This is a genomic window from Paenibacillus sp. MZ04-78.2 (genome assembly GCF_024213375.1).
Taxonomy (GTDB): Bacteria; Bacillota; Bacilli; order Paenibacillales; family NBRC-103111; genus Paenibacillus_G.
The window spans coordinates 114140-229482 of record NZ_JANAVJ010000001.1; the positions used below are offsets into that span (position 1 = coordinate 114140).

Consider the following 115343-nt stretch of genomic DNA (forward strand, 5'->3'; position numbering starts at 1 on the left):
TTGTTCTGATAAATGACGGTACGAAGACGAATGCTCATAGCCTTTCCGCACTTGCACGGCTTATGCAACAACTACCACTCCTTTTGGCAGCAACGCCAAACCTTTCTCAAACGATCAGAATCCATGATATCTGAAGGTTCCCGTCAAACGCGCAGCCGTCGTCCGGGACGGCGCATTCGTTTATCCTGCTTAAGTACAAATATTCTACCTTGGCGAACAAACTCCTTCCGCTGCGGGGTTAGTAATATTTAGCACACAGACGCTCGTAAGCGCGTCGGACAAAAGGCAGCGACAGTGTAAGCATCGCCAAGGCAGCTCCAATCGCATCGTTGCGCAAGTCCATAACATCCGGCGTGCGCCCGGGTACGAACGATTGGTGAAACTCGTCTGTCACCCCGTAAAGCACGCACAGCAGCACGACCGTAAGCTTCGGCAGGAAGGTCAGCCGCTTGGGACGGAGTGCCCATAAATAAGTCCAAGCCAATATAAAGTAAGAAACGAAATGTCCCCAATCGAACCCTTCCATCGCAGGAATAATCCGGCGGATTTCAGACAGCCATCCCCCAAGATCATCGCCGGTTCGCGAGGACGAATAAAAAATGACCGCCATCCACAGGACGGAAGGCAGCCACCTGACGATCATGTTCATCCCATATGCTCCTTGTTTGCATAAACTTTAGTTAGCCGCATATTGCGCCAAACGGTCTACGAACGCTTTGGTAAACGCCGGAAGATCCGGAGGTCTGCGTCCGGACACTATGTGCCGGTCGACGACCACTTCCTGGTCGACCCAAATCGCGCCCGCATTTTCAAGATCGTCCTTGATGCCAGGTGTGGAAGTCATGGTGTAGCCCTGGCATATTTTCGCCGATACGAGGACCCAGCCGGCATGACAAATGTGCGCAATCGGTTTTTCCGCATCGTGAAATTCACGGGTCAGCCGCAGCACCGAAGCATAGCGGCGCAGTTTGTCCGGCGCCCAGCCGCCCGGCACGTAAAGACCGATATAGTCTTCGGACTTCACTTCATCCAAGGCATATTCGGTCGTCAGAGGAACGCCGTATTTTCCGTGATAGACGGCACCCGCCTTAGGGCCGGCCAGATGTACGTCAAGCCCGGATTCCCGCAGCCGCAGCACCGGGTACCACATCTCCAAATCTTCAAACTCTTCGTCAACAAACGCAAGTACTCGATGTCCCGCAAGATTCATCCTGTTCTCTCCCCACTATGGTTCATATCCTAAAATCAACAGCGCTTAAGAGAAGCCGCAAGCGGGTCGCGTGCGGCCCGACTGATCGGCGATATCCGTCTCCAAATATTTGGCAAGGACGGTCACCACTTCGGCGCTGCTGGCACAGCCGGCCAGCTCCTCCCAAATCTTTTCGCCGTCGCTGTGTCTGCTTTGGAGCAGGCTGTTTTTTACCTTCAATATCGATTGCACCGACATGCTCAGGTCGGTAATGCCGAGCGCGATCCAAATCGGCAAGGCCCGGATGTCCCCTGCCAGCTCGCCGCACACGCTGATATGCGTCCCATGCTTGTGGGCATGATCCGCCGTAATCTTCAGCATGCGGAGCACCGACGGATGAAACGGGTCGTACAAATGCGCCACCGTCTCGTTCATCCGGTCGACAGCCAGCACGTATTGGACCAGATCGTTCGTTCCGATGCTGAAAAAGTCGACCTTTTGCGCCAGCAGATCGGAGATCATGACCGCCGCCGGAAGCTCGATCATAATGCCGACCTCAATGTCGGAGCGGAACGGGGTACCTTCCGCGGCAAGCTCCTGTTTGGCGTCCTCCAGCACCTCATTGGCTCGGCGCAGCTCGTCTAGCGAGGAAATCATCGGGTACATGATTTTCACGCTGCCGTAATGACTGGACCGCAATATAGCGCGAAGCTGCGTTTTGAACAAGTCCGTCCGGTCCAGCATGATCCGGATCGCGCGATAGCCGAGCGACGGATTCTCTTCCTCCGGCAAGGCCAGGTAATCGAGATGCTTATCCCCTCCGACATCCAGTGTCCGAATGACAACCGGCTTGCCGTCCATCCGCTCGGCCACCTCGCGATAGACGGCAAACTGCTCCTCTTCTTCAGGGAAGCTGCTGCGGTCCATGTATAAAAACTCCGTCCGGAACAAGCCGACGCCGGAAGCGCCGTTCTTCATGACCAGCTCCAGCTCCTTCACCGAGCTGATGTTGGCCGCCAAATGCATCTGCCTTCCGTCCTCCGTCCGGGTAGGCAAATGGGCCAGCTTTTGCAGCTGCTCCTGAACGGCTTTCCACGTTTCCTTGCGCGCCTTGTACTTCTCGATCACATCGTCGGCCGGATTTACATAGACGACGCCCTCGTCGCCGTCGATGATCAGATAGTCGCCGTTTTGAATCGGCGTTTGCAGCTTGCCCTCGAGCCCGAGAACGTACGGAACGCCCATCGCGCGGGCCATGATCGCCACATGCGACGTTTTGCCGCCCAGCATCGTGACCAGCCCTAACGCCAGATTCACGTCCAGATGCACCATTTGGGACGGAATCAGCTCTTTGGCTACGAGAATGTAGGGCTGATCCTTGGGCGGTAGCGTCTCTTCAAGCGCTCCCAGCAGATGCTTGAGCAGCCGATTGCCGACGTCTTTAATATCGAGCGCGCGCTCCTTCATATAGCCATCGTCAAGCAGATCGAACATTTCTACGAACTTGTCGATCGCTTCTTTGACGGCGACCTCGGCCGCTTTGTACTGCCGCTGCATGATCCCCTGCACTTCGTTCATGAATATCGGGTCTTCCAAGATGGCCAGATGCGCATCGAAAATTTGCGTTTGCTCCTCGCCCAGCACGCTGACGAATTCCTGTTTGATCAGTTCGATCTCGTCCTTGGAATGGCGGATTCCGTCATATAACCTTTCGAATTCGTACGCCAAGTCCGTGACATCGATCAGCTTCTCGGGAAAGTCCCATTCCCAGGTTGGAATAACGAAAGCTTTGCCCATTGCAATCCCCGACGAAGCTCCGATCCCCTCAACCATAAGCGTTCCCTCCCCCTGTAACTCCTGTTGTAGCGGTATTTTTCAGCATGACGGACATGACCGACGCCTGTCCTTTCTTTACGGCTTTATAAGGCGCGAAGCTCCATGATCTCACCATATCGACGTTCGTGATGAGCATAGGCGTCGCGAGCGACTTGCAGTTTTTCTTCACCTTCTGCAGATTGAACTTGACGAGCAGCTGGCCGGGTTCAACCAGGTCTCCTTCTTTCACGTAGGCGGTAAAATATTTGCCCTGCAGGCCAGCCGTATCGATTCCGATATGGAGGAGCACTTGAAGTCCCTGCTCCGTTTCGATCCCGAGGGCGTGAAGCGTCGGATATACGTGAATGATTTTACCCGCTACCGGCGACACCAGCTCCCCTTTATCGGGGAAAAAGGCGACGCCGTTGCCCACCAGCTTGCCGGCAAAAATTTTGTCCGGCACTTCCTCCAGCGGAATCATCCGTCCCTGCATAGGCGAGCTGAACAGCACCTGCTGAATATCTTTGCGCATCGACTTGATCATCTCTTCGCGGATCAATTCGGAATACGTCCCGAACACGACCTGAACGTTGCCACCGCCCAAACGGATGACGCCGGCCGCGCCGAGCAGCCTCAGCGCCGACACATCCATCTGCCGGTCGTTGACTAGCGTAAGCCGCAGGCGGGTAATACACGCTTCGATGTTCTTGATGTTTTCCTTGCCGCCAAGCGCTTGCAAAATGAGCGGCGAACGGTACGGAATGTCCCCGGCCCATTCTTCGAGCTGCGAACCCTCCTCGCGCCCCGGCGTCGGGATGCGAAAGCGGCGGATCGCCCAGCGGAACAGCACATAGTAGACGAAGCCGTAAGCAAGCCCGATCGGAATCAGCAGCAGGCCGCGGGTCGACAGGTGCAGATTGATCAAATAATCGATCGCTCCCGCTGAATAGGAGAAGCCGTGGTGAATGTCAAGCATGTAAGCGACCCACATCGCCAATCCCGAAAGAATGGCATGAACGAAAAACAGATACGGCGCCACGAACAAAAACGCAAACTCAATCGGCTCGGTCACCCCGGTTAAGAAGCAGGCAAAAGCCGCCGTCAGAAACGTCGTGCGAATTTTCGGCTTTAAATCCTCGCGCGCTTCCTGAATAATCGCCAAGGCAATGGCGGGCAGCGCGAACATCATGATCGGATACAAGCCGGCCATATACAGTCCGGCCGTCGGGTCTCCGGCGAAGTAACGGGGCAAGTCGCCGAATACCGGCTGTCCTTGCGCATCGTTGTACGCGCCGAGCTGAAACCAAAAAAAGTTGTTAAACACGTGATGCAGTCCAGATGGGACCAAAAGTCGGTGAATGATGCCGTATAAAAATGCGCCGAAGCCGCCGAGCCCCAATATAAAATTCGTGAGCTTCTCCATCCCGGTTTCGAGCGCAGGACCGAATTGGATCATCAGTAAAATCAATAAAAAGATGGCAAGCCCCATTAGCAGCGGCACCATGCGGGGACCGCCGAAAAATTGAATCGATTCGGGAAGCTGAATATGCTTTACCCTATGATAAATGACGGCGGCCAGCAACCCGATCAGGATGCCGCCGGGAACGCCGAGCTGAAACGAATCGCCGAGGTAACGCTGCGTCGCTTCGCTGAACATGTAATGCCCGATAAGCGCCGACATGCCTGCGATTCCTGCGCTTTCCGTCAACCCGAGAGCGACGCCAACCGCAAAAATAAGCGGCAAATACGTAAAGATCGTTGTGCCGCATAGCAATAGGATTTCCCCGACGCGGGGCATATGAATCCGATCCCAAGGCAGGGTACCGAGGCGCAGCAAGATAGCGGCAACGGGAAGGGTAATGGTCGGCATCATAAGCGACCGGCCAAGCTGCTGCAAGTTTCCCATCCAATTCAAATCGGTCCGTTCCCCCTTTCATACTAACGATGGTACGCTCAGAACCGTTTTTTGTCAAACCGTAAGTTCAGGAAAAACACAAAGAAGACGGGCCGCTCGGGCCCGCCTGTTCGAAGCTGCTTGCCGATTAAAATTAGAATCTGTTAAAGCCGATGCCGCTTGCGCCGAAACCGGCTGTGCCGAAACCCGTTGCGCCGATTCCGAATTGGCTTTGCGCCGGTTGATTGGAATCGGAACGGAGATAAGCATCATGATCTTGTTGGTTGCCGTGGTAGTGGGCCAGATGGTACGATTGCGGGCTTTGGAATTGGGAATACGATTGCCCGGAAATTCCAAATTGCTGCTGCCCAAATTGATTTTGGCCTGCAAAGTTTGCCGCGCCGAATTGGGGTGCGCCGATCCCGAATTGGCTTTGTGCCGGCTGCGTGGAATCGGAACGCAGATAAGCGTCATGGCCTTGCTGGTTTCCACGGTAGTTCGCCGTGTGATACGCTTGCGGCGATTGCGGGCTTTGATATTGCGAGAACTGTTGTCCGGCTCCGAAAGAAGAAGCGCCGAATTGGGGTGCGCCGATCCCGAATTGGCTTTGCGCCGGCTGCGTGGAATCGGAGCGAAGATAGGCATCATGCCCCTGTTGGTTGCCACGGTAGTTCGCCGTGTGATATGCTTGCGGGCTTTGGAATTGCGAGAATTGCTGCCCGGCTCCGTATTGCTGGCTGATTCCGGATGGATTCAAGGACTGGTTGTATTGGGATTGTACATATCCGACCGGCTGGTATTTGGAGTATTGGGAGCTTGCAGGACCGGCCGTGCCTGATGGGTTGTGAAAGCTGCTTTGGTAGCCTTGTTGGTACATGCGACAAAATCCTCCTCGAAGTTTATTATAGGAAGTCTTCCGGTGCTGGGTCGTTGTTCCGTTCCATTCCAGAAGCCTTTCTTATTGTCTTCAAGGAGGATTTATTTTATTACAAGGATTATTCGGGACAAACTTCCTGCTTTAACTTCCGGGCGGCCAAGCAAGGATCGCTTTGCCGAACGATGGCCGATACGACGGCTACTCCGTCTGCGCCAGCCTGAATGACGGGCGCCGCATTGGAAACGTCAATGCCTCCGATCCCGACCATGCTGACATGCGGCCAGCGCCGCTTGATCTCCGAAATCAATCCGGTGCCTATCGGCGCTCCGGCATCCCCTTTCGTAAGAGTGGAATAGACGGCGCCCACACCCAAATAATCTGCGCCTTGAGCCATCGCCCACTCCGCCTCAGCCATCGTGCCGGCGGAGATGCCGATAATCTTATCCTTGCCAAGCAGCTTGCGGGCTTCCGATCCGGGCAGATCGTCCTGGCCGACATGCACGCCGTCGGCGTCCAGCACAAGCGCTACATCGACCCGGTCGTTCACCAGAAACGGGACGCCATATTCCCGGCAAAGCTCTCGCAGCGCTCTGCCCTCCTCGATGACGCGGGACAAAGGCGCTTTTTTTTCGCGAAGCTGGATCATCGTTACGCCGCCGTCCAGTGCCGCCCGGGCAATATCAAGCGCCGACCGCCCTTCGTGCCCCGAAAGATCCATAACCAAATAAACCGATAAATAACGACGAACGTCTGAATGAAACAACTTATTTCCCTCCGGGCAGCAATATCGAATTCTACTTTGATGCAGCGGTCCATGATCGCTTCAAGACCGCCGGTGCGGGCAATATCCGCTGCTTCTTCGTTAAAGATGCCCTGCTGCAGCCAGAACACTTTGGCCCCGATCCGCACCGCTTCCTCGGCTACGGGAACGACCGTTTCGCTGCGGCGGAAGACGTTCACAATATCGACCGGTCCGGGAATATCGCCGAGCGAAGCGTAGCAAGTTTCCCCCAAAATCGAGCCGCTTACGGTTGGATTGACCGGAATGATACGGTAACCTTTTTTCTGCATGGCCTCCGCAACCATGTAAGATATGCGGTCGGGATTGTCGGACAGACCGACGACCGCTACGTTGCCGGCTCCTGCCAATAGTTCTTTGATTCGTTCACGGGGCGGATTTTCAAAAGCCACGACGCTTCGCTCCTCGCTTCATAAAATTTATTTCGCCTTCGTGTAGCTTAACGCTTGGCGTCCCATGGCATCCCATGTTGCGATAAACGCTTCTTTGTCGATTTTTTTGTTGCTTTGACCAGCAAGCGGGTCGTTCACATAAACGTACTGTTCATCAAAGCCGACCAGCAGCACCGCATGCTCCATAAAGGTCGTCTCGATCGGCCCGATCGGCGTATCCCACACGACCCATTTGTCCGGAACCTTATAATTGATCGTCGTCCAAACGACGGACGGAATCCCTTGAATCAATTGGTCTTCAAGCTTCGAAAACGGCTCCTTGGTCATATCTTGCGCCGTCGGAACATAGTCCTTAAGCAACTCGAACAATGCGGTATGATAGATCGCGAACCCTTTGGCAGCGCCTGTCACTTCCCCGACGAATCCGGTGTTCGGATTGCCCCAATAAGCGATCGAGCCGTTTTTATTATAACGGATCGGCGTCGGATCTTTTTTCATCTCGGGGACCAAATCCATCTTGGATTTGTTGACGCCGTAAAATTGCAGCAGCATCGCAAGACTCGTCACCTCGCATCCGGATGGAAGCTCGGGCCGCTGCCGAATATGGGGCGCTTCCAGCAATACGCTCTTCGGCCGCTCGACAGGCTTCGACGCAGGCGGTGCGGCGGCAGTTGCGGCTGCCTTGACCGCCGCGGCGGCTTCTTGCTCCGCGTAGGCGACGGCCGGGTCCCGGAACCACGTTTGTCCCGTTAGTTTAGCGTAAAGCAGTACGGCAAATACGCCGCTGGCAAAAAGTAGCCCTGTGATGAGAAATAAAGCAAGCGTGACCTGAATTCCTTTCCATAATACGGTCACGGCCTTCACCGCCTTGTTACGATCAGCATGCCGATCATGATGATGGGTTAAGCAACGCCGACGCGCGGCGTCTTACTCTTGAACCAGATCGATCTGCGCCCCGAGCGACAGCAAATGCTCGAAGTAATGCGGGTAAGATTTCGCCACATGGTGCGCATCGTTGATGATCAAGCCTTGCTCGGAGCGGAGGCCAACGATGGTGAGCGCCATGATGACGCGGTGGTCGTAGTGCGCGTTAATCTCGACGCCGCCCGTTACGCCCTGCGGACGCCCGTGGACGATAATTTCGCTTTGTCGCTCTTCCACATCCGCCCCGGCTTTTCGCAGCTCGTTGACAAAATCCGTAATTCTGTCGCATTCCTTGTACCGCAGGTTTTCTACATTGTAGAAGCGGGACGTGCCCTCCGCGAACACCGCCGCAGCAACCATCGCCAGCACGGCGTCGGTGAAATGATCCCCGTCGAATTCGCCTGCGGTCAGCTTCTGATTGCCGCGAATCCGAACGGTATCGTTCTCGTGGGTAAGATCGACGCCCATCGCGCGGAGCACATCGACGACGGCCCGCTCGCCCTGCTTGCTTTGCTCCGCCAGATGAAGCACCGTCACATCCGAATGCGTCACGGCCGCAGCGGCCAGAATGGCGGCAGAACCCGGATAATCGCCCTGAACCGTATAGTTTTGGGGCTTGTACTGCTGTTTGCCCGGAATTTTATAATGCATCAAATCGTCGGATGCTTCGATTTTCACGCCTGCTTGGGCAATGACTTCCAGCGTCTGGCCGACGATAATTTTCGATTTCAGATCGTGCAGCACCGTAATTTCGCTATCCTCGTCCAGCAGAGGAGCAACGAACAACAAGGAGCTTAAAAATTGCGAGCTAACGTTCCCGGAAACGGTAATTTTACCGCCCCGCGGATGACCGCCCCGAATCGTAATCGGCAGCTTTCCTTCACGATGCTCGACCTCGACTCCCATTTGCTTCAAAGCATCGATTAGATCATTATGGGGCCGTTTGCCTAGGGAGTCCGGGTAAGCGTTAATGAACGTCACCTCCGGGCAGAAAGCGGCGACCGACATCAAGAAGCGGAGCACCGCTCCCGCATTGCCGACATTCAGTTCGCTCACATGCTTCGGATGACAACCGAAGCCGCGGATCGTCATTTTCTCGTCGTCCTCTTCCAGGACGGCGCCCAAGTCCCGGATACAGCGGCGCATTGCGTCGCTATCCTCGCTATGGGCCGGATAGTACACCGTGCTCGTCCCGTCCGCAAGCGCGGCGATGAGCAAGTAGCGGGTCGTGTAGTTTTTGGAAGACAGGGCGTTAATCGTCCCGCCCAGACGCGGGGTCGGTTTGACAATGGCTTTCATCGTAAAGTATCTCTCCTTGTCCGTCAGAGCTTTATATATGTAAGTGAAAGGATATAGCCTGCATAAGCAAGCAGCAAACCGAGTGTATACGACAGCCCCATATACAGCCAGGCCGTCCGGCCTTCGCCTTGGCGAAGCAGCGCTTCGCTTTCCAGCTTTAGCGTCGAAAAGGTCGTGAATGCTCCCATAAATCCGCTGCCAAGGAGCGCCATCAACCGGCCGTCTGCCCCTCCTCCCCACAGGACGCCCAACAAGAACGAACCGGCCAGATTGACCGTCAGCGTTCCGTATGGCAGAGAAGTTCTAAGCCGTTCCGCAATCCGGCTGCCGATCCAATACCTTGCCACGGCGCCGGCAAAGCCTCCTGCGCTTACGAGCAGCAGCGTTCCTAACGTATTCGACATCATTCCTGAGAACCCCTTTTTACCGCCGTCAAATTTAAGCTGAACCGGCGTCCGAGACGAATACAGCCGATTCCGCCCCACAGGCTGACGATAAAATAAAGCGCGGCGATCGTCCAAAGCTGCTGCTGGAGCATGGATACGAGCTCCCAGCTTAATGTGGAGAAGGTCGTAAACGCTCCGATGAATCCGGTCGTCAGCGCGGCGCGAAGGTTCGGATACCGCTTCAAACCGGGCAAATAAGCCAGAAAACCAAGCGTCAGGCAGCCCGCAAGGTTACATAACAGCGTTCCCCACGGCAGCGAGGTAACCTGCTGCGGATTCATCGCGACGGACAATCCGTACCGTGCCAGCGCTCCGGCGATTCCCGCCAGACCTATATAAAGTACGGTCAACCGATATCGTCCCCATTCGAAATTAGCGTCATCAAAGACTGCGTTCCGCTTTGTTTGACACGCTGCCGTTTTCTTTTTATGATGAAGGCAAGTCGGCCGCAAGCCGAACGAGAAGGAGGCTGTATTGATGCATACGATTACCCCGCAAGAAGTCAAGCAACGGCTTGAAAACGGCGAAAAGCTTACCATCATCGACGTGCGCGAACCGGAAGAAGTCGCGCTCGGCATGATTCCGGGCGCAAAGCATATTCCTTTGATGGAAATCCCTCAGCGCCATGGCGAAATCCCGCAGCACAGCGAAACGATTCTCGTCTGCCGCAGCGGAAACCGCAGCGGACGGGCGCTTGAATATTTGGAAGCCCAAGGCTTCACCGGGCTTGTCAACATGACCGGCGGTATGCTGGAGTGGGAGCAGCTTTAAGCCCGCTCCCGCTCCAAGCGGCTGCAAATCTCGTCGACGATCTGCCCGACGGTTTTGCCGTCCGTATCCACATGGAGATCCGCAAAATCGTACGCGTGCTTGCGGCTCTCCATGATGTGGCGTACGCGGTCTTCAACTCCGCCTTGCAGCAAAGGACGGCTTTGATCGGACCGGACCCGCTCGATGATCGTTTCGGCGGACGCCTTCAGCGCGACAACCAGGCCGCTGCGCTGCATGAGAATCCGGTTTTGCTCTGCAAGAACCGCCCCGCCTCCGGTCACTACCACTTGATGCCGACCTTGCAGCGTCCGTTCGATTGTCTCGCTTTCCGCTTTGCGGAAGAAGGGCTCTCCGAGCTCCGCAAACATTTGGGTAATGCTCATTCCCCCCGCCCGCTCGATGGCAGCGTCCGTATCCTCGTACACCCAGTTCAGCCTCGAAGCGAGCGCTTGTCCTACGGAGGATTTGCCGGTTCCCATCATACCGACCAACACGATGTTACGGTATTCCACTTCCCTGCACCTCTGACTTTCGCATCATTCAACTGACCCTATCATATCATAGCCGACACCGTGTGAATAGAAAGTTTGACAAAATCATAAGATGGTTGTGAATAAATTCCAGCCAGATCAGTCATGATGATTAATGCATATTTCCCGAAGGGAGAACACGGTCATATGACGCAAAGCGCTCTATCCCAAACCCGTGCGGCCGGTCCGGACTGGACCGAGCTCAAGCTGGAACAAATCATGGACCCCACAAGGCCCTTATGCCGAGAGGAAATCGTCTGGATGCTGGAGTATATTAAAAAAAAGGTGGCCGAGGAAGACCCGAACTTGACGGATCTTTCCCAGCCACGGCTGCTTAAAAACTTTAGATATTTCGCCGAAATCGCTTTGATGCTCATTCAGCGTCGGGGCGGCCACGATATGGAGGCCGACCGGCTCAAGAGCTGGCTGTACGAGGCGTCCTTCGGTCTGCATCAGGTCAAGCCTGACCGCATCAAAAGGCACCTGTAGCCGCTTAGTTTTCCATCCAGTGGAAGTGGAAGGTGCCTTCTTTGTCGACCCGCTTGAAGGTATGCGCGCCGAAATAATCGCGCTGCGCTTGCAGCAGGTTGGCCGGCAAACGTTCCGTCCGGTAGCTGTCGTAGTAAGCCAGCGCGGAAGCGAAGGCCGGCACCGGCACGCCGCGGGTGATGGCCGTTGCGACGACGTTTCTCCAAACGTCCTGGTACTGCTCCACGATGCCTTTGAAGTATTCGTCAAGCAGCAGGTTTTTCAGTTCTGGGCTGCGGTCGTACGCATCCTTGATATTTTGCAGGAAACGGGCGCGGATAATGCAGCCGCCGCGGAAAATCATCGCAATGCTGCCGTAGTCCAGGCTCCAGTTGTATTCCTCGCTTGCCGCTCTCATTTGGGCGAAGCCCTGAGCGTAAGAGCAAATTTTGCTCGCAAACAGTGCTTTCCGCACCGCTTCGATAAACGCTGCGCGGTCGCCGTCGAACGCCGCTTGCTTCGGTCCGTTCAGCACTTTGCTGGCGGCAACGCGCTCTTCTTTCATGGCCGAGATGAAGCGGGAGAAGACGGATTCGGTAATGATGGACAGCGGAACGCCGAGATCGAGCGCGCTTTGGCTTGTCCATTTGCCCGTACCCTTCTGACCGGCGGAGTCGAGGATGACATCAACCATCGGCTTGCCCGTTTCCGGATCATATTTGGTGAAAATGTCGGTTGTGATTTCGATCAGGTAGCTGTCCAGCTCGCCCTTATTCCAATCGGCGAAAATCTCATGAAGCTCCTGCGTGCTAACGCCAAGCACGTCTTTGAGCAGGTGGTACGCCTCGCAGATAAGCTGCATGTCGCCGTACTCGATGCCGTTATGCACCATCTTGACGTAATGGCCGGCGCCGTCCGGTCCGATGTAGGTGCAGCAAGGGTCGCCGTTTACTTTGGCGGAAATGGCCGTCAGGATCGGAGCGACCAGCTCGTAGGCGTCCTTTTGCCCGCCCGGCATAATCGCGGGGCCCTTCAGCGCGCCTTCCTCGCCGCCGGATACGCCCGTACCGATAAAGCGGAGGCCGTGCGCTTCCAGCTCTTTGTTGCGGCGCTGGGTGTCCGGGAAAAATGCGTTGCCGCCATCGATAATAATATCGCCTTTATCCAGATGCGGAATCAACTGATTGATCGTATCGTCTGTCGCATAGCCCGCTTGCACCATGATTAAAATTTTACGAGGCGTTTCGAGCGAAGCTACGAATTCCTCGATGCTATATGTACCGACCAGCTTCTTGCCTTGCGCTTCAGCGAGCAGCGCATCCGTTTTCTCCCGCGAACGGTTGAAGACAGATACGGTGAAGCCTCTGCTTTCGATGTTCAGAGCCAGGTTTTTCCCCATGACCGCAAGGCCGATCACGCCGACTTGTTGTTTGGACATTGTGGTTTCTCTTCCTTCCTTTTGTCTATTTAATTTTTGACGGTTTAGGGGTTACAGCTAGCGGTTTTCGAAAAGGTTAGGCCGAAGGTCAGAATATCAATCGGAAAGTTTACGGGGCGCCTTTGAGAGCGCCTGGAGATTGATATTGCTGCACCGCAGGCCCTGCTTCCTTTTCGAAAACCGCCTTTTCCCACCCTTAAATCGTCATCGCTCCGAAGCCCCCATCCACCCGCAGTACCGTGCCGGTGACGAAACTCGAAGCTTTCTCCGAAGCCAGATACACGGCTGCGCCCTGAAGCTCTTCCGCTTCGCCGAAACGGTTCATCGGCGTATGACGCATAATCGATTCGACACGCTCGGGAGACAAAATTTTGCGGTTTTGCTCGGCCGGGAAGAAGCCCGGAATGATGGCATTGACACGCACACGCGCCGGAGCGAATTCGCGCGCCAGAAATTGGGTGACGTTGTTCACCGCCGCTTTGGAAGCGGAGTACGTGAACACTTTGGACAGCGGCGGGTCCGAAGATACGGAGGAAATATTAATGATGCTGCCTCCTTCGCCCTTGTCCACCATATGCTTCCCAAAAATTTGACAAGCCAACACGACGCTCTTGAGATTCACTTCCATAATCGAATCCCATTCGTCCATGGTGATGTCAAAAAACGGCGTCGCGCTGTTTTTGCCCGGACAGTTCATCAAAATATCGCAGCGTCCCGTCCACGCAAGCACCTCGGTCAGCACCCGCTTCAAGTCTTCAGCTTTCGTCGCATCCGCCGAGAAGCACTTGGCCCGTCCGCCGGCCGCTTCGATCCGCTTTGCAACTTCTTCGGATTTGTCCATATTACGCCCGACCACCGCGACATCCGCCCCGTGTCCGCCAAGCGCGACCCCCATCGTTCCGCCTAAGGTGCTGTTGCCTCCGATAATCACTGCCGTCTTTCCCGATAAATCGAATAAGTTCATGGCCCGACGCCCCCTAAGATTTCGTGTGAATCTGTTGAAAGGCGGCGATGGCATCAAACTCATCCTTCAACTGATGGTACACACGATTATAAATTTTTGTCAACTGTTGATATACTTCATGGATCGTACTTGGCACGGCGACGTTCGCATTCAGCACGTCGGCCATCATCTGGAGCCAGAACGAAGAGCGGGCAAAGCCGCCGGAGGCGCGTACCTCCCGGGTCGGGCCGCTGAGCTCCTCCAGCGCGGAAAGCTGTGCATCGCCGAGCTGAACGAGACGCACAGCACTTGTCCGGGCAGAATGGCCGCTTTACCGACGACTTCGCGAATGGCGGCAAGCACCGCTTGAAAAATTTCGTCCGGGTCCTGCTCGGCCATATCCGGTTTGGGTGTATAAAGCGGATATTCCACCGCATGAGAAGCAAGCACGCGGCCGCTCCGGTCGATCACCAGCGTCTTGGTGCTCGTCGTGCCGATATCCGCGGGGATAATGTAAGGCTTAGGTAAAGACAAACCGCTCATTTATACCAGATTCCCTTCGCTGTTGAATGGCAGATCGTACGGTTCGGTCAAAATCTCGATGTCCGGATGAAGCTTGGCTTCCTCAAGCAAATTGACCGAAATTTCGATCTCGCCCAAATGCAGCGTATCCCGTATACGCACCAGCCGGCATTGGGTATAATCCAAAATATTGCAGGTTTTGACCGCGGCTTTGATGGCGTACAGGTCGTTTTCGAGCGTCGTTGCGATTTTGGTCGGCGCGCATACCGTGGAAGTCAGTCCGTTGGCGTAGGTCGCGGCCAGATCCATCTTGTCGACCAGCCGCTGCGTCGTGAAATCGGCCGTGCCGACGCCGTTGGCGTTGCCTTTCGTTTCCGGCGTCGTGTCGAGCACGACCATCTTGGACACGTCGGGGCCGCCATGCGCGTACGGCGTCGGATAACGGCCGGTAATGTTCGGGTCCATGCCGTCGCCGCTGATGTTTTTGCCGATGTAATCGATGACCAGCACGTCGATTTGATCGAACAAAATTTTCGGCAGCCGGGCTTTGGCGATCTCAAGCAGCGCTATCTCACGTTCCTCCACCTGAGCTGCGGGCAGCACTTCGACGATGCACGTTTCGTCGTATGCATTTTCCACCAACGCCACGCCGAACAGGATCGGCAGCTTTTCAAGCATAATCCGCGCCATGGCCGGCACGTTTTCAGCCATATATTTGAAGCCGAGCTGGTGGCACGCTTCCGCCCCTTTTTGCTTGCCGAGCCCGATGGAAATCATTTTCATGACGCCGCTTTCGACTTTGCCGCGGAAGGCGGTGTGCGGCTTCACCCGGTTGATGACGACGATGGCGTCGGCCTCGTATGCGTATTTGTCTACGTATACCGGAAGTCCGTTCGGCAGCTGGTCGATCTGCACGACCTCCATCGTCGAGCGGATCGGCACTCCCATCGCTTCCTCCGTAATGCCAAGATGATGAAGCACTTCCTTCTGACCTTCGGCGGTCGCGCCACCGTGGCTGCCCATGCAGGGGACGATGAACGGATGGGCGCCCGCCCGTTTGATCGCATCGATCGTCGTCCGGGTGAAGGCAGCGATGTTCGCCACGCCGCGGCTGCCTACCGCCACAGCCACCTGCTGGCCCGGCTTGATCCGGTCGATGGCGCCGGGCTTCGCCAGCTCGCGCTCCAAATCCTCGCTCGGACGCTCCAGCCGGGTTCCGTCGAACTTCTGACGGATGCGGACCATTTGCGGAATCGGGATGTCTTGCAGAAGCGTTCTGAGTACGCTCATGTTAGTTGCCTCCCCAAACGAATTAGATGGATTTGACGGAATCGCGAATGACCAGCTCCGTATGGAAAAGTACGAGCGATTGTTCCGAATGCTTCGTCTCAATGAACTTCAGCAGCTTCTCCGCCCCGGCCCGGCTCAGCTCTTCGATCGGTCTGCGAACCGTGGTCAGAGCAGGCGACATGAAAGCCGAGAACAGGTTGTCGTCGAAGCCCGCCACCGAGATGTCTTCCGGCACCGACAAGCCCCGCTCCGTCACGGCTTTCACCGCGCCGAGCGCCATGTCGTCGTTGCAGCAAAAGACGGCTGTCGGCCGGTCGGGCAGCTCCAGCAGCTTGCTCATGGCCGCGTGACCGCTTTCCAGATCGTAATTGCCGCTGACGTAATACGCTTCCGGCACGAAGATCCCGTGCTTGTGGAGCGCCTCGCAATACCCCTCGCGTCGGGCTTGCGTCGATTTGAAGCCCTGTTTCCCCTCGATGATGGCAATATGGCGGTGTCCCTGCTGCACCAAGTATTCCGTTAGCCGATAAGCGCCGCTCTGGTCGTCCGGGACGAAGTTCATCACTTGGACGCCTTCGACGGGCCGGTTCAGCACCACAAGCGGAATCTCTTTGTCCGAAGCATATTCGATGAACGACTGATCGCTATCGCTTTGGCTCATGATGAGGATGCCGTCGAAATTTTTGCGGTTCACCTTATGAAAGCTCTTGTAATCGTCAATCCCCCGGACAATCAAGTTATAGCCGTCTTTAATGACGTCGTTCACGCCTTTGATGGCTTCGTACAAAAATCCGGCGGAGGTACCGGTATGCAAGGTTGTAAAAAACAGCCCTAAATTGTATGATCGATCCAGCACCAAGCTTCGCGCGCTGTAATTCGGAGTATAGTTCATACTTGCTGCAATCGCTTTGATGCGCTCTTTCGTTTCCGGATTGATCAGCGGGCTATCGTTTAATGCCCGGGAAACGGTCGTATGCGACACGCCGGCCAGTTTGGCGATGTCTTTAATCGTAACACTGCTCATGGGACCACCTCCCGTTCATGATAACATAGAAATGCACACGTTAACAATGCTATTTTCATGCGTAGATTCAGCACAAAACGGACTTTTTATGAACACGTCAAAACAGCCTGTGCTCCCACTCCCGCACAGGCTGTCAGCGGCTGTTCGCTGCGCTGCGGTATGTTCCGCCAACGCCTTTCCGCAGCCGTAGTATTTTACATTTCGAGCAGTATCATCTCATACCGGAGTTCCATTAACCTCTCTTTACATCGTTCGACCGCTTCCCGGTCTTCCTCCTGAATCGCCTCATGCAGCGTAGCCAATTCGTAGTCAAGCTCCATCCGCAGCACCGGAATCCGTTCGTCCGGACGTCTGGACCGGAACGCCTGCATCATTTCCTCCACCGTGACCACTGGTTCCTTTTGGAATAACACCTTATGTTCCACCCCCGAAATTTCAACCATACGGATGATTTCGCCGAACATGATGTTTTCAATCAGAATCTGCCGGTCTTTAAAGCGCTTTACTACCGCGTGTCCGCGGGTATCGCCGATCATCTTCTCCATCAGCTCCGCCAGCTTTTCGTCTTTGAAGGAGTAATTGCCCACAATTTTATATCGCTCGCCGATGCGCTGAAACCGCAGCTTTACCAGCTTGCGGCCGGTCCGGATCGAGACGATAAACTGTTGGTCGCTCTCGTTCCAATAGAGCGAATAGCCTTCTTGAATGAGCGTTTTGATGAAGTTACGGATTAGCCGACGGTCAAACCGTAACTCAAGGTTGCAATATTCCACCTCATGACTCTTGCTCACGGCAATCCCCTCCTTGATGATAGCTTGCTTAATGAACAGCGATGTCTTCTGGTTCGGTCCATGCTGCTGCCGGCGTGTGTATTGGCGTGAACGCTAGTCGAACATGTTTATTTCTTTAATAGAATTTTCTGACTATTCTGTTTCTTAGATCTATCTTATTATGAATCATATGATTTAGCAACTTGGATTATTGATTTTTTTAACGTTTTTTAAACCTATTTTTTGTGTCCGCGCTGCCTCCGAAACGAAACAACGCCTTCGCTCCAAGGCAAAGACGTTATACCGTAAATTTCGATTCCCCCCGCCGCTAGCCGGCTTCCGTTTCGCCCGGCTTCATCACGACGGAGCCGATGCCGAGCAGCACCACAGCGAAGAGTCCCAGCACGCCCAGATGCATGGCGACATCTCCCAGCCCTTGACCCGAGCCGAGCCGGTGAATGGCCTCGATCGCCCAGGTTTGCGGCACGAAATTGGCCAGCTTCTGCATGAACTCGGGCATGATCCATACCGGCCAGAAGCAGCCGCCCAGCATGCAGGTCGGCGTAGTTACTATCGCGTTGACGGCGCCGATATTTTTACTGTTGCGAACCAATCCGGCCACTGCGCTGCCGATACCCATCACGGCGAGCAGAAAGCACTCCATCACTAGCAGATGGGGCATGAACGGCAGCCCATACGAAAAGTTCATCCCATACCGTGTAAACCCCAGTACAAGCACGATTTGCAGTGTGCCGACCGCGAAGCTGCCGAGGAAGTTGCCGAGCATGATTTCGTAGGCGGGGACGGGAGCCGTAAAGATTCGGGTCATCGTTTTTTGTTTCCGGTCTTCGACCATAATAGAAACGGAATTGTTTACCAATCCCATGAGAAAAATGAGCAGGATGCCTGTGGCCAATCCAAGCGCCGGGCTGGCATACGAGCCGAAATCGGTACGGATGGCACGCACCTGATGCTTCTCCGCCTGCTCCAGCATTTGACCCAATCGATCGCCGGGCTGATCGGAAGCTTTCAGCATTCGGATCGCGTTATTCACCCGCTGAATCGTGTGGTCCAAGCTCATCCGCAGCGTGAAGGACGCTTCGCTCATCGCCAGCTCCAGCTGCTCCGCGCGAACAGCCCGGCCTTCCATTAAGCTCTGGGAGAAACCGGCCGGAATGATAAAGGCAGCGACCGCTTTACGTTCGGTGACCGCCTCCCTCAGCGACTCGGGAGAGGCCGCTGCCGATAACCGGTACCTGCCTGTAAGCTCGAGCTCCCGCACCACATGCCCTCCGACGGGACCTTCGTCCAAGTTTAGATAACAGATAGCCGCCTGCTTGTCTTGGTGCTCCACGGTCCAGATAATGAGCGAAACAAGCAGAGCCGGGGCAACGATAAACAACAGAAAACCTCTCCAGTTTCCGATCGTCCTTTTGATTAAATTCACGGCAATGAACAAACTATTCATGGTATCCCACCTTCCGGTACGCCATGAAAGCAACGGCTGCCAATGCGGAAGCGATCGCAGCCAAAACCTTTACGTAGTGCAGGACAAGCTGCGTATCTCCATCCAGCATCAATTCCAGCAGACTTCGGTTTGCCCAATGGTTCACGGTGAATTCCGCGATCTGTACCAGTTCTCCGTTCACTTCCAAGTCTAATCCTCCGCTTAAAATGGTCATGAGAAAAATGACGATTTGCAAAGCCATCGACACCGACTTTACATTGCGGCAGAACAATGAGGCTAACATCGCCAGCGCCATCGAAACCAGCGTGACGGCCAGGCATACCGCCAGAATGATCACCGGGCGGTCTCCCCAGTAGACGCCGTAGACGTGGTGCGTCACCCCGATAATGACAAGCGCCTGCATTAAGATCAGCAGGCCGTTCCCCAGCATTTTGCCGAATACGATCTGGTTCATCGTCACAGGCATGGAGCGGAGTCTGAGCATCGTATGGTCCTCGCGCTCGCTCACGAGACTGATGGCTGCCACCGTCCCGGCAAACATCATGAACATGACCAGCATCGATACGGCATAATACTGAAGCGCCGTGTACTCCTTGCCCTTGTTTCCCAGCTTGCCCATCGCGACGAACGAATCCGAAGCGCCGGCATAGCCGGACGCATCCGCCGGCATAGCCGGACGCATCCGCCGGCATAGCCTTTGCGGCCTGCGGCCCCAAAGTCAGGACGGCGGCCTGCACGCTGTTCGCATAGGCGAGATAGCTTTCCAGCGCCGTTTCGGCGATCAGATTCTTCCCCAGGTCTTTCCCCGCAATAAGCTCCCATGAAGCAGGTTGTCCGTGCAGCAAAGCTTCCCCGAACCCTGCGGGCACGATCAGCCCGTATTCGGCTCTTCCCTCTTGAAGCGCACGCACCGCTTCTTCGCGGCCGGGAAATTCCCGCACTTGGAGAATTTCCCTGGTTTTCGGGTAGTCCAGATAGGCTTTGATCCGCTCGGTCCACAGGCTCTGATCCTGATTCGCCATGGCGACCTTCACAGGGCTCAGCTTAACATCCCCCGTTTTAATCTCCTCCGATAGCGCTGTGCCCAGAATGAAGATAAGCACCAGCGGCAGCAGAAACAAATCGAGTATTACCCCTTTGGTGCGGCTAAACTGCAGGAGCTGGTAACCGGCTACGATCCATAAAATGCGCATATCCTCTCCCCCTAGTCCCGAAGCGTCCGTCCGGTCAAGCACAGGAACAGCGCCTCCAGGTCCGGTTCCAAGCGGGTTAGCGATTGAATAACGACTTGGTGCTTCGATAAAATAAACAAAATGTCCTGCAGCGAATTGGGTGAGGAAGGCAGATAAATTTCGATCGTCCGGTCGTCCCTCGCCACTTGCCGGATGCGCGGATGCGCCTGTAGCTCGGCCACGGCCTCATCCTTGACCTCCGCGACTTTGACGATCAGCTTCTCATCCGAGGAGACGAGCGCCCGCAAATCCTCCTGTGTGCCGCAGGCGATCAAGTGGCCGTGATCGATAATCCCGACCCGCGTGCTGATCGCGGCAACCTCCTCCATATGATGGCTCGTATAAATGACGGTCGAGCCCATCTGATTCAGCTTGCGGACCGAATCGAGAATATGATTGCGGGATTGCGGGTCGATCGCGACCGTCGGCTCGTCCATGATGATGAGCTTCGGCCGGTGCATGATCGCGCACGCGATGTTTAGCCGCCGTTTCATCCCTCCCGAATAAGTGCCGGACTTCTCGCCCTGACGGTCCGACAGCCCTACGAAGTCCAGCGCTTCCTGCACCCGCTTGCGCAGCAGCTCCCCCCGCAGACCGTACAGCTTGCCGAAAAACGTGACGTTTTCCTGCGCCGTCAAGTTTTCGTAGATCGCGAGCTCCTGCGGCACGAGTCCGATCCTTCGCTTGATCTCCAGCGGACTGGCAGCAACGGAAATACCATCAATTCGCATGACCCCTTGATCGATTTTGAGCAGCCCGCAGAGCATTTTAATTGTGGTGCTTTTCCCGGCGCCGTTCGGTCCGAGCAGACCGAATACTTCCCCTTGCCGGATGCTTAAATTCAAATGATCTACGGAAATATTGCCGCCAAACCGTTTGACGACATCTTTGATCTCGATAAATGACACGGTCGTACGCTCCTTGTAAGGTGATATGCTTTGATTGTATTGTACCGCCCTTCAAGGTGCGAAAACAGGTCGCTTTCGTCATTTGTTGGAAATGACGAAAGTCATGAAGGTCTACCTTATGTTATAATCGCATATGGAGGCGTATAAGGGATGCTGTTACTGCTCCGATACATACTGATTCTTTTTCCCGCCGTCAGCACGGCATATATGCTGCCGCTCGAACAAAGCGGACAGCTCGCTTTCTATACGCTGGTCCTGCTTGCCGTTGCGGAAATAAGCCGCTCATGGCTGCCGGGGCGGGCACAGAACTTGGCGGCTGCGGCCGAAATGCTGTTCGTCACCTGGCTCAGTCTGCAAATGGAAGGAATGATGTTCGCCTGCCACTACTCCACATTGACGGCTTATATGCTGAAGGAGCGGTCGGGACTGCGTTGGTTTCTGCTTGCGCTGCAGGCTCTGCTTTTGAATGTTTCGCTTACTGAACATCCCGATATGGAGCTGAAGCTCACGGCCAATCTGCTGCTTGCCACCGGAGCGCTGCTGCTGTACGGTTGGGCGGAAACCGGCGACCGGAAGCGGGAGCTGGAGCAGGTGTACGACGAATTGCGAAGCAAAGCCTATGAGCTCGATGCCACCCGCAGAAGACTTGTCGAATACGCCGGCAAGGTGGAACAGTTGGCCCAGACGGAGGAGCGGACCCGCATCTCGCACGAAATTCACGACGATCTCGGGCATAAGCTGATCCGGCTGAAAATGATGCTGGAAGCGATCATCCGGATTTCGCCTGGGCAGCCGGAGAAAGGCATGGAGATGACCCGGATCGTCCGGGATCAACTGACGGAAGCGATGGATACGCTGCGGCGGACGGTCCGGCGGATGAAGCCGCCGGAGGAGGAGGGGCAGAGCTTCTCGCTAACTCGGCTGATCGAGGACTTCGCAGCCGATCCGCAGCTTCAAATTCGCTGCGAAATCGCCGGCATGCCGCGCCCGCTCTATCCGAGTCTTGAAATCGTGCTTTACCGGAATGCTCAAGAAGCCGTGACCAACGCACTTCGTCACGGACAGGCTACCGAGGTGCTTATCGAGCTGAGCTTCGATGCGTCCAACGTCTCCATGACCGTTTCCAATAACGGGACGCTGCCGGATTTGACCGGTATGAGCAAAGGAATCGGGCTCAGCGGCATGGAGGAACGGACGCGACTGGTAGGCGGAGAGCTGCGCATCGAAACCGACGGCCGGTTCGCCGTCACGACCTGCGTGCCGACACCTGGCTCGTAAGGGACATCGACCAAAGATTTAACCACGAGGAGGCGGGTAAACCTATCATGATTCGAGTATTGATTGTTGACGACGACCCGTTTATCCGCGAAAGCATGAAAATGATTTTGGAGCTAGACCCGGAATTACGCGTTGTGGGAGCATGCGGAGACGGAAACGAAGCCCACCGCTTTTTTACCGACGGACAAACCGCCGATGTCGTGCTGATGGATATCCGCATGCCTAACGGCTCCGGGGTTGAAGGCACGCTGAACATCAAACGGGCGTCGCCCGATACCCGCGTGCTCATTTTGACGACCTTCGACGACGACGATTATATTATCGAGGCGCTGCGCAATGGCGCAAACGGCTACCTGCTCAAAAATATTTCGCCGGATGGGATCGTGCATGGTATTAAAACGGTCCACCAAGGCAACTGGCTCATCCACCCGGATATTGCCCGCAAGCTGACGAGCTGGATTCATCCCCAGTCTTCCGCGCAAGCGAGGGCGGCTTCAGAACAAGTGACGCAGAGCCGTAAGGACCCTTTCGCGAGGTTCGAATCGTACGGCCTGACCCCTACGGAGAAGCAGGTAGTCGAGAAAATCGCAGAAGGACTATCCAATAAAGAAATCGCCCAGGAATTGTTCCTGAGCGAAGGGACGATCAAAAATTACATATCGGAGATTTTGAGCAAGCTCGGCCTGAGGGACCGGACGCAAATTGCCATTCTCTATTGGAAACAACAAGATTAACGAATGCCCCGTTTATTGGCTTCCTCCTGCAAATCGATGCGGTCGACCATGTTGAGCGTATACCTGATCTCGGAGGAAGCGATGTCTCTCGTCAGCTTCAGACGACCCAGCATAAACCGTTTGACCATGCCTCCATTCGGGGGCGGAGTGCTGTTCGGAGCGATAGGGATCTGCACGGTTTCGTGGTACAAATAGTCGTATTCGTCCGTTTCCCCGCGCTTGTCGAGGATCACCGCTTTTTGATAGAACACCATTTCCCCATACTTGATCATCTGCGAATTTTTGATGTACGTCCGCAGCGTTTCGATCTTTTTCGGACTGACTTCCCCGTTGATGATGTAATTGTCGCCATTGGTGGCGTACACTTGCTCCGGGTTTTGCCGCCAGCGCTTCTTCAGCTCCTGCTCACTGATGTATACCACACCGGTCAGGCGCTCACGCGCTTTCTTCAAGCCGCTCATATCGATGCCCATCCGTTTGACGTCGATTTCCCGGTAATACGGGACATAGGCGGACAAGTTCTTCTTATTGTACGTGAGCAGCATCGGGTACTCGGCCCCAAGGTATTTGAGTCGGATCGAGTACGGGTCGGACAGTTCGATCGATTCGTATTCCTGATTTGAATCCTCCGTCTTCTGCTCGGAATTGATCCGGCTGTTGATGTAGATCGTCTTCGTATCTTCCCGCCAGAGCAGGTTGGCGCCAAGCAGCCGGGTCAAATCGGCCAGCGGCAGGTAGCTCTTGTCCTTGTACACCAGCGGCGATTCCGACAGCTTGACGGGCTCCCCGTCCAGCACGAGGTTGAAATCGGGACGCAGGTAAGCGTCCACCCGCTGCAAAACGTCCTCGGCGTAAACGCCGGCGGCGAACGCTCCGCTAATGATCGCGGCAAGCACCGTGACTCGCTTCATTCGCTTCATCTCACACCCATACCTTTCTATAAAATAGGAAAAATGTGGTCTGCTTCTACCATTCGACAAAAGACCGCAAATTCCTGCAAAATTTATAGTTGACAATACACCTAATTCCTATAAAATAAGTTGGTATAGTTGATTATGCGTTTTCTCATGTCTCTTCGAGGAGAGTGAACCCATTGATTGAAATCAAAGACGTCAGCAAGACGTTCCATCAGCGTACCGGCGGCAGCTTTACCGCTATTGACAACGTTTCCCTGACGATCCGCAAGGGCGAATTCGTCTCGCTGCTCGGCCCGTCGGGATGCGGTAAATCCACGCTGCTCAATCTGGTCGCCGGCCTGGAGCAAGCGGAGCAGGGAACCATTACGGTGAACGGCAAGCCCTGCAATGCGCCGGGGCCCGACCGCGTCGTCGTCTTTCAGGAACATGCCTTGTTCCCGTGGCTGACGGTGCTGGATAACGTCGCGTTCGGACTGAAGCAAAAGGGCATCGGCAAAAAGGAACGCGAAGCGCTGGCGATGGAGCAGATCAAAGCGGTGCATTTGAGCAAATTCGTGGACCGCTATCCGCACGAGCTGTCGGGCGGCATGAAACAGCGGGCAGCCATTGCCCGGGCGCTGGCGATGGACCCGGAAATTTTGTTGATGGATGAGCCTTTTGCGGCACTGGACGAACAGACGCGGCTCATATTGCATAAGGAGCTTGAAGAAATTTGGATGAGGACACGCAAAACGATCCTGTTCATTACGCATAACATCCGCGAAGCCGTCATCTTGTCGGACCGCGTGCTGGTCATGTCGACCCGCCCTGGAAAGATCAAGAAGGAATTCGCCGTTCAGGCGGCGCGTCCGCGCGATTACGCCGACTCCGTCCTGCACCACGTGGAAGCCAGCATTATGGATGCGCTGGCTGACGAGCTGGAAAAAGTGGTAAAGGAGGAGATGGGCGATGAGTACAGCATTAAGAAGGGGCCTCTTCCTGGTTCTGCTCTTGATAGCGTGGGAAGCGGGATTTAGAATATTCGACTGGGGCTGGAAGTTCCCTTCCGTCACCCAGACGGCTCAAGCGTTCTACGACGGCTTCGTTCACGGCCAACTGCTTGAAGCGACGTTTCAAAGCCTGAAACGGCTGCTGCTCGCGTTCGCCGTCTCGATTCTGGTCGGCACGGTGCTCGGCTTCCTGTTCGCCCGGTACCGTCTGATCGACGACACGATCGGCTTTCTAGTTGTGGCGCTGCAGACGATTCCGAGTATCGCCTGGCTGCCTTTTGCCATCATCTGGTTCGGCATGAACGATTTTTCGGTAATATTCATCACCACGCTAGGCGCCACATGGACGATGGCGATGGCCAGCCGGACCGGGATCAAAAATATCCCTTCGATTTATATCAAGGCCGCGCAAACGATGGGAACCGGCGACGGCATGCGCATGTTTTACCAGATCATGGTCCCCGCCGCGTTCCCTTATCTGATTACCGGCGTTCGCGTCGCCTGGGCTTTTGCCTGGCGGGCGCTTGTCGCAGGCGAGCTGATCGCCAAAGGCGTCGGCCTCGGACAGCTGCTGCAGGACGGCCGCAATCTCGCGGATACGGCGCTTATGCTCTGCATCGTGATCATCATCGCCGTGCTCGGCACGGTGTCCGACCATTTTTGCTTCAAGCGGCTTGAGGATAAGCTATTGCTGCGCTACGGATTAATCAGCGGCAAAAAATAATCAATCGGGGGCAGTACGGCCGAACGGTCGGTGCTAAACAAAGGAGAGAAACGGCACGATGAAAAAGTGGTCTGCACTATTGGCGGTCGTTCTGACCGCATCGCTTGCGCTTTCCGCCTGCGGAAGCAAAACGGAAGCGCCGAAAGACGGAGCCGCCGGAGCGAACAAACCGGCCGCGGTGAAAACGGTACGGCTCGGCATCTTCAAGAACGTTACCCACGCGCCGGGCTATGTCGCTCTGGAGCAGGGCTTGTTCAAGAAGTATTGGGGCGAGAACGTCAAAATCGAGGTGACGCCGTTCGACAACGGGTCCGACTTCTCCACCGCGCTGGCTACCGATCAGATCGATCTGGGCTTCGTCGGTCCCGGACCTTCGACGAACCAGTTCCTGAAAAGCAAAAACTTCCGCGTCATTTCCGGTTCGAATAACGGAGGCGCGGTGCTTGTAGCCGGCAAAGATTCCGGCATCGGCAGCGTCAAGGATTTGGTCGGCAAAACCGTCGCCATCCCGACGAAAGGCAGCACGAACGAAATTTCGCTCCGCCTGCTGCTGAAGCAGAACAATCTGAACGTGACGACCGACAAGAGCGGCGTACAGATCATCGCCCGCGCCCCGGCCGATACGCTCGTGGCGATGCGCCAGAAAGAAATCGACGCGACGCTCATTCCGGAGCCGTGGGGCACGCAGATGGAGCAGGAAGGCATCGGCAAAGTAATCGCGACGTGGGATCAAATTCCGCCGAACAACGGCAATTATCCGCTCACGATTCTTGTTGCCGGCGACAAGTTTCTGAAAGACAACCGTGAGCTGGCGAAGGGAGCCATTCAAGCCAATGCGGATGCGATCGACTTCATCAAGAAAAATCCGGACAAAGCGTATGAACTGATCAACAACCAGTTGAAAACGCTCAGCGGAAAAGGAATGGATGTCGCTTTGATTAAAGCGGCGATTTCCCACCTGAATCTGACGACGGACGTCAGCAAGGAAGCGATCGAAGAAATGGCCCGCGTCTCCATCGAGGCCGGCTATATCAAGGACGTGAAGAAAGAAGCGCTGGACCTGAGCAAATTCCTCGACCTCTCGCTCTTGAACGAAGTGAAGCAGGGCAAATAAAACGTAAGCCGCGCATTAGCGCAAAAAAACAGGCAGGAGCCGTTAGCGGCTTTCTGCCTGTTTTTGCATTTCGGCGGGTTGCCGGGAATTGGCCCGGTGCCTATCCCCGCCAGCTATCCGTATAACCTCGCGTAGTGGCCTTCGCGTTCAAGCAAATTCTGATGCGTGCCCTGCTCCACGATCGTCCCTTGATTCATGACCGTAATGAAATCCGCTTTCTCCACGGTGCTCAAGCGATGGGCAATCAGAATCGTCGTACGTCCTTTCATCAACTCGTTCAGGGCTTGCTGCACCCAATATTCCGACTCGTTATCGAGCGCCGACGTGGCCTCGTCCAGCAGCAGGATCGGCGCATTTTTCAGGATCGCCCTGGCAATCGCAACCCGCTGTCTTTGCCCGCCTGATAACGACGCTCCCCGCTCCCCCACTTGGGTGTTGTACTGCTCGGGCAGCTCCTGAATAAAATGATGGGCATAAGCGGCTTTGGCCGCCTCCATGACTTCTTCCGTCGTCGCCTGCGGATTCCCGTAACGAATGTTGTCTTCGATCGTTCCGCTGAACAGAAATGCGTCTTGCGGCACATAGGCGATCTGGCTGCGGATCTCTTCCAACGTATAGTGCCCGAACGGTTTGCCTTGCAGCAAAATCTCTCCGCGGTCGACGGGGTAAAAGCCCAGCAGCAATTTGATCAAGGTGCTCTTGCCGCTGCCGCTCGCCCCGACGATCGCCGCGACTTGGCCCGGACATACCTGCATGGACATTCCGCACAGCACCTTTTTATCCGCTTGATAGGAAAATTCGACGTCGCGGAATTCCACCATGGCGGTCGATACTGCGCCCTTTCCGCTGAGACCGATTCGCTCGGGCTCTTCCTGCTCCTCCAGAACCTCTTTAATGCGAAGAGCGCCGGCGAACGAATTTTGCGCTTGTGACAAGAAGGTGCCGAAATTCAAAATCGCGTGCGTCAAACTGATCTGAAGAACCGCCAACGCCACCACTGTCCCCATGGCGATAAGGCCATGGGCATACAGTAATCCGCCTACGACAATCATTCCGCAGAACGTAACGTAGCTGACAAAATGATTGACCGCAGCGAGCATCCCGTTTTTGGCGGCGGTTTGCTCGGCTACCCTCGTTGCCTGCTCGTTCAGGTCGCGATACTGGGCAAAAATCGGACGAATATGGAACAGTTTAACAAGTTGAATCCCCCCGATAAAATCGGAAAACTTCCCCGTCATCTTGCCCAACAGGGTAAGCGACTGCTCGTACTGCGTTCGGATTTGCCGGACGAACCGAATGCTGATGGCAAAGGAAATGAGCAGCACCACAAACGAAGCGCTCGCCAATTGCCAATGCATGACGAACATCGTCACGACGGCTCCTATACTAAGCGTGAGCTGCAGCAGAATCGCGAAAAAAACGCTCGTGTACGTCATTTCCAGGGTCAATACATCGGTGGTCATTCTCGAAACCAGATCCCCGTTATGGGTCTGCTCCAGATATCCGATGCGCAGCCGGCACAGCTTGCGGTATATACGCTCCCGGATATCGACCATCGTATGCTCCACGCTGCGCTGATACATATAGGTGAACCCGGGAGAGATCAGGTTGACGATCAGCAGCGAGCCTCCCAAGATGTAAAAGGCTTGATACATCAAAGAGGAATCATGGGTCTGTGCAAAATTGACCAAACGCTGGATCACCAGGCTGAACGCGACGAAGAACAAGGTATGAACGATCGTACTGACGGTGAGCCCCACGAAATATTGGACCCTGCGCCGCGGATTCATAAAGCTCAACATGTAGCCGAGCTCTTTCATATAAGTGATCATGACGCCGCCATTCACGTATAAGTCACCTCCTGGTTCTTGCCGGCATTTGTTGTAAACTCCTGATGGTACGATTGGGCGTACAGCCCTTTCTTGGCCAACAGCTGAGCGTGATTCCCCGCTTCGGCAATCGTCCCGTGGTCCATGACCCAGATTTCGTCCGCATTCTCAATGGTCGTCAGCCGATGGGCAATCACGATGGTCGTCTTTTCTTTCATCAAAACGCTCAGTGCTTCCTGGACGAACATTTCCGACTCCGTGTCCAACGCGGAGGTCGGCTCGTCCAGCAACAGGATGGGCGCATCCTTCAGAAAGGCGCGCGCAATGGCAATACGCTGGCGCTGTCCGCCGGACAGAAATCCGCCCCGCTCCCCCACCTCGGTTTGGTAGCCTTCCGGAAGCTCCATAATGAAAGAGTGTGCGTTCGCCAGCTTGGCCGCTTCGATTACCTCATCCATCGAAGCGTTCGCCTTGCCGTAGGCGATATTCTCGGCGACGGTGCCGCCGAACAAATACGAATCCTGCGTCACTACCGAAAAATGGGAGCGCAAATCGTTCAAATTGCTGTTCATGATCGGCTGACCGAATACTTTAATCGTCCCTTGGCCCTCCCGCAAGGCGTAAAAGCCATACAAGAGCTTAAATACGGTGCTTTTTCCGCCGCCGCTCGCCCCCACCAAAGCGATCGTCTTCCCTTTCGGCACCGTGAAGCTCAGCTTCTGAAGGATCGGGGAAGTCGGCTCATAAGCGAAGCTGACGTTATCGAACTCAATCGGCGGCAGTTCCGTTCTTGCAATGGTATGCCCCTCCTGGTTTTCGACAGGCTGATTCCCAATGTCAACCACTCTTTTTAACGCTCCGCTCATTTCAAACGTATTCGTAATGAGCGCCGGGATGTGGTCAAGCGGGTCCAGGCACAAATTCAGCAGGTATAGAAAAGCAACCAGTTCCCCCGTGCTGAACAAGCCTTGGGAAATTAAATAGCTTCCGTAGATCACCGAGAAGACGATCGGACTGATCATCAGCGTAAACAGAACGGGAGTAATCCAAGCCTCCCTTTTTTTCAGGGCCAATTTTTTTTGCAGCGTCAGCTGGAGCAGAGATTGATACGAACGGAACATAATTCCGGATAGCAAATAGCTTTTAACGATCGGCATACCGCCCAGCGTATCCTGCAAATTGGAGTTCATCCGCCCCATATTTTCCTGGGCTTCTTCCGTGAGCTGGCGCAATTGATTTCCTATCCACTGGGAAGCCAGCAAGGAAAAGGGAAGCAGCAGCAAGCTGAACACCACGAGCTGCCACTGTATCCAAATCAGGCTGACAAAGCAGCCGATGAACAGCAGCGGGTGATAAAACCATTGGGCCAAGTCCCGGGTCAAAAATTGCTGGATGAGCCGCAAATCGCTGCTAAGCCTCGAAAGAACATCGCCAGAGTGCTGTTTCTCCAGATAGTGAACAGGTAATTTTCCTATATGGTTCATCAGATGGTTGCGGATATCCCTCACGATCAGGGCGCTGCTTTTTTCCACGCCGTAGACCATAAAATATTTGGCAGGGACACCGATCAGGATAATCGTAAACACCGCATAAACGATTGGGATTACCGATTGCCCCGCCCCTTTCTCCGCACTGGTCGTCAGCTGCTGGGTCAAACTGCCAGTCCACACCTCGATGATGGCCGCCGCCATGGCCGCGATGATGCCGACGAGCATCCATCCTCTGTAAGGCTTCGTGAATTTCCACAGCCAAGAGATGGCCTTCCGTAAGGTCAACCCGGATTTACGTTCTTGTGCCACCCACTTGTCCCCTTTCAAGGCAGGCAAAAGGCTGCTCCGGTTCAGAGCAACACCTTTTGGACTCCCGTCGGTCCGGCATTTGGCGGACGATCTGTTGAATTGTTTGTGCGTTCACGGCGATGGACTCGGGATGAAGCACTTTGGCATGAACCCCGGCAAGCCGGTACTCTGAATAGCTTTGGCGGGTAGCGGCGCTCCATGTCGGCACATGGTGGTCCTGGATAAGGGCTTCGGTTTCTTCCGAATACAGCCCGTAAATATTCGCTTCCACCATGCCGGTATTAATCAACTGATCGCCATAAGTCAAATAGGCTCTCACTTTTTGTTGAACCCGGTCGCGGATAAGCGGGTTTCTCGTCGCCCCCTCTTTCATGCCTTCCACCAGATCCAGGATTTCGCGAATGTCGCCTTCCAATTCTTCCGCAGGCATGGCGTCGGTGACGATTTGTCTGATCAAGGAATCGACCATGATCATATCCGTGACGCGGCATCCTCTTTTTTCCAGAGCTTTGGCTACTTCAAACATCAAATTGCCGCCTACGGAATAGCCGAGCAATACGTAAGGCGATTGACCCTGAACGCGGATCACCTCGTCGGCATACCGCTCCACCATATCGCCGTAATCTTCAATTTCGTCGATGAAGTCTATGGCGTACAACGCGCAGCAGCCTTCCAGCGCCTTCGCCAATTCCAGATAACTAAAGCCGTAGCCGCTTCCCGGCGGGAAGCAGAATACGTTCACCGGTCCGTCGCTATTCAGCTTCACGAAATGGCAGCTGTCCCCTTCGGACCCGGATTCCCAGATCTCGTACGCCATCGATTCCACGGAAGGGTTTTGAAACACTTTGTGAATGGGAAGCTCGATCCCCGTTTCGGCATATACGCGCTGAACGAGCTGCATCAGGTTCAAGGAATGTCCGCCGAGAGCAAAGAAATGATCCTTCACGCCAACCTTCTCCAACCCGAGCACCTCTTGCCAAATTTGGGTGAGCTGCGCCTCCTGCGCCGTCCGCGGCGCTACATATTCCAGACCGGTCTTCAGCTTTCCTTCCATGGCAATCAACGCCTTGCGGTCGATCTTGCCGTTGGGAGTTAACGGCATCTGCTCGACCTGCGCAAAGTACGACGGAATCATATAAGCCGGCATGCCTTGCGCCAGCGCTCCCCGCAGCTCGCTGACCGTTAACGGCCGGTTCGCCACGAAGTAGGCATACAATTGCTTGCCTCCGCCTTCGCTGTCCCGCGCGATGACGATAGCCTCCTGGATCGCCTCCACTTTCAGCAGCCGCACTTCCACTTCGCCAAGTTCAATACGGTAGCCGCGGATTTTCACCTGGTGATCCATGCGGCCCAGGTATTCGATATTGCCGTCCGGCAGCCAGCGGGCCAAGTCGCCCGTACGGTACATCCGCTCCTCCGCCGATGCCCCGAACGGGTTCCTTGCAAACTTCTCCGCCGTCAGCTCCGGACGGTTCAAGTAGCCTCGGGCGACGCCAACGCCTGCGATGCACAGCTCTCCGGCCACGCCGATCGGCTGCAATTGACCCGTTCCTTCCTTGATGATGTATAGCTGCGTATTGTCAATCGGTTTGCCGATTGGAATCATCGGATAATCTCCGCCCGGCTCGCAATCAAAATACGACACGTCTACCGTCGCCTCTGTCGGCCCGTACAGGTTGATCAGCTTCGCCCCGTTCACGGCCGAGATTACCTTCTGAAACCGGGCGACATGCTGCGGAGGCAGCGCTTCGCCGCTCGCAAACACCTGGCGCAGCGTCCTCAGCTTGTCCAGGACCGCTGCGGCCGGCAGCGACTCGACGTATTCCAGGAAAACGTGCAGCATCGCCGGTACGAAATGCATGGTGGTAATGCCATAGCGCGCGATCGTCTCTACGATGCGCTCCGGATTTTTTTCTCCGCCTACCGACAGCATACACACCTTCGAGCCGACCATGGACCACCAGAACAGCTCCCACACCGAGACGTCAAAGGTGAAGGCGGTTTTTTGCAGGATCGTATCCGCCGTACTGATCGGATATCGCTTATGCATCCACAGAATCCGGTTGACGACCGAATGATGCTCGACCATAACCCCTTTCGGCTTGCCCGTCGAACCCGACGTGTAGATCACATACGCCATATGGCGCGGGCCGGAACCCGGCTCCGGATTCGAGCCGTCCGGGTGGTAAGCCGCAGCGTCCTCCATCTCCAAAATGTCTCCGTCAAAGGCTGCTTTTTCCCGCAAATGACGCTGAAGCAGCAGAACCTGCGCTCCCGAATCCTCCAGCATGTAACGAATCCGCTCCTCGGGGTATTCCGGGTCAATCGGCACATAGGCTCCTCCAGCCTTCAAAATCGCCATAATGCCGACGACCATTTCAAGAGAACGCTCGGCCATGATCCCCACCAGCCGATCCGCTTGAACCCCTTTCGCCCGCAACGTGCGCGCCAACCGGTTCGCCCGTTCGTTCAATTCCCCGTACGTCAGCCGCTCATTTTCAAAAAGAACCGCCGCGGCTTCCGGGTCCCGCTCCACCTGCTCCTCGAACAGCCCGTAAAGCGTCTTCTCCCGGGGATAATCCGCCGCCGTAGCGTTGAATTCATGGAGAAGCTGATGTTTCTCGGAGTCGGACAAAAGCTCCGCCTTGCGAAGCTCAAGCTCCGGTTGAAACAAAATAACCGATGACAAACGAAAGAGATGGCCGATCATTCGGTCCATCAAGGCTGGATCGTACCGGTGTGAGTCGTAGCCCAGGCTTAACGTGATCACGCCGTTATCGGCATGAAACCGGAACACGGTATCGGCCGATACGCTTTGCTCGTAAGCCGCAGTATGAATGTTACTTAACGAAACGACCGTATGGATCACGGGAACGCCATGGGCGGTATATTCCAGATTCAATGGGCCGGCCATTTTTCTAAACGGAAGATTCTGGTGCGCGACGGCTTCGCTGATCGACGTTTTGATCTGGCCCAGCAGCGATTTCAATGTACTGCTGGCGCTCACGCTATTTTTAAGAATCAGCACTTCATGGACAGGCGGATTGTCCTTATCAAGCGATGCGATAGCGGGCATGCCGACCAAAATATTTTCCCGGTTCACGTAAATATGTAGAATACCTTTGACCACGGCCAGCAAAATCATATACACAGCCATGTCCGACCCGTTGCCAAGGGCCACAATTCTTGCCGAAAGCTCCGGCGGCAGCTGCCGTTCGATGACGCTCAGATTGGCTGCAAGATCCGATCGAACGACTTTATTGGCGGTAGTGCTAAAGGGCAGGCAGCATAGGCTGTCTTCGGCATCAAATTTCTCGGTCCAATAAGCCTCTTCCTTCTCAAATACCGATTTCATTCGTAGACCTCCCCTAAAGTGGTGTGACAAAACACCCGGAGTGTGTGTCCAAAAACGCAGACACACACTCTGTCAGGTGCTAACGAATTATGGTTTGGCCAACCGCTAGAATGCGAATTCGATGCTGCTTAACGAATCATTGCTATCGTTTTCAGGCTCATTCAATTGGATCTGGCTTAACCGGATATCAGGGTTTCCGCAGATTTGTTCCAGGACAGCCAACAAATCCTTCGACATTTTGCGGATCATGGTCGCTTTGAACAATTTGGCGGCATACTGGAAGCTTCCGCGGATGGCGCCGTCGTCTTCGGCCACCGACAGGGTCAGGTCGAACTGTACGGCAACCGTCTGATCGAAGACAAACGGAGTCAGGCTGAATGCATCCGCTTCAATTCCGCGATCCTCGGTATTTTGCAAGACGAACATCGTATCGAACACCGGATTACGGCTCGCATCCCACTTCACATTCAATCGTTCGACAAGCTCTTCGAATGGATAATCCTGATGCTCGAAGGCTCCCAACGTCGTCTCTTTGACCTCCTCCAGATAGGAGAGGAACGTTTTGTCGCCCGCCGGATAATTGCGGATTGCCAGCGTGTTGACAAACATCCCGATGACCGGCTCGACATCCGCGTGCGTTCTTCCGGCAACCGGCGTTCCAACGATAATGTCTTCCTGCCCGCTGTACTTGGACAGCAGTACCGTGTACGCGGACAGCAGAACCATATACAGTGTGCTTTCATGGCGGGCCGCCAGCTCGTTCAGCCGCTGCGTAAGAGCTTCGTCCGCTTCAAACTCAAGCTCCGCGCCTTCGAAGCTTCGGGTAGAAGTTCTTTCGTAGTCGGTCGGCAGCTCGATGACCGGCAGCTCTCCCGCCAGCGATTGCAGCCAATAGCCTTCCTGCTGCTTCACCCGCTTGGCATATGCTTCGGACCGCTGCCATGCCGCGTAATCCTTGTATTGAATCCGCAGAGGCGGCAGTTTCTCGCCCGCATACAGCCTGGAGAACTCTTCCTGCAAAATCCCCACGGAAGCGCCGTCCGAAATGATGTGATGCATATCCAGCATCAGAATGTGGCGTTCCGACTCCACTTCGATCAGCCCTACGCGAAGCAAAGGCGGCTTTCTCAAATCAAACGGGCGGACGAAACGCTGTGCAATTTCCACCGCTTCTTCCCGGCCGGCTTTGTTGTATTCCACGGCAAACTCGACCTCGCTGTATACGCGTTGAACAGGTTCGCCGTTCGCCATCTCAAAACCGGTACGCAGCGTTTCATGACGCTCGATCAGTTGATGGAAGACCGCTTCGAAGCGGTCGCGGTCCAGCGGCCCTTCGATCGTTGCAAAGCCCGGAATGTTGTAGCTTTGCTGCGCTCCTTCCAACTGATGCAAAACGAAGAGCCGCTTCTGTGCGGAAGAAACCGGATAGTACTCCCGCTCCCCGATCACCGGAATGGCGCTGTGCTCCTGCTGCTCCAGCCCGTCGATAACCTGGGCCAGCGCTTCGACTGTCGGGAACCGGAAAATATCCCGCAGCGGCAGATTGACGTTCAGCTCCTTGTTCACCTTGCTTGACAGCACCGTCGCCCGCAAGGAGTGACCTCCAAGCTCGAAGAAGTTGTCCTTCACGCTAATCGGCCCGCTTCCGAGCACTTCCTGCCAGATGCGTGCCAGCTCGGCTTCCACCGGAGTACGCGGCTCGACGAAGTCAGCGCCCGTCTGCATGCTTCCTTCCGGGGCAGGCAGCGCATTGCGGTCGATCTTCCCGTTCGTCGTCAGCGGCATTTGCTCCAGCTGCACGAAGTACGACGGAATCATATAGCCCGGCAGCTCTTGTGACAACGCGCCTCTCAGCTCGCTCATCGTCAACTCCCGGTCAGCCACGAAGTAGGCGCAAAGCTGCTGCTGCCCGTTTGCGTCGCCGCAGGCAATGACAATCGTTTCTTGAACGGAAGCGATTGTCAAAAGCTGCTCCTCGATCTCGCCTAATTCGATCCGGTAGCCACGAATCTTCACCTGATGGTCGATCCGGCCCAAATACTCGATGTTGCCGTCCGGCAGCCAGCGGGCCAAATCGCCCGTCCGGTACATCCGCTCGCCCGCCAGAAACGGATTGTCCACAAATTTCTCCGCCGTCAGCTCGGGACGGTTCAAATAACCCCGCGCCAGTCCTGCGCCTGAGATGCACAGCTCTCCAGCCACACCGACCGGCAGCATGTGATTTTGCGAATCCACAATAAAGATTTGGTGATTCGCAATCGGACGGCCGATCGGAACCGATCTCAGATCGAGACCGTCCGGGGAAGCCGCCCATACGGACGTCACAATCGAAGCTTCCGTTGGCCCGTAGGCGTTGAAATAGCGGACTTCGTCTTTCCACTGCTGAACGAATTCGACCGAAGCGGCAGAGCCTCCCGTAATGAGCTTTTTCAAGCTCGGCAAGCGGTCCGGGCTCAAATAGATCGCATAGGTCGGCGGCAGGATCGCTGCCGTAATGCCGTTCTCGTTCATGTAGCTTTCGAACAGCGGATAATCCAGAATCGTATCCTTGGCCGGGATATACAAGGTTGCGCCAAAGAACAACGCTTTGAAAATTTCCCAGCACGAAGCATCGAACGACAAGCTTGCAAATTGGACGACCCGGTCCTCTTCTGTGATCCGCAGCGTTTCCGCAAACATCAGCTTCAAGCTGCACAGCCCGTGATGCTCGACCATGACCCCTTTCGGCTTGCCCGTCGTGCCCGACGTATAGATCACGTACGCCAAATGATTCGGACCGACGACCGGCTCCAGATTCGAGCCGTCTTCGCCGTAGGCCTGCTCGTCATCCGCTGCGATCACTTTCCCGTCAAACGATACGCGCTCCTGCAAATGACGCTGCGTCAACAGCACTTGCGCTCCTGAGTCTTCCAGCATGTACCGGATACGGTCTTCCGGATATTCCGGATCAATCGGCACGTAGGCGCCTCCGGCTTTCATGACCGCAAACGCGCCGACGATCATCTCCAGCGACCGCTCGATCATCAATCCGACCGGCTGGTCCGCCTGCACGCCCTCCGCTCTCAGCGTTCGGGCCAGCCGGTTAGCCCTCTCGTTCAGCTCCCGGTAGGTGAGCTGCGTATTTTCAAAGACGACCGCCGCTTTATCCGGCATCCGTTCCGCCTGTTCCTCGAACAGCCCGTGAATCGTCTGCTCACGCGCATACTCTGTCGCGGTGTTGTTGAACACGTGGATAATTTCCGACTTCTCCGCTGCGGTAGCCAGCTCCAAGCCGCCTACGGAAGCTTGCGGGTCGGCCACGATTTGCTCAAGCACATGCAGCAGGTGCCCTTTCAACCGCTCCATATCGGCCCGTTCGAAGACAACACCGTTGTAATCGAAGCACACGACAATTTCGTCTCCCGGGAAGACCGTCACGGTGAAGTTATAGTTCGTATGCTCCGCTACATCAACGTCTGTAATCGAGAGCGTACCGCTATCATCGCCGCCGGCCTGCTCCACCTGTTCATCCATCGGGTAGTTTTCGAATACCAGCAAATGGTTGATCAGCTCTTGCTTTTGAACGCTTTGGGCCTGAATTTCGTATAGCGGATAGAAGTCGTAACGTCCGGATTCCAGCGCCGCTTCCTGCATCCTTCCCATGACGTCGGCAAAGCTTTCCTCCGGCTGGCAGGCAACGCGAACCGGGATCGTGTTGATAAAGAGCCCGATCATTTCTTCGATGCCCGGAATTTCCGCCGGTCGGCCCGAAACGACGCTGCCGTACACCACATCGCCGGTTGCGTTATACTTCTGCAGAATGACGCCCCACGCCGCTTGCATCAGCGTATTCACCGTCACCCGGCACTGCTTCGCGGCCCGGTTCATCCGGTCGCTTAACGCTTTGTCCAGCTCGCAAACGACATGCTCGGCCACATAGCCTTCGCTTCGTTTTTGCGCCTTCTCCTGAGGGAGCGCCGTTTGACCTTCGTAGCCCGCCAAGTAGTTCGACCAATAGGCGGATGCCGCTGCGCTGTCCTGATTCTCCAGCCATTCGATATACTGGCTGTACGCCGGCGCCGCCTTTTGCTCAGGACGATCGCCCTGAACGTAAGCCTCGTACGTTTCAAACAGTTCCTTGACGACCAGAGGCAAGCACCAGCCGTCCATCAGGATGTGGTGGAAGCTCCAAAGTACCCGGTAGCTTGCTTCCTGTGTACGGATGACCGCAACACGCACCAGCGCATCCTGCTCCAGATCAAACCCGCGGGCGATGTCTTCTTGCTCCAGCCTTTCGACGGATGCCTGCCGCTCGTCCGCCGGCAAATGGCTCAGATCTTCATAGACGAATCCGATCCGTTTGTCGCGGTAGACGATTTGCAGAGGCTCTCCTCGCGGCCCGCTGAAGAAGTTCGTGCGCAGGATCGCGTGACGGGCGACCAGATCGTTCCAGCTTCTGGCGAACTGCTCCGCATCCAGGCTTCCTTGCACGGTAAACCGCATCTGCTCGAAATACGCTCCAGCTTCCTTGTCCAAGGTCGTGTGGAACCACATCCCCTTTTGCATCGGCGTAAGGGTATAGATGTTCTCGATTTCCCCGACATTGCGCGTTTGTGCGGAAATCTGCTCCAGCTCCTCGACGGTAAGTCCTTTGAGCTGGACATCGCTCGGCGTCAACTCCGTCCATTCTTTCGCCGCGCAATGCGCGATGATTTCCTGGAGGCTTTCCTGCAGCATACCGGCCAATTCCTCCACCGTCTCGCGATGGTACTCCTTCCGGCTGTAGCTCAGCTCAAGCGCCAGCGAACCGTCCGTGATCATGCCGTTGATGTCCAGTATGAAGCTGCGGGCTTGCCGGTCGCTCATTTCCGAACCGCTGGAGTACGGCGATAATCCGATATCGTTATTGGACAGATCCTGATCGAATTGTCCCAGATAGTTAAAGCTGATCTCCGGCTCCGCTCCCCATACGGTACCGTCCGGCTGTGCGGACAAGTAGCGGCAGAGGCCGTAACCGATTCCCTTGTTCGGAATTCGGCGCAGATCCTCTTTCACTTTTTTGATTCGGGTGGACAAGCTCCTGCCCGGTTCCATCTGGAGCAACACCGGATACTTGCTTGTAAACCAGCCCACGGTGCGCGTAATATCGATGTCCGTCATGATGGATTCCCGTCCGTGTCCTTCAAGGTTTACCAGCAGACGATCGAGACCGCGCCATTTCTGCACCGCCATGCCCAGCGCTGTCAACAGAATGTCGTTCATTTCGGTGTTGTACGCGCGGTGGACTTTCTTCAACAGCTGCTCCGTCTCCACGCGGCTCCATTGAATCGTGATGGATTCGTTGTCCTGCTGCAAGGAACGATCGGATTGCTTATCCTTAGGCAACGGCGCCACGGCGGTCTGGGCAATGAGCTCCCAGTACGCCCGCTCGTTTTCCATTGCCGGACTTTGCGCATACGCTGCGAGCTGCCCGGACCACGTATGGAACGCATCGGTTTTCGCCGGAAGACGAACCTCTTCTCCCTTGGCGGCCTGCTCGTAGCCAAGGGCGACATCCTCCAGCAGTATCCGCCAGGATACGCCATCGACGACGCCGTGGTGAATGACGAGAAGCAGATGATCGCCGTCCGCGCATTGGAACAGCCCCGCTTTAAACAGCGGTCCTGCTTCGAGGTCGATGCTGCTCTGGATCTCGTTTGCCTTGGCTTCGACCGCTTGCTCGGCAGACTTGACGTCTCTGAAATCGGTCACCTCCAGGCTGTACATCTCGCCTTCTCCGATGGCCCGGTTCCATGCGGCATAGCCGTTCTCCGACTTACGGAATACGGTACGCAGCGCGTCGTGATGCTCTGCAAGCTTCTGCAGCACTTGGCGAAGCGCCGCCTCGTCGAAGCGATCCTTTCGATGCAGCATGAAGGCTTGGTTGAAGTGATGTAAATCGGCCAACGACTGCTCGAAGAACCAGCGCTGTATCGGCGTCAGCCCGACCTCTCCGGTCACTTCGCCCTGATCGATCATTCGGACCACCGGCTGAATATGCTGACTGAGCTGCGCCAGAGTCGGATATTTGAACAAGTCGCGGATTTCCAGCTTGTACCCGGCCTGGTGCAGACGGGACGACACCTGAATCGACTTGATCGAGTCGCCGCCCAGCTCGAAGAAGTGATCCGTCACCCCGACGCGCTCGGCCCCCAGTACCGCCTGCCATACGGCAGCCAGAGCCTTCTCTTGCTCGGTCCGCGGCGCGACATACTCCGCTCCCACAGGCGCGTTTCCTTGTGGGGAAGGCAGCGCTCTGCGGTCGATCTTCCCGTTTGGCGTCAACGGCATCCGCTCCAACGGCACAAAGTGCGACGGGATCATATAGTTCGGCAGTTCCTGCGATAACGCCGCTCTCAGCTCGCCGACCGTCAGTTCCCGCTCCGCTACGAAGTAGGCGCACAATTGCTTCTGTCCGCTTTCGTCTTCGCGCGCGATGACCGTCGCTTCTTTCACGCTCGCGACTTTCAACAGCTGCTCTTCGATCTCGCCAAGCTCGATCCGGTAGCCCCGGATTTTCACCTGCTCGTCGATCCGGCCTTTGTATTCCAGTGTTCCTTCCGGCAGCCATCTTGCCAGGTCTCCTGTCCGGTAGCATCGCTCTCCGGGGAGGAAGGAGCTTTCCACGAACTTCTCCGCCGTCAGCTCCGGCCGGTTCAAATAGCCGCGCGCCACGCCATCGCCACCGACGATCAGCTCGCCCCATACTCCAACAGGCAGCAGGCTCAGCTTGCTGTCGACGATGTACGCCGTAGAGTTGTTGATCGGCTTGCCGATCGGCACCGCTTCCTTCTGCTCGCCGACAATCGTATGTGTCGTGGAAAACGTCGTATTTTCCGTCGGGCCGTATCCGTTGACGATGCTGAGTCCCGGATGCTCGCGCAGCACCCGGTTGATGTGCGGTACGGAGAGCACGTCGCCACCGACGATCAAGGTTTTCAGTCCCGCAAACATTCCGCTGTCCTGCTGCGAAAGCTGGTTATACAGCGGTGCCGTCAGCCACATCGTGTTGATGTCGTACTGCTGAATCGCGTTTTTCAGACTCGAAGCGTCCAGAATCGTTTCGTTGCGCACCACGTACAGTCTTCCGCCGTTCAGCAGCGCGCCCCAGACTTCAAAGGTCGAAGCGTCGAACACAACCGCACCCGTCTGCAAAATATGCGTCTGTTCGTTCAGCTCCGCATAATTGGCGTTTTTCACCAGACGGACGACGTTCCTGTGCTCGACCATAACGCCTTTCGGCTTGCCCGTCGTTCCCGACGTGAAGATCACGTAGGCCAAATGCTCCGAACCGTTCACAGGCTCCAGATTGGAGCCGTCCTCGCGGTAAGCCCCCTCGTCGTTCAAATTCACGAGCTTGCCCGCAAACGGCGCGCGGTCCAGCAGATGCCCCTGAACGAGCAGCAGCTTCGAGCCCGAATCCTCCAGCATGTACCGGATGCGTTCCTCCGGATAATCCGGATCGATCGGCACATACGCGCCTCCCGCTTTCAGGATCGCGATCATCCCGACAACCATTTCCAGCGAACGCTCCACCATCAGGCCCACCAGTTGATCCGGCTGTACGCCTTCATTCCGCAGCGTTCTTGCCAATCGGCTCGCCCGCTCGTTCAGCTCGCCGTACGTCAGCTGCTTGCCCTCGAACGCAACGGCAAGGTGATCCGGGGTGCGCTCCGCCTGTTCCTCGAACAATTGATGAATCGTTTTGTCCGAAGGATATTTGGCTTCCGTAGCGTTGAACACGCGCTGAATGTGCTCCTTCTCCTCCGCCGTGATCATCTCCAGCGAAGCAAGCGGCGCTTCAGGAGCCTGCACAATAGCGGCAAGCAATTGCTCGAAATGCTTCGCCATCCGTTCGATCGTTTCCCTTGTGTACAAGGCCGTCGAATATTCCATGCTTAGCTCCAAGCCTTCGCTGCCTTCCGTGACGTCCACGCTCAGGTCGAATTTCGCTACGGTATGCTCGGCCGGATACGGAGTTAGCCGCAGTCCATCAAGCTGAAGCTCTCCGGTTTCTTTGTTTTGCAGCGCAAACAGCGTATCGAACAGCGGGTTGCGGCTTAAGTCGCGAGCAGGCTGCGCTTTCTCCACCAGCTCTTCGAACGGATAGCTCTGATGCTCGTAGGCGCCCAGCATCGTTTCCTTCACTTCGTCCAGGAACGAACGGAACGTTTTCTCCCCGTCCGGGTAGCTGCGGATGGCCAGCGTGTTGACAAACATCCCGATGATCGGCTGCAAATCGCCATGCGTTCTTCCCGCAATCGGCGTGCCGACGACGATGTCTTCTTGACCCGTATATTTTTGCAGCAGCACCTTGTAGGCGGCCAGGAGGACCATGTACAGCGTCGCGCCGCTTTCCGCCGCGATCCGCTGCAGGCCTTCGCCAAGCTTCGGCTCCAGTTGAATCTGTAGCAGGCTTCCTTCGAACTTCCGCACCGCAGGACGCGGATAATCTGTCGGCAGTTCGAGTACGGGCAGCTCACCACGGAATACGTCCAGCCAGTAGGCCTCCTGCCGTTTCATCTGCTCCTGCTGCGCTTCGGACTGCCGCCATGCCGCATAGTCCTTGTACTGGATGCGCAGCGGCGCCAAGCTTTCTCCGTTGTACAAGCGGCCGAACTCTTCGGTCAGCACGTCGGTCGAGACGCCGTCGGAGACGATGTGGTGCATATCCAGCAGCAGAATGTGCCGGTCCTCCGCCAGCTCGACCAAGCCTACGCGCAGCAGCGGTGGCTTCGCCAAGTCAAACGTGCGCACGAATCCGCGTACGATCTCCCCGGCTTCTCCCTCGCTCGCCCGATAGTGCTCGACGGCGAAATCCACTTCCTTGTACACCCGCTGCACCGGCTCGCCGTTCACCAGCTCGAAACCCGTGCGCAGCGTCTCGTGCCGTGCGATCAGTTGACGGAACGCTTCCTCCAAACGCCCGTGGTCCAGCGCTCCTTCGAGCACCAGCCTTTCCGGCATGTTGTAGGTTTGCTCCGCTCCTTCCAGTTGTTGCAGGATGTAGAGACGCTTCTGCGCGGAAGATACCGGATAGCACTCCCTCTCCTCGACCGTCGGGATCGAGACATACGCTTGCTCTTCCATCCGGGCAATCGCTTGGGCCATCTCTTCCACCGTCGAGCAGCGGAACACGTCCCGCAGCGGAAGCTCCACGTTCATCTCCTTGTGCACCTTGCCGACAAGCATCGTCGCGCGCAGGGAGTGGCCGCCCAGCTCGAAGAAGTTGTCCTTCACGCCGACCTTCTCCAGCCCGAGCACTTCCTGCCAGATGCTTGCCAGCTTCGCTTCCTGCGGCGTCCGAGCCGCGACGTATTCCATCCCCGTCTGCATGCTCGCATCCGGCGACGGCAGCGCTTTGCGGTCGATCTTCCCGTTCGCCGTCAGCGGCAGCTGCTCCAGCTGCACGAAGTACGACGGGATCATGTATCCCGGCAGCTCCTGCGACAGGCTGCTCCGCAGCTCGCTCAGCTTCAGCTCGCTCTCCGCCGTAAAGTACGCGCACAGCACCTTCTGGCCTTTTGCGTCCTCCCGCACGACGACGACCGCTTCCCGCACGCCTTCCGCTTTTAGCAGCTGCGTCTCGATCTCGCCCGTCTCGATCCGGTATCCCCGGATTTTCGCCTGGTTGTCGATCCGCCCGATAAAGTCTACGTTGCCGTCCGGCATCCACCGCGCCAAGTCCCCTGTCCGGTACAAACGCTCGCCTTCCACAAACGGGCTGTCCACAAACTTCTCTTCCGTCAGCTCCGGACGGTTCAGGTAGCCTCGCGCCACCCCGATGCCGCCGATGCACAGCTCGCCCAGCACGCCCACAGGCACCGGATTCAAGTGTGCGTCGACGATGTAGAACTTGGCGTTCAGGCCCGCTTTCCCGATCGGCACGTTCCCCGCCTCCGGCAGCTTGGCCAGCAGCTCGTCGTACAAGCTCGAATCGATCGCCGCTTCCGTTACCCCGTACGCGTTGATGATTCGGAATTGCGTTCCGAAGCGCTCCTGAAGCACCCGGTAGTCTGTCACGCTGCAGCTGTCCGAGCTTGTGATCAGCAGTTCCATCGAGCTCATGTCGAGCCCGTGTTCTGCCACATAGTCCATGAACGGGATGATAAGCGCCGGCGTCGATTCGAAGATCGTGATCTTCTCTTCGCTGATCCAGTAATGCAGACGGGCCGGATCGATCCGGTCGTCTTTCGGGCAGATAACCATCGTGCCGCCGTTGTACAGCGTCCGCGCGATGTCTCCCACGAACACGTCGAATGAGAAGCTCGCTAACTGCAGCAGCCGTACCGGGAATTGATCCAGACGATACTCCCGGCGGTATCCTGCCGCCGTATTGAGCAGGCTCCGGTGCTCGATCATCACGCCTTTCGGGCGTCCCGTCGTCCCTGACGTATAGATCACGTAGGCCAGATCGTGCGGCTCGTTCACGTTCGCCACGTTCGACGCGTCTTCGGCATACGCCGCCTCGTCGTCCAGGCAAAGCACCGCTTGCAGCGTCGGCTCTCCCTGTACCCATTGCTGCGCACGCTCCAGCAGGTGCGTTTGCGTCAGCAGCACCGAGGCTGCGCTGTCCTCCAGCATGAACTGAATGCGGTCGGACGGATAATCCGGGTCCAGCGGCACGTAAGCGCCGCCCGCTTTCCATACCGCCAGCGCGCCGACGAGCAGCTCGGCCGAACGGTCGGCCAAAATGCCCACCAGTTGGTTCGGCTGCACGCCTTGAGCCCGCAGCGTGCGCGCCAGACGGTTCGCATGTTCGTTCAGCTCCCGGTACGTCAGCCGGTCGTTTTCGTAAACGACCGCGGCGGCTTCCGGCGTACGCTCCGCCTGCTTCTCGAACAGCGCGTGGAACGCTTCGTTCTCCGGCGCATCCGGCGCGGCCGGGTTGAACACGTGCACGATCTGCGCCTTCTCTTCCGCCGTCAGGATGCCCAGCGATGCGATTTTTGCCGCAGGATCGTTGACGATGGCCGTCAGCAATTGCTCGAAGTGCTTCGCCATCCGTTCGATCGTCTCCCGCTTGTACAACGCGGTTGCGTATTCGAGACTGCACTCCAGACCTTCGCTGTCCTCCATCACGTCGAGGCTCAGGTCGAATTTCGACATGCCGTACTCGGTCGGGTACGGTGTCAGGTGAAGTCCCGGAAGATGCATCTCTTTGTTTTCCGTGTTTTGCAAGGAAAACATCGTGTCAAAGAGCGGATTGCGGCTCAAATCCCGAGCCATTTGCAGCTTGTCCACCAGCTCTTCAAACGGATAAGTCTGGTGTTCAAACGCGCCAAGCGTCGTTTCCTTCACGTCCTCCAGGTACGAAAGGAACGTTTTGTCCGCTGCCGGATAGTTGCGGATCGCCAGCGTGTTGACGAACATCCCGATCAGCGGTTGCAGATCCGCATGGGTTCTGCCTGCAATCGGCGTTCCGACGACGACGTCCTCCTGAGCGGTGTACTTTTGCAGCAGCACTGTATAGGTGGCCAGCAGCACCATGTATAGCGTCGCGCCGCTTTCCGCAGCTATTCGCTTCAGCCCTTCGCTTATTTCCGAGTTCATGCGGAAATCAAGCGTATCGCCGGCATAGCTCTGCACGGCAGGGCGGGCATAATCCGTCGGCATTTCGAGCACCGGCAGCTCCCCGCGGAACGCTTCGAGCCAGTACGCCTCCTGGCGCTTCAACTGCTCTTTTTGCGCCTCGGACTGCTGCCATACGGCATAATCCTTGTACTGGATGCGCAGCCCCGGCAGCTCCTCCCCGCTATACAGCCGGGCGAACTCTTCCACCAGAACATCCGCCGAGACGCCGTCGGAAACAATGTGATGCATATCCAGCATCAGGATGTGCCGCTCAGGCGCCAGCTCGATCAAGCCTACCCGCAGAAGAGGCGGCTTCGCCAGATCAAACGGACGGATAAAGTCGCGCACGATCGTTTTGGCTTCTTCCTCGCCGGCTTGAACCGTTTCGACGGCAAAATCCACTTCCGGATAGATCCGCTGCATCGGTTCGCCGTCCACCAGCTCGAAGCCCGTCCGCAGCGTCTCGTGACGCGCAATCAGCTTGCGGAACGTCTCTTCGAACCGCTCGCGGTCCAGCGCCCCTTCGAGCCCCATCACGCCCGGCATGTTGTAGCTTTGGGCCGCGCCTTCCAGCTGATGCAGGATATAGAGCCGTTTCTGAGCCGAGGAAACCGGGTAGTATTCCCGTTCTTCGACAACAGGAATCGCATCGAACTCCTGCTGCTCCAACTGTCCGATCGCCTCGGCCAATTGCTCGACCGTCGGGAATTGGAAGATGTGCCGCAGCGGAAGCTCCATATTCAGTTCCTTGCGCACCTTGCTCGCCAATGCCGTGGCACGCAGCGAATGTCCGCCAAGCTCGAAGAAGTTGTCCTTCACGCCCACCTTCTCCAGCCCGAGCACGTCCTGCCAAATGTGCGCCAGCTTGGCTTCCGTCGGCGTCCGCGGCACGACGTACTCGCCGCCCGCATGCATGCTTCCTTCCGGAGCAGGCAGCGCCTTGCGGTCGATTTTCCCGTTCGGCGTAAGCGGCATTTGCGCGAGCTGTACGAAATACGACGGGATCATATAGTTCGGCAGCTCCTGCGACATCGCCAATCTCAGCTCGGCCGCCGTGAGTTCTTGTTGTGCTACAAAGTAGGCGACAAGCTGCTGCTGTCCATTTGCGTCCTCACGCGCGAGGACAATCGCTTCCTGAACGGCGTCGATCTTCGCCAGCTGCGTTTCCACTTCGCCAAGCTCGATCCGGTAGCCGCGAATTTTCACCTGATGGTCGATCCGGCCCATGTATTCGAGATTGCCATCCGGCAGCCAGCGGACCAGGTCGGCCGTCCGGTACATCCGCTCACCCGGCTCAAACGGATTGTCGACGAATTTTTCCGCCGTCAGCTCGGGACGGTTCAAGTACCCTCGCGCCAGCCCGACGCCAGAGATGCACAGCTCCCCGGCTACGCCGACTGGCAGCATCCGGTTGTGCGAATCCACGACGTAGATGCGATGGTTCGCAAGCGGCCGGCCAATCGGCACCGACTTCCGGTCTCCAAGACCATCCGACGCCGCGTCCCAAATCGACGCTACGATCGAGGCTTCCGTTGGCCCGTAGGCGTTGAAGTACAGAACCTTGTCCTTCCACTGCTGGACGAATTCGACCGAAGCCGCTGAACCGCCTGTGATCAGCTTCTTCAGGCTTGGCATCCGGTCCGGATTCAGATAAGCCGCGTAAGTCGGCGGCAGGATCGTCGCCGTGATGCCATTCTCGTTCATATAGCTCTCGAACAACGGATAATCGAGAATGGTCGTAGAAGTCGGAATATACAGCGTTGCGCCGAAGAACAACGCTTTGAAAATTTCCCAGCACGACGCGTCAAACGACAGGCTGGCAAACTGCACGACGCGATCTTGCTCCGTCATTTGCAGCGTGTTCGCAAACATCAGCTTCAGGCTGCATAGCCCGTGATGCTCGACCATAACCCCTTTCGGCTTGCCCGTCGTGCCCGACGTATAGATCACGTACGCCAGATGATTCGGTCCGACGACCGGCTCCAGATTCGAGCCGTCCGCATGATAGGCCTGCTCGTCGTCCACCGCCACAAGTGTCCCGGCAAACGATACGCGGTCCCGCAAATGACGCTGTGTCAGCAGCGCCTGCGCACCCGAATCTTCCAGCATGTACCGAATACGGTCCTCCGGATATTCCGGATCGATCGGGATATAGGCCCCGCCGGCTTTCATAATCGCCATCATGCCGACGACCATCTCCAGCGAGCGCTCGACCATAAGGCCGACCAGCTGATCCGGGCGTACTCCGGCATCTCGCAGCGTTCGCGCCATACGGTTCGCCTGCTCGTTCAGCTCCCCATACGTAAGCTGCGATTTCTCGAACACAACCGCCACCGCATCGGGATTGCGCAGCGCCTGCTCTTCGAACAGCCCGTGAATCGTCTGTTCTTGCTGGTATTCCGCCGCCGTATTGTTGAATACGTGAATAATCTCCGCTTTCTCCGCCTCGGTCACCAGCTCCAGCGTACTTACGGGAGCTTCCGGGTTGGCTGTGACCTGCTCAAGCACATGGATGAGATGTCCCATCAGCCGCTCCATGGCATAATGTTCGTACACGGACGCATTGTAATAGAAGCGGACGGCAAGCTCTTCTCCCGGCATAACAACCAGGGTAAAGTCATAGTTCGTTTGTTCCGCGATGTCGACATCCGTAATCGCAAGCTTTCCGTCCTCATCGCTGCCCGCCTGCTCGATCTGCTCGTCCATCGGGAAGTTCTCGAAGGCCATAATATGGCCGATCAGATCCTGCTTTTGGGCGCTCTGCGCCTGAATTTCGTACAGCGGATAGTAATCGTAGCGTCCCGACTCCAAAGCCGCTTCCTGCACGCGCTTCATCACGTCGGCAAAGCTTTGCTCCGCCTCGCAAGAGACGCGGACCGGAATCGTGTTAATGAACAGCCCGATCATCTCTTCGATTCCCGCGATCTCCGCGGATCTGCCTGAAACGACGCTGCCGAATACCGCATCGTCCGTTCCGTTATATTTCTGCAATATAATGCCCCAAGCCGCCTGCATCAACGTATTCACGGTCACCTGATGCTGCTTGGCAATTCGGCTCATCCGTTCGGTTAAGCTCTTGCCCAGCGGGCGGAGAATATTCGCTTCCGTATACTCCCCGTTCTTGTTGTGCAATTTGCCTTGAGGCAGCGTCGTCTGGCTGTCGTACCCTGCCAAGAACCCGGTCCAATAACGGGCTGCCGCTTCCATATCCTGCTTCTCCAGCCATTCGATATAATGGCTGTAGGACGGAGCCGTCGGCCGTTCGGACAAATCGTGGCGCAGGTAAGCCTCGTACGTGTCGAACAGCTCTTTGGCGATCAGAGGCAAGCACCAGCCGTCCATCAGGATATGATGGAAGCTCCAAAGCACATGGAAGCTTTCTTCCTGTGTGCGGACAACTTTCACCCGCATCAGCGCATCCTGCTCCAGATCGAAGCCCCGGGTCTTGTCGTCATTCACCAGTTGATCGAGATACGCGCTCCACTGGGCCTCTGCCAAATGACGCAGGTCTTCGTAAGCAAACTCGACCGGCTTGTAGCGGTAGACAATCTGCAGCGGTTCCCCTCTCCAGCCACTGTGGAAGTTGGTGCGCAGCACGGCATGCCGCGCCGCCAACTCGTCCCAGCTTCGGGAGAACAGCTCGATGTTCAGAGCGCCTTGTACGTTAAACAGCGTCTGCTCGATATACGCGCCGCCATGTCGGTTCAAGGTATTGTGGAACCACATCCCTTTTTGCATCGGCGTGAGCGCATAGATGTTCTCGAGGTCCCCGAGATACGGCGTTTGTCCGGAAATTTGCTCAAGCTCCTCCACGCTCAGGCCTTTGAATTGAACGTCGCTCGGCGTCAATTCCGCCCGTTCTTTCGAAACGCAATGCGCGATAATGGCGCGCAGGCTTTCCCGAAGCGAAGCGGCCAGACGCTCCATCGTCTCCCGGCGGTATTCCTTGCCGTTGTAGCTCAGCTCGAGCGACAGCGTTCCGTCTGCAATCATGCCGTTGATGTCCAGCGCGAAGCTTCGCTTTTGCCGGTCGCTCGACTGCTTGCCGCCCGTATGCGCCGATACTCCGATGTCGCCGTTTTGCAAATCCCGATCGAATTGTCCGAGATAGTTGAAGCTGACTTCTGGCTCCGCGCCCCATGCAATATCGTTCTTAACCACAGACAAGTACCGGCATATGCCGTAACCGATCCCTTTATTCGGGATTCCACGCAGGTCTTCTTTCGTTTTCTTGAGCAAGTAGGATATGTCTTTACCTTGCTCCAGTTCAAGCACAACCGGATATTTGCTCGTAAACCAGCCTACGGTGCGCGTAATATCGATATCCGTCATGATGGATTCCCGGCCGTGGCCTTCCAGATTCACCAGCACACGGTCAAGGCCGCTCCACTTCTGTACGGCCATCCCCAGCGCCGCCAGCAAAATATCGTTCATTTCGGTATTGTACGCGCGATGGACGCCCTTCAACAGCTGCTCCGTTTCCTCGCGGGTCCACTCCATCGAGATGGATTCGCTATCCTGCTGCAAGGAAACGTCCACTTGCTCGTCCTTGGGCAGCGGCTGTACCTCCGTTTGCGCGATGCGCTTCCAATAGGCCAGCTCGCGCTCAATAACCGGACTTTGCGCGTACGCCGCAAGCTGCTCGGACCAAGTGCGGTACGCATCCGTTTTCGCCGGAAAACGAAGCTCTTCTCCTTTGACAGCCTGCTCGTAGCCGTTCGCGAGATCCTCCAGCAAAATGCGCCACGATACGCCGTCTACCACGCCATGGTGGATGACGATCAGCAGATGGTCGCCGTCTGCGCATTGGAACAGCCCCGCTTTGACAAACGGTCCCGCTTCCAGATCGATGCGGCTCTGAATTTCGTTCGCTTTGGCTTCGACCGCTTGCGCGGACTCCTCGATTCCTTTGAGATCCACCACTTCCAGACCGTAAAGCTCGCCTTCCCCGACAGCCCGGTTCCATGCAGTGAAGCCGCTCTCCGACTTGTGGAATACGACACGCAGCGCATCGTGATGCTCCACAAGCTTCCGCAGCACCTTGTGAATCGCCGCTTCGTCGAAGCCGTCCTTGCGGTGCAGCATGACCGATTGGTTAAAATGATGCGGCTCGGCAAACTGCTGCTCGAAGAACCAATGCTGGATCGGCGTCAGCGCGACGTCGCCGCTTACTTCCCCTTGGTCGGCCATCCGCGCCACCGGACGGATATGCTTGCTCAGCTGCGCGACGGTCGGATATTTGAACAAGTCGCGGATTTCCAGCTTGTACCCGGCCTGATGCAGGCGGGACGAGACTTGAATCGATTTGATCGAATCTCCGCCCAGCTCGAAGAAATGATCCGTCGCTCCGACGCGTTCCGCGCCCAGCACGGCCCGCCATACGTCAGCGAGCACTTTTTCCTCCTCGCTCCGGGGCGCGACGTAGTCGGCTCCCGCCGAAGCGTTTCCTTGCGGAGCAGGCAGCACCTTGCGGTCGATCTTCCCGTTCGGTGTCAATGGCATCCGTTCCAGCTGCACGAAGTGCGACGGGATCATATACCCCGGCAGCTCGCCGGACAGCTCCCCTCTCAGCTCGCCCACCGTCATCGTCCGGTCGGCCACGAAGTAGGCGCAGAGCTGCTTTTGTCCGCTTGCGTCATCATGCGCGATGACAATCGCTTCCTGAACGGACGCGACCTTCAGCAGCTGCTCTTCGATCTCGCCCAGCTCGATCCGGTAGCCACGGATTTTGACCTGATGGTCGATCCGGCCCAGGTACTCGATCGTTCCGTCCGGCAGCCACTTGGCCAAATCGCCCGTCCGGTACATCCGCTCGCCCGGCTCGAATGGATTGTCCACGAACTTCTCCGCCGTCAGATCGGGACGGTTCAAATAGCCCCGCGCCAACCCAACGCCTGCAACACACAGCTCGCCAGCCACGCCGACGGGCACCGGTTGATGATGCGCATCGACAATATAAATCCGGTGATTGACGATAGGACCTCCGATCGGCACCAACTTCAATTGGCCGATGTCTTCGGTCGAAGGCGTCCAAATGGTCGTGCAGATCGAGTCCTCCGTCGGACCGTAGGCGTTGAAATATTTCACTTTATCTTTCCACTGCTGTAGCAGCTCCAAGGATGATGCGGAGCCTGCCGTGATCAGCTTTTTGAAGCCCGGCATATGGTCCGGGTTTAGGTAGACCGCATAGGTCGGCGGCAGCGTAGCGGTCGTAATGCCGTTATCGCTCATGTACCGCTCGAACCATTGGTAATCCAGAATCGTTTCCTTCGTCGGGATGTACAAGGTCGCACCGAAGAACAGAGTTTGGAATACTTCCCAGCACGATGCGTCGAACGACAAGCTGGCGAATTGAACAACCCGGTCCTGTCCGGTCATTTGCAAGGTGTTCGCAAACATCTGCTTCAGACTGCACAGCCCGTGATGCTCGAGCATTACCCCTTTTGGCTTACCGGTCGTCCCCGACGTATAAATGATATACGCCAAATCGTTCGGACCCGCGGCGGACTCCAGGTTCGAGCCGTCCCCGGCGTATGCCTGCTCGTCATCCACCGTGACAACGGTCCCGGCAAACGAAACGCGCTCCTGCAAACGACGCTGGGCCAACAGCACTTGCGCGCCCGAATCTTCCAGCATGTAGCTGATGCGGTCTTCCGGATATTCCGGATCGATCGGCACGTAGGCACCCCCGGCTTTCAGGACGGCAAACATGCCGACGACCATTTCCAAAGAGCGCTCAAGCATAAGTCCGACAGGCTGGTCCGTCTGCACACCCAGTGCCTGCAAGGTGCGTGCCAGCCGGTTCGCCCGTTCGTTCAATTCCCGGTACGTCAGCTGTTGGCCTTCGAAGACGACGGCCGGATGATCCGGCGTGCGTTCCGCCTGTTCCTCGAATAATTGGTGGATCGCTTTGTCCGCTTCATAGTCCGCCGCCGTAGCGTTGAACACATGATGAAGCTGTGTCTGCTCCGCCGCCGTCAGCATGTCCAACCCGGCAATCGGCGCTTCCGAAGCCTTCGCGATCGCAGTGAGCAATTGCTCCAAATGCTTCGACATGCGTTCGATCGTTTCCCGTGCATACAAGGAAGTCGCGTATTCGAAGCTGCATTCCAGCCCGCTGCCGGTTTCCGTCACGTCCAGCGTCAGATCGAATCTCGCGATCGTATTGCCGCTCGGATACGGAGCCAGCCTGAGCCCATCAAGCTGGAGCTCCTGGTTTTCCGTATTTTGCAGCACGAACATCGCGTCAAAAATCGGGTTGCGGCTCAAGTCGCGAGGCACCTGCAGCTTCTCCACCAGCTCCTCAAACGGGTAGCTCTGGTGCTCGTAGGCTCCCAGGGTCGTTTCCTTCACTTCCTCCAGGAATGAACGGAACGTCTTCCCGCCAGCCGGATAATTGCGGATCGCCAGCGTGTTGACAAACATCCCGATGAGCGGCTGCAAATCGCCATGCGTTCTTCCCGCGATCGGCGTGCCGATGACGATGTCTTCCTGACCCGTATATTTTTGCAGCATCACGTTGTACGCAGCCAGCAAAACCATGTACAGCGTCGCTCCGCTTTCTGCCGCAACCCGCTTCAAGGCTTCGTTCAGCCCCGCGTCCAGGCGGAAGGAAAGTGTGCTTCCTTCGAACCTCCGCACCGCAGGGCGCGGATAATCCGTCGGCATCTCAAGCACGGGCAATTCGCCCCGGAACATGTCCAGCCAATAGGCCTCCTGCCGTTTCACCTGCTCCTGCTGCGCCTCGGACTGCTGCCATACCGCAAAGTCCTTGTATTGAATGCGCAGCGGCAGCAGGTTTTCCCCGTTGTACAACCGCCCGAACTCTTCGGTCAGCACATCCGTCGACATGCCGTCGGAGACGATATGGTGCATATCCAGCAGCAGGATGTGTCGGTCCTTCGCCAGCTCGACCAAGCCTACGCGCAGCAGCGGCGGCTTCGCCAAGTCAAACGTGCGCACGAATCCGCGTACGATTTCCCCGGCTTCTCCCTCGCTCGCCCGATAATGCTCGACGGCGAAGTCCACTTCCTTGTACACCCGCTGCACCGGCTCGCCGTTCACCAGCTCGAAGCCCGTGCGCAGCGTCTCGTGCCGCGCAATCAGTTGACGGAACGCTTCCTCCAACCGCCCGCGGTCCAGCGTCCCTTCGAGCACCAGCTCGCCGGTCATATTGTAGCTTTGTTCCGCTCCTTCCAACTGGTGCAGGATGTAGAGACGCTTCTGCGCGGAAGATACCGGATAGCACTCCCTCTCCTCGACCGTCGGGATCGAGACATACGCTTGCTCTTCCATCCGGGCAATCGCTTGGGCCATCTCTTCCACCGTCGAGCAGCGGAACACGTCCCGCAGCGGAAGCTCCACGTTCATCTCCTTGTGCACCTTGCCGACCAACATCGTCGCGCGCAGGGAGTGCCCGCCCAGCTCGAAGAAGTTGTCCTTCACGCCGACCTTCTCCAGCCCGAGCACTTCCTGCCAGATGCTTGCCAGCTTCGCTTCCTGCGGCGTCCGAGCCGCGACGTATTCCATCCCCGTCTGCATGCTCGCATCCGGCGACGGCAGCGCTTTGCGGTCGATCTTCCCGTTCGCCGTCAGCGGCAGCTGCTCCAGCTGCACGAAGTACGACGGGATCATGTATCCCGGCAGCTCCTGCGACAGGCTGCTCCGCAGCTCGCTCAGCTTCAGCTCGCTCTCCGCCGTGAAGTACGCGCACAGCACCTTCTGGCCTTTCGCATCCTCCCGCACGACGACGACCGCTTCCCGCACGCCTTCCGCTTTCAGCAGCTGCGTCTCGATCTCGCCCGTCTCGATCCGGTATCCCCGGATTTTCGCCTGGTTGTCGATCCGGCCGATGAAGTCCACGTTGCCGTCCGGCATCCACCGCGCCAAGTCCCCTGTCCGGTACAAACGCTCGCCTTCGACAAACGGGCTGTCTACGAATTTCTCTTCCGTCAGCTCCGGACGGTTCAGGTAGCCTCGCGCCACCCCGATACCACCGATGCACAGCTCGCCCAGCACGCCCGCAGGCACTGGATTCAAGTGCGCGTCAACGATGTAGAACTTGGCGTTCAGCGCCGCTTTCCCGATTGGCACGTTCCCCGCCTCCGGCAGCTTGGCCAGCGGCTCGTCGTACAAGCTCGAATCGATCGCCGCTTCCGTTACCCCGTACGCGTTGATGATTCTAAACTGCCCGTCGAAGCGCTCTTGCAGCACCCGGTAGTCCGTCACGCTGCAGCTGTCGGAGCTTGTGATCAGCAGCTCCATCGAGCTCATGTCCAGCCCGTGTTCTGCCACATAGTCCATGAACGGGACGATAAGCGCCGGCGTCGATTCGAAGATCGTGATCTTTTCTTCGCTGATCCAGTAATGCAAACGGGCCGGATCGATCCGGTCGTCTTTCGGGCAGATGACCATCGTGCCGCCGTTGTACAGCGTCCGCGCGATGTCTCCCACGAACACGTCAAACGAGAAGCTCGCTAGTTGCAGCAGCCGTACCGGGAACTGGTCCAGACGATACTCCCGGCGGTATCCTGCCGCCGTATTGACCAGGCTCCGGTGCTCGATCATCACGCCTTTCGGGCGTCCCGTCGTCCCCGACGTATAGATCACGTAGGCCAGATCGTGCGGATCGTTCACGTTCGCCACGTTCGACGCGTCTTCGGCATACGCCGCCTCGTCGTCCAGGCAAAGCACCGCTTGCAGCGTCGGCTCTCCCTGCACCCATTGCTGCGCGCGCTCCTGCAGGTGCGTCTGCGTCAGCAGCACCGAGGCTGCGCTGTCCTCCAGCATGAACTGGATGCGGTCGGACGGATAATCCGGGTCCAGCGGCACATAAGCTCCGCCCGCTTTCCAGACCGCCAGCGCGCCGACGAGCAGCTCGGCCGAACGGTCGGCCAAAATGCCCACCAGTTGGTTCGGCTGCACGCCTTGAGCCCGCAGTGTGCGCGCCAGACGGTTCGCCCGTTCGTTCAGCTCCCGGTACGTCAGCCGGTCGCTTTCGTAATTGACCGCGGCGGCTTCCGGCGTGCGCTCCGCCTGCTTCTCGAACAGCGCGTGGAACGCTTCGTTCTCCGGCGCATCCGGCGCGGCCGGGTTGAACACGTGCACGACCTGCGCCTTCTCTTCCGCCGTCAGGATGCCCAGCGATGCGATTTTTGCCGCAGGATCGTTGACGATGGCCGTCAGCAATTGCTCGAAGTGCTTCGCCATCCGTTCGATCGTCTCCCGCTTGTACAACGCGGTTGCGTATTCGATTCCGCAAAGGAAGCCGTCGCCGCTTTCCATGATGTCCAAGCTCAGATCGAATTTCGACGTATGCTCTTCAACCGGGTACGGCGTCAGCTGCAAGCCCGGCAGGCGAAACTCCTTGTTCTCCGTATTTTGCAGAGTAAACATCGTGTCAAAGAGCGGGTTGCGGCTCAAATCGCGAGCCAGCTTCAGCTTGTCCACCAGCTCTTCGAACGGGTAATCCTGGCGCTCGAACGCGCCCAGCGTCGTTTCCTTCACTTCGTCCAAATACGAGAGGAACGTTTTGTCCGCCGTCGGATAGTTGCGGATCGCCAGCGTATTGACGAACATCCCGATTAGCGGCTGCAAATCGCCGTGCGTTCTGCCCGCAATCGGCGTGCCGACGACGACGTCCTCCTGGCCGGTGTACTTTTGCAGCAGAATTGTGTAAGCGGCAAGCAGCACCATGTACAGCGTCGCACCGCTCTCCACAGCGATTCGCTGCAAGCCTTCCCGTTGGTGCGCATCGAGCTCGAAGCGGAGCGCATTCCCCGCATAGCTCTGCACGGCAGGACGGGCGTAGTCCGTAGGCATTTCGAGCACCGGCAGCTCGCCGCGGAATACCTCAAGCCAGTACGCCTCCTGACGCTTCAACTGCTCTTTTTGCGCCTCGGACTGCTGCCATACGGCGTAATCCTTGTACTGGATGCGCAGCGCCGGCAGCTCTTCTCCGCCGTACAGACGGGCGAATTCTTCCACCAGAACATCCATGGAAATGCCGTCGGAAACGATATGGTGCGTGTCGAACATCAAGAGATGGCGTTCGGGTGCCAGCTCGATCAAACCTACCCGCAAGAGCGGCGGCTTTGCCAAGTCGAAGGCGCGAATAAATTGCTTCACCGCTGCGTCGGCTTCTTCCTCGCTCGCCCGGATATGCTCGACTGCAAACACCACTTCGGGGTAGATCCGCTGCATCGGCTCCCCGCCTACCATCTCGAAGGCGGTTCGCAGCGTCTCATGCCGCGCGACCAACGCCTGGAATGCTTCCTCCAGCCGCCCGCGGTCCAGCGCTCCTTCGAGCAGCGTCACGCCCGGCATGTTGTAGCTTTGCTCGGCCCCTTCCAGCTGGTGCAAAATGTAGAGCCGCTTTTGCGCGGACGATAGCGGATAAACCTCCCGCGCTTCCGCGGCAGGAATCGAGCTGTACGCCTGCTCGCCCATTCCGCTGATGGCTTCGGCCAGCTTTTCGACCGTAGGATACCGGAATACGTCTCGCAGCGGCAGGCTGACGTTCAGCTCTTTATGAAGCCGGCTGACCATGGTCGTCGCGCGCAGCGAATGGCCGCCAAGCTCAAAGAAACTGTCTTTTACACTTATTTTTTCTATCTTAAGAATTTCTTGCCATATCTTAACGATTCCGGCTTCCAGCTCAGTCCGTGGCTCCACGAACTCCACGCCGGTCTGCATGCTTTCCTCCGGAGCAGGCAGCGCCCTGCGGTCGATCTTCCCGTTCGGCGTCAGTGGCATCCGCTCCAGCGGCACGAAGTGCGACGGGATCATATAGTTCGGCAGCTCCTGCGATAATGCCGCTCTCAGCTCGCTGACCGTCAGCTCCCGCTCCGCTACGAAGTAGGCGCACAGCTGTTTCTGTCCGCTTTCGTCTTCGCGCGCGATGACCGTCGCTTCTTTCACGCTCGCGACTTTCAACAACTGCTCTTCGATCTCGCCAAGCTCGATCCGGTAGCCCCGGATTTTCACCTGCTCGTCGATCCGGCCTTTGTATTCCAGCGTTCCGTCCGGCAGCCATCTTGCCAGGTCTCCCGTCCGGTAGCACCGCTCGCCGGGGCGGATGGAAATTTCCACAAACTTCTCCGCCGTCAGCTCCGGTCGGTTCAAATACCCGCGTGCGACACCGTCTCCGCCTACGATCAGCTCGCCCCATACCCCGACCGGCAGCAGGTTCAGCTTGCTGTCCACGATGTACGCCGTAGAGTTGTTGATCGGCTTGCCGATCGGCACCGCTTCCTTCTGCTCACCGACGATCGTATGCGTCGTGGAAAACGTCGTATTTTCCGTCGGACCGTATCCGTTGACGATGCTGAGTCCCGCATACTCGCGCAGCACCCGGTTGATATGCGGTACGGAGAGCACGTCGCCACCGACGATCAAGGTTTTCAGTCCCGCGAACATTCCACTGTCCTGCTGCGAAAGCTGGTTATACAGCGCTGCCGTCAGCCACATCGTGTTGATGCCGTACTGCTGAATCGCCTTTTTCAGGCTCGCAGCGTCCAGAATCGTTTCGTTGCGCACCACGTACAGTCTTCCGCCGTTCAGCAGCGCGCCCCATATTTCGAAGGTCGAAGCGTCGAATACAACCGCGCCCGTCTGCAAAATATGCGTCTGTTCGTTCAGCTTCGCATAATTGGTATTTTTCACCAGACGCACGACGTTCCGGTGCTCGACCATAACGCCTTTCGGCTTGCCCGTCGTTCCCGACGTGTAGATCACGTAGGTCAAATGCTCCGGACCGTTGACAGGCTCAAGGTTGGAGCCGTCTTGGTGGTAGGCTTCCTCATCGTTCAAATTCACAAACTTGCCCGCAAACGGCGCGCGGTCCAGCAGATGCTCCTGGGCGAGCAGCAGCTTCATGCCTGAGTCCTCCAGCATGTACCGAATGCGCTCTTCCGGATATTCCGGATCGATCGGCACATACGCCCCGCCGGCTTTCAGAATGCCCATAATGCCCACGATCATGTCGAGCGAACGTTCCACCATAATACCGACCAGTTGGTCCGCCTGCACGCCCGCGTTCCGCAGCGTTCTTGCCAAGCGATTGGCGCGCTCGTTCAGCTCGCCGTACGTCAGCTGCCGGTCTTCGAAGGCAACCGCCATCGCATCCGGACGGCGCTCCGCCTGCTCCTCGAACAAGCGGTGGATCGTGGTGTCCCGGGGATAATCCGTGCCGGTTTGGTTGAATGCGTCCAGCAGTTGATGCTTCTCGGCCTCTGACAACAAATCGGCCTGCTCCAGAGCGAGATCGGGCTGGAACAAAACGACGGAAAACAACCGGTTTAAGTGATCGACTGCCTGCTTAATGAACGATTCGGTATACAGATTCCCGTTATATGTTAAATGAAGGCGGACCTCATCCTTTTTCAATTCGAAATCGAATAAAACATCCGACACCGCGCTTTGCCGATAATCGGTAATGTGAAGCTGCTTCAACGCAACCAGCGTGTTAACGACAGGCACGCCGTCCGCATATTGCAGCTCCAGGCGCTCCGTCATCAAGCGGAACGGAACGTTCTGATGATTTATGGCTGACGTAACCGAGGTTTTCGCTTCGCCAAGCAAAGCTTTAAAGGTGCTGTCATCGCGGACTTCTTCCCTGAGAATCACCAGGTGGTTGACAGGACGCCGGGCCTCGTTCAGCTTGGTGACGACAGGCATCCCCACCAAAATCGAGCTGCTGCTCGTATATTTGTATAGTAAGCTTTGAACTCCCGACAACAAAATCATATAGGCCGGCAAAGGCGCGCCTTTGCTCATTTGAATGATCCGCTCGGAGACCTCTTTAGACAATGCGGTGGACATTGTCCGGACAAGGGCTGGAGCTTGATTCTGAGCTTTGCTGTAAGGAAGTGCCGTAGGCGGGTTTTCTTCACCTTCGAATACCTTGTTCCAGAACGTGGTTTCTCTCTCGAATGCTACCTTCATCACTTCTCTGTATCTCCTTCCATAAGTAGAAAGTCCGGGTTCGTCAGAATACAAAATCGATAGCGTCGGCCGAAATCTCTTCCTGCTCCGTGTTTCCGTTCAAGGCAATATCCTTGATCAGGGTATAAGGACGCTCACACATCTGGGAAACGATCCCCACGAAATCTTGAGCAAAATTATCAATCATATTTTGGGTAAACAGTTTCGTGCAGTATTCAAAAAGACCGTTCAGCGCGTCGTTTTCCAACGTAATTTCCAAGGTCAGATCGAATTTGGCAATCGTATGTTTAAACGAATAAGCTTCTGCGGGCAGATCGCCGAAATGAGTAATGGGGTCGTCCGCATTTTGCAGCACAAACATCGTATCGAACAACGGATTTCGTCCCTGATCCCACGCGACCTGTACTTTTTCGAGCAGCCCCTCCAGCGGATAATCCTGATTATCGAAGACCTGAAGCGTCGTTTCCTTGATCTCCTCGATATAGGAGAGGAACGGCTTGTCACCCGCCGGATAACTGCGGATCGCGAGCGAGTTGACGAACATTCCGACGATTGGCTCCACATCGGCATGCGTTCTGCCCGCTACCGGCGTGCCGACGATCACGTCCCCCTGCCCCGAATATTTATGCAGCAATATCGTATAGGCCGCCAGCAGCAGCATATATAACGTAGCACCGGTATCTTCGGCGATTTGCTGCAATCTTTCCGCCTTCGATTTGTCCATGACAAAACGAAGCTCGTCCCCCTCATAGCTGCGCTCGGATGGTCTCGCGTAGTCCGTCGGCAGCTCCAGCACGGGAAGCTCGCCGTCCAACATGCCCATCCAATATGCCTCCTGCCGTTGCATCCGTTCGCGCTGCGCAGCGGATTGCTGCCACACGGCATAATCCTTGTACTGCACCCGCAAAGGCGGCAGCTCTTCCCCACGGTACAGCCGGACCAGTTCGTCCAGTAAAATGTTCATGGAGATCCCGTCGGAAACGATGTGATGCACGTCGAAGAGCAAAATTTGCCGTTCCCGGCCGAGCGAAATCAGACCTGCCCGAAGCAACGGCGGACGCTCCAAATCGAACGGACGGACATATTGCTGGATAAACTCGCCGGCTTCCTCTTCGCTCGCGTATCCGCTCTCCAGCGCAAACTCCACTTCGCGGTATACGCGCTGCATCGTGTCCCCGTTCACCAGCTCAAAGCCCGTACGCAAAGCCTCATGCCGTGCAATCAATCCGCGAAAAGCTTGCTCCACGCGCCCGTGGTCCAGCTGACCGTCAATGATCAGCGCGACGGGCATATTGTAAATGTGCTCCGCTCCGTCCAATTGACGCAAAATATAAAGCCGCTTTTGCGCGGAAGATACCGGGTAGTATTCCCTTTCCTCGACGGCAGGGATCGATTCGTACAGACTCTCTTCCATCCGGGCGATCGCCTGGGCCATTTCCCCCATCGTAGAGAAGCGGAACACGTCCCGCATCGGGAAATCGACATTCATTTCTTTCTGAATTTTGCTCGCCAGAATGGTTGCGCGCAGCGAATGGCCGCCGAGATCGAAGAAATTATCGTTCAAGCCGATCTTCTCCAGGCCGAGCACGTCCTGCCAGATCCCGGCCAGCTTAATTTCCTGCGGCGTGTCCGGCGCTTCGTACTCCGTTCCGGTCTGCGCGGTTCCCTCCGGAACCGGCAGCGCCTTCCGGTCGATCTTGCCGTTCGGTGTCAGAGGCAGCCTCTCCAGCCGCATCAAGCGCGAGGGAACCATGTGCGCAGGCAAGGTTTGTTTCAAATAAGTCTGAAGCTCCTCCAGCTTGAACGTTTCTTCGGCTGCGGCGTAGCCTACCAAATATTTTTGCCCCCGCTCGTCCGTCCGATCGACCACGATGGCCTGCCTGACGCCATCGAAACGCAGCATCGCGCTTTCGATCTCGCCGAGTTCAATACGGAAACCGCGGATTTTCACCTGATAGTCGATCCGGCCGATAAAGTCAACGTTGCCGTCTTCCATCCAACGCGCCAAGTCTCCCGTACGGTACAAACGCTCGCCCGGGACGAACGGGCTATCCACAAATTTCTCTGCCGTCAGCTCGGGACGGTTCAAGTATCCGCGCGCCACTCCGATGCCGCCAATGCACAATTCTCCAAGAAATCCTACGGGCACGGGATTTATCTGCGGATCGACGATATAGAATTTGGCGTTCAGCCATGCTTTGCCGATCGGCACGCTGCCCGTATCCGGCAGCTTCGCGAGCGGTTCGTCGTAGAAGCTGGAATCGATGGCGGCCTCGGTGACGCCGTAAGCGTTAATAATGCGGAACGGCGAGCCGTAGCGCTCCTGCAGCACCCTGTAATCCGATACGCTGCAACTGTCCGAGCTCGTGATGAGCAGCTTCATCGAGCTCATATCCAGCCCGTTCTCGGCTACATAGTCCATGAAGGGAACGATCAGCGCCGGCGTCGACTCGAAGACGGTAATTCCGTATTCACGAATCCAGCCGTACATGCGGGCCGGATCGATCCGGTCCTCCTTCGGGCAAATGACCATCGTCCCACCGTTATACAGCGTCCGCGCCACGTCCCCGACGAACACGTCGAAGGAGAAGCTGGCGAGCTGCAGCAGCCGTACCGGGGACTCGTCAAATCGGTATTCCCGGCGGTAGGCGGCGGCCGTATTCGTCAGGCTGCGGTGCTCGACCATTACTCCCTTTGGACGGCCTGTCGTACCCGACGTATAGATCACGTAAGCCAGATCGTGCGGCTCGTTCACATTTGGCACGTTCGCCCGATCACCGGCATACACCGCTTCGTCATCAAGGCAGAGCACGGTTTGCAGCGCAGCTCCCTGTCCCAGCCAAGCCTGTACGCGCTCTTTGAGACCGGTCTGCGTCAGCAGCACGGTCGAAGCGCTGTCCTCCAGCATAAACTCGATGCGCTCCTGCGGATAATCGGGATCGAGCGGTACGTAGGCCCCTCCCGCTTTCCATACCGCCAGCACGCCGACGAGCGTTTCCGCCGAGCGGTCGGCCAATATGCCAACGATCGATTCCCGGCCAATCCCGCAGTCTCTCAACACACCCGCGAGCCGGTTCGCCCGCTCGTTCAGCTCTCCGTAGGTCAACTGCTTGTCCTTATCAACGACGGCGATGTGCTCCGGCGTCTTCGCGGCCTGCTCTTCGAAACGCACGTGCAGCATTTGCTCCTGCGAATCGTCAACAGCAGGGGGATTGAAGCGGGTCAGAATGTTTCCTCTCTCTTCGTCACTCAGCAGAGATAGCTCTCGAAGCGTCTGATCAGGGCAATCCAACATATGATTGACAATGGCGAGCAGTTGGTCGACCAGCCGGGACGCTTCGCCGTCGTCGTACAATTGGGCCCGGTAGCTGACGTGCAGATCGATCATACGATCGTCAATGGAATCGTATACGTCCACGAGAAAATCTCCCGCTTCATAGCCACCAAAACTAGGGGAATGCCGGACGCTCAGGCTATCGTAATGCTCATGCCGGAGCGGCAAGTATTCCATCGACACGCGGAATAAATCCTGAACCTCCTGCTTGTTCGGATAAACCTCCCTCAAGTCCTGAATGAGTTGGTTATAAGGGTACTTTTGGTGACGAAGATTCGACTTCTGTTCCTTGGAAACGTGTTGCAGCAAGGAAAGCAGCGATTGGTCCGGATCGACCGATATTCTGCCTGCAATCGTACTCGCAAACATCCCAAGCGTCTCTTTTTCCTTCTTGGAAGTTCGATTGGCCAAAATCGTCCCGACCGAAATGTCCTCATTCCCGGTCGCTTTATACAGATAGACGTACAATACGCTTAAAAACAAAGTAAACAAGCTTACGTTGTTTCGCTCGCTAAAGACCTGTAATTTCTCGTAAAAATCACCGCTAATGACGACGCTTTTTCTTTTGGCCTCGGTGCTCACGGCATGGGCGGAATACGATTTTACCCCCATGACCTCAGGCAAGGTGCGGAACTTGTCCAGCCAATACTCCTTATCTTTCTGGTAACGGTCCGACTTCCCGTATTCCTGATCGGCATAAATGTAATCAAGGTACGTGCTCTGCGCACCATGCGCCGGAACGTTGCCTTTCGCAATCTCTATATAATACTCCATGATCAGATGGAGCATCGTATCCGAAGATAAGCCATCCAAAATAATATGATTGAATTTACAAACGACCCAATGCTCGTTTTCGTTAACTTTCAGATTCACAATATGATACAACCGGGGCTCGAACATGCCGATGGGAATCCGGTTGAAACGATCCAGCCACGCTTCCGCTTCCGCATAGCCGTCAATCTCCGCATAATCGCATTCGGGAACGATATTCTCGGGCTCCTCGAACCATTGCATCGGCTCGTTATTTTCGAACGCAATCCGGATTCGAAACGCGTCATTTTGCCGGATAATATGATAAATCGCCTGTTTTAAAACGTCTACGTCAAGGGGTCCTCCCTGTATTTTCAAAGATTCAGAGAGCATGCTTAAGGTGGTATCCGGGTTCATCATTTCCGTGTACCAAATTCTTAGCTGCGCTTGCGTTAATGGAAATCGTTGCTTCGTATTCTCGCTCACATGGACACTCCCCTAGTCTAGAAATTCGTTAGTCAGACCACGCAACCCAAGGACGCAGCCGGTGCGCTCTTATGTGCCAGAAAGGGCGAACGCCCGCCGGCTGCCGAGCTTTCTATGCCGAATCGTTACCATTGTGGAATGACACGAACAAATGTACCCTAAAAACGGTTAATACTCGCCGGATTGCGCCACCTGCGGAACAAGCTGCAAGGAACCCAGCGATTTCACGAACGTGTCGAACGGCAGGATGGTCAGTTCTTCGGCAAAATCGCGTTCCTGCCCGCACACGGCCAGCTTGTACGGACCGTCCACAGGATACTGCTTGAACCAGTACTCCTTCAAATCCGGACTATGCAGCAGGACCGGATTGCCCTCCGATGTGACCCGGACCGCGAAACGGTCCAAAGGAAGAGAAAGTCCGACCCCTCTTTGCTTGATGAAGCTTTCCTTCAAGGTCCACAGATCGTAAAAATAAGGCAACCTCTCCACAAACGGACGCTGCTGCAAATCGTTTGCCTCTTCGGGAGCGAAATAATGATAGGACCACAAAAAATCGATATGCTGCTGCCGTTCGATATCGACGCCTACCGGCTGCTCCGAGATGGCGCATACGACCCATTCGCCGGAATGGGATACATTGAAATGAATATTCGGAAAACCGTCCAAAGACGGTTTTCCGTAAGCATTATGGATATACCGGATATCCGGGGGGCGAAGCCCCCATTTTTGCCCGATGAGCCACCGGGCCAGCGCTTCCCCGGCCAACGTTCTGCACCGGTCCGCAGGCTGCTTCAGTCTTGCGGCTTTCGCCTGCTTTTCTTCCGATACGCAATCGTACAGCTGCTGCATGATGCCGACCTCGGGCTCCCCGGATATCCGGACCGCGTAAACTTCGATCGTCATAATCGTCGGTTAGTGCCTTCCCCCCTGTTTATCGACATAGACTGAGCGGAGCATGGATCTTTCGAACGGAACGCCTTGCGCCGTCACACCCTGAACTTCGACGGACGTTTGGTAGACGCCCGGCTCCTGCGCCGCCGTCAGATCCAATTCGTTATTCGCGCCTGCCTCCGCTTGTTGTTTCAACGGTTGAACTTTCTTTTTGCCCGGATTGCCTTGCTCAGGGATAAATCTCACATCGTAACGAACGTTCAGCTTGTTGGAGGGTAGTTCGTTGCCGTCGGTTTCAACAAGGAATTTCTGCTTGTCTTCGGTCGTCAATTTGAGCGAATCGGAAAGCGCCGAATCGTATTGAACCGTCAACAGATGCGCGCCGGGCTTTTGGGATAGCGCCTGCAGCGTCCACTCGCCCTGTTCCGGCTTGGCAACGACCGCAGTATGATGCCAAGCGCTTTTGAACAGCTCCTGATCCTGCTCCACCTCGACGGCGATCGTTCTTTTCTCGCCGTTCGGCGCAATCAATTCCAGGTGGTCGGCCGGTTGATCGGCAATCCAATCGAACGTGATGCTCCGTACGTCGTTCTCCACGAGAAAACGCTCAACGGCTGTGCTTTCATGCTTGCCCCCACGGATCAACATGCTGCCGGGTTGAACCAGGTCAAGCGGATTCGTTTCCTGAGCCACACTTTGTCCACTGCTTTCCGCCTCTGCCGCGAGCCCGGCTGGAACCGTCAAATAAGGCTTGATCAACGGGAACATCGGCGTGCCGTTATGAACCACCTTGTGGTCCCACGGTCCGATCTTCACCATGGTGCCCTTGGGATTATGGGCGCTCTTGACCGTCACGGCACCGTCGTTCGGACCGAATATCGATAAATACAGTCCGCCGGCGAAATAAATCAGTTTAGAACCGTCGCCGGCGAGGGAAATCAGTTTAGAACCGTGCCAGCCCTTTCCGGCGAACGTGTAAATCTTGTTCTTCGAAGCGTTGGCGTGCGAATCGGTAATCGAACGGAAATGCTTCATGTAAGACGTTTGCAAGGAGTAGGTGCCTTCGGTCTTCATACCAATCAGGTCCACCAGCCATTTCGCCCAGAAGGAGTACGCCAAATCGGCGAGCTGCGACCCGTGGTGCGGGCTGCCTAAAGTGAGGAGGTGCGAAACGTACGGATACGCGCCGTAATGCACGAGAGCCGTTTGCGAATCGAGCCCGCCTTTGCTGTGGGCGACGATCACGAGCTTTTTGCCCGGGAACGCCTTGGAAATTTCCACGATTTTATCGGCAAGCAGCTTGCCGTTATCCCACATGTTTCTCGACGGGCCTCCCGAATCGTACAGCTCGACGAAAGCGGTTTGATACCCGTTATTGTAAGCCGTTTGGTACATATCGTTCGTTTTGTACCACGTTCCGGCGTTAGAAATGAGGCCTTGTACGAACAGAATGACGGGGTAGTTCGGATTCAAGTTGCTCGGTGTAGCGCCGGGTGCCCAAGTTCCGGGAACGCCAGATAAGTCAGGCTCGGGTGCGGCAGCAGAAGCAGGCGCTGCAACGACAGCCCATAGCAGCAGGCATGACAACAGCAACATCAGAACTCTTTTTTTCATCATATTCATTTCATTCACTCCCCCAATAAAATGGTGAACTGAATATGATTTCGCCACTCCATCTCCCGCCGGCCGAACTTAGACCAATTCTGGTTGAAGCAAGTTCGACGCGCAGCTTTCTATAACGACCTGTTTCAGAATCTCGCAGCCCTTGGCAAGCTCCTCCATCGGAATCGTGAGCGCAGGCATCAGCTTGACGACCGCATCGTTACGTCCTGCCCGCTCGATGATCAATCCGAGCTCATAGCAGCGCGAGGCAATCGCTTTAGAGAGCGTCTCGTCCCCGCTGCCCGACGTATCGATTCCCCAGATGAGCCCTCTGCCCCTTACCGTGAGACGCGGATCGATCGGCAAAATTTGCTCCTTCAAAAATTGCTCGATGAACTTCCCCTTGCGTTCCGTTTCCGCCTCCAATCCGGTCTGTTCGCGGAATTCGAGAGCGGCCGTAGCGCCGACGAAGGCTAGCTGGTTCCCCCGGAATGTGCCGTTGTGCTCCGCCGGCTTCCAGACGTCGAGCTCCGGCTTCAGCAGCAGCAGGGACATCGGCAGCCCGTAGCCGCTGATCGATTTGGAAAGCACGACCAGATCGGGAACGATGCCTGCGCGCTCGAAGGAGAAGAACGGGCCAGTACGGCCGCATCCGACTTGGATTTCGTCGCAAATGAGCAAAATGTCGTGACGGTCGCACAAATCGCGCAGCTGGCGGAGCCATTCCATCGGAGCTTCGTTCAGACCGCCTTCCGCCTGCATCGTTTCGAGGATGATCGCCGCCGGTTTAGCGATACCCGAATGGTCGTCCGTCAGAATCGCCTCCATGTATTCGATCGTGTCCAAGCCGTCGATAAAGCCTGCCGGGAACGGCATGAAGGTCACGTCATGCAGCGGAACTCCGCCCGCTTCGCGGTGATACAGGCTGCTGGTGGCGGCCAAGCTGCCGAGCGACATGCCATGAAACGCGCCGATGAAAGCAAATATGCCCGTCCGGTCCTTGACTTTTCTCGCCAGCTTGAAGGCCGCCTCTACCGCGTTGGTTCCCGTCGGACCGCAAAATTGAACCTTGTGGTTCAGACCGCGTGGCTTGAGGATCTTGTCTGAGAATGTCTGCAGGAACGTTTCCTTGGCCGAAGTGTACATGTCCAAGCCGTGGCTGATGCCGTCCGATTGCAAATAGCTGATGAGCCGCTCTTTGATAAAGTCGTTGTTGTGTCCATAATTCAAAGCGCCTGCGCCAGCGAAAAAATCGATATACGACTTTCCGGACTGCGCATATAGGACGGAGCCTTTGGCACGTACAAAAACGTCCGGGAACGACCGGCAATAAGATCTAACATTGGATTCCAAAGCTTCGAATGTGTTCACTGTCATATCATAAATCTCTCCTCAGGTATGATTTAATCCGAATAAGTTAGTTAGGGGCTTACCTCCGCGGCGTTGTTTTTCTGTTCGCACCCTCTTTTTAAAGCGATTGGCATACGGTAATATCGCCAGTAACAAGGGCAGAAGCTGGATCATTTATCGCTTTGTCATGCTGCAAACTCCCTTCAGGTGTTCCCTGTACAATTCGGAGCTTGTTCTGAAAACGGGTCGTGCGGTAGACTAAGAAGTAAGTTTTGTGTGCAGGAAAAATGCGGGTGTGGTTTCCTGATGCGATGAACAGAACGTGGGTTGAACAAGATGTTTGAGATGGAGCAGGCTGTCTTTAGGCAGCCAGTCTCTCGTTTTTGGAGCTTTTTTCTGCCCGGAGCTTACGAAGGGCAACTATTTTGCGGCTTCTTTTGTTGTACGTGAGAGCTTGCATCGGCATTCAAAATCCAAGAAGGCCTTTGTGAGAACATCCAGTCGTCACCCCCTTCTATGTGATTACAAAATAACCAACACTTGCTAATTATATACAAATTTTAGGTGTGTTTAATATGGTTCCAAAGTCCCATTTTGTAATCAATTATAAACTTTTGTTCAATATTTAGACATTTTTACAAACACTTAACAAAGTCGATTCAGAAGAATCGGCTTCCATGTGCTAACATTTTGTCGATCGATGACAAAATGTGTAGATTATCAAGGCATCTTGCGGTCAAAAAAGAAAACGCGGTCCATTGGGCATCTGTTTTTTCGTATACAGCTGACAGGCTCGGAGCGCATGTTTTCAAATAATTCATATTTTAATGCCCAAAAAGTTTGACTTACAGACTAAAAAATATCGTCAGTCGTCGTAAACGTGCCCGGAAGTCCCATTTTATGCTATTATTATTGTCATTGATATATAAGAAACTTTCTTTACATCTTAAAAAAAGGAGTCTTCAGTCATGCAGTTTACCGGCTTTACCGAAACGGATTTCGAAACCTTTACGATAGAAGGTCTGGAGGGACGGATGGAAGCGATCCGCTCGCGCATTCAGCCCAAGTTCGGGGCCATCAGTAGCGAGCTGCTGGATGAGATTGCCGTGCAGGCGGGAGAAGAGCTGTTTTTACACATCGCCAAACATGCGCGCCGCAAGGTGAACCCGCCCGTCGACACGTGGATGTCGTTCTCAAGCAGCAAGCGCGGTTACAAGCAGCTCCCCCATTTTCAGATCGGCTTATTCGACGACCGGGTGTTCATTTGGCTCGCCCTGATCTACGAGCTGCCGAATAAGCAGGCGATTGCCCAAACGTATTTGGACCGCCTGCCGGAGGTCCGCTCCGTTCTGCCCGAAGATTTCGTGCTTTCGTTCGATCATATGCAAAAAGACGCACTACCAGTACGGGACTTGGATGACAGCAAGTTCGAGCAAGCACTTCGACGTTTTCGCGACGTGAAGAAGGCCGAGCTGCTGGTTGGCCGCAACATTCCTGCCGGCGATCCGGTGCTGGCAGACGGACAAGCCTTCCTTCGACTAGCGAAAGAAACAATGGTTTCCTCCCTGCCTTTATATAAGATGGCCAAACTATAAGCATGGCATGGACAAGGCCTCCCTCCGGCTCAAGCCGATGACGGGGGCCTTATTCTATGCTTCGCGTTGCCGAATGTTTCACTACGATACCCCATTACCCCTCCACGTTCCTCACATTTTTTACAATAAATAGCGGAAATACAACACATTTTGAAATCGGTTGCATATAGTTAACAAAGAACGGCGATCCATTTCAAGGAGGGGTAGGCATGACGAAAAATGCGATTCGCAACCTGCTGGCTGCGCTGATTGGTCTTTGGTTCGTAGGCGCTCCGTGGATTTTCGGTTTTTCCGGCCATTCCGGAGTTCAGTGGAGCATGATGGCCGCCGGCTTCATTGAATTCGCCTTTTCGCTGCTGGCGTTGGGCAAAACAGGCTGGGGCTCGTGGCAGCATTGGATAGCGTTTTTAGCGGGCGTTTGGTTTATGATGCTGCCCTTCGTATTCTCATTCGGTCTGGGGATGACCCTGTTCATTTTGGCGCTCGGTATAGTAACAGTCCTCTTGAACTTTAATAATATGAATGCGGAGCCTTAAAGTTATTGATAATTTTCTGAATTTTCCGCCATGTAAGCGGTTTTTTGTGGTATAATGAAATCGTACCCACTATACCGCAAATGAGGTGAGGATGATGTTATTTTCTAAAATCCTTGTTGCCTATGACGGTTCGAATTTATCGAAGAAAGCCTTGAAACGTGCGGTCGAATTGATTCAGGAACAATCTCACAGCCTACATCCTCCGCGGCTGGAAATTATTCATGTGTACGCCCTTCCTACTTTCGTCGGAAGCGAATATGCGGTTAACAGCAATTACATCGAAGCTGCCGAAGCGACGATCCAAGAAGCCAAGTCGCTGATCCCGTCGACACTAAACGTGAAATTTACACTGACCCGGGGGCAACCGGCTTATACCATCCTCGCGCATGCGGAAGAAATCGAGTGCGACCTGATTGTCATGGGAAGCCGGGGACTTGGGAAAATCCGCGAGTTCTTTCTCGGAAGCGTCAGCCATAACGTCGTGCAGCAAGCTAAGGTTCCCGTACTGATTGTGAAATAAACCATAGTGCTTACGTGCCATACCGTCCCGACAGGGGCGGTTTTTTGCTTTTCCAAACATGGCATCTTGACGGAAGCGGAGTAGGGAAATCGCTGTCGAACACTCGTTCACACTTCAGGACAATTTTGGTGTATAATATATGAGGCTCCCGAACTATGCATCAAAGAGGTGTGAGTCATGGTACCCGAATCGAACGAAGATTGGATCGAACAGCTGCTTAAGCTAAGCGACGAAGAACCGAAAATGACGGAAAAACAAACGAAAATCCTGCATGCAGCCATCGAGATTTTTGCCGAGAAAGGCTACGCCGCAGCTTCCACCAGTGAAATCGCGCAAAAAGCAGGCGTTGCGGAAGGCACAATCTTCCGTCATTACAAAACCAAAAAAGACTTGCTGCTATCCATCGTCCGTCCGATCATGGCTAAGCTCGTCGCCCCGTTCGTCCTCCGTAATTTCACGCCGGTGCTGGAGGCGAAGTATACCCGGTACGAGGACTTTCTGCGGTCGTTGATCCGCAACCGGCTGGAGTTCGCCCGCCAGCATTTGCCCATGATCAAAATTTTGATGCAGGAAATTCCGTTTCACCCCGAACTCCAGGAGCAATTCAAGACGGACATCATGAGCGAAGTATTCACGCGCATCAAGAAAGTGATTGTTTTTTTCCAACAAGAAGGGCAGATCATCCCCCTTCCTGCCGCCACCGTGGTCCGGCTGACCGCCTCGGTCATCATCGGCTTCCTAATGACCCGTTTCCTGCTCGTGCCGGAACAAGAATGGGACGAGGAAGAAGAAGCGGAGACGTGCATCCGCTTTATTATGCACGGACTCGCCACTCGGTAAGCTGTGGAGACATACGCTTCATACTCGGGTTCCAAAGGAGACAGCTTCATGATTGTACATGGAGACCGGATCTATATCCGACCTCTTGATTTACCTGATGTCCCAGCGCTTCATCTGCTGCGGGCGGAAAACGAAACGTTCTTTCGTCCCTTCGAGCCTCTGCAGGACAGCAACGCTTTTACCCTCGAAGCCGTACGAGAATCTCTGGTGAAGACGATCGCCGAACGAGAACAGGACAGCACCTACGCCTTCGGTATTTTCTTGAACGGCACGGACCAGCTTATCGGCCGGGTCACGCTATCGTCCATCGTTCGAGGGCCATGGCAGAACGCGAATCTCGGGTATTACATTTCCGAACGCTTCAACGGGCAAGGCTACATGTCCGAGGCGGTCGGACTTGTGCTTCGGTTCGCTTTCGAGAACTGCGGACTTCACCGGGTTCAAGCCGCCATCATGCCTCGCAATAGAGGATCGATTCGGGTCGTCGAAAAAAACGCCATGCGGCTGGAAGGCCTGGCCCGCAACTATTTGCAGATCTACGGCGTATGGGAAGATCATGCGATCTATGCCATGACACGGGAGGAATGGCCCCCGGCCCCCGGCGGTCAGACAGATTCGGTACTGCGCCATCCGGAGTGAATAAGAAAAGCCGCCGCAGCGAACAATCGCATGCGGCGGCTTCTTTGCGTTCCTTATAATTTCGTTATACGGGCTGTCCCGCTGCCCTGGTGTCTGCGCGATCCGCAACGATAAAACGGTACAGCACGTACAAGGCGGCGATTGAAAGGACCGCTCCGGTCACGAACGGCACGCTGTGGTTGTAATCGTAAATGCCGGCCCCAAGCAGCGGCCCGGTAATACGGCCCATGCTGTCCATTGAGGAGCTTAAACCGGAAGCTACCCCTTGTCCGACCTTGGTCTTCTGCGTGATCAGCGAGGTGACGCAAGGACGAATAAGCGCGTTCCCTGCGGCGAAGACGCTCAAGTAGATCGAAGCGGTAAGCAGACTGCTGGAGAACAGGATCAGCACGAAGCCCAGCGCCGACAGCAGCAGGCCGATGCCGATCACCCGGGCTTCCTGCCCTCTTTTGATCAGCCGCCGGACCACGCCGCCTTGAATCAAGGCGCCGACTACGCCGCTTACCGCAAACATGATGCCGAGCTGCGTCGGCGTTGCGCCAATCTGATCCCGTTCGAACAGCAGCAGCGTCGCCTCCAGCCCCGCCAGCGTGAACGAGACAAAGAACGAAAGCACATACAAATATTTGAGCGAACCGACGAAGGCGCTCCAACGGGAAGCTTTCGCTTCCTTCGGCTTGCTCCGCATCTCCACGGTCAGCGACTCCGGCAGCATGAAGAAGGCGAAGGCGAAGGTGGCCAGCGCCAGCACGGAAGACGCGAAGAACGGCACCTGCAGCCCGAAATGGCTCAGCAAGCCTCCGAACGCCGGGCCGAAGATGAAGCCCATGCCAATCGACATGCCGACAAGCCCCATGCCCTTGGTGCGATTCTCCTCCGTCGTAATGTCGGCGACATAAGCGACGGCGCACGCGGTAGCGGCCCCCGAGAACAAACCTCCCAAGATCCGCGACAAGTACATCAGCACGAGGTTGTCCCCCGCCATGCCGAACAAGAAGAAGCTGACGCTGAAGCCGAGCGTCCCGATCATAATGATCGGGCGGCGCCCGATCCGGTCCGATAATCCGCCCCAAAAAGGAGACATCAGAAATGACGCCAAAGAATAGACCGACAATAGCATGCCGAGATGGTAGCTGTCGGCCCCCGATCCGGTGACGGCGTCGGGAAGCACCGGGATGATAATGCCGAAGCCGATAAATATCGTCATCAGCAGTACCATAATAATAGCTAGCTGTTTTTTCATATGCGTAACTTTTCCCCCCGATTTGTTGGTTGATCCTAAGACGGCCTGAGCCGCGGGTTCGGCCGAAGCCACTGGCAGAAATTATTCTTATCGTACCATAACTTTTTCGACGATGGAAACGAAAGCTTTTTAAGATTAACAAAATCGACAAACCTTCGCGCGGGAGCCTCGGAAAAGCGCGGCCGGCAAGGCTTTTTCCGCCTACGTCCGCCTTCGCGTTTAATTATTCGGCCAAGCTAACAAACTATTTATCAAAAACCGCTTGCATCCGCGTCGCTTTTTGCTATACTCATTTTGTTTGCTTTTTTCCCGGCAGACACTGGCATAGCCAACTAAACTTGTACACACGAAGGGTAGGGATGACCGTGGATCAAACGAAAACTCCCCTGTTTACCGCACTTAAGGAGCATGCCGGACGCAATCCGGTGCAGTTTCACATTCCAGGACATAAGAAAGGTGTCGGTATGGACCCCGAGTTTCGGGAGTTTATCGGCGATAACGCGCTGTCCATCGACCTGATTAATATAGCTCCGCTCGATGACCTGCATCAGCCGACAGGCGTCATCGAAGAGTCTCAGAAGCTGGCCGCAGCCGCGTTCGGGGCCGATCATACGTTTTTTTCCGTGCAGGGCACTAGCGGCGCTATCATGACGATGATCCTCACCGTCTGCTCCCAAGGCGACAAAATCATCGTTCCGCGCAACATTCACAAATCGATTATGGCCGCGATCATATTCGCCGGCGCGAAGCCGATCTTCCTGAAGCCGGTTCGCGACGAAAATCTCGGGATCGATCATGGCGTGACGACCACCTCCGTCAAACGCGCGTTGGATCGCCATCCGGACGCCAAAGCGCTGCTGGTCATCAACCCGACGTATTACGGCGTGTGCGCGAACCTGAAGGAAATCGTAGAAATCGTGCACAGCTACAACATTCCGGTACTGGTGGACGAGGCTCATGGCGTGCTGATTCATTTCCACGACAAGCTGCCGATGTCCGCTATGGAGGCCGGCGCCGACATGGCCGCTACGAGCGTACACAAGCTGGGCGGCTCAATGACGCAAAGCTCCGTGCTGAACATTCGCGAAGGACGCGTGAACGTGCGCCGCGCGAAGACGATCATTAGTATGCTTACCACGACTTCGACGTCCTATATTTTGCTCGGGTCGCTGGACTGCTCGCGGCGGAACCTGGCGCTGAACGGCCACATGATGGCGGAGCGGGCGCTGGAGCTGGCAAACTACGCCCGCGAGGAAATCAACCGCATTCCGGGACTGGAATGCTTCGGAGAAGAAATTCTGGGTACGGAAGCGACCTACGACTATGACCCGACAAAGATCAATATCCACGTACGCCATCTCGGCATTACAGGCTACGATGCGGAAAATTGGCTGCGCGAGCACTATAATATCGAAGTCGAGCTCAGCGATATGTACAACGTGCTGTGCCTCATTACGCCGGGTGATACGCGCGAAAACATCGACATCCTGCTTGATGCGCTGCGCGGGATGTCCGAGGAGAACTACACCATTCGCCAGGCGAACGAACTGGTCATCAAAATCCCGAAAATTCCGCAGCTCGCCTTGGCTCCGCGCGACGCGTTCTACGGAGACACGGAACTGATCCCGTTCAAGGAATCGGCTGACCGCATTATCGCCGAATTTATCTACGTCTACCCGCCGGGCATTCCGATTCTGCTCCCGGGCGAAGTCATCTCGCAGGATCTCATCGACTACATTACCGAGCATATCGACGTCGGGCTGCCGGTCAAGGGACCGGAAGATCGCAGCATCGAATACGTCAAGGTCATTGTCGAAGCTCCCGCGATTTTCTAGAAAGCCAAATAAGCTTCTCCCCTGGAGAAGCTTATTTATTTTATGTTAACGTCCCCTGCAGGACTTGTTCCTCCAGCCATTCAATCGCGTCGGCTATCGCATGCTCGTTATGATGCTTGCCATGGCGCTTGGCCGCGTCCAGAAGCTCCTGATGCGCATTGGCTACGGCGATGCCGATGCCTGCCCGCCGTATCATCTCCAAGTCGTTCAGATGATCCCCAAGCGCGATGCAGCGCTTCATCGGGATGCCGAGCTCCGCTGCCAACCGTTCCAGTGCATGCCCCTTCGTCGCTTCCGGAGGCAGCATCTCGAAATATTTATCGTCCGAACGAACCCAGACGACCTCCGTCCCCGCTGTCAGCCGTTCGATCTCGGGTATAGCTTCGTCAAGCAGCGACGGCTCCCAGGAAAACAGCGCCTTGATCCACGGCTCGGATACGTCGTCGTACGAGTTCAGCCGCAGCAGCGGAAATTTCTCCACGGCCCGATGACGCTCCGTCGCTGCATTTTCCTGCAGCACATAGGGCGCCGCTCCTCCGCGCACATACAATTCCGCGCCAATGCCCGGAAAACGCTCAAGAACGCGCTCCACCGCTTCCTTAGCCGAAGCAGGCAGCGGCCGTTCCCAGATGGCCTCTCCGCGGCTGAAATCGTGAATGACCGCTCCGTTGTATAAGATAGCCGGCGCATTCACGGGCAACTGCTCCACGAAGGGCCGGACCGACCCGGCAATACGCCCCGTCGCTAACGTGAACCGGCCCCCCAGGCTCGTAAACCGTTCGATGGCGGCCCGATTTTCTCCGCTAATTTGTTTCGCGCTGTCAAGCAGCGTTCCATCCATATCCGTGACCAATAAATATCCTTCAAACCTTCTGTCTTTCATCGCTCTCTCCCTCTTCCCTGTCCGTCTACCGCTGCCAGAACAAGTATTGTATTTGATTTTTCTAAATGCTATGATGTTCATGGTACTTCAAACAAGAAAATCGTTCCAGTCCATATGTATAGGCAGGTGCATTCATCATGGCGCAAAGCGCTTATATCAAGTTCGTCGAAGGGTCCGCCGTTTCCTCCCTGACGTTAGATGAATTGAAAGCCCAACTGGAGCATTACCGCGAGCAGCTTGCGCTGACCGGCAAACAGCTCAATTGGGAATACGACGAAGCCGGATTTCCGTATGAGATTCAAACGAAACCCGAAGGGGAAGGCAAGTGGTTTTATTTAAAAGCAATGAGCCCGCGCTACAAATATATTGTGGCAGGAGTCGGATCGGAGACGTCGGGCGAGACGCAAAGGCATTACGTCCAGTTTGTCCTTCCCGAGGATGCCACGCAGGGCGACAAAGCCAAAGGCAACGAGTTTTGCAAGTATCTCGCCAAGCTGTGGAAAGCGGAACTGCATTTATTCAACGGACGAACCATGTACTTCAACCCGCGTAAATAAACGTCCCAAAAGACCGTTTTCCGCCTTGAGCGGTCAACGGTTTTTTTTCGATCCCCGACCCATCACAGTCGCTTAAAGAGCGAAAAACCTTTCTTGCAAGCAAGAAAGGTTTTTTACGGCATTTGTTATTGCTGCTCTTGTTCTTCCACAATTTCATTGTAAATTTGAACAACGCGATCCCACTCTTCTTCGTCTTCAATGCTCGCAAGAAAAGCTTCGCCGTCCTCTTCGTCTATCCGGAAAATAACGCCGTCTGCCTCCATATCGTTACGATCGAGAAGTACGGCATAGGCCCGCTCGTTAGCTTCGAAAGTGTATACCATCACCATCTCATGCTCGACTCCGTCTTGGTCGGTCACGATAAAGATATCGTCCTCATGATCGTGATCGCAGGAAGCGTCATGAATGTGGTCACTCATGGGAAAACCTCATTTCATCTTAAATTAATGTTCTCCCGTATCGTACCACGCACGCTAAGACGAAGTCAATGAACCGGCTTATACCAACATCCGCCGGCCTTATTCGGCTGCGATCACCTTTTCCGAAACGACCGTATAATCGCTGCGCTCGTCCGGTTTGATTGAGAACTTCACGACGTAGTTCCCGGATTCGGCGAATGTGACGTTAAACGGCCACGGGTACCAGAAGCTTTCCTTCTGGCCGTTGACGGCTTTCTCATGAACCGCCACTTGCTCCCCGTTCGGAGCGTGGATCGAGATTTTAAAAGATGAGATCGGCGTCGTCAAACTGTCTACTTGCGCAAATACGGCAAAATCGAGACGGTCGCCCTTCTTCACCGCACCGAACGGCTGCTTGATCGAATAGTCGTCATTGACCTTCTTCGCAACAAACATATGTACGTTCGGTTTGTGAATGGAGACGGTCTTTGCAGCGTCATCCCATTTTACGAGCGCCTGCAAAGATTCAGACAACATACGAACGGGGAATACGGCGCTTCCCTTCGCGACAAAAGCGGGAGTTTCACCGTCTTTGAACGGCTTTTCCGCATTATTGATCATCAGCTTTACTTTCGGAAAACCTTCGAAATCGCCCCACATAGAGCTGGCGAACGCCCCCGCTGTTCCGAATAAGGAAAGCGACAGCACCAGCGGCAGCAATCGCGGCACCTTCATTTCCAGCAACCTCCATCATGTTCTTCGTTCTGCTATCTTATACTCCATAGCGCGGTAAGAGTTGCGCGCTTCGTCCAGAAAACTTTCAGTTTTTTTAAAGCGTCCCTCTAGATGTTGTGTGTGAAGAAGATTTTCTCCATTTCCTATACAAAATATGCCAACCAAGGCGTCATTGTCGAACGATGCTCCCGCAAGGCGAGCCGTGGCGATTCGTGCGGTTGCCCGGGAAATTTCAGCTCACGCCCTAAGGAGCTCCTGCAGCTTTTCTTCGCATTTGCCCTTTAGCACGACAGGCATTATGGAGCAGTGAAACTCGTTGCCTTGGAATACATACATGACATGGTAGTGACGCTCCGGGGTCATTTCCTCCAGAACGATACGGCAGCCGCTGCTTTTATTATACGGAACATATGTTCCTGTTTCAAGAGGAGCAGGATGTATTAAATTTCCCCAAAATGTGACAACCTATCTTGAATCGTGCAAGATAACCATGGTAAATTTAAAAACATATCCGGCTGGAAGCCTTAACGAGCGGAGGAACCAAGTGAGTCTGCAAATTCAAATGATAGGTACGGGAAGCGCTTTTGCGAAAACGTACTATAATAACAATGCCTTGGTTTATGCCGACGGCTTCACGCTGTTAATCGACTGCGGTTATACCGCACCAAGAGCTCTGCACGAGCTCGGCGTCTCTCTGGATCAGATCGATGCGGTACTCATCTCCCACATTCACGCGGACCATGTCGGGGGACTCGAAGAGCTCGCCTTTCGCAATATGTACACGTTTAAAAGAAAAATACCGCTGCTCGTATCCTCCCATCTGGAAACGATTCTATGGGAGCAATCACTGCGCGGCGGACTGGAGAATCTGGCGGAAAACGTTACGTCCCTGAACGATTACTTCAAGGTCGCTGCACTTCACGATCGTACGCCGACAGCCCTTCATCCCGGTCTGACGGTCGAACTCCTCCCGGCTGATCACATCTCGGGCAAGCCATGCTATTCGGTCCTGCTTAACGGCAAAATCTTCTTCAGCGCCGATACCCGGTTCAACGGTCCGCTCCTGCACGAGCTTCATCATAAGGGCTGCACCGTTTTTTTGCACGATTGTCAGCTGGATTCCCCCGGCCTCGTTCACGCCACTTTGGACGAGCTGCTGACGCTGCCGAAGCCGATTCAGCAAAAGATCCTGCTGATGCATTATGGCGACGATATGTCTCAGTTCATCGGCAAAACCGGGGATATGACGTTTATCGAACAGTTCAAGACGTACATATTCGAAGTATAATATGCCTTCATCCGGCGCATGATAGTCCGTGGAGGCGATACCATATGGAACAAAACAAACAGCATGTCGTAGCCGTACGCAAAAACGGAGACGGCGACATTGTAGAATTGAAGCTGTCTTCCGGCCAAGTGGTCGATTACTTAGAAGCGCAGCAGCTCGCCAAAAACGGACAGCTGGAGAACGTGAACGTATTCCGCGGAAGAGACGGAGATGAACATTTGCGTTCCAACGCCGATGGAGATCCAAGCAACAATCTCGATAACCTGCCCGGATTTTAAACCTGAGAACCAAGCGCATCCCGACAGGCGATTCCGCTTGGTTTTCTTTCTTTGAACCCTCAAAAAAGTTTTACTGAATTTGGGATTACAAGCAGGAATTCCATCTCCCGATACAGAATTTCTTTAGTACTAATAAAATCCACAGATCGTCGGGAGTTGGAGTTCCAATATGAAAGGTAGCTGGATCTTCCTCATTTATACCGGTTTGGTTTGCGCTTCCTCCCTCTATCACGATCAGACCTCAAGTCCGCTGCTGCTCGTTCTCGCATCCCTTGGCTACGCACTCACACATATCCGTTCCGTTCTCGCGTTCATACCGGCGCAGCTTGCCGTCCAACTCAGTCTTCTCGTCGCGTTTCATGCCGCAAGCTTAAGCGACTGGAGCTTTCCGCTTTACTTGTTGCATATGTGCAAGCTATTTTACGGAACGGTTCCTTTTCGCTATGCGGTTAGCACCAATGCGGCCCTGACGCTTGTTTCCGCTCTCATTTCGACAGCCGGTCGTTCCTTCAGCTGGAACGCGCTGATCGATGGTTTGTTTTTGGCAGGAACTTGCCTGCTGCTTGCTTTTATGTTCCGTAAATACATTTATGATATTGAGCGGCAGAAACAGCTGCTTACCAAGGAGAAGAAGCATCTGAGTACTCACGATTCGCTAACAGGCCTATATAATTTTCAGGAATTTCATAAACAAATGGAGCAGCTCGTTAAGCAAAAAGAGCCCATCATCCTCGTACTCATCGACTGCAAGGATCTCAAATCGCTGAACACGACAAACGGTGTTCAGGGAGTGAACAAAATTTTGCGACAAGCGGCCGAACTGCTGCGCATCATGTTCCCCGACGCTTTGTTGATATCCCGCTATGGCGGAGACGAATTTGCGATCGTGCTCCGATCGGACGACATGCAGCAGACGGTCAATGCCGTCACGCAGCTGCTCGCCTCCGAATTTCCTAAGCTGACCGGCATCGAAATTAATTTCGGCATGGCCTGCTATTCGCGGGACGGAGCGACCAAGGACGATCTGATCGTCGTCGCCGAGCACGGGCTGTATATGATGAAGCGGGAAAGCTGGCTGAAACGCGAGGAGCATATGCTGCGGTCGGAGAAGCTTCGCGTCGTCGGCGAGCTGGCCTCGGGCATGGCGCACGAAATCCGCAATCCGCTGACGACGATCAAGGGGTTTCTGCAGCTATCCAAAGCCGGGGATTATAACATTGAGCCTTGGTATGAGCTGATTATGGATGAAATTAACCGGATGAGTATGCTGACCGCCGAATTTTTGCAATTTTCCAAGCCGTATGTTACCCAATATAAAATTCAGTCCATTCGAGGCTGTATTGACCGGGTTCTCTCGCTACTGGATTCGGAGACGTCGAGACTCGGACATCAAGTCAGGTTCGAACACGACGACCGGGATATTCATATGCTGATGGATCAAGATAAAATGCTTCAGCTGCTGTTGAATCTGGTGAAAAATGCCTTTGAAGCGATGCCCGAACAAGGCATCGTAAGAATCCGGCTGTTTGCCGCGGGACCCCATGCCGTGATTGAAATTTCCGATACCGGCAAAGGCATTCCCGAGTCGGAGCTGGATAAAATTTTTATCCCGTTCTATACGACCAAAGATTCCGGAACGGGTCTGGGCTTATCGATCTGTCATAAAATCGTTCAGGATCATGAAGGAACCATTGAGGTAGAAAGCGTGCCGGACGAAGGCACCAAATTTACGATTACTTTACCAACGTCCGGGACGAACGAGCTTATTGAACCGTGCGGGAACTCAGCGTGTACAACGATTTCCGTATAAAAGAGATCCAAACTTTTCTCCGGCGATGCCTTGGAAATTCCGTCACATAGCTGAGCCAACCGATGGCGGCCCCAATGGCCGCCCCGCCCAATACCTCTTCCGGCAGATGGCCCAACCGCTCTTCCAGCTCCTTGTCTTTGCGATGCACATGTGGAGGATGCTGCTCCGTTAATTTAACGAGCACATCCTCCAATTGGTTTACCTCCGATGCGATCATGCCGGCATGACGGCGAATTCCCATGGCATCGTACATCACGATCAGACTCAGCAAGGCAGCAAGCGAGAACGAGATGGAGGAAGCGCCGTTTTTAAGCCCGACATAAGTCGCAAGCGACACGACACCGGCCGAATGTGAGCTCGGCATGCCGCCGGTCCGAAACAGGTCCTCCCACTCGAATCGCCCGTTCTGACGGAGCCGGTCGGGTATTTTCAGCGCTTGTGCCGTACCTATCGCGGCAAGGGACGTCCATAACGCCCGATTCATCAGCCATCACCTCAGGCTTAGCATCGTAATCCGCCGCCGTTCCTATACTTGGCTTTTCACTTCCATAGCTTCCAGCACGAACCGGCAAAATAAAAGACGGAGAAGCTCCGCCCTTTTTTACCGATATACGCTTCGGAGCTGCGCTTGCGCCCGCGAAACCGCTTCCGAATACTGCCTTTCTGTTTTAATTCGAAATGTAAACGCATCCCCCAAATTTTGCTTGCGAAGCATATCCGATTCGACGCAGCCCCAACGAAGCTTACGCAGGAACGCCATCCAGCCCGGCTGTACGTCGCTTCCCGATTCCAGCAGCGGCGTTAATGCCGTGAGACAGCTTTGGCGGTATATGCCATGCAACGGCTCGGGCCGTCCCGATACTTCCGGCAGCACGGCATCATAGCCGAAGACGCTCCGGTGCTCCGCCAGGAAGGAGGCTGCTCTTGCCGAAATGAACGGCATGGCCCCGCCGGTTACCCAAAGCTCCGGGTATCTCGAAAGGGTGAGCGCTGCATGAAGCCCGCCCAGAGGTCCGCGGCCCGGGTAAAAATCCGTAATGATGCGTACGGACCGGGGAACATGTTCAAGAAAAATTTTGGGCTCGTTCGTTACAATAATGACTTCTCCGCAGATCGTGAGCATTTCGCGGATTTGCTTCGCTACGACCGTTTCACCAGCCAATACCAACAGTTCCGCGGGCCGGCCTTCAATCCGCCTCGGGTGACCGCCCGCCAATAATACTCCGGTCATCATAACGTTTCACTTCCCCCATGTAATGTGATTCTTACCTTCACTATACACATCGGGCGAAGCGCTGCATGTTACAAAGATCACAAAAAAATATGGAGATTTCAAGAAGTGTGATGTAAATCACATCACAAAACCGATAGAATGGGGTATGTTAGATACAACAAAACCTACAGAGGTCTTAACCAGACCGACGCCGGAGGTATGTACCATGACGGATACGCTGCAACGAAAACCAGTCAGCCAAGTGGCCAACTCAGATTGCTTTACGGAAGAAAGCTTAACGAAGCTTAAGGAAATCATGTATGAAATGAGAGCCGAAGCCGGGAATCATTTGTTCTGGGAAGGCGATACAGCCGATAAGCTGTACTTTTTGAAGCGCGGTCAAGTGAAGATTACGAAAGCTAGCGATGAAGGAAAAAGCTTCATCCTTTATGTCTATAATACCGGAGACTTGTTCGGACAGGTCGATCCTTTTCAAAACTCCGTTCACAGCTTTAATGCCGAGGTCATGGAAAACTCCATCATCGGGGTTATCCAGCAAAAAGATTTGGAGGTCCTGCTGTGGCAGCACGGGGACCTTGCCGTCGAGTTCATGAAGTGGATGGGACTTATGCATCGGATGACCCAAACGAAATTCCGCGATCTCATGATGTTCGGCAAGCCCGGCGCTCTCTGCTCGACGTTGATCCGGCTGTGCAACTCGTACGGTAAAAATCACGGATCGGAAATCGTCATCACCAAAAAGCTTACGAACAGCGAGCTTGCCGATATGATCGGTGCAACCCGGGAGAGCGTCAACCGGATGCTCGGAGATCTGAAACGTGGTAACATTATTGCTATGGAAAACAATTACATCGTCGTTAAAGATTTGTCTTATCTCCGCGACATCTGTCAGTGTGAGAATTGTCCAGTAGATATGTGCCGCATTTAGAGCCGGGTCAGCATCGAAATCGGGAAGCTGGCATCCGGCTCTTCCCCTAATATCCCCCAAGCCATAATACCATTCACATAGCTTAAAATAAACGGGAGCTGCACATGCTCCACCTTGTACACCCCTGGCGGAAAATCGGACGGATCGAGCGTATAAGCCTGCGCCGTATAATATTTGCGCTCGATCACGGAGCGCTGGCTTGGAAATTCCGCCCCGTCCAGCTCCTCTCGCAGGCTCTTCATTTCCTGTTCCAATTCGGTTAACGTCATTTGGCTGTATAATTTTTTCATCCGCAATTCTCCATTTCAATAAATTGTTCTGACGGCCCCCTAAAGAAGTCAACCAATGTAGCAAAGTTTTAATGTTCTTTTTACGACATTATTGTATAATAGATTTATCCGAATTTGGAAGAGCGGACCACTTCGAATGAGAAACCCTTCCTCACCTGACGACTCGCCGATACGAAGCCAGATCGACCGATTGAAATTATCGGAAATTATGCTGTTCTGCACAACAAGAATCACACACTAGATTCACCGCCGCTCTATTCCTGAGCGGCTTTTTAATAGAAAGCGGTTGCTTAACCCAAGCTTCCCTAGTATGTAAACGTTAATTCGCCTCTTCACCCTGCTGCAAAGGACTGTTTGAGATGAGTATGGAAAAAAACAAGCGCAGCTTTTTTCGTTTGCGCTTTCACCAGCCGCTATGCGCGGAATTGAAAATTATCGGAATGGCCGATCTTGAGCCGGAATTCAAAACGAGGAAAGCCGCCTTGCTGGACCTTAGCGCCGGTGGGGCCCGCTTTTTTACCGCAGCCCCGCTCCCGGATGAAAGCCGTTTATTGATCGAGCTGAAATTCATCGCTCTAGCCAAAGAATACCGGGCGCTGGGGATACTTGTGCGCTCCGGGCAGACGGAAACCGGTCATCCGGAATATTGCATTCAGTTTTCGCATAACGAAACGGAGACGACGGCATTGACCAGTATGCTCAATCAATTAGCGATCAAGCTTCGCAAAACCATCGTCATCTCGCAGTGCAGTTTCTGTACCGAAGAAGATCTGGCCGAATTCGGAATATTACGGGCGGAGCCGGCCAGATAACCCGGCGATCAAATACGTTTTGCCGGAATCGGTATAGCCGACCCAACTGCGGAACAACAGTTGCTCGGGGCGAAGGCAATCATGTAAATCCTTGAGGCCCAGCACAGCCGCTTCGATCCCGTACTGTCCGAACGTTTCGAACAAAAAGCTCGTCCTCTCCTTATCGGTTAGCCGCCGGTCCAATTCCTCGGCGATCCATTGCTTGTCCTCGTCCAGTAAAATCATATCTGTCCATACCGTTACCCGGCCGTCAGGTTTTACAAGCGACAGCAGCATCCGGTTATAATCCGATATCAGGCTGTTCCGAAGGTATCCCAGCGCCTCGACAATTAGCCGGGTTTCATTTTCATCGTATTTCTCCATATAACCGTAAAATTGCATGAGCGCATCTGGATAAAACAATTGCGTATGTACACCCGAGGAAACGACGAGCGAAAACGTTTTTTTCAAATGAGGCATTGCCTCCAGCCCGCGCACGCGAAATGCGCAGTCCCTCAAGTAATCCGTTATTTCTCCAGCAGACTTACCTTCCTCCAGTATCTCCTCAAACGTTTCGTAGAAGGAAATTTGGTCCAGCCGGGTATAGTCAATTCGCGTTAAAGAACGGACCCGGTTGTTTGTCATTCCCCCGGCCGAATCGAGCCATTCCTGCAGCATATTGTCTTCCGTATCCAGCGCGGTTACCTGCTGAAAATGGAAGGAAAGCCGCGGCAGGCCGACATCGCCGTGATTCCCCGCTCCCAGTACGATAGCTTTCTCCGGCATCGGCAGCAGCGATACGGAGTCCTCGACGAGCCGGTTGACGTGGTACCGGTGTGTTCCCCATTCCTGCTCGCCCCAATCCAGCGCTTCTTGCTCCGGTTCCGGCTGCTCGTTCACCCCTCCTTCAATATGCGGCTGCAAATGCGCCCATCGGAAATCTCTCATCAAAGTCCCCTCTTTTCAAATACATGTCTAACTGACTCTATTATACCATAACGAATGTATAGGGATAAAAGGCAGAGATCCATGGCGGAATAAAACTACATTTACAAAAACAAAAAAATTGTAGACTAATGCTTGACATTATGCGCCCATCTTGGTATTATGGTAAACGTTCCCGCAAGATATGAAACATGACTTGTTAGCTCAGCTGGGAGAGCACCATCTTGACAGGGTGGGGGTCGCAGGTTCGAGCCCTGCACAGGTCATAATAACAGACAGAAATCCGCGTTCCTTTATAGGATGCGGATTTTCTCATTGTAACAGTATATTAAAAAAAAGCATCTAATGCTTTGCGAGTATTTTTCATTCTTTCCTCTTGACTTCTTCCTTCATTTGCTGTATATTACTCTTTGCAGCAACAAATACAACGTGACTTGTTAGCTCAGCTGGGAGAGCACCATCTTGACAGGGTGGGGGTCAGTGGTTCGAGCCCACTACAGGTCATAGCAAAACGAGCCCGTGAATCCTTGATTCTACGGGCTTTTTTCTATGTATGAATTGTGAATAATCGTGGTGATTATTGTATCAGCTTGAAGGCTGGAAGCCAACTTCATCCCCGCATCACTGCTCTTAAATTAAGCTGATCGTAATACCGGACAAACAATTTCGTCGTATTGACCGCATCAACCAAGGCGGAGTGAAGTCTTCCTTCTTTCTCGATACCAGCCAGTTCAATCGCATCCTTCAGCTTCATTTGATTGCGCTTGACAAGCAGCTGCGAAATCGGCCTCTGAATGTCATGGTAATGGTTCAGCCAGCTTTGAGACAGCTCGAACCGCTTGCAATGCTCCAGCAAAATTTTGCGGTCATCGATCCCCCAACTGCAGAAGTAAGCCAATTCGGGGCCGATCCATTCCATGAATCGGTCGTACCCTTCGCGAAACGGGATTACTTTACCCAGATCCTCTTCTTTCAAGCCGATAAACTTTAACGTCTTTTTGCCGAAACGTCCTTTAATTTCAGGAAACGTATAGCATTGAAAACAATCCGTACCGGCTTCTCCTGAGGGGTCATACGGATTCAGATTCACTTTGCAAGCACCGATCTCTACGATTTCCGGGATGTCCCCTTTTACAGTTACATATGTAGTTTCTACATCAAAGATGACTGCGAGCATTCTTCTCTCCTGCTTGAGAAATTTGTTTTAGTTTGTCCATCTTCTGCGCATCGTTATACTTTAGCCAAAAATCGGAGCGACTCAATTCACCGGGTCGGCTTCGAATCGCTTCAATAATTTCTCCTGGTGAGCTTTGGCGGCATCTTCCAATGTAAAACCGTACTTATCGGCCAAAATCGCCAGATTCGCCAAAATGTCCCTGAGCTCTCCCATCAGTTCGCCCCGATTTTTTTGCATTTAAGTTGTTTCGATAACGAATAATCGGAATTGGAAAATCTTTAGTAAAACTTTATACCATTTTGGGTGATATTTCACAATTTTACGCATATAATGTGTCTATAATTGTCATATTGTGACTCGAAAAGGAGAAAACTTATGTACTATTGCCTCGCTTGCCAGAAGCTTCATAAGCCGAACCCGCTCATAAAATGCGTCGTCTTCAAGACAGGTTTCCACTTCATCAATTCGATGAAATATAACGCAGGAATTTGTCAGGCTGTCTCCGATTCGAAAGAAAACGTCAGCATTAGCCCGGTATCCGCTTAATAAGCTGCACATACCGCCGGGCTTTTGCTTTTTTCAACGCCCCCCGCTGTTCTACGGGAACTTGCTGTACCGGTTAATCCCAAGCTTTCGGCTTCGTATTCGGACGCTTCGTACGAAGCCTGTCCAGCAGAGGGCGCTTTTTTTTCGCTTCCATCAGCATCCGAATCTCTTCCATCAGCTTTCTTAGCCGCTCCTGATCTCCGTGGCGGTGTTCTTTCAACTCATCGTATAGATTGCTTCTCACATGCATCGCTCTCCTTAAGCCAATTCCTGCTGTCTCGCTGACGTTGACGTTGACGGCGTTCGTTTCGAGGATGGGACAGGCTGTACGGCCAATATGCGATCGATGGCAAAGCATCGGACCGCTCCGCGCTCCATACAATAAGCCCGAATGAAAGCAGGCTGTACGGACCGAATAACGATCCTCCGCTTGCTGAATTGTCCGGAACGGTCCCCGTAAATGATCTCAACCATACACCCTGTGTACTTTTGCCATGGAAGCACACTTTTCCCCTCCTCGAAACAGGAACATTCGTTCTTCTATCTATATTATATACCAAACATGCGTTCGCAATTCAAGTGGTGGAACATTCTTTTTTATAGCGTAAAATAAAGGAAATGAACTTGACGAAACGGAAGCGATGAAAAAGGGATATGGCTGGAAGTGTTGGACATGTTCGGAAGAGATCCGGATGAAGAAATCGGGTTGGGCGGGCAGTTTATTTTTAGCAGAGGAACAAGCATTAACCTTGGGGTTGACTCGCATGTAAAAGGCACCCCATGACGGGATGCCTTTGGATTGATCGGCCTAGCGGCGCTTGCCGCCTTTCCTGCTCCAATCGATGACGTTATCTTTAGGCTCTCTGCATTGATTTCTTCGTTGCGCAGCATCTGCGACAAGTCCTCGATCGTTTTGTCGAGCAGTTCGCCCTTATGCTTGGAAAACAGGCGCCGACGCTCCTTGAGCAAAGCATCGAGGATCAGCTTCTTTTGACGGTTACTGAACAACATGTCGTTCGTTACCCCTGCCGTTTATTTTCGTATCGGGCTTTGCTTTTCCGGAACTCATGCGCGCCTTATCTCGTCGATTGAAAAAATTCGACCCATTCACCATCCGGGCCATAAAAAAAGAAATAACGCGAGCCATTTGGCAGCATCGTAATCTCTTCATCGATCAAACGCACGTCGAGTTCTTTAATGCGGGCAAATTCTTCTTCAATGTCGTCCACCGTAAAAGCGATATGATGCACCTTGCCTTCCGCCGGAAGCCCGTCGTTGTAGCCTTGGATCAGTTCCAGCTCCGTTTCACCCGACTCGTTGAAACCGAGAAAAGCCAGCGTGACGACGCTGTTCGTATGTACGAGCTTATCCTTCAGTTCGAGGCCTACGACATCTTTGTAAAACTGCACCGATGTGTCGATATTCCGGACCATAATGCCCACGTGCTCTATTTTTTTGCGTGCCATCGTTTTCGCTCCCTTATCCGTTCGTTTCCAGTAGAACAAAATGATTATATCATAGAACGGAGACGGAAGCCCATCACAGACAGCTCAATCGAAGCTATTTCCACCTCATTTTGGAGGAAGTCCGCGCAGCAATTGACGGATGTTTTTCACCCTGGTATCCGCACGAATCGATCGGACCGATCCGAACTGCACCATGGATGCCGTAGAAATGGAGATGACCCGGACGTTCCCTGCACAAATTACCGGAGATGTGTTAGTCACTTCCATCTGCATTGCCGGCGTCTGGCGGGCCCAGGGAAGAGGGGCCGAATAGATGGGATAGGCGCTCAAATTCCCTTCATCCCCGTAAAATACGGAAATCTCCCTTTGAACGGCATAAACGTAAGAGACCGGGGAAAAATTGTGCAAATCCCCTACAAAAATAGAAGAGCCAAAAATAAGACTGTCGACTTTCAAGCTTCGAACAACGGATGTGCGCGGAACGCAAGTCATCTGCCGCCTCCGAGTGCAAGCGGTACGAGCGGGCCGATAATAAGCGATTCCGGCGGCGTATCGAACACGCTGGACAAGCTGATCACCTCAGCGTCACCTATTAGGAATACCGACGAACTGGCAACGCCCACGATATGGATATTACCGACACAAATCTCTTTATTCTCCACTTGCAGATTCATTCGGAGTCCCTCCCTCCGTTTTTCGCTTTAAGAAATATTGATCAAGCCCAAGCCGAATATCCCGGATCACTTTATCCGTAATGCCCTGTTCCTGCTCTGTCGTCAAGATCACTACGTTCGGGTCGATTCCATATTTTAAATAATAATCGATCCGCTGCCCGATCTGCCCCTCGAGATCGCCAATGATAGTTTCGGTCGCATTCTCATCCAGCTTCACTTGGTACTTCTCTTCCAGTTGCACCAATTCGGCGGGAGTCGATTGCCGCAAATAATCTGTCACCCGCTGTTGGATACGTGCAAATGACTCCGATCTGGCTTCATTGGTTCGAATCGTTTCACCTCCAACCTCCATATCCTGGACCGATTGTTCGCCGAGCCCGGCAGGCGAAATCCCCACATTGAGCGTTCCATCAAGCTTCTCTACTTTCAATTGATCGAATTTGTATTCAATTCGCTCAATCGTCAATCCCCGCTGCTTTTTTAACGATTCGAGCTCTTTGGAAAGCGATTCGACCTTACTTTCCAAGGAACGGAGGCGACTCGTCTGCCACTTTAAATAATCGTTCAGCTTTTGAAAATACGATTCCGGGTAAGATGAATACATCCGTCATTCCTCCGTTTACCTGGAAGGTGCAGCCAGCGGCACCAAGGTTATAGGGGTAGGTTCTGCTATCATTCCCTGCGTCGTCGGTTGCGGAGTGACGGAAGGAAGGGTAAACTGAGGCGCAGGGCCGGTAAATCCACCGGTATTGTATAGATTAGCGAGTGCGCGTATCGTACCCGCAGTCCCGATCTGAAGCACGGAAGAGTTCGACACGGCGCCGATCTTGAAATTTTGAATGACGATGCTTTGGTGTATGATAAGCTGCATGACGGTTTATATAACACCTGCCTTATCGGCGGAGACTACGTTAGAGTCAGCGACATCGTTATCGTAAGTATTGGTGGTACTGACCATATTGCAGACCCGTAAATTATCTCCAGTATTGAAAGAACCTGCCCCGGAAAACGTTTTAGCCGTTACACTCGGAGCCAATTGAATCGAATCGCCTATATGCACGATGGAGCCTGTACCGATGTTCACAATTTTGATGGCACCCACGATGGCCGGCATGAGGCAGCACCCTAACTCAAGTGTTTTTATTGAAGTATATGATCCCAAAAGAAGAAGTATGTTTTAGAACAGCTTGAGAGGATTCATGGTTTGCGCATTGCGTTCATATATTGGAAGCAGTAAGGAGTGATAAACATGAGCGATTCCAAAAATAATAACTCATTTTTCGATATGAATTGGAAACATTTCGAGCAACTTTTTAACGGAAAGCTACCGTATCCTGCCCCACCCTTAAGCGGCCAAAACGGAGATACCGTATCCTGGGTTGAAGGGTATATCAAAGACGTGCTGAACCAGGCATTGCCCAACGTCGAAGTTCAGGCGCTCAAGCATCATTTTCACTTTGAAATCTTCGACACACACAACAATATCATCGTCAAAATCCACATTCCCGACAAAGAACAAGCTCGCAAGATCCGACTAAAGCTGAATCCCTACCAAATTCGTCTAGAGGAACTTCCAGACGACAAAATCCAAGCGATTCGGCTGTCCACCCAAGTGGTGCCAAGCAGTTGCAAAGCGGTATATAAGAATGGCATTCTTCAGATTCATATACGCAAACAGCCCATCGACCACCCTTTTTTAAATGTCGATATCCGGTTCCCTTAGCTTCATTTTCCGAAAAAATATCCCTTTCGGGTCGAATCGACCGAACGGGATCAATGGGTTTAGTCGTATATAGACTTCCAGTCTTTATGTAATTCGATTAATTATTCGCCGCATTATTGGAATCGGCAATATCCGCATCAAACGTATTCGTCGAGCTGACCACAGAAACATTCCCCATCCAATCTCCCGTATTACCGCCGCCTGCGCCAGAATATGATTTGGATGTACTTTTCGGATTCACCTGAAGCACATCGCCGAATATAACTTCTCCTTCAGCGCCGGTTATTTTAATTGGAGCCAAAATAATCGAAGGCATAGAAGAGCCTCCCTTCCTGATCGTGTTCTAAAGTATATGAGGCTCCAGAGCAAAAATCTCCTCCAGAAACGAAAAAGAGTTTTGCTCTGACGGATCAAAGCAAAACTCTTTATGTAGAATACGACTACTGGAACTGCCGAAGACCGGACTCGAACCGGTACGGTAGTCACCTACCGCAGGATTTTAAGTCCTGTGCGTCTGCCGATTCCGCCACTCCGGCGCAGTTCTGTTTGGTGGGCCCTGAGGGACTCGAACCCCCGACCAATCGGTTATGAGCCGACCGCTCTAACCAACTGAGCTAAGGGCCCTTGAAACTTTGGTTGCGGGGGCAGGATTTGAACCTGCGGCCTTCGGGTTATGAGCCCGACGAGCTACCGGGCTGCTCCACCCCGCGTCAGAAAATTTACACTGTATAACGACAGCGACAAATATAACTATACACCAACTAAAACGTTGAAGTCAAGTAAAAAATTTAAACCGTGTAGCGGACACCAAAACGGCCTTTTTTGGAACGGAACACTTGGACTTCGCTGGGGCATTCGTAACCGTAAATCCACCAGTCCTCCTCCATCCGCTTGGCCAGACACCCCGCTTGAAACTTGCTGTCATATAATTTCACCCAATAGACCCAGTTCATTTTATGTTCACTCCGCTTATCGAATGAAGATGAAGTATTGTTAGTATCTTAACCCAAAAAAAGCTCCCTTATTTGCATAAGGAAGCTGCTCCAATATATAACAAAATTTCATTCAGCCCACGTTTTCTTCCGTCGCGGCAACATAAGCAGCGACATCGTCCCGTTCATCCGCATCCCGCTGCCGATGAGCTAGACGACTTGATGCCGATGCCGCAATACTGGCAACCAGATCATCCAGGAAGGTGTGCACTCCGTTTCCGTTCTTGGTATCCAGGCGCTTAATAATTCCGACCTTTTGTTTATCCAAATGGCCAAATGTCGTAACCGCGATGCTTCCGTAACCGAACACTGACCCAAGAGCGAGCGTTTCATCACAGCCGAACAGCCCTTCATCGCTTTCGACAATCGATTGCAGCGGCTCGGATAACAGACCTTTTTCAGCCAATACGTCCAGCTCGATACCGACAAGAATCGCATGCTGAAGCTCCCGCTTCTGTAAAACCGCATGAACCGATTCAAGACAAGTCTCCAGCGTTAAATCAGGATGATAAGGAAGCTGCATTTCTCTGACGATCAATGCTATATCTTCCATCGTTACGCCGCGTTCCTCCAGCTTTTGATATACCGCGGCTTTTATTTCTTTGCTGTGAACCTGACGTTTCATGAGAATCGCTCCTTTAATGAAAGTGCTATCATTATACCATGATCTATATTCGCATACCACGGGACAACTGGTGTTATTTGGGAAAAAGCCGACCCAAAGGCCGGCTTTCGCTTGTTTGATACGACTATGAATTATGGCTTAAGCACTTTAAGCAGACGCTTGGACTTCTGATCGCCCGCAGTCGTAAACTGTTCGTAAATCTTAACCGTCAGCGGATAATCGAATTGATCCGTGCCGCCGTCAAAGGTGATATTGTTTTCACCGGTAGACAAACGGTTTAGCCCTGTGAATGCTCCACTGCCTGTTCCGACCAATTGATTCGAGGAGTTATACAGCTCGAACAGCAGTCCCGAGAAGCTCGGATCTACCTGAACTTGGTCATGACGTTTAATTTCCAGCCAGAACTTACCTTTGTACTGATAGGCCTTCTGTGCTATAGGATTAGAATTGAAGCTTGTACCAACTTGCCAGTTGTTCACTTTAAGCTCAAACGGATACAATGCAAACGTATCCTTGCTTTCCTCGGTTTGAACCGCCATGCTGTAAGCGCCAATCGTCGACTTGTACGGAGCGGCCGTCTTCGTATCTTGGACCTTCAAAGACAAGCCTTTCCCGGTTTCGGACACTGGAATCGTATAGAAGTAGTTCACAGTGAGCGAAGAATTCGGAAGTACGTTCGGCGTCGTCATATTTTGACGGATGCCATTGTACTCATAACCGTCCGAGCTGACCAGATCGGTCGCAAACGCCGGAACAGCAAGCGGCCGTTCTGTCTTATTGGTGAGCTTGAATTTGGCCGAAACGGTTTTCGAGCCTTCATCCTTGTTGTCAAACATATGGAATTCGATAACAGAAACATCCATGTCCGGATGAATCAATCGGCTCCGTTTATCAAGCGACATTGGAGTACCAAGCTTGTAGGACAAGGCAGCGTCTCCGGTTTGCTGCGATGGCAGCAAAATGTTAAGACGGCCTACGTTAAACACCCCAGCAGCACCACCCGCGGCAGCGCCGGGGTTATCGCCTGCTCCTGCTCCTGCTCCTGCTCCTGCACCGATCCCTGCACTGCCAGCTCCGCCGGCAGCAAACTTCTCAGGAGTCAGAACATTTAAGCTGGACAAGATCGTATCTTGGTTCGTCGGAATGGCAAAGTGAATATATTTCTCTTCTTTCGCTTCCAGCGTAATGCTTCCCTGCTCTACCTTGCTGCCAGAAAATACTTTTCCCGTCGCTTTGCCGTCTATGACAAAAGCCGGAATCGTTTCGCGCTGGTTCGAAGGATTATAAGCGAGCAGTTGCACGACATAGACGGTACCTTTGTCTGTCGATTCCTTATTGATCGTCGTCGGCGTATATTGAATGGGCGAGATTAAAGATGGGATCGTAAAGGATTCGGACCACTTCTTCATCGCGCTCGGATCAGTAATCGGCGTATCCCCACCCTTCCAAGGCTGCCCGGTGATCGGCGCAGCCACCAACAAGGTCTCCTTCTTCGGATAGATGTAATTATCGACATGGGTCCAATTCACTTGGGCCAGATTTACGGTATCGGTACGGTCGATTACGGTCATATAACTGAGTTCCGTGTTCGCTTTCGGTTGAATCGATTTGACATTTGAAGCGCTTGGCTGCAGTGTATATTCGACGCCTTCGCTCGTTTTCACCCGCAGCTCGTAATCCGGCACTCGTGTGGAACTGCTGCTGTTGTTCTTCATTCGAACGATGACACCGAGACGGGTACCGTCCTGAATTCGTTCGTTCAATACGCCCTTGACTTCCACATCGAGAAGGTCCGTCAGTTTATAAGTAACGACAGCATGTGCTTCAGGCTCGCTTCCTGCCGGATTTGCTGCCAAAGCGGAATAGCCGGTACTCATGATTGAAGCGGTAATAACGACGGATGCTACGGTTTTTTTCAGCTTGTTGTTCACTTGATTTTCCTCCTGTCAGGTCCGCTGCGGGTTACTTGGCCAGCTGGACTTTCTCTTTGTCTTTCAATTGGTTCTGACCTGAAATGATGAGCTGTTCTCCTTCGTTGATACCAGACCGCACTTCTTGGATCGTCTCGTTCAGACGGCCTAAAGCCACTTTGCGTTTCTCCGCCGTATCGCCTACGAGCACGAAAACGAACGTCTCCCCGCCTTCACGTACAACGGCTGTGCTAGGAACCGTAACAACCATCTGATCGATTTCTTCGGTCATGAGAATCTGGGCTTTCGTGCCGGGCTTAAGCTTGCGCTCGGCGTTCGGATACTCAAGCTCCAACGTGTAAGACTTGGCATTGGCGTTCATGACGTCAGCCAGATATTTGACTTTAGCTTTAGTCTTGTCAAGCACGCCCGGGACGTAAAACGTCAGTTCCTGCTTGCCGCGCACCAAATTGGCCGTCTCCTCGGTCAGTTCCGCCCGGATTTTAATCGGATCGAGTTGCTGTATCTTGCCTGCTGGAAAACCGGCGTTCAACGCCATGCCCACTTCAATCGGCATGTCGGTTAAGACGCCGCTAACCGTCGCTTTCACTTCCATATGACCTAGCGTCCGATCGGCTTCACGAATCGAAAGATTCGAAGACTCCATCAGTTGCTCCAACGGGGCCAAGGAGTTCGTCGTTTCCAGCGTCTTCAGCTTGTTTCGGGTATTTTCCAGTTCGAGCTTGAGATTGTTAAGCTGCGTTTCCGCCTGCTCAAGCTGGAATTTTGTAACCAGACCCAGATCGTAATCATTACGCATTTTGTTATAGTTCTTCTCGGTCTCTTTAATGGAATCTTCCAGCTTCTTGATTCCATTCTTCATCTCCTGCTTGCTGTTGACCAATTCTTGTCTGGATTTTTCCAACTGCTGCTGACTGCTTGAAACATCAACCTGTGCTTTTTCCTTTTTAAGCTTCACATCTGTCGGGTCCATGCGGAAAATCACATCGCCTTTTTCCACCATATCGCCGCGTTTCTTCAATACTTCCATAACGTCTCCGCCTGCCTTGGTCACGACATCAACCTGAATGGAAGAAATGACATCGGCAACCTGCTCCAACGGATCACCGATCCTTTTCTTTTCCAACTTTGCGACTTTAACCGGCTTGAGCTGGGGTTCTGACGCATTGGCAGCCGCCGGAGCAGCTTCCGGCTGTGAGCCGCAACCAGCGAGGAGCGCCGCCGAAATAACGACGGCCCCCATTACTTTGGTACTTTGCTTGAAAGATTTTGACATGATCGGATTCATGGGCTGATTCTCCTTTTTCCCTTATGGCACTCTCTATCTAAATGAAATGCATTTTTAAGCATCCGTCACCGGCGTTGACTTAGATTCCGAAGTCTTATTTCCGAACAAGCGGCCAAGACGGGTCTTGGTATTGTAGATCATTTCGTACACGACCGGCACAACAATCAGCGTAAGCACGGTCGAGGTGGTCAATCCGCCGATAACAACAACGGCCAAGCCTTTAGAAATGATTGCTCCTTTGGAGAACCCAAGAGCCAGCGGCATCAGGGTAACAATGGTAGCCCCTGCGGTCATAATAATCGGACGAAGACGGGATAAGCCCCCTAGCACAAGGGAGTCGCGTACGGACTTTCCTTCTTCCTCCAACTGCTGCACGCGTTCAATAAGAACGATCGCATTAGTAACCACGACACCGATCAGCATCAGGAACCCGATCAATGAGGTAAGGTTGAGCGATTCCCCGGTAAGGATCAACCCAAGCAAGCCTCCGATCGCCGCAAGCGGAAGGGAGAACAAAATCGCGAACGGCGCACTGGCGTTTCCGAAAGTCAGAACCAAGAGCAGATAGACAATAAAGACGGAGCCGATCATAGCTACGAACATTTCCGTGAAGTTTTTCTGAATGTCTTCGGACGCCCCTTTGACTTCAACACGAACTCCTGACGGAAGCTCCACGGATTGCAGCATTTCGGCCGCTTTGGCACTAACGCCGCCCTTGTCCTTGGATTCGATCTTCGCCGTTACCTGTACGTATTGAACCTGCTGATCCCGGGTAATCTCCGCCGGAGCTTCAATTTGCCGAATCTTCGCTACCTCATTTAACTTGACGGTTGTCCCTGACGGAGTCTTGATCAGGAAATTCCCGATCTTGTCGATGGAGTTTTTGAAGCTCTTGTCCAGCATGATCTTGGTGGAGAATGTCGTATTGTCGAATTTCAGGTCTCCGATCTTTTCCTCTCTCAGCCAAGAATTCACGGCTCCTACGATTTCTCCGGAAGACAAATTATATAGTCTGGCCTTATTTTGATCTACAGCGACTTCCACTTCGTTCTTCGATTCGCTCAAGCTGTCTTTAATATCGCGGAATTCCGGAATTTCCTTGAGCTTCTCCTTCACCAGCTTGGCGCCCTGCTTAAGTAAATTCGAGTCGTCGCCTTTAAGCATATAGATGAAGTCAGCACCGCCTCCTCCACCATCGGCGCCAAGCACCACGCCGTCTACCTCAGAGCCTTTAGGAAGCAAGTACAGTATTTTTTCCTTCGTTTGATTCAGCAATTTCTTGGCGTTCGTTCCCTGCGAAGCCGCGCCAAGAAGCTGACTTAAATAATCTAGACGATTGTCCGAGCTACCGCCGCCTATATAAGAGTTCATATATTCGTAAGCGGGCTCTCCCGCCTCGTTTTTCATTTCGCGCATCATCGCTTCGATTTCCTTCATTTTTAAATCATTGGAAGCAAATGAAGTTTCCCGAGGCATTTTGATACTAAACTGAACTTGTTTATCCGAGTTACTGGCAGGCATCATCTCCATTGCCAGGAAAGGAACCGTCCCTGCGATAGTCACAACAAACACCAGCAAGGAAAGCAGCATCGTCTTCATTCGGTTGTTTAGCGACCATTTCAGGGCTTTCAAATAAGCGCCTGACACTTTGCCGACTTGCGTTTCGTCGTGAACCTTAATATTTTTGGAACGCAGCACGAGCAGTTTGGCAAGCATCGGTATAACGGTCACAGCTACCAGCAGCGAAGCCAATAAAGCAACGGACAGTGTAATGGCAAACGGACGGAATATATCCCCAATCTCACCGCTGACAAAGCCGATCGGAGCGAATACCCCAGCGGTTGTAAGTGTGGACGAAGTAATGGCTGAAGACACTTGAACAGTTGCCTTCTTGATAACCGATTCGCCGCGTTCATGAACCTTCACGAGCTCGCTGTAAATATTCTCGATGACTACGATACTATCGTCCACGACACGCCCGATGGCGATCGTGATCCCGCCCAGCGTCATGATGTTGAGCGAAATGTCCAACGGGGCCATGACGAGCAGCGTGATTAATAATGATAACGGGATAGAGACCAAAACGATGATGGTCATCCGAACGTTTCTAAGGAAGAGCAGGATCATAATGGAGGCAAGCAGAGCGCCGAGCACTCCTTCTTTAACCATCCCGTGAATGGATTCTTTGATTAAGCCCGATGTGACAAAGAGCGATTTAATCGTAATGTTGGGATATTGCTGCTTCCACGTAGCGATTAAAGCGTCCGCTTCGTCAGTTAATTTCACGTCGTTGGCGCCCTTGACTTTAGAGATGGTGATTCCGATGGCCGACTTGCCATCGAGGCGCGAAAAAAATCTGGACTCGGAAATAGCTTCAACTTTGGCGATATCCTTCAGAAGAAGCGTTTCTCCTCCGGGCGCCGTAATCTTCATGTTTTCCAGGTTGAAAATCGTGTCCAGATCGCTCTTTATGCGTACCATCAGACTATTGCCGTTGAAGTCGGCCAATCCGGCGGGGCTCGACAAAATGGCCGACTGGATGCTTTGGGATACATCACGCGGTGTCAGTCCATAGTTGGCGATGGCGTTGCTGTTCAACTTTAGTGTCAAAATCGCTTCCTTATTGCCAAAGCCGTCTACGCGGTCAATGCCTTTGATTTTGGAAAAGCCCGGCTTGATGATATCCTTAAAGATTTTATCCAGTTCCTGCTGGCTCATATCGTTCTCGCCGTACATCGAGAGAAAGGAAATAACCTTCGCTTCGGATCCTGTGGTCTGAACCTTCGGTTTTTCCGCGCCTTGGGGCAGCTTAACGTTCACAAGCAAGCTTTCGGCTTCCCTTTTGGCATCCTCGATTTTTTTCCCTTGCAGTAATTCAACCTCGATCGTGGAGAAGTTATCGCTAGAGGTCGACTTTAAATTTTTAATGCCGTCTAGCCCGGCTACCGCCTTCTCGATGGGCTTGGTTACCAGTTCCAACACATCCTTGGGAGGAGCCGTATACTGGGTCGTAATATAAATATGCTTTAACGTAATACTCGGCATCAGCTCCATCTTTACGACGGAAGCCGCATAGGTGCCGCCGATAAACAACATCAGCATCATAATGATTACTGCCGCGACGTTCTTCATCGAAAAATTTGTTAATGAACTCATCTCTCTACTCCTCCATTACGATTGCTGACTACTTAGACGAGGCATTTCCTGTTACCCCTTCATTTTCCACACATCTTTTTTCAGTATAGCTTGGTTCGTTAATCGCTGTAAGGTGAAAAAAGTCATGACATAAAAAAACAGGACTCGTCTTTCGTCTAATTCTTCATAGCTGCTCTCTTGATCTGCTCCACTCCTCTTCGATCCCGTCCAATCGCGATAAAAACATTCGGTACATGGCGGAAACTTCCGCAAATCTTCGTTTGGAAACCTCAAAGGACTCTTTTTCAGTCTCATCGATCTGAGACATTCCTTTAAGGGCAAACGACAGTTCTTCGTATTGCTTGGTCATCAATTCGATTTTTTGCTTGTTGGCCCGCATGCTGGTCAGTGTAAAATCATCGGATAGGTAATAGTAGTCCTTGCGATCGCTTCTCATCGGAACTTTTTGGCACAAGGAGTATTTCTCCAACGCACGAACCTGGACGCTGACGGCCGCTTTCGTCACACCAAGCTGATCGGCCATTTCCTGCAGGCTGACCGGTTTGGGCGCGAATAAAAGCAGGCCGAATATTTTCCCGACAAGCGGGCTGAATCCTTCCAGTTCAAACGCCCGGGACATTTGTTGGGTGACCGTCCTTTTACATTCACCAAACGAGAGATGCGGTTTACTCATTGTCTTCTCCTTAATTTAGTATTAACATCGTTAATAATGTTGTTAATGTAAATAACATAAATCGTCTTGAAAAACCTGTCAATCCCCCCAATGAACATTTAGCCAAGTATACATAGAACTAACTGAGTTCCCAGCAAAAAAACCGCTCCTGCACAGTTTTACGAAACTGATGCAGCAGCGGTTTCAAAAAAGTGAAAATCTTATTGCGTGGGTTCAAACCAATTGAGTTCTCTGGTGGCGATCAATCTCTTTTGCCCTTGGAACGAATCGTAGATATTGAGTTTGAATTTTTTCACATGGCTGATTTTAAATCTGAAGTCCCCATCCCTTACCTTTATTTCCAAATCCTTATGCTTGCCGACGATGACTTTGTCCTTCGGATCAAGCTGACCGTTGGCCGCGCCCTGTTTATCAGACATTTCCCCGTCGAAGTCTTTGAAATCAAATTCTTTATTGAATCTAATTTTTTGGTCCTCGTCATCAAGCTCAATGATCAGTTTACGTCCGTCCATGTTCGTGGTAATCATCAAATCTTTGATCAACTCGTAGTTAAATTTGAGATTTGCGCCTTCGTTATCGATTGAAGTGCGAATATCGCTAAGCGATAGCTCGTAAGGTACGAGATCTAAATTTTTGAAGTCTTTCTTGAGCGTAAAATTTTCTTGCGGCAGCCAATACGCTACCGCGTTGACATAAGCATCCGGTTTTTTATCCGCTTCGGTCAATTTGCCTTCAGTAACGGCTTCTCCGATGATCACGTTCATACCGGAGGTCGGGAACCCTTTGGAAACATTGGTCGAAAGCAGGAATAGCGCCTTTCCGTCGGGATTGACTTTCGACTTGATTTCCGAAATAGTCGCAGGATAATATCTTCCCTGGGCTGTCTTGAAATAACCTACCAGCTTCGAGATGTCCGATACTCTTGTTTCCAAATTGCCTACTTCGAGAAGGGCGGTAAACGTATCGGCCGTTTCTCCTGGATATGTGGTGACAGAGCGCACCTTGTAGCTTACGCTGCGACCCACGTTGTTCACTTTATAGGTTTCACCGAAGTTATTATAAGGAATATTCATCATCTCCGAGCGGTGTACAAATTCAAGCAAATCGCTCGCCGCCGTCTGCGGGTCTGTCTTGCCATCACCGCCACTGCTGCTCGTTTTCTCTTGCAGCACAAGCTTAACCTTGCCGAATTGCGACGTGTAAGGAATTTTACCGATAAGTTGGAATTGTGCTTCCGCATTCGGGGCCAGACCGATGACATTGTCCGTCCGGACCAGCTTCGCTTCCACCTTCACGTTGTCATCCAGCTTGAAGTACCCTGTCAGATCCGGAATCGGAAGCGCCTCCGGGCCTTTGTTGGAAAGCGTAAATCCTGCGGTCAAAATATCCTGGTCCTGCCAAGGCAGACGTTGGACCGTATTCAGCTTAGCCGTGTAAGTACCCGATTTGTTCGTGAAGCTAAAAGCTTTGCCTGTATCCACCCCGTCCTTATCCGATACGGCCGGTAAAGCGAAGAAGGCAATCGGCAGATTCCGCTTCAAATCCTGCGCGTCTTGAACGATCACGAGCTGCCAGCCTTCCTTTGAGACGGAAATGGGAACGGAGCCCGTAAGATCGATATCCTTGTTCGTTTGCGGATTGATGGTCAAATCTTTTACCGCCTTGGCGTCAAGCGGATACATGTACCCTTCGTTTGTGCGAATCAAATATTGATATCCGGGCACTGCTACGCTCTTCGAGCCTACGTTTTCCAGATTAAGCACGATAGTCGGAGTATAGTTTTTCTCGTTCTTGCTCATCAACACTTTTTTGATGCTGGCTTTGACCGGATTGTTTGCCATTTGAATCGTATGTGCTTTACCGGCCGGCGTAACGACGGAATAGTTGCCGGGAACGCTCACCTCTCCGATTTTTCGCTTAAAACCCGCCTCCGGTATGCTAAAGTCCCATTTGATAACTTCAAAAATAAGATCCTTCAAATCCGTCGATTCGTTCACCGTTGCGTAAAAGCTGATGTCTTGGCTCGATTTGGCCGGGATGCGGTTTTTATCCTTGTCCTGCGGCAGGACGCGAACGGAAATTTGGTTGCCGGTCTTCGTCCTCAGCTGCGGCCAGTAGTCGATGAACTGCAGGTCGGTCGTCCCTCCGTTGTGGACCCCCACGGTGAACGTCACGGTTTTGTTGCCTTGCTCCGGCATCATGACCACATTTTTAAGCTCGAAATAGCTGTTCGCGTTAAGATCTACCTGTCCGATCGCCGGTGCGGTCCCAGTTGAGACGGTCGCCGTTGTTCCCGAAGGCGGGTTCGTGCCGCCGCCCTCCGCCGCAAAGGCGGGGAGCGCGGACCCGAAGGTAAGTACGGCTGCCAGTAGAACTATGCAAGTTTTATATCGTTTGCGTTTGGAATTCATCTTGTTGTTCCTCCTTGTTGAGTTTCACTCCGAACGTACTGCCCGCATTCTTGCTGAGAAGGGACATCTTATCCCCCCTGCATCATCGAATCAAACTGAGCATTCGGATTTTCTTTAATTTTTTGCAGCATCGCGTCGCCTTCCGTCTGCCATTGCTTGAGCGCATCGCGCACTTGCTGCTTATTCTGCACGACTTGCTGGAATTTTTGGGAGCCGAGCCGTTCCACATCGTACAAGCCCGGTTTTTCACGATAAATCTTGTTGTCCCGGCTTGGCGCAGGAAGCAGTGTCGTGAACGCTTTGATATTGAACTCCGCACCGTCCTTCGGCTTGATGTATTTTTGACGGGACACCAGATTAGAGGAGGTGCCGGCTTTCAAGCGGGCCCAGTCCTCGCTGTTGATAAATTTGATGAATTTCCAGGCGTCCTCGGGGTTTTGCGCCTTGGCGTTAACGCCCATCAGACCGTCCAGACCGATCCTGCCGCCGTATTCCGGCGCTTCCTGATGCACAGGCACCGTAACGACATCCCAATCGAACGCAGTGAGGCCTTTGATGTTTGCCACGTTTTTCATGACGTTCGTATAATGGCTAATGTTGCTGTAGTCGATGATGGACATCGCTACACGTCCGGATAAGAAATCGTCGTAATCAAATGGGTTTTCGTTAGGCCCAGAGTTGCCCCGCTTGGAGAAGTCGATCGGCTCGGGCAAAATTTTCTCGGTTTTCAGCTGCAGCAGCGTTTTCCACACTTTTTCCCATTGATCGGAATCGACGGTCATCTTCTCGCCTTTATCGTCAAAAGTCTTAAGATCAAGCGGCGCCGTATACATACGCGTCGCATAGTAAATGTCATCGCCCATGTTCTCCGGCGTGAACGAGAAGCCGTACTTGCGGTTCTCTCCTTCCCCTTTCGCCAATCTGCGGGCCAGATCGAACGTTTGATCCCAGGTCATCTTGTCGGTCGGATACTGAACTCCGGCTTCATCGAACATTTTTTTATTGTAAATAAGTGCAGAGGAATAGAAGGTCGGCGCCAGCGCATAAATTTTGCCGTCGCCCGCCTTTTTAATGCCCTCGATGACTGCAGGAACGATATCGGACGTATCGAATTTGTCCTTCGCGATGTCCTGATCGAGTTGCTTCAACATATTGTTGCTGATCAAATCCGGCAGCTGCTCGTAGCCAACCATCACGACATCGGGCGGACTATCGCTAGTCATCACTTCTTTGAGCTTATCCATCGGATCTTTCGGCTTTTCCTTCGGATCCGGGCGTCCGCCATACATGTAACGGTCATCCGATGTCGAGATGAATTCAAACTTAATGTTCGGATTCGCGAATTCGAACAATTCGGTGAAGCGTTGGCGGAGATACTCATCGTTGCCATATCCCGTGGTTGCGATTCGAAGCACTTTCTCGCTTTTGCTGTCCCCGCTGCCGGATTTCGTGCAGGCAACCAGTGTCGGCGCCATCAAGCCGACGCAGAGCGATACGGCTACCGTCTTCTTAACATATTTCTGCATGTTCAGGATCCCCCCAGATTGGTTTTTATGTATAAATCCAGGTAATTGGTTGTTCACACTGACTTCTTACAATTTGCGGTTGCCGATCGTTCTTACTTGGTACAAGTTCGACAATTGGTTAACCTCATAGTGAGCGTCCTCCTCTGAGAAGGGACATCTTATCCCCCCTGCATCATCGAATCAAACTGAGCATTCGGATTCTCTTTAATTTTTTGCAGCAGCGCATCGCCTTCCGTCTGCCATTGCTTGAGCGCATCGCGTACTTGCAGCTTATTCTCGGCGACTTGCTGGAATTTTTGGGAGCCGAGGTGCTCCACTTGGTACAAGCCCGGTTTTTCACGATAAATCTTGTAGCCCCGGCTTGGCGCAGGAAGCAACGTCGTGAATGCTTTGATATTGAGCTCAGCACCGTCCTTCGGCTTGATGTATTTTTGACGCGATACCAAATTGTAGGTGCTGCTGCCTTTCAGCCGGGCCCATTCCTCACTGTTGATAAATTTGATGAATTTCCAAGCGTCCTCGGCGTTCTGGGCCTTAGCGTTAATGCCCATCAGACCGTCCAGACCGATGTTGCCGCCGTATTCCGGCGCTTCCTGATGCACAGGCACCGTAACGACATCCCAATCGAACGGAGTTAAGCCTTTGATATTCGCCGCATTTTTCATGACGTTCCTATACTGGTCAAGTTGATAGTAGTTGATGATAGACATCGCTACACGGCCGGATAAGAAATCGTCGTCCATGAACGGGTTGTAGTCTTCGTTAGATCCAGGATTGCGCCGTTTGGAGAAGTCGATCGGCTCAGGCATAATTTTCTCGGTTTTCAGCTGCAGCAGCGTTTTCCACACTTTTTCCCATTGATCGGAATCGACAATCATCTTCTCGCCTTTATCGTCAAAAGTCTTGAGATCAAGCGGCGCCGTATACATTTGTGTCGCATAGTAAAAGTCACCACCCATGCTGCGCGTCGAGAACGAGAAGCCGTACTTACGGTTTTCCCCTTCCCCTTTCGTCAATCTGCGGGCCAGATCGAACGTTTGATCCCAGGTCAACTTGTCGGTCGGATACTGAACTCCGGCTTCATCGAATATTTTTTTATTGTAAATAAGTGCGGAGGAATTGAAGGTCGGCGCCAGCGCATAAATTTTACCGTCACCCGCCTTTTTAATGCCTTCGATGACTGCAGGAACGATATCGGATGTATCGAATTTATCTTTCGAGATGTCCTGATCGAGCTGCTTCAGCATATTGTTGCTGATCAAATCCGGCAGCTGCTCATAGCCAACCATCACGACATCGGGCGGATTATCGCCCGTCATCACTTCTTTGAGCTTATCCATCGGATCTTTCGGCTTTTCTTTCGGATCTGGCCGGCCGCCATACATGTAACGGTCATCCGATGTCGAGATAAGTTCAAGCTTAATGTTCGGATTCGCGAATTCGAACAATTCGGTGAAGCGTTGACGGAAATACTCATCGTTGCCATATCCCGTGGTTGCGATTCGAAGCACTTTCTCACTTTTGCTGTCCCCGCTGCCGGATTTTGTGCAGGCAACCAGTGTCGGCGCCATCAAGCCGACGCAGAGCGATACGGCTACCGTCTTCTTAACATATTTTTGCATGTTCAGGATCCCCCCAGATTGGTTTTTATGTATGATCTAGGTTGTTAACGTCGACGCCAATAAGCTGGCGCTTAACGACAGCTGCACCGTTCTCCCGGCGCACTTGTTCATGTTTCAGATCCTCATCGGGTAATATGCTTCTCTCTGCTGCCCGCAATCCTTCGTGCTAATCCAGCGACTTCGGCGTACGTATAATAATTTTCTCGCCGTCGAATTCCATCGATGCCTTTCCTTCGATCCCGAGCGCCTGCAAATACGCCCTTGGAATTTGAAGCCGTCCCGCCCGGTCGAGCACGACATATTCTTCATGAACATCGTGAATCGATCCGTGCGATGCCGCCGCTTCGCCTTCGGCGTCCAAGTTCGGGTTGCGCTTGACGAATTCGGTGCTCGTCATCCCGTCGCGGATGGCGACGACGCGGTCTACTTTTCCAGCAAGTGCCATATCGTGGGTTACGATAACGATAGTCACGCCAAGCTCGGAATTCAGATGCCGGAAAATGTCCATGATCATATCCGACGTCCGCGTATCGACGGAACCGGTCGGTTCGTCAGCCAGAAGCAAGGACGGTCGATTCGCGAGCGCAATGGCAATCGCCACCCGCTGCTGCTCGCCGCCCGACAACTGCTGCAGCTTGCTGTTGATCCGCTCTTTGAGGCCGACCCACTCCAGCAGCTGCTTCGCATAGGCGCGGTCGTATTGGCCGCTGAGTATCATCGGCATTTCTACATTCTCGAGCGCCGTCAAGTAAGGAATAAGGTTGCGCGCATTGTTCTGCCAGATGAAGCCGACGGTTTTGCGCTTGTACTGCACCAGCTCGTCGTCCGTTATTTTCAGCAGGTTCCATTCGCCCACGCGCACCTGGCCGGCGGAGGGGCGGTCCAGCCCCCCCAGAATGTTCAATAACGTCGACTTGCCGCTGCCGCTGTTTCCGATGATCGCCATCATTTCCCCTTGGGCGACGGAAATGTTCAGCCCTGTAAGCGCAACGACCTCGATATCGTCGGTTTTGTATATTTTGACGAGTCCGTCGCAATGAATCACTGTATCATTTCTCCTCTCCCAGCTTCACAGCCTGGTGTACGCGCAGCCTCCTGATGTGAAGGAACAACAACCCGGCGCCGGTCAGCATCATAACGGCGATGACGACATACAGCTGATCGGTATCTCTCGCATCGAATATAACGCGGAACGGAGGCACCTGCGTCTTGACGTTGTCCGCGGTTTGCAGGAACGGCAGGAACAAGTAGCTTGTCAGTTTGCCGATGCCGAGACCGAGTCCAATGGCCAGACCGGCGGTAAACAGCTGCTCGAGCAGCAGCATGCCTGTAAGCTGTCGTCGCGACAACCCCATGGCGCGCAGCACACCGAACTGAACGACCCTGCTGGACAAGTTGAAAAACCAGTATAAAATGTAGCCGATCAACGAGACAAGAACGGATACGAGAAAGCCGAGGCTCAAGATGCCGAACACGCCGCCGCGCGCCGGATGCTTTTTCTGCGTGATCAGTTCGTTGCGGACGTCTTTGACGCTGGCAATGCCGATTTTCTTTGCTTTGAGCGCTTCAATGATCGGCGTTACCTTGGCTCCGTCTTTCATTTTCATCCATACATCATAAGGTGTAACAGGCGCCTGATCGAACACATAGTCGAGGTTAGCGATAAAAAACGGCGTCTGATCCGGATACTGGCTCGGCCAATAAGGCACGGTAGCTACCACGATAAACTCGACTGGCTGGCTGGAAACCGATATGCTGATCAAATCCCCCGATTTGATATGATGTTTATCTGCGAAAGAGGTCGGGATGATGACCGCCTGCTCGTATTGCCCCAACAAATTCAAGTAGTTGTAGGGATGCGTTTTGTACAAGTCTTTGCGGAACCAGCCCACCTTGGCGAAATCGACGTTATCGACGCCCATCAGCATGCCCTGTCCGAGAGACTTGCCGGAAACGACCACGTTCCCTTTCGATTGCAGCACACGGGCAACATGCTCGACGCCTTCCAGTTCCCGAAACACTTGGAACGGAGGCTCGATGTAACGCAGCTTCGGCGGCGGGCCTTCCCCCGGACCTCCAGGCTGACCGCCGCCTCCCTGACCGGGATTCTTGCCTCCGGCTCCGCCTTTCCCCTGTCCTTGGCCTTGTCCGCCCTTGTTCTGGTTAGACGTTGACGGCAGATCTTCGGCTACGGAGGTCCATTCCGCTCTCATAATAACATCGGTACCGTAGGCATAAAGCACCCGCTCGGTCGAGTTCAAATCGATCGTCCGAGCCGCAGAAGCGTTGTAGATCCCGAGCCCGAGCGTCAAAATGAGCAGCAGCATGAGCGGATAGTACGCCGTAGACGAACGCGAGAGCTGGGTCAGCGTCAGGTAGACGGGAACCGGAAGCAGCCTTTTGCCCAGCCAATTGCCGAAGCGAAGCAGCCACGGGAAAATGCGCAGGAAGAACAATCCAAGCGCAATGATCGACAATGCCGGAATAAAAAACAGCAGCGGGTTCACGCTCAACTGATCGGTCGTAAGCCCGGTCCGGCTGAATAAATCCTGCCGGTCGTGAAACAGGTAATACCCGTAGCCCACCAGACCGATCAGCACCACATCCAAAAACCAGCGCTGCCAAAACGGTTTTCGATCCGATCTGGCCAGCTTCTGCTTATAGCTGACGATGGAGGCTTTGGCGTAGACAATGGCCGGAATAATACTGGCCATCAGCGCAATTACGACTGCGCCCACGCCGTACAGCAGCGCTTCAGTCGATACCCCGACAGGTACCGCCTTGCGGTCGACGAACGACAGGAACCCGCTGGACGAACCTATGCTTTTCGCCATAAACCAGCCGAGAAGCGGACCGATGATCATTGCAACCGCACCGAGCAGCAGCCCTTCGAGCAAATAAATCCAGATGATTTGATTCGTACTGCCGCCCCGGCTGCGGATTACGGCAATGACGGTGCGCTGGCGGTCGAGCGATTGTCTCGCGTTCATGACGATATAATAGAACACCATGGCGATCATCGGCGCCGCCAATGTAAAGAGCAGCATTTGCAGCTGCAAGCTCTGCACCTTAAATTCCTGCAGCAGCGGGATAAACGAAATATCCACCCTTGTGTTCTTGAGCTTTTGGAACAAGACGATATCCAAACGTTCCAGCTTCGTCTGGAGCGAGGACAGCTGGCTTGTCTTGATTTCCCGCAAATCAAAGGCATAGTACCAATTAGATAAGCTAAGCGGGATTTTTTTGCTTTTCAGCACATAATCGTTAAAGCCGGCTTCGCTCATAAAAAAGGACGTAAGCAGGCCTTCCATGCCTTGATACCAATACTGATCGGTATCGTTCTTCGGCTTGAACGTTCCCGTCACCTTCACTTTGAGCGGGGCAATGCCGTTTCCGCCGCTGATCGGATAATTGAAGACGTCACCGATATGCAGGTCGTTGCGGAACATCGCTTCCTCGTGAATAACGGCTTCGATGATTCCGCCCTGCGGCTGCTCGGAGAACCACTGCCCCTGCGTCAGCTCGACTTGATCCTTCAAGCCGTTCTGAGCCATCAGCGTCATCTGCCGGCGTTTACTCGGATCGACCTTGCTGGTATCCTCGGGCGTAATTTGCGAGCCGCGAATGGAATACGTCCGTACATATGCCTGATACGGGAACGCAATGTCCTTGGGCAAATCTTCCTTTATGTACTGGTCAACGTCAGTGAGCGCATTCAGATCGGCTTTTTCGTTGCCGGACGCTTGATACCGGATCATGACGGCGCCAGCGGAAAGCCCGTTATTCTTCTCCTCCAGCGATTTCGACACGACGCGCTTGAGCGAGCCGTCGGAATACATCGGGATGCTGGTCGTAAAAGCGACGGCCATAATGAGGCCGGCGAGCGTGCTGAGCGTCAGCCAGCGCGTGTTCCACATTTTACGGAATAAAAACCGGAGCATCGCCATTAGCGTCCCACTACTTTCTGCCCTGCCGTGAGACCTTTCACAATCTCTACAGCCGTCGACGTCTGCAATCCGATTTCGACGTCCACTTCGCGCTTGTTGCCTTTATCGTCCACAACCTGCACGTAATTGCGGCCCGCATACGAACGAAGAGCGGCAGGCGGAATCGTAACCGCGTTTTCCTTGCGCTGGGTAATAATTTTCACGCTGAGCGGCGTTCCGTGGGAAAGCCCCTCGGGAAATTGGTCAAGCTGGATCAGCAAATAGTTGTCGATCGAATCCGCCTTTTTCTGCTGGCCTCCGCCCTGGCCCCCGCTGTTCCCGTTGTTATTGTTCTCGGCCTTCGGATTCGGAAGCTTCGACACTTTGCCTTTGACCTTGCCCACGCCGTTGATGTCCGCAACGACCTCCATGCCAATGGCTACTTTCGACAAGCTGTCCGCGCTAATGGTTGCAGCCACCGTAAGCTGAGACAAATCCGCGATTGTGGCGACCGCATCGTAAGCCCTGGCCGTATCCCCTTTTTTCATATAAACCGAAATAATCGTACCTGTATAAGGAGCCATCAGCTTGGCGCCGGCAATCGTTTTTTCAAGCGTGGTTACTTCTTCCTTTTTTAATTCAAATTCGATTTTGTCCCGCTCCAGCTGCTCGGGGCCTGTCTCGTCGGCTTTGCGCAGCTTTTCGATCATACCTAACTCATCCTGGCGCGTCTGCAGCCGTTTCTGCCGCAATTTGTTCTCCTGCTCCGTGACGTCGAGATCGGCGATCAATTGCCCGCTCTCAACCTTGTCTCCGGTTTTGACCAAGAAGGATTTAATGCGCCGGTTGGCATCATCCGTAAAGTATAAGTCTTCTTCTACGGTCGACATCAGCTTCCCGGAGAGAGGAACGTCGAATTCCAGCGTCTCGGTTTTAACGACATACTCCGGTTTTTTGGATAGTTGGGGCGGGGTTATAGCCGGTATCGCTTCCTCCTCATCCTCCTTTGGCAGCAACGAGCATCCGGACGACAATGCGAGGGATGCGGCGATGCAAACGAGCAGCAATGGCCTGCCCGTTTTTTTAATTACTGATAAATTTTCCATCCACCATTTCGAATACACGGTCGGCAACCTCCATTATTGTCGGATCATGCGTTGTCATGCAAATCGTCATGCGTTCAGTACGGATAATATCCCGGAATACCGCCATGACTTGCGCGCCCATTTGTGAATCGAGCTCCGCCGTCGGCTCGTCGGCAAGCAGCAGACTGGGCTTGTGCGCGATAGCTTTGGCAATAGCGACACGCTGCTGCTCCCCGCCCGACAGTTCGAACGGACGATGATGCATCCGCTTGCCGAGGCCCACCAGTTCCAGACAATGGGTGACGCGGGGCTTCCACTCCGATCGGGGAACTTTCGCCATTCGCAGTGACAATTCCACATTTTCCCACGCGGACAAAAGAGGCATTAAAGCAAACGATTGAAAAATAAAGCCGAATTCTTTTCTTCTTATGTACGTCCGCTGATCGTCACTGCATTCATGGAACGGATATTCCTTGAACATGATTTGTCCCCGGTTCGGCTGGTCCAGACCGCCGATCATGTTAAGCAGGGTCGTTTTCCCCGAGCCGGATCGGCCTTTCAGCATAACGAGTTGCATCGGATACAACTCCATATCGATTCCCTTGAGCACATGAAGCTGTTGTCCTCCGACAGGAAATGAACGCTCCACTCCCGTTACGGTAAGGAGTGGGATACTCGTGTCAATGGGTGGTCTGGTATCGATCTGGACACCCTCACCGTCGCTTGCCGCAGCCGCTTCCCCGTCGGCCAAAGCTTCCGGCAGCCCGGCGCTGATCTCCTGCGGAGCGGCTGGCACGGCGGCTGCCGCTTCATTCTGCGCTTCGTTCTTAGGTTTGCGCAGCCATCGGAACATGTGGCCCCTCCTTCTAAGCGTTCTGTAAATCTGTAAAATCATGTAACGCTAATATAATAGACGCCTCTTAACACAAAAAAGTTACAAAAAAACTATAGTTTTTTTAGTTTTAAAGTGTTTTTTTTACGTTTTTCGACTGACGAAGCAGCTCCGGTACTTTAGTCAGGGTCCGAAAGTGCACAGGGCATAGTAAGCATGTTCGGTCATGCAAAATAGCCCCGCACGCAAATACTTTGCGTACGGGGCTGCTTCTTTTTCCCGCTTAGCGGGACCGGAACTTCTGCGAGTGCTCCTTCGCCTGCTCGACGGTCGTGATTCGGTTGCGCTGCCACTCCAGCAAGATCCGGTCGATGTACCGGAAATGCAGCTTGCCGGCGAACACCGCTTCCTTAAGACCGGCGAGGATAAGCTCCTCCGGATAGCGATCTTTGTCGATCCACCCCGATATCGACTCCAGCTCCATCGGAGTGAGCGGTCGACCAAATTCGTTTTCGAAAATCGAAAAAATATCTTTTCGCTCCGCTTTGCCCGTCCGCTCGGCCTGTTTCCTGGCCGCGAGCTCCGCCTGATGCTCCTCGATACGGCACTCGGCGAGCCGGTTCAGCAGCGGCCTTAAGTTATATGCTTCGCTGTGGACTCCCGTAACGGGATCTTCGATCTCGTCGATTTGCAGCAGCTGTTCCCGGATCAGCTTTTGCAGCACGGCAATCACTTTCTCCTGCGGCAGCGACATGCGGGCTTGAAGCTCTTCCAATGTCGGAAAATCTTTATTTTCCTTTTGTTTAAACGCCATGACATGAAGAATAAGCATCACGTCCGGCTCCATCAGCCCAAGCTGTTTGTAATATTTGAACAGCCAGTAGGGAACGTCGACGTTCCCGTCCTGCCAGCCCGCGAGCAGCACGGACGGCAGCTCTTTCGTGTCGTAATCGCTACGTCTCATGCCTACCCTACTTTCCACTTACAGACTCGCAAGAGTCGACTTCCGCATGCAGACCTTACGGGTACAAGCGGTACAGCAGCCGCGGGAACGGAATCGTCTCGCGAACGTGATCGAGCCCGCAAATCCAAGCGACTGTGCGCTCGAGCCCCAAGCCGAAGCCCGAATGCGGCACGGAGCCGTATTTTCGCAGGTCAAGGTACCACTGGTACGCTTCCTTGGACAGCTCGTGCTGCCGGAAGCGCTCTTCCATCAGCTCCGGATCGTCGATCCGCTGGCTGCCTCCGATAATTTCTCCGTAGCCTTCCGGAGCGATCAGATCCGCGCAAAGCACGACTTCCGGACGGGCCGGGTCAGGCTTCATATAGAAGGCCTTGATCTCTGTCGGATAATGCGTAATGAACACCGGCTTCTCATATTTCTCGGCGATAGCAGTCTCGTGAGGCGCGCCGAAATCTTCGCCCCATTCGAATTCGTGCCCGTTCTCTTGAAGAAACTTTACCGCTTCGTCGTACGTAATGCGCGGGAACGGCCCTACGACCTGCTCGAGCTTCGTCGTGTCGCGCTCCAGCGTCTCAAGCTCCTTGCGGCAGTTTTGCAGCACCGACTGTACGATGTGAGAGACGAACTGCTCCTGCACTTGCAGATTCTCCTCGTGCGTCACAAACGCCATCTCCGGTTCGATCATCCAGAATTCGATCAAATGCCGGCGCGTCTTCGATTTCTCCGCCCGGAAGGTCGGACCGAACGAGTATACCCGGCCAAGCGCCATCGCCGCAGCTTCCATATACAGCTGGCCGCTCTGCGTCAAGTAAGCGTCCTCGTCAAAATATTTCGTATGAAACAAATTCGTCGTTCCTTCGCAGGACGAAGGAGTCAAAATCGGCGGATCGACCAAATGGAAGTTACGCTCGTCGAAAAATTGCTGAATCGCCCGGATAATTTGCGCCCGGATGACCAGAATCGCCCGCTGCCGCGGCGAACGAATCCACAAATGGCGGTGATCCATCAGAAAATCGACGCCGTGCTCCTTGGGCGTGATCGGATAATCGGTTGTGACTTGAATAATTTCGACGCCGGTCACCGTCAGCTCGAAGCCGCCTTTGCTGCGCGTATCCTCGCGCACCGTGCCGGTGACGTAGAGCGAGCTTTCTTGCGTCAGCTTGCCCGTATCTTCCCACACCTGCTCCGGCACTTCGCTCTTGACAACGACGCCCTGTATAAAGCCGGAGCCGTCCCGCAGCTGCAGGAAACGGATTTTGCCGCTGGAACGGATGTTATGCAGCCAGCAGCCGATCGTCACCGATTCGTTTGTATGTTTATTCACATCCCCGATCATACACAGGTTACGGTTCATGAACATTCCTCCGCCTACTTATAAAATTGACCATCGTTCACTAGTTTACATCATTTCGCTCCAAAATCAACCTGTACGTATCTCGGGCGATAACAAGCTCCTCATTGGTCGGGATGACAAGCACCTGTACCCGGGAGCCCGTCGTCGTGATGGCGCGTTCTCCGGATTCGCGCCGTTCGTTCGCCGCTTCGTCCAGCTCCAGGCCGAGAAAGCTGAGATTGCGGCACACTGCGGCGCGCAGCGAAGCGGAATTTTCCCCGACACCTGCCGTGAAGACAATGGCGTCCAACCCGTTCATGGCAGCCGCGTAAGCGCCGATACATTTGCGCAGCCGGTACTCGTACATGTCGAACGCGAGCGCCGCATTGCGGTCTCCCGTCTGCCTTGCTTCATCAATCTCCCGCATATCGCTGCCGATACCCGAGATGGCAAGCAGCCCGCTGTGCTTGTTCAGCATCGAGTTCACTTCGCTGAGCGTCAGATCCTCCTTGCCCATCGTAAACGGGACGATAGCCGGATCGATATCCCCGCTCCGCGTTCCCATCATGAGCCCTTCCAGCGGCGTCATCCCCATGCTCGTATCGTAGGACCGCCCGTCCATCACCGCGGTGCAGCTCGCTCCGTTCCCGATGTGGCAGGTGATCAGCTTCAGCTCGCGTAGCGGCCGACCGAGGAACGCCGCGGCGCGCTCGCTCACATAAGCGTGCGAAGTGCCGTGGAAGCCGTAGCGGCGAATTTTATGCTTCTTATAGAGCACCATCGGGATCGGGTACAAATACGTCACCGGCGGCATCGTTTGATGATAAGCCGTGTCGAACACGACGGCCTGCTGCACATCCGGCATATTCGTTTCGACCGCCTGAATCCCGAGCATATGGGCGGGGTTATGCAGCGGGGCCAAGTCGAACAACCGCTTGATCTCCCGCTTTACCTCTTCGCTCACCAGCGCGGAATTGGAAAACGATTCGCCTCCGTGCACGACCCGATGGCCCACCGCGTCGATTTGCTGCGCCGATTCGAGCACCCCGTGGACCGGATGCACCAGCATGTCCAGCACCTTGCGGATCGCCGTCGTGTGCTCCAAAATTTCACTGACCTCACGCACGTCTTGCTTACCCTCCGGCTCAAACGTCAAGATCGCGGACTCTATCCCGATCCGCTCCACCCTCCCTTTGGCCAGCACGGATTCGTTCTCCATCTCGTAAAGCTGAAACTTAAGAGAGGAACTGCCTGCATTAATAACGAGTACGATCATATCCGGTCACCGTCCTTATCGTAGCGGAAAAAGCCATGTCCTGTCTTCGTGCCGAGATGACCGGCCCTTACCATCTGCTTCAGCAGCACCGCCGGCCGGTACTTCACATCCCCGAATTCCCGGAACATACGTTCCATCGCGGCCAATATCGAATCCAAGCCGAAGCGGTCTGCCATCTCCAGCGGCCCATAATGAAAATCATAGCCGATTCGCATCGCATTATCAATATCGTCCGCGCTGGCTACTCTCTCCGACAACGCGTGCATCGCTTCATTGATCAGCACGCAGATCAGACGCGTCGTGACAAAGCCCGGCGATTCGTACACCTGAATGCCGCGTTTTTGAATTGTTTCTTCAACGAACCCCCGGGTCGCTTCGAAGACATCCTCTCCCGTTTTCAGCGCCCGAATGATTTCCACCAAATGAATTTTCGATACCGGATATAAAAAATGAAGGCCGATGACGCGCTCCGGGTGCTGTGTCTCTGCCGCCAGTTCCGTCAGGCTGAGCGTAGACGTGTTGCTGGCGAGAATGATCGACGGCCGGCATACCTCGTCAAGTGTGCGGAATACTTCTTTTTTAATCTCGAGATCTTCCGAAACCGTTTCGATAACCATATCGCATTCGGCCAAATTGTGAATATTCGTTTCCTTCGCGATGCGCGAAAGAATCAATTTTTTCTCAACGGGAGTGATCGCCCATTTCTCCAACTGCTTGTCTAAGCTGATCTCGATTTGCTCCCAGGCCTGCTCCAGCTTTTCAGGCGTCCGTTCAAGCAGCATGACTTCCAATCCTTTGGCTGCCAACATTTCGGCAATACCTTGACCCATTGTTCCGGCGCCCACGACGCCGATTCTAGAAAAACTCATTTCTGTCACCCTCCCATCAGCTTCCAGTGATATTATACACAACCCTTCCGGCTTTTGAAAAAACATAGATCACACTTTTCACGAAATTTGTCGAAAGTTTTTGAACATTGTATGATAAAATGCGGCCGGACGATAAAAATAAGCCCGACCTTCTCTCTTATTCAAGAGTCAGGCCGGGCTATTCGTCGCTTATTTGTACGCGAGACGCGCTTGATG

General features: G+C 54.1%; 85 protein-coding genes, 5 tRNA genes and 3 pseudogenes (2 of these 93 running past the window's edge). 22 read left to right on the top strand and 71 right to left on the bottom strand.

Annotated elements, in window-relative coordinates; all coding sequences use genetic code 11:
* From NLX71_RS00565 to crcB, 12 genes and pseudogenes are all read right to left on the bottom strand, one after another.
* Positions 1–68: the 5' portion of a hypothetical protein gene (locus tag NLX71_RS00565; RefSeq protein WP_090667868.1), read on the bottom strand. The gene continues 349 nt to the left of window position 1, outside the view; 68 of the gene's 417 nt are visible here — the first part of the coding sequence; its start codon is at positions 66–68; its stop codon lies off the left edge, out of view.
* 170 nt (positions 69–238) lie between these two features.
* Positions 239–649, bottom strand: coding sequence for a VanZ family protein (locus NLX71_RS00570; protein ID WP_090667864.1), 411 nt, complete (start codon positions 647–649; stop codon positions 239–241).
* Between the two features lie 27 nt (positions 650–676).
* Positions 677–1210: a type 1 glutamine amidotransferase domain-containing protein gene (locus NLX71_RS00575; RefSeq protein WP_254361565.1), complete on the bottom strand. Its 534-nt coding sequence runs from the start codon at positions 1208–1210 to the stop codon at positions 677–679.
* Between the two features lie 45 nt (positions 1211–1255).
* Entirely contained in the window at positions 1256–3022 is a 1767-nt protein-coding gene (ptsP, locus tag NLX71_RS00580; RefSeq protein WP_254361566.1) for a phosphoenolpyruvate--protein phosphotransferase, read from the bottom strand.
* On the bottom strand, positions 3015–4919 hold the full coding sequence (locus NLX71_RS00585; RefSeq protein WP_254361567.1) for a glucose PTS transporter subunit IIA: 1905 nt from the start codon (positions 4917–4919) through the stop codon (positions 3015–3017). Before NLX71_RS00585 ends, ptsP begins: the two co-directional genes overlap by 8 nt.
* 133 nt (positions 4920–5052) lie before the next feature.
* Entirely contained in the window at positions 5053–5775 is a 723-nt protein-coding gene (locus tag NLX71_RS00590; RefSeq protein WP_254361568.1) for a hypothetical protein, read from the bottom strand.
* Between the two features lie 118 nt (positions 5776–5893).
* Positions 5894–6538, bottom strand: a complete 645-nt coding sequence (thiE, locus tag NLX71_RS00595; protein WP_254361569.1) for a thiamine phosphate synthase — start codon at positions 6536–6538, stop codon at positions 5894–5896.
* A 1-nt stretch (position 6539) separates the two neighbouring features.
* A pseudogene (locus tag NLX71_RS00600) lies at positions 6540–6966 on the bottom strand (CoA-binding protein).
* A gap of 27 nt (positions 6967–6993) precedes the next feature.
* Complete coding sequence (locus tag NLX71_RS00605) at positions 6994–7821, bottom strand: C39 family peptidase (RefSeq protein WP_254361570.1); 828 nt, start codon at positions 7819–7821, stop codon at positions 6994–6996.
* A 72-nt stretch (positions 7822–7893) separates the two neighbouring features.
* Positions 7894–9189: a 3-phosphoshikimate 1-carboxyvinyltransferase gene (gene aroA, locus NLX71_RS00610; protein ID WP_254361571.1), complete on the bottom strand. Its 1296-nt coding sequence runs from the start codon at positions 9187–9189 to the stop codon at positions 7894–7896.
* A 23-nt stretch (positions 9190–9212) separates the two neighbouring features.
* Positions 9213–9596, bottom strand: a complete 384-nt coding sequence (locus tag NLX71_RS00615) for a fluoride efflux transporter FluC (RefSeq protein WP_254361572.1) — start codon at positions 9594–9596, stop codon at positions 9213–9215.
* Positions 9593–9985: a fluoride efflux transporter CrcB gene (gene crcB / locus NLX71_RS00620; RefSeq protein WP_254361573.1), complete on the bottom strand. Its 393-nt coding sequence runs from the start codon at positions 9983–9985 to the stop codon at positions 9593–9595. The genes NLX71_RS00615 and crcB overlap by 4 nt, the downstream gene beginning before the upstream one ends.
* Positions 9986–10112: 127 nt before the next feature.
* Between crcB and NLX71_RS00625 the strand changes: the two genes are divergently transcribed.
* On the top strand, positions 10113–10406 hold the full coding sequence (locus NLX71_RS00625; RefSeq protein ID WP_254361574.1) for a rhodanese-like domain-containing protein: 294 nt from the start codon (positions 10113–10115) through the stop codon (positions 10404–10406).
* On the opposite strand, the gene NLX71_RS00630 is transcribed toward NLX71_RS00625, so the two are convergent.
* Entirely contained in the window at positions 10403–10918 is a 516-nt protein-coding gene (locus NLX71_RS00630) for a shikimate kinase (RefSeq protein WP_254361575.1), read from the bottom strand. The two genes, NLX71_RS00625 and NLX71_RS00630, sit on opposite strands and share 4 nt — an antisense overlap.
* 165 nt (positions 10919–11083) lie before the next feature.
* Here NLX71_RS00630 and NLX71_RS00635 point away from each other — a divergent pair, with 165 nt between their 5' ends.
* Positions 11084–11425, top strand: coding sequence for a hypothetical protein (locus NLX71_RS00635; protein ID WP_254361576.1), 342 nt, complete (start codon positions 11084–11086; stop codon positions 11423–11425).
* A 4-nt stretch (positions 11426–11429) separates the two neighbouring features.
* Here NLX71_RS00635 and gndA read toward each other — a convergent pair whose 3' ends face one another.
* From gndA to NLX71_RS00685, 9 genes and pseudogenes are all read right to left on the bottom strand, one after another.
* Positions 11430–12842 carry an NADP-dependent phosphogluconate dehydrogenase gene (gndA, locus tag NLX71_RS00640; protein ID WP_254361577.1) on the bottom strand — a complete coding sequence of 471 codons (1413 nt, stop codon included), beginning with the start codon at positions 12840–12842 and terminating at the stop codon, positions 11430–11432.
* A gap of 196 nt (positions 12843–13038) precedes the next feature.
* A complete protein-coding gene (locus tag NLX71_RS00645) occupies positions 13039–13806 on the bottom strand; it encodes an SDR family oxidoreductase (protein WP_254361578.1) in 768 nt (255 codons plus the stop codon).
* 252 nt (positions 13807–14058) lie between these two features.
* A pseudogene (locus NLX71_RS00655) lies at positions 14059–14328 on the bottom strand (FGGY family carbohydrate kinase); the annotation flags it as partial.
* Positions 14329–15597: a nickel pincer cofactor-dependent isomerase, group 22 gene (locus tag NLX71_RS00660; RefSeq protein WP_254361581.1), complete on the bottom strand. Its 1269-nt coding sequence runs from the start codon at positions 15595–15597 to the stop codon at positions 14329–14331.
* Positions 15598–15619: 22 nt separating this feature from the next.
* Positions 15620–16621, bottom strand: a complete 1002-nt coding sequence (locus tag NLX71_RS00665; protein WP_254361582.1) for a LacI family DNA-binding transcriptional regulator — start codon at positions 16619–16621, stop codon at positions 15620–15622.
* A gap of 194 nt (positions 16622–16815) precedes the next feature.
* Positions 16816–17412, bottom strand: a complete 597-nt coding sequence (locus NLX71_RS00670; protein WP_254361583.1) for a hypothetical protein — start codon at positions 17410–17412, stop codon at positions 16816–16818.
* Positions 17413–17719: 307 nt separating this feature from the next.
* The gene (locus NLX71_RS00675; RefSeq protein ID WP_254361584.1) at positions 17720–18859 is read right to left on the bottom strand and encodes an ABC transporter permease; all 1140 of its coding nucleotides are present in this window, start codon (positions 18857–18859) and stop codon (positions 17720–17722) included.
* Positions 18852–19529: an ABC transporter permease gene (locus NLX71_RS00680; RefSeq protein WP_254361585.1), complete on the bottom strand. Its 678-nt coding sequence runs from the start codon at positions 19527–19529 to the stop codon at positions 18852–18854. Before NLX71_RS00680 ends, NLX71_RS00675 begins: the two co-directional genes overlap by 8 nt.
* Positions 19530–20063: 534 nt before the next feature.
* Positions 20064–20999: an ABC transporter ATP-binding protein gene (locus NLX71_RS00685; RefSeq protein ID WP_254361586.1), complete on the bottom strand. Its 936-nt coding sequence runs from the start codon at positions 20997–20999 to the stop codon at positions 20064–20066.
* A 150-nt stretch (positions 21000–21149) separates the two neighbouring features.
* On the opposite strand from NLX71_RS00685, the gene NLX71_RS00690 reads away from it, so the two are divergent.
* Positions 21150–22277: a sensor histidine kinase gene (locus NLX71_RS00690; protein ID WP_254361587.1), complete on the top strand. Its 1128-nt coding sequence runs from the start codon at positions 21150–21152 to the stop codon at positions 22275–22277.
* 47 nt (positions 22278–22324) lie between these two features.
* Positions 22325–23011 (top strand): response regulator transcription factor, encoded by a 687-nt coding sequence (locus NLX71_RS00695; RefSeq protein WP_254361588.1) that lies wholly within the window; start codon positions 22325–22327, stop codon positions 23009–23011.
* Here the strand turns inward: NLX71_RS00695 and NLX71_RS00700 are convergent.
* The gene (locus NLX71_RS00700) at positions 23008–23922 is read right to left on the bottom strand and encodes a copper amine oxidase N-terminal domain-containing protein (protein WP_254361589.1); all 915 of its coding nucleotides are present in this window, start codon (positions 23920–23922) and stop codon (positions 23008–23010) included. The genes NLX71_RS00695 and NLX71_RS00700 overlap by 4 nt on opposite strands.
* Positions 23923–24104: 182 nt before the next feature.
* Between NLX71_RS00700 and NLX71_RS00705 the strand changes: the two genes are divergently transcribed.
* From NLX71_RS00705 to NLX71_RS00715, 3 genes are read left to right on the top strand one after another with little or no spacing between them, the layout of a single operon-like run.
* Complete coding sequence (locus NLX71_RS00705) at positions 24105–24944, top strand: ABC transporter ATP-binding protein (protein ID WP_254361590.1); 840 nt, start codon at positions 24105–24107, stop codon at positions 24942–24944.
* A complete protein-coding gene (locus NLX71_RS00710; RefSeq protein ID WP_254361591.1) occupies positions 24877–25641 on the top strand; it encodes an ABC transporter permease in 765 nt (254 codons plus the stop codon). The genes NLX71_RS00705 and NLX71_RS00710 overlap by 68 nt, the downstream gene beginning before the upstream one ends.
* Positions 25642–25699: 58 nt before the next feature.
* The gene (locus NLX71_RS00715) at positions 25700–26755 is read left to right on the top strand and encodes an ABC transporter substrate-binding protein (RefSeq protein WP_254361592.1); all 1056 of its coding nucleotides are present in this window, start codon (positions 25700–25702) and stop codon (positions 26753–26755) included.
* Positions 26756–26868: 113 nt separating this feature from the next.
* Here NLX71_RS00715 and NLX71_RS00720 read toward each other — a convergent pair whose 3' ends face one another.
* The 8 genes from NLX71_RS00720 to ectB all read right to left on the bottom strand — a co-directional run bounded on the left by NLX71_RS00720 (position 26869) and on the right by ectB (position 67708).
* Positions 26869–28602, bottom strand: coding sequence for an ABC transporter ATP-binding protein (locus NLX71_RS00720; RefSeq protein WP_375377873.1), 1734 nt, complete (start codon positions 28600–28602; stop codon positions 26869–26871).
* Positions 28599–30383 (bottom strand): ABC transporter ATP-binding protein, encoded by a 1785-nt coding sequence (locus NLX71_RS00725; protein WP_375377874.1) that lies wholly within the window; start codon positions 30381–30383, stop codon positions 28599–28601. Before NLX71_RS00725 ends, NLX71_RS00720 begins: the two co-directional genes overlap by 4 nt.
* Complete coding sequence (locus tag NLX71_RS00730; protein ID WP_254361593.1) at positions 30367–33738, bottom strand: non-ribosomal peptide synthetase; 3372 nt, start codon at positions 33736–33738, stop codon at positions 30367–30369. The genes NLX71_RS00725 and NLX71_RS00730 overlap by 17 nt, the downstream gene beginning before the upstream one ends.
* 105 nt (positions 33739–33843) lie before the next feature.
* Positions 33844–59274 carry a non-ribosomal peptide synthase/polyketide synthase gene (locus NLX71_RS00735; protein ID WP_254361750.1) on the bottom strand — a complete coding sequence of 8477 codons (25431 nt, stop codon included), beginning with the start codon at positions 59272–59274 and terminating at the stop codon, positions 33844–33846.
* A gap of 43 nt (positions 59275–59317) precedes the next feature.
* Positions 59318–63844, bottom strand: a complete 4527-nt coding sequence (locus NLX71_RS00740; protein ID WP_254361594.1) for a non-ribosomal peptide synthetase — start codon at positions 63842–63844, stop codon at positions 59318–59320.
* 168 nt (positions 63845–64012) lie between these two features.
* Positions 64013–64747, bottom strand: coding sequence for a 4'-phosphopantetheinyl transferase family protein (locus NLX71_RS00745; RefSeq protein ID WP_254361595.1), 735 nt, complete (start codon positions 64745–64747; stop codon positions 64013–64015).
* A gap of 9 nt (positions 64748–64756) precedes the next feature.
* Positions 64757–66358, bottom strand: a complete 1602-nt coding sequence (locus tag NLX71_RS00750; protein WP_254361596.1) for an esterase/lipase family protein — start codon at positions 66356–66358, stop codon at positions 64757–64759.
* A gap of 69 nt (positions 66359–66427) precedes the next feature.
* The gene (gene ectB / locus NLX71_RS00755) at positions 66428–67708 is read right to left on the bottom strand and encodes a diaminobutyrate--2-oxoglutarate transaminase (RefSeq protein WP_254361751.1); all 1281 of its coding nucleotides are present in this window, start codon (positions 67706–67708) and stop codon (positions 66428–66430) included.
* A 947-nt stretch (positions 67709–68655) separates the two neighbouring features.
* On the opposite strand from ectB, the gene NLX71_RS00760 reads away from it, so the two are divergent.
* From NLX71_RS00760 to NLX71_RS00780, 5 genes are all read left to right on the top strand, one after another.
* The gene (locus NLX71_RS00760; protein WP_254361597.1) at positions 68656–69282 is read left to right on the top strand and encodes a DUF1054 domain-containing protein; all 627 of its coding nucleotides are present in this window, start codon (positions 68656–68658) and stop codon (positions 69280–69282) included.
* A 209-nt stretch (positions 69283–69491) separates the two neighbouring features.
* Positions 69492–69818: an SPW repeat domain-containing protein gene (locus NLX71_RS00765; RefSeq protein ID WP_254361598.1), complete on the top strand. Its 327-nt coding sequence runs from the start codon at positions 69492–69494 to the stop codon at positions 69816–69818.
* Between the two features lie 94 nt (positions 69819–69912).
* The gene (locus tag NLX71_RS00770; protein ID WP_254361752.1) at positions 69913–70338 is read left to right on the top strand and encodes a universal stress protein; all 426 of its coding nucleotides are present in this window, start codon (positions 69913–69915) and stop codon (positions 70336–70338) included.
* Positions 70339–70515: 177 nt separating this feature from the next.
* The gene (locus NLX71_RS00775) at positions 70516–71178 is read left to right on the top strand and encodes a TetR/AcrR family transcriptional regulator (RefSeq protein WP_254361599.1); all 663 of its coding nucleotides are present in this window, start codon (positions 70516–70518) and stop codon (positions 71176–71178) included.
* 48 nt (positions 71179–71226) lie between these two features.
* The gene (locus tag NLX71_RS00780) at positions 71227–71817 is read left to right on the top strand and encodes a GNAT family N-acetyltransferase (protein ID WP_254361600.1); all 591 of its coding nucleotides are present in this window, start codon (positions 71227–71229) and stop codon (positions 71815–71817) included.
* Between the two features lie 64 nt (positions 71818–71881).
* Here NLX71_RS00780 and NLX71_RS00785 read toward each other — a convergent pair whose 3' ends face one another.
* A complete protein-coding gene (locus tag NLX71_RS00785) occupies positions 71882–73060 on the bottom strand; it encodes an MFS transporter (protein WP_254361601.1) in 1179 nt (392 codons plus the stop codon).
* 365 nt (positions 73061–73425) lie between these two features.
* Between NLX71_RS00785 and NLX71_RS00790 the strand changes: the two genes are divergently transcribed.
* Positions 73426–74895 (top strand): aminotransferase class I/II-fold pyridoxal phosphate-dependent enzyme, encoded by a 1470-nt coding sequence (locus NLX71_RS00790; RefSeq protein WP_254361753.1) that lies wholly within the window; start codon positions 73426–73428, stop codon positions 74893–74895.
* Between the two features lie 40 nt (positions 74896–74935).
* On the opposite strand, the gene NLX71_RS00795 is transcribed toward NLX71_RS00790, so the two are convergent.
* Positions 74936–75778 carry a Cof-type HAD-IIB family hydrolase gene (locus NLX71_RS00795; RefSeq protein ID WP_254361602.1) on the bottom strand — a complete coding sequence of 281 codons (843 nt, stop codon included), beginning with the start codon at positions 75776–75778 and terminating at the stop codon, positions 74936–74938.
* Between the two features lie 137 nt (positions 75779–75915).
* Between NLX71_RS00795 and NLX71_RS00800 the strand changes: the two genes are divergently transcribed.
* A complete protein-coding gene (locus tag NLX71_RS00800) occupies positions 75916–76335 on the top strand; it encodes a DUF1885 family protein (RefSeq protein WP_254361603.1) in 420 nt (139 codons plus the stop codon).
* Between the two features lie 125 nt (positions 76336–76460).
* Here NLX71_RS00800 and NLX71_RS00805 read toward each other — a convergent pair whose 3' ends face one another.
* Both NLX71_RS00805 and NLX71_RS00810 read right to left on the bottom strand, forming a co-directional pair.
* On the bottom strand, positions 76461–76754 hold the full coding sequence (locus tag NLX71_RS00805; protein WP_090667726.1) for a DUF1292 domain-containing protein: 294 nt from the start codon (positions 76752–76754) through the stop codon (positions 76461–76463).
* Between the two features lie 99 nt (positions 76755–76853).
* A complete protein-coding gene (locus NLX71_RS00810) occupies positions 76854–77468 on the bottom strand; it encodes a stalk domain-containing protein (protein ID WP_254361604.1) in 615 nt (204 codons plus the stop codon).
* 544 nt (positions 77469–78012) lie between these two features.
* Here NLX71_RS00810 and NLX71_RS00815 point away from each other — a divergent pair.
* From NLX71_RS00815 to NLX71_RS00825, 3 genes are all read left to right on the top strand, one after another.
* Complete coding sequence (locus NLX71_RS00815) at positions 78013–78756, top strand: MBL fold metallo-hydrolase (RefSeq protein ID WP_254361605.1); 744 nt, start codon at positions 78013–78015, stop codon at positions 78754–78756.
* 44 nt (positions 78757–78800) lie between these two features.
* A complete protein-coding gene (locus tag NLX71_RS00820; protein WP_254361606.1) occupies positions 78801–79034 on the top strand; it encodes a DUF3892 domain-containing protein in 234 nt (77 codons plus the stop codon).
* A gap of 169 nt (positions 79035–79203) precedes the next feature.
* Positions 79204–80844 (top strand): ATP-binding protein, encoded by a 1641-nt coding sequence (locus NLX71_RS00825; RefSeq protein ID WP_254361607.1) that lies wholly within the window; start codon positions 79204–79206, stop codon positions 80842–80844.
* Here NLX71_RS00825 and NLX71_RS00830 read toward each other — a convergent pair.
* Together NLX71_RS00830 and mobA are read right to left on the bottom strand one after the other, a co-directional pair.
* Positions 80798–81328, bottom strand: a complete 531-nt coding sequence (locus NLX71_RS00830; protein WP_254361608.1) for a divergent PAP2 family protein — start codon at positions 81326–81328, stop codon at positions 80798–80800. The genes NLX71_RS00825 and NLX71_RS00830 overlap by 47 nt on opposite strands.
* Positions 81329–81445: 117 nt before the next feature.
* Positions 81446–82078, bottom strand: a complete 633-nt coding sequence (gene mobA / locus NLX71_RS00835; protein WP_254361609.1) for a molybdenum cofactor guanylyltransferase — start codon at positions 82076–82078, stop codon at positions 81446–81448.
* Positions 82079–82283: 205 nt separating this feature from the next.
* On the opposite strand from mobA, the gene NLX71_RS00840 reads away from it, so the two are divergent.
* A complete protein-coding gene (locus NLX71_RS00840) occupies positions 82284–83006 on the top strand; it encodes a Crp/Fnr family transcriptional regulator (RefSeq protein WP_254361610.1) in 723 nt (240 codons plus the stop codon).
* Here NLX71_RS00840 and NLX71_RS00845 read toward each other — a convergent pair.
* Positions 83003–83296: a DUF1811 family protein gene (locus NLX71_RS00845; RefSeq protein WP_254361611.1), complete on the bottom strand. Its 294-nt coding sequence runs from the start codon at positions 83294–83296 to the stop codon at positions 83003–83005. The genes NLX71_RS00840 and NLX71_RS00845 overlap by 4 nt on opposite strands.
* 359 nt (positions 83297–83655) lie before the next feature.
* On the opposite strand from NLX71_RS00845, the gene NLX71_RS00850 reads away from it, so the two are divergent.
* Positions 83656–84108 (top strand): PilZ domain-containing protein, encoded by a 453-nt coding sequence (locus NLX71_RS00850; RefSeq protein WP_254361612.1) that lies wholly within the window; start codon positions 83656–83658, stop codon positions 84106–84108.
* Here the strand turns inward: NLX71_RS00850 and NLX71_RS00855 are convergent.
* Entirely contained in the window at positions 84085–85035 is a 951-nt protein-coding gene (locus NLX71_RS00855) for a hypothetical protein (protein ID WP_254361613.1), read from the bottom strand. The genes NLX71_RS00850 and NLX71_RS00855 overlap by 24 nt on opposite strands.
* 190 nt (positions 85036–85225) lie before the next feature.
* On the opposite strand from NLX71_RS00855, the gene NLX71_RS00860 reads away from it, so the two are divergent.
* Positions 85226–85298, top strand: a tRNA-Val gene (locus tag NLX71_RS00860).
* A gap of 165 nt (positions 85299–85463) precedes the next feature.
* Positions 85464–85536: transfer RNA gene (locus tag NLX71_RS00865), tRNA-Val, on the top strand.
* Between the two features lie 106 nt (positions 85537–85642).
* Here NLX71_RS00865 and NLX71_RS00870 read toward each other — a convergent pair.
* The 10 genes and pseudogenes from NLX71_RS00870 to NLX71_RS00915 all read right to left on the bottom strand — a co-directional run bounded on the left by NLX71_RS00870 (position 85643) and on the right by NLX71_RS00915 (position 90009).
* Positions 85643–86209, bottom strand: coding sequence for a 3'-5' exonuclease (locus NLX71_RS00870; RefSeq protein WP_254361614.1), 567 nt, complete (start codon positions 86207–86209; stop codon positions 85643–85645).
* A gap of 81 nt (positions 86210–86290) precedes the next feature.
* A pseudogene (locus NLX71_RS00875) lies at positions 86291–86398 on the bottom strand (MazG nucleotide pyrophosphohydrolase domain-containing protein); the annotation flags it as partial.
* Positions 86399–86828: 430 nt separating this feature from the next.
* Complete coding sequence (locus NLX71_RS00880) at positions 86829–86999, bottom strand: hypothetical protein (RefSeq protein ID WP_164824252.1); 171 nt, start codon at positions 86997–86999, stop codon at positions 86829–86831.
* Between the two features lie 353 nt (positions 87000–87352).
* Positions 87353–87766, bottom strand: coding sequence for a hypothetical protein (locus NLX71_RS00885; RefSeq protein WP_254361616.1), 414 nt, complete (start codon positions 87764–87766; stop codon positions 87353–87355).
* 65 nt (positions 87767–87831) lie between these two features.
* A complete protein-coding gene (locus tag NLX71_RS00890; protein WP_254361617.1) occupies positions 87832–88221 on the bottom strand; it encodes a VOC family protein in 390 nt (129 codons plus the stop codon).
* Between the two features lie 105 nt (positions 88222–88326).
* Entirely contained in the window at positions 88327–88713 is a 387-nt protein-coding gene (locus NLX71_RS00895) for a spore germination protein GerPE (protein ID WP_254361618.1), read from the bottom strand.
* On the bottom strand, positions 88710–88895 hold the full coding sequence (locus NLX71_RS00900; protein ID WP_254361619.1) for a spore germination protein: 186 nt from the start codon (positions 88893–88895) through the stop codon (positions 88710–88712). Before NLX71_RS00900 ends, NLX71_RS00895 begins: the two co-directional genes overlap by 4 nt.
* Complete coding sequence (gene gerPC / locus NLX71_RS00905; protein WP_254361620.1) at positions 88873–89499, bottom strand: spore germination protein GerPC; 627 nt, start codon at positions 89497–89499, stop codon at positions 88873–88875. The genes NLX71_RS00900 and gerPC overlap by 23 nt, the downstream gene beginning before the upstream one ends.
* A 15-nt stretch (positions 89500–89514) precedes the next feature.
* A complete protein-coding gene (locus NLX71_RS00910; protein ID WP_254361621.1) occupies positions 89515–89766 on the bottom strand; it encodes a spore germination protein GerPB in 252 nt (83 codons plus the stop codon).
* Between the two features lie 6 nt (positions 89767–89772).
* A complete protein-coding gene (locus tag NLX71_RS00915; protein ID WP_254361622.1) occupies positions 89773–90009 on the bottom strand; it encodes a spore germination protein in 237 nt (78 codons plus the stop codon).
* Between the two features lie 135 nt (positions 90010–90144).
* Between NLX71_RS00915 and NLX71_RS00920 the strand changes: the two genes are divergently transcribed.
* Positions 90145–90618: an Hsp20/alpha crystallin family protein gene (locus NLX71_RS00920; RefSeq protein WP_254361623.1), complete on the top strand. Its 474-nt coding sequence runs from the start codon at positions 90145–90147 to the stop codon at positions 90616–90618.
* Between the two features lie 97 nt (positions 90619–90715).
* Here the strand turns inward: NLX71_RS00920 and NLX71_RS00925 are convergent, their stop codons facing one another.
* The 22 genes from NLX71_RS00925 to leuD form a co-directional block, all read right to left on the bottom strand.
* Positions 90716–90934: a spore germination protein gene (locus tag NLX71_RS00925; RefSeq protein WP_254361624.1), complete on the bottom strand. Its 219-nt coding sequence runs from the start codon at positions 90932–90934 to the stop codon at positions 90716–90718.
* Between the two features lie 134 nt (positions 90935–91068).
* Positions 91069–91154, bottom strand: a tRNA-Leu gene (locus NLX71_RS00930).
* Between the two features lie 11 nt (positions 91155–91165).
* Positions 91166–91242 (bottom strand) — tRNA-Ile (locus NLX71_RS00935).
* A gap of 9 nt (positions 91243–91251) precedes the next feature.
* A tRNA-Met gene (locus NLX71_RS00940) sits at positions 91252–91328 on the bottom strand.
* A 78-nt stretch (positions 91329–91406) separates the two neighbouring features.
* On the bottom strand, positions 91407–91571 hold the full coding sequence (locus NLX71_RS00945) for a hypothetical protein (protein ID WP_010492025.1): 165 nt from the start codon (positions 91569–91571) through the stop codon (positions 91407–91409).
* 112 nt (positions 91572–91683) lie between these two features.
* The gene (locus tag NLX71_RS00950; protein ID WP_254361625.1) at positions 91684–92235 is read right to left on the bottom strand and encodes a phosphatidylglycerophosphatase A family protein; all 552 of its coding nucleotides are present in this window, start codon (positions 92233–92235) and stop codon (positions 91684–91686) included.
* A gap of 131 nt (positions 92236–92366) precedes the next feature.
* Positions 92367–94166, bottom strand: a complete 1800-nt coding sequence (locus NLX71_RS00955) for a hypothetical protein (protein ID WP_254361626.1) — start codon at positions 94164–94166, stop codon at positions 92367–92369.
* Between the two features lie 31 nt (positions 94167–94197).
* Entirely contained in the window at positions 94198–95454 is a 1257-nt protein-coding gene (locus tag NLX71_RS00960; RefSeq protein WP_254361627.1) for an efflux RND transporter periplasmic adaptor subunit, read from the bottom strand.
* A 54-nt stretch (positions 95455–95508) separates the two neighbouring features.
* Entirely contained in the window at positions 95509–98610 is a 3102-nt protein-coding gene (locus NLX71_RS00965; protein ID WP_254361628.1) for an efflux RND transporter permease subunit, read from the bottom strand.
* Between the two features lie 163 nt (positions 98611–98773).
* Positions 98774–99283, bottom strand: a complete 510-nt coding sequence (locus tag NLX71_RS00970) for a GbsR/MarR family transcriptional regulator (RefSeq protein ID WP_254361629.1) — start codon at positions 99281–99283, stop codon at positions 98774–98776.
* A 200-nt stretch (positions 99284–99483) separates the two neighbouring features.
* Positions 99484–101694, bottom strand: coding sequence for a hypothetical protein (locus NLX71_RS00975; protein WP_254361630.1), 2211 nt, complete (start codon positions 101692–101694; stop codon positions 99484–99486).
* Positions 101695–101762: 68 nt separating this feature from the next.
* Entirely contained in the window at positions 101763–103220 is a 1458-nt protein-coding gene (locus NLX71_RS00980; protein ID WP_254361631.1) for an ABC transporter substrate-binding protein, read from the bottom strand.
* 158 nt (positions 103221–103378) lie between these two features.
* On the bottom strand, positions 103379–104842 hold the full coding sequence (locus NLX71_RS00985; protein WP_254361632.1) for an ABC transporter substrate-binding protein: 1464 nt from the start codon (positions 104840–104842) through the stop codon (positions 103379–103381).
* 166 nt (positions 104843–105008) lie between these two features.
* Positions 105009–105887, bottom strand: a complete 879-nt coding sequence (locus tag NLX71_RS00990) for an ABC transporter ATP-binding protein (RefSeq protein WP_254361633.1) — start codon at positions 105885–105887, stop codon at positions 105009–105011.
* 4 nt (positions 105888–105891) lie between these two features.
* Positions 105892–108789 carry an ABC transporter permease gene (locus NLX71_RS00995; RefSeq protein WP_254361634.1) on the bottom strand — a complete coding sequence of 966 codons (2898 nt, stop codon included), beginning with the start codon at positions 108787–108789 and terminating at the stop codon, positions 105892–105894.
* Complete coding sequence (locus NLX71_RS01000; RefSeq protein ID WP_309248914.1) at positions 108789–109892, bottom strand: efflux RND transporter periplasmic adaptor subunit; 1104 nt, start codon at positions 109890–109892, stop codon at positions 108789–108791. The genes NLX71_RS00995 and NLX71_RS01000 overlap by 1 nt, the downstream gene beginning before the upstream one ends.
* Entirely contained in the window at positions 109852–110706 is an 855-nt protein-coding gene (locus tag NLX71_RS01005) for an ABC transporter ATP-binding protein (protein ID WP_254361635.1), read from the bottom strand. Before NLX71_RS01005 ends, NLX71_RS01000 begins: the two co-directional genes overlap by 41 nt.
* A 262-nt stretch (positions 110707–110968) precedes the next feature.
* Positions 110969–111649, bottom strand: coding sequence for a DnaD domain-containing protein (locus tag NLX71_RS01010; protein WP_254361636.1), 681 nt, complete (start codon positions 111647–111649; stop codon positions 110969–110971).
* Between the two features lie 55 nt (positions 111650–111704).
* The gene (gene asnS, locus NLX71_RS01015; RefSeq protein WP_254361637.1) at positions 111705–113003 is read right to left on the bottom strand and encodes an asparagine--tRNA ligase; all 1299 of its coding nucleotides are present in this window, start codon (positions 113001–113003) and stop codon (positions 111705–111707) included.
* A 40-nt stretch (positions 113004–113043) separates the two neighbouring features.
* Positions 113044–114258, bottom strand: a complete 1215-nt coding sequence (locus NLX71_RS01020) for an acetate kinase (protein ID WP_254361638.1) — start codon at positions 114256–114258, stop codon at positions 113044–113046.
* Positions 114255–115127 carry a 3-hydroxyacyl-CoA dehydrogenase family protein gene (locus NLX71_RS01025; RefSeq protein WP_254361639.1) on the bottom strand — a complete coding sequence of 291 codons (873 nt, stop codon included), beginning with the start codon at positions 115125–115127 and terminating at the stop codon, positions 114255–114257. Before NLX71_RS01025 ends, NLX71_RS01020 begins: the two co-directional genes overlap by 4 nt.
* A 189-nt stretch (positions 115128–115316) precedes the next feature.
* On the bottom strand, positions 115317–115343 hold the end of the coding sequence (leuD, locus tag NLX71_RS01030) for a 3-isopropylmalate dehydratase small subunit (protein WP_254361640.1). Its footprint extends 579 nt past the window's final position; the window shows 27 of its 606 coding nt (coding positions 580–606); its start codon lies off the right edge, out of view; the stop codon is at positions 115317–115319.

Excerpts from the sequence above, each read along its gene's own strand:
- NLX71_RS00570 (WP_090667864.1), bottom strand. The coding sequence starts at position 649 with ATGAACATGATCGTCAGGTGGCTGCCTTCCGTCCTGTGGATGGCGGTC.
- NLX71_RS00575 (WP_254361565.1), bottom strand. The coding sequence starts at position 1,210 with ATGAATCTTGCGGGACATCGAGTACTTGCGTTTGTTGACGAAGAGTTT.
- ptsP (WP_254361566.1), bottom strand. The coding sequence starts at position 3,022 with ATGGTTGAGGGGATCGGAGCTTCGTCGGGGATTGCAATGGGCAAAGCT.
- NLX71_RS00590 (WP_254361568.1), bottom strand. The coding sequence starts at position 5,775 with ATGTACCAACAAGGCTACCAAAGCAGCTTTCACAACCCATCAGGCACG.
- aroA (WP_254361571.1), bottom strand. The coding sequence starts at position 9,189 with ATGAAAGCCATTGTCAAACCGACCCCGCGTCTGGGCGGGACGATTAAC.
- NLX71_RS00615 (WP_254361572.1), bottom strand. The coding sequence starts at position 9,596 with ATGATGTCGAATACGTTAGGAACGCTGCTGCTCGTAAGCGCAGGAGGC.
- NLX71_RS00625 (WP_254361574.1), top strand. The coding sequence starts at position 10,113 with ATGCATACGATTACCCCGCAAGAAGTCAAGCAACGGCTTGAAAACGGC.
- NLX71_RS00635 (WP_254361576.1), top strand. The coding sequence starts at position 11,084 with ATGACGCAAAGCGCTCTATCCCAAACCCGTGCGGCCGGTCCGGACTGG.
- gndA (WP_254361577.1), bottom strand. The coding sequence starts at position 12,842 with ATGTCCAAACAACAAGTCGGCGTGATCGGCCTTGCGGTCATGGGGAAA.
- NLX71_RS00645 (WP_254361578.1), bottom strand. The coding sequence starts at position 13,806 with ATGAACTTATTCGATTTATCGGGAAAGACGGCAGTGATTATCGGAGGC.
- NLX71_RS00660 (WP_254361581.1), bottom strand. The coding sequence starts at position 15,597 with ATGAGCGTACTCAGAACGCTTCTGCAAGACATCCCGATTCCGCAAATG.
- NLX71_RS00665 (WP_254361582.1), bottom strand. The coding sequence starts at position 16,621 with ATGAGCAGTGTTACGATTAAAGACATCGCCAAACTGGCCGGCGTGTCG.
- NLX71_RS00675 (WP_254361584.1), bottom strand. The coding sequence starts at position 18,859 with ATGAATAGTTTGTTCATTGCCGTGAATTTAATCAAAAGGACGATCGGA.
- NLX71_RS00680 (WP_254361585.1), bottom strand. The coding sequence starts at position 19,529 with ATGCCGGCGGATGCGTCCGGCTATGCCGGCGCTTCGGATTCGTTCGTC.
- NLX71_RS00690 (WP_254361587.1), top strand. The coding sequence starts at position 21,150 with ATGCTGTTACTGCTCCGATACATACTGATTCTTTTTCCCGCCGTCAGC.
- NLX71_RS00695 (WP_254361588.1), top strand. The coding sequence starts at position 22,325 with ATGATTCGAGTATTGATTGTTGACGACGACCCGTTTATCCGCGAAAGC.
- NLX71_RS00700 (WP_254361589.1), bottom strand. The coding sequence starts at position 23,922 with ATGAAGCGAGTCACGGTGCTTGCCGCGATCATTAGCGGAGCGTTCGCC.
- NLX71_RS00710 (WP_254361591.1), top strand. The coding sequence starts at position 24,877 with ATGAGTACAGCATTAAGAAGGGGCCTCTTCCTGGTTCTGCTCTTGATA.
- NLX71_RS00715 (WP_254361592.1), top strand. The coding sequence starts at position 25,700 with ATGAAAAAGTGGTCTGCACTATTGGCGGTCGTTCTGACCGCATCGCTT.
- NLX71_RS00730 (WP_254361593.1), bottom strand. The coding sequence starts at position 33,738 with ATGAAATCGGTATTTGAGAAGGAAGAGGCTTATTGGACCGAGAAATTT.
- NLX71_RS00735 (WP_254361750.1), bottom strand. The coding sequence starts at position 59,274 with ATGAAGGTAGCATTCGAGAGAGAAACCACGTTCTGGAACAAGGTATTC.
- NLX71_RS00745 (WP_254361595.1), bottom strand. The coding sequence starts at position 64,747 with ATGACGATCGAAGTTTACGCGGTCCGGATATCCGGGGAGCCCGAGGTC.
- NLX71_RS00750 (WP_254361596.1), bottom strand. The coding sequence starts at position 66,358 with ATGAATATGATGAAAAAAAGAGTTCTGATGTTGCTGTTGTCATGCCTG.
- NLX71_RS00760 (WP_254361597.1), top strand. The coding sequence starts at position 68,656 with ATGCAGTTTACCGGCTTTACCGAAACGGATTTCGAAACCTTTACGATA.
- NLX71_RS00765 (WP_254361598.1), top strand. The coding sequence starts at position 69,492 with ATGACGAAAAATGCGATTCGCAACCTGCTGGCTGCGCTGATTGGTCTT.
- NLX71_RS00770 (WP_254361752.1), top strand. The coding sequence starts at position 69,913 with ATGTTATTTTCTAAAATCCTTGTTGCCTATGACGGTTCGAATTTATCG.
- NLX71_RS00775 (WP_254361599.1), top strand. The coding sequence starts at position 70,516 with ATGGTACCCGAATCGAACGAAGATTGGATCGAACAGCTGCTTAAGCTA.
- NLX71_RS00780 (WP_254361600.1), top strand. The coding sequence starts at position 71,227 with ATGATTGTACATGGAGACCGGATCTATATCCGACCTCTTGATTTACCT.
- NLX71_RS00785 (WP_254361601.1), bottom strand. The coding sequence starts at position 73,060 with ATGAAAAAACAGCTAGCTATTATTATGGTACTGCTGATGACGATATTT.
- NLX71_RS00795 (WP_254361602.1), bottom strand. The coding sequence starts at position 75,778 with ATGAAAGACAGAAGGTTTGAAGGATATTTATTGGTCACGGATATGGAT.
- NLX71_RS00800 (WP_254361603.1), top strand. The coding sequence starts at position 75,916 with ATGGCGCAAAGCGCTTATATCAAGTTCGTCGAAGGGTCCGCCGTTTCC.
- NLX71_RS00805 (WP_090667726.1), bottom strand. The coding sequence starts at position 76,754 with ATGAGTGACCACATTCATGACGCTTCCTGCGATCACGATCATGAGGAC.
- NLX71_RS00810 (WP_254361604.1), bottom strand. The coding sequence starts at position 77,468 with ATGAAGGTGCCGCGATTGCTGCCGCTGGTGCTGTCGCTTTCCTTATTC.
- NLX71_RS00820 (WP_254361606.1), top strand. The coding sequence starts at position 78,801 with ATGGAACAAAACAAACAGCATGTCGTAGCCGTACGCAAAAACGGAGAC.
- NLX71_RS00825 (WP_254361607.1), top strand. The coding sequence starts at position 79,204 with ATGAAAGGTAGCTGGATCTTCCTCATTTATACCGGTTTGGTTTGCGCT.
- NLX71_RS00830 (WP_254361608.1), bottom strand. The coding sequence starts at position 81,328 with ATGAATCGGGCGTTATGGACGTCCCTTGCCGCGATAGGTACGGCACAA.
- mobA (WP_254361609.1), bottom strand. The coding sequence starts at position 82,078 with ATGATGACCGGAGTATTATTGGCGGGCGGTCACCCGAGGCGGATTGAA.
- NLX71_RS00840 (WP_254361610.1), top strand. The coding sequence starts at position 82,284 with ATGACGGATACGCTGCAACGAAAACCAGTCAGCCAAGTGGCCAACTCA.
- NLX71_RS00845 (WP_254361611.1), bottom strand. The coding sequence starts at position 83,296 with ATGAAAAAATTATACAGCCAAATGACGTTAACCGAATTGGAACAGGAA.
- NLX71_RS00850 (WP_254361612.1), top strand. The coding sequence starts at position 83,656 with ATGAGTATGGAAAAAAACAAGCGCAGCTTTTTTCGTTTGCGCTTTCAC.
- NLX71_RS00855 (WP_254361613.1), bottom strand. The coding sequence starts at position 85,035 with ATGAGAGATTTCCGATGGGCGCATTTGCAGCCGCATATTGAAGGAGGG.
- NLX71_RS00870 (WP_254361614.1), bottom strand. The coding sequence starts at position 86,209 with ATGCTCGCAGTCATCTTTGATGTAGAAACTACATATGTAACTGTAAAA.
- NLX71_RS00885 (WP_254361616.1), bottom strand. The coding sequence starts at position 87,766 with ATGTTGTTCAGTAACCGTCAAAAGAAGCTGATCCTCGATGCTTTGCTC.
- NLX71_RS00890 (WP_254361617.1), bottom strand. The coding sequence starts at position 88,221 with ATGGCACGCAAAAAAATAGAGCACGTGGGCATTATGGTCCGGAATATC.
- NLX71_RS00895 (WP_254361618.1), bottom strand. The coding sequence starts at position 88,713 with ATGACTTGCGTTCCGCGCACATCCGTTGTTCGAAGCTTGAAAGTCGAC.
- NLX71_RS00900 (WP_254361619.1), bottom strand. The coding sequence starts at position 88,895 with ATGAATCTGCAAGTGGAGAATAAAGAGATTTGTGTCGGTAATATCCAT.
- gerPC (WP_254361620.1), bottom strand. The coding sequence starts at position 89,499 with ATGTATTCATCTTACCCGGAATCGTATTTTCAAAAGCTGAACGATTAT.
- NLX71_RS00910 (WP_254361621.1), bottom strand. The coding sequence starts at position 89,766 with ATGCAGCTTATCATACACCAAAGCATCGTCATTCAAAATTTCAAGATC.
- NLX71_RS00915 (WP_254361622.1), bottom strand. The coding sequence starts at position 90,009 with ATGCCGGCCATCGTGGGTGCCATCAAAATTGTGAACATCGGTACAGGC.
- NLX71_RS00920 (WP_254361623.1), top strand. The coding sequence starts at position 90,145 with ATGAGCGATTCCAAAAATAATAACTCATTTTTCGATATGAATTGGAAA.
- NLX71_RS00925 (WP_254361624.1), bottom strand. The coding sequence starts at position 90,934 with ATGCCTTCGATTATTTTGGCTCCAATTAAAATAACCGGCGCTGAAGGA.
- NLX71_RS00945 (WP_010492025.1), bottom strand. The coding sequence starts at position 91,571 with ATGAACTGGGTCTATTGGGTGAAATTATATGACAGCAAGTTTCAAGCG.
- NLX71_RS00950 (WP_254361625.1), bottom strand. The coding sequence starts at position 92,235 with ATGAAACGTCAGGTTCACAGCAAAGAAATAAAAGCCGCGGTATATCAA.
- NLX71_RS00960 (WP_254361627.1), bottom strand. The coding sequence starts at position 95,454 with ATGAATCCGATCATGTCAAAATCTTTCAAGCAAAGTACCAAAGTAATG.
- NLX71_RS00965 (WP_254361628.1), bottom strand. The coding sequence starts at position 98,610 with ATGAGTTCATTAACAAATTTTTCGATGAAGAACGTCGCGGCAGTAATC.
- NLX71_RS00970 (WP_254361629.1), bottom strand. The coding sequence starts at position 99,283 with ATGAGTAAACCGCATCTCTCGTTTGGTGAATGTAAAAGGACGGTCACC.
- NLX71_RS00975 (WP_254361630.1), bottom strand. The coding sequence starts at position 101,694 with ATGAATTCCAAACGCAAACGATATAAAACTTGCATAGTTCTACTGGCA.
- NLX71_RS00980 (WP_254361631.1), bottom strand. The coding sequence starts at position 103,220 with ATGCAGAAATATGTTAAGAAGACGGTAGCCGTATCGCTCTGCGTCGGC.
- NLX71_RS00985 (WP_254361632.1), bottom strand. The coding sequence starts at position 104,842 with ATGCAAAAATATGTTAAGAAGACGGTAGCCGTATCGCTCTGCGTCGGC.
- NLX71_RS00995 (WP_254361634.1), bottom strand. The coding sequence starts at position 108,789 with ATGGCGATGCTCCGGTTTTTATTCCGTAAAATGTGGAACACGCGCTGG.
- NLX71_RS01005 (WP_254361635.1), bottom strand. The coding sequence starts at position 110,706 with ATGTTCCGATGGCTGCGCAAACCTAAGAACGAAGCGCAGAATGAAGCG.
- NLX71_RS01010 (WP_254361636.1), bottom strand. The coding sequence starts at position 111,649 with ATGAGACGTAGCGATTACGACACGAAAGAGCTGCCGTCCGTGCTGCTC.
- asnS (WP_254361637.1), bottom strand. The coding sequence starts at position 113,003 with ATGAACCGTAACCTGTGTATGATCGGGGATGTGAATAAACATACAAAC.
- NLX71_RS01020 (WP_254361638.1), bottom strand. The coding sequence starts at position 114,258 with ATGATCGTACTCGTTATTAATGCAGGCAGTTCCTCTCTTAAGTTTCAG.
- NLX71_RS01025 (WP_254361639.1), bottom strand. The coding sequence starts at position 115,127 with ATGAGTTTTTCTAGAATCGGCGTCGTGGGCGCCGGAACAATGGGTCAA.